The organism is Enterococcus sp. DIV1298c, assembly GCF_017316315.1.
GTDB classification, from domain to species: Bacteria; Bacillota; Bacilli; order Lactobacillales; family Enterococcaceae; genus Enterococcus_B; species Enterococcus_B mangumiae.
The window spans coordinates 1-96643 of sequence record NZ_JAFLWG010000026.1 but is presented as its reverse complement, the minus strand read 5'-3'; the positions used below and the strand labels follow the sequence as shown (position 1 = coordinate 96643).

Below are 96643 nucleotides of genomic sequence, written 5' to 3'. Positions count from 1 at the left end.
AGTCATTCACGTCAAATAACGAAGAAAATCCGGAGAAGAAGTGTTCACTTCTTCTTCCGGATTTCACTTGATTGCACTCATCAGTCCTTATTGACAAAGAGCCGAAAAAAACCGTGAATCCCTTCATTAACAAAGGATTCACGGTTTCTTTGATTATCCTATTCCCACTCCACAGTTGCTGGTGGTTTAGAGGTAATATCGTACACGATACGGTTCACGTGTGCGACTTCATTGACGATACGTACAGAGATTTTTTGTAGTACATCCCATGGGATACGCGCAAAGTCAGCTGTCATGCCGTCGATCGAAGTGACTGCACGGATGCCGACTGTGTAGTCATACGTACGTCCATCGCCCATTACACCCACAGAACGGATGCCTGGTAAGACAGTGAAGTATTGCCAGATGTCACGGTCAAGACCGGCAGCGGCGATTTCTTCACGTAAGATCATATCTGATTCACGGACGATCTCAAGTTTTTCTTCAGTGATTTCACCTAAGACACGGATACCAAGACCTGGCCCAGGGAAAGGTTGACGCCAAACGATTGAATCAGGCATACCAAGCTGTGTACCTAATTCACGGACTTCGTCTTTGAATAGTGTATTCAATGGTTCGATCAATTCAAATTGCATATCCTCAGGCAAGCCACCTACGTTGTGGTGTGATTTGATCGTTTGGGCAGTTTCTGTTCCACTTTCGATTACGTCTGTGTAAAGTGTTCCTTGTGCTAAGAAAGATACGCCTTCTTCGCCAGCAAGTTTTGTTGCTTCGTCGTCAAATAAGTATACGAACTCATTACCGATGATTTTACGTTTTTGTTCAGGATCAGAGACACCTGCAAGTTTATCTAAGAAACGCTCTCTTGCGTCTACTTTGATGATGTTCAAGCCGAATTTTCCGCCTAAGCTTTCCATGACTTGATCTGCTTCACCTTTACGCAATAGACCGTGGTCAACGAAAATCGATGTTAATTGATCACCGATTGCTTTTTGTAAAAGGACACCAACGACACTTGAATCCACTCCGCCAGATAAACCAAGTAGGACTTTTTTATCGCCGACTTGTTCACGGATTTTTTCGATTTGCATGTCGATGAAATTGTTCATTGTCCAATTTCCTTCACACTGACAAATGTCAAAAGCAAAATGACGTAATAATTCGATTCCGTATTCTGAATGACGGACTTCCGCGTGGAATTGGATACCGTAGAAGTTACGTTCTTTGTCTTGGATCGATGCGATCGGGCAGTCGTTACTTGTAGCAACAGTTTCAAAACCTTCTGGTACTTTCGTCACTAGATCTCCATGGCTCATCCAAACGGTTTGTTGTTTTGGTGTTTGGCTGAATAGCGCCGCATCATCTGCTGTTACTTCAAGTAATGCTTTTCCGTATTCACGGTTTTTCGCTGGCTCAACAGAACCGCCAAGTTTGTACGTGATCAATTGCATACCATAACAAATCCCTAACACTGGAATCCCTAAATTGAAGATTTCAGGATCAATGCCAAAAGCATTTTCGTCATAGACACTGTTTGGACCTCCAGAAAGGATGATCCCTTTCGGATTCATGGCTTTCACTTCTTCAGCTGTAATGCGGTGGCTCAATAATTCAGAAAAAACACCTAAATCACGGATGCGTCGTGTAATCAATTGATTATATTGACTACCGTAATCTAGTACGATGATTTTTTCAACGTTTGTCATATCGGCAACGTTCGTCACATTTATTACCCCTATCCCTTTAAAATTTATCTCAAAATAGTTGAACTATTTTAAAATGCTAATATTTTCGCATGAAAATCGAATCGATGATATGATTTTCAGTTTTATGGAGAATTATATCGGCTCTTCCACGAGTAGGCAAGATATATTCGTTCAAATTCTTCAAATTCACATTTTTCCATACATCTCTTGCCATTTTGAATGCATCCTCACGATTGCCAATGGCAAATTGATAGTAATAGTTTTGTGGATGTTGAAAAGCTGTATCAAGTAATGCACCAAAGCGATCCAAATACCATTTTTCGATCAATTCAGAATCTGCATCCACATAAACAGAAAAATCAAAAAAATCACTGACGTAAATTTGTTGATTGGCTGGCAGTTGGAGCGTATTGATTCCTTCGACGATCAAAATGTCCGGTTGTTGGATCAGTTCATATTCATCGGGAATAATATCATAAACATCGTGGGAATAGACCGGTACTTTCGTTGTTTCTTGACCAGATTTTACTTGGTTAAGAAAGTCGATCAGCATTTCCATGTCATAGCTTTCTGGAAATCCTTTCCGATCCATGATGCCACGTTCTTTTAAGACTTTATTCGGATACAAGAAGCCGTCGGTAGTGATCAACTGGACATTTCTTCGTTTGAATGTTCGAGACAAGATCATTTGTAATAAGCGTGCAGTCGTACTTTTACCAACTGCGACACTTCCGGCAATCCCAATGATAAACGGTGGAACTTGGACGTACTTGTGTAGGAATAACCCTTTGCTCAGAGAGAGGGATTCAAACTCTTTCATATGAAGAAAGATCAAGTGTGCAAGTGGTACATAGATGTCGCGAACATCTTGCATGGAAATACGGTCGTTCAAACTTTTTATACTATTTAGTTCATCTTGTGTCAATGGAGCTTGACCATTTCGGTAAAATTCGCGCCACTCTTCTCTTGCCACACGGTAATAATTCATTGGATCATTCATACATAGCCTCCTGGATTCTCCCATCAATGGACTTATTTTAACATAAAAGAGCATCAAACCCTACCACTTAGTCGAGAAACTCATTGGTTTTTCTCAAATCAAAGGATGGAAGAATAAGTATTCCGTTTTTTTTCATAACAGAAAGGCGGGGAGAGCATAGACGGGATTTCAGTAAATAAAAAAGAAACATCCACAAAATTTTTAAGGGTAGATTTTGTGGATGTTTACTTATTTTTTGAGGTCAAATATTTCTGGGTTGGCTTCTTGCCTGCATTTATTTTTGATCTTGTGTTTCTTGTCTTTAGTTTGACAGTAAGGCTTATCGTTTTGACAAGTAAGAGGGTTGATTCTCTATCGAGGTTCTTTCTAAAGTTTTGTGACATTTTTGAGTAAAGATTGCTTGGATTTCTTTTTCAACTTCTGGATAGAAGTAAAAGTTTTTTGATTCACTATTTTTATAAAGATAAAAATGAATGGTCGGAAATGTTGGTAAAGAGACAAAACAAACGGGTTCAATGGTTAAGAGTTCTTGTGCAAAGGGATTGACTAATAACATTCCTTTGCCTTCTGTGATCATCTTCATTGCCCCTAAGCTATCTGGACAAACAATATATTTTGGTTCGCTCGTCAGCTGTTGTGCTACTTTTTTTGTGATCACTTGATGTTCGACATGATCGAGTAAAAAGATAAAAGGTAGCTCTTCAAGTATCTCCGTGGACAATGCACCATCTGGTTTTAGTAAATATTCACTGACTGCTACTTTGAGTTCTAAAGTCGCCAACCTTGTTTGAACAAATTTCGGGTGATCTAAGGTGGCAGAAGTAATCGCAAAATCGATTTCTTTCTGGCTTAGTTTATTCAATAAGTCCAATGAAGGAACATAGCGGTAGTCGATCGTAAAGCTTTGATGATGAGTTGGATACTTGTCTGCTTCAAAGATAAACGATGCATCACTTGTGCCAACACGCAAAGAAGGATAATCTACTGATTCATTTAATGAGATATTCAATTTCTTCGCTTCCGCCAAAATCAATTCTACGGAAGGAAGAATCGATTTCCCATGGCTACTCAACTTGATTTTTTTGCCATGACGTTCGAATAGTTCAGCCCCGATTTCTTGTTCTAAGCTTTTTAACGAACTACTTAATGAGGAGATACTGACATGGAGCTCTTTTGAAGCTTGTGAAAGACTATTGAAACGGGCAATCATATAGAAATACTCTAATTTTTCGATCGACATACACCTATGCCTCCTTTAACATTTTATTCTCCCCCTAAATTTCTCATGCGCCTTTTTAAAAAACAATGGTTATATAGCAGGACGCATAGAGATTAAACATTCCTTAATAAATGTGAAACGAATCACTATTACTTTTAATAGGAAATGAAACGTGACAGTTTAAACGGTTGCTAGTTGATTTTTATGCGATTCAATGATTCATAGACTCTAGATCGAAGGCTAGTGATTGATAGGTTGCAATGGATGAAGTGAATCTCAACTAGGAAAGGGAATCAACACACCTAAGAAAGCAAAAGAATGTGGAATAAGACACGCTTACTTAAAGCGGTTTTCTACTGATTTTTTGGTGGCGTGAGGTTTACTGACAACATAAAAAAGCCTCCTTAATACATAAAGGGCGGCGTACTCAAATAAACATTGGATAGTGTAATTTGCAATTGTAAGGCGCAATTGTAATCACGTTAATTGAGCTTTGGCTTTCTGAGACGTAAGAAACAAGTTCTAGTTATCTTGGAAAAGCCTTAATCCGACAATCCCTGCTTTACTCGTTACTGTCTCTCGACATTTCCGAGCGATAACCTATGTTCTTCAGAGTAACCTCACCTAATATGATTATTTTTTCATCCATATCATAAAGGGCAGTGGAAGTAATAGTCAATCATGCGCGTTTCATGAATAGAGATATCATGGAGATATTTGTCTTCTTAAAAACGATAATAGTAGGGTTTATGGGACTTCTATTGATATTTTCTCTACTTTCACGAAACAGATTACGCAAATACCGAAAAAGGAGAAGAGTGAGCAGCTAAGAAAAGTTTTTTCTTCCGTATCGCGATTAAATGGTTTTATTTATAAAAGAAAACCGAAGAAACGGTGTTCCAGAAGCAACTCCTTCGGAAATAAGTCAGGAAACCCAAAAATTTGAAAAACAATTTTCGGGTTTCCTGGCTTATTTCTCGGAGCTGGACACTTCTGTCACAACCTCGATGAAACACAGTTTCGCTTGCACCTTCTCAAGGAACACGATAGACTATGAACATCTAATAGATGAGAAGGATGGAAACTATGACGAATCATTATTATTCCGAACACCCAGAGACTGCTCATGAGTTTGATGAATGGTCATTTGAGTTAAGAGGAAAAACCTTTCAGTTCGTAACAGACTCGGGCGTGTTTTCACGTGAAACAGTCGACTATGGCTCACGCGTATTGATCGATGCTTTTGAATGGACGCAGTTACCTGAAGGCAAAATTTTGGATGTTGGTTGTGGCTATGGTCCAATCGGGCTTTCTCTTGCATATGCGAGTGAACGTTTTGTGGAGATGGTAGACATCAATGCTCGAGCAGTGGACTTGGCACAAGGAAATGCGAAGCGCAATCAAATCAAAAATGTAGCGATCTACCAGTCAAACATTTATGATGAGGTTGCAGAAACAGACTATGCTGCAATCGTCAGCAATCCGCCGATCCGTGCAGGCAAAAAAGTCGTACATGAAATCCTGACTGGTGCCTATGTCCGTTTGCGTACAGGTGGTACCTTAACGATCGTCATTCAGAAAAAACAAGGCGCACCTAGCGCGCAAAAGAAAATGCAGGAAACATTTGGTAACGCAGAAATCGTGATCAAAGATAAAGGATATTATATTATCCGAAGCGTGAAAGAAGATTAAAAATAATCGCATAAAAACAAGGAAACAGTCGAAGGAATGAGTAGTCATTTCTTTAACTGATTAAGTGTACCAGGATGTCAAAACACCAATTAGCTCAGAAATATTGAGTTTAATTGGTGTTTTATTGTATGGTTACAATTTGCAAAAGGGTGTGTGGCCCAATGTACAAGATGCGCACCTATATCAAGTGGTTTAGTCATTGGAGGAAGGTAAATAAAGTTAACTGACGGGAAAGTGAGAGGTAACCTTGAAAAAGAACACGTCGTTTATCAAGTTTACCTAGCAAATAGTTATAGGTTACTGATTTACTTTTGGACAAGCCCTTTTTTCCTCTATCCATTTCGAAAACCATTTGGTACACTGTTAAGGAATTTACATATAAAAAGGGGGAACAAAGGTGAAACTGACAATTCGGGATATTGCTGAGATGGCGGGGGTTTCAGTGACGACTGTGTCACAAATCTTAAACAATAAAGGTAGTCGTTTTAGTGAAAAGACACGAAAAAAAGTATTAGCGATCGTGAACGAGCATCATTATAAACCAGATTATTTTGCTTCTAATGTGATCAATCGTCACTCAAAAACAATTGGCATGATCGTGCCAGATGTGACGGATTTCTTCTTTTCAAAAGTGATCGAAGGAGTCGAAAGCTATTTGAATCCACTTGGATATGTCATCATTCTTTGTAACTCCAGACATAGTCAAGAAAATGAGTTGAAATACTTGAGAGAGCTTTCTCATCGAGCGGTGGACGGCTTGTTACTGGCTACGCCAAATGTGTTGCCCCAAGAGTATGCACTGGATAGTGGTTTTTATAATAATATGCCGATCATCCTGATCGATCGTGGATTGAATCGTCGGGATAATGGTCGTTTGATCGTGAAAGAATATGAAGGCGCTTATCAAGCAGTCTCATTGTTGATCAAAAACGGCCATACGAAAATTGGTATGCTAAAGGAAACAACTGGGTATTATCAATTAGAGGAGCGATTTAACGGTTATCGTCATGCGCTGAAAGATCATGAGTTAGCGTTTAACGGGAAGTTTGTCGAAGAAGGCGACCTGACTGTTCAAGGCGGATATGAAGCAAGTAAGCGTTTGTTACGTCACAAAGATGTAACGGCGGTATTTTGTGGGAACGATGCAATGGCAATCGGTTGTTACCAAGCCATCCATGAGATGGGCAAGCGTATTCCAGAAGATATTTCAGTGATTGGCTTTGATGGATTAAAATTGTCTGAGTATATGATCCCTAAGCTGACAACGGTCAAACAACCAAGTTTTGATATCGGTTTTTATGCGGCTCGCTTTTTGATTGATACGATTGAATTTCCACAAAGAAAAGTTCCGAACAAAGTATTCGAAACAAAATTAATTATTCGTGAGAGCGTAAAAACATTGACAAAGGTCTAGTTGGGCGTTATATTGCTTATGTAAGTGTTTACAAAGCTGGTAAGATACAATGCGAGAAGCTAGTAAACCGGTTTACTAAAGTGGTTTACCTTTTCCGAATTTCCTGTATAATACCGAATGAAGACGAGGAGGATTACGTCATGCGGATGGTCGATTTGATTGAAAAAAAGAGAGATGGGCACCAGTTATCTAAGGAAGAAATCTCGTACATTATCACGAATTACACAAATGATAAAATCCCTGATTATCAAATCAGTGCATTATTGATGGCTATCTTTTATCAAGATATGACCGATGAAGAAATTACCGAGCTAACGTTAGCGATCGCTCATTCTGGTGATGTGATCGATTTAAGTTCATTAGAAGGAATAAAAGTCGACAAACATTCTACCGGAGGCGTGGGAGATACTACTACATTGATCTTAGCACCTTTAGTAGCAAGTGTTGGTGCCACAGTGGCAAAAATGTCAGGACGTGGGCTTGGTTATACAGGCGGTACATTAGACAAATTGGAAGCTATTCCTGGATTTCGTATCGAGCTGTCTGACGAAGAATTTATTCGTACGGTGAATGAAAGCAAAGTCGCTGTCATTGGGCAATCAGGTAATCTTGCTCCAGCAGATAAAAAATTATATGCCTTGCGTGATGTGACCGCAACGGTTAACTCGATCCCATTGATCGCTAGCTCGATCATGAGTAAGAAAATTGCTGCGGGTGCGGATGCGATCGTGTTGGATGTGACTACAGGTGACGGTGCCTTCATGAAAAATATTGATGATGCGAGACGTTTGGCGAAGACCATGACAAGAATCGGCAAGTTGGCGGATCGCCAAACAGTGGCAGTGATTTCTGATATGTCTGAACCGTTGGGCGAAGCAATCGGCAATAGCTTAGAAGTCGTTGAAGCAATCGAGACACTTCAGGGGAACGGACCGGAAGATTTAGTCGAAATGTGCTATGCTTTAGGTAGTCAAATGGTTGTGCTAGCAGGTAAAGCAACAACGATCGAAGAGGCACGTGCGTTGCTTAAAGAAGCGCTCGAATCTGGAAAAGCTTTAGCGAAATTCAAAGAGATGATCAAAAACCAAGGGGGAGACCCGACAATCGTCGATCAACCAGAACGTTTGTTGACAGCTCGTTATACCTATGAATTGCCGGCAAAAGCGTCAGGTGTTGTTACAAAAATCGTAGCGAACGAATTAGGGATCGCAGCAATGATGCTTGGTGCAGGGCGTAAAACGAAAGAAGACTCGATCGATCATGCTGTAGGGTTGCGATTGAATAAAAAAATCGGCGACAAGGTAGAAGAAGGGGAATCCTTATTGACGATCTACAGTAATGAAGAAGAAATCTCATCAGTGATCGACTTGTTATATAAAAATATTGAAATTGGAAATAAGGCTGAGAAGCCAATATTGATACATGACATTATCACAGAGTAGAAGGAGAAGAGACATGGAATTAAATCGAATGATCGACCACACAATTCTAAAAGCAGATGCTACAAAGGCTGATGTAATGCGTATTATTGAGGAAGCAAAAAAACATCATTTCTATTCAGTATGTATCAATCCAACATGGGTTGCCTTAGCAAAAGAAGAATTAAAAGGTGAGCCAGTTGCTGTTTGTACCGTCATCGGTTTTCCCTTAGGAGCGAACACAGCTGAAACAAAGGCATTTGAAACAGCGAATGCGATTGAAAATGGTGCGGATGAAGTGGATATGGTCATCAATATCGGTGCATTGAAATCTGAGCAAGACGATGTCGTGAAAAAGGATATCGAAGCAGTAGTTGAAGCAGCAAAAGATCGCGCGTTAGTGAAAGTGATCATCGAAACAGCATTGTTGGAACAAGCAGAGATCATCAAAGCTTGCGAATTGGCGAAAGCTGCGGGTGCTGATTTTGTGAAGACTTCTACTGGATTTTCAACAGGTGGAGCAAGAGTGGAAGATATTCGCTTGATGCGTGAAACGGTTGGGCCAGAGATGGGTGTCAAAGCTTCTGGCGGTATCCATAATGAAGCGGAAGCTGTTGCAATGGTCGAAGCGGGTGCGACAAGAATCGGCACAAGTGCAGGTGTAGCAATCATGTCCGGTTCAACTGGTGAAGGCTATTAATTTCTAAGGAGAAAAAGATGTCAGAAATCAAACAAGAATGGATCGATATCGCGATCGACGCTTTGGATAAAGCGTATGTTCCTTACTCCAAATTTCCAGTCGGTGCTTGTTTAGTGACAGCCTCTGGGAAAACCTATCAAGGATTGAATATCGAAAATGCGTCATTTGGTTTAACGAATTGCGCAGAACGTACCGCATTTTTTAAGGCAGTATCCGAAAAAGAAATGGATTTTACTCATCTAGTCGTTGCAGGACACACGCCTGAGCCGATTTCTCCATGTGGTGCTTGTCGCCAAGTCATGGCAGAATTTTGTGACGCAGAGATGCCAGTCACGTTGGTAGGCGACCACGGTGTGACGAAAACAATGACCGTGAGAGAGTTATTACCTTACGCATTTTCAGAAAAAGATTTATAAACTATGTTCAATTCAGTCAGCTGACTGTTGAAAAAACAACTACTTTAGGGGGCTTTACAGAAATGAAAAAAGCAAAATTATTTGGTTTAGGTGCTATCGCACTATCAGCCGGCTTACTTTTAAGCGCATGCGGTAACGGCGGTTCAGATTCTACTGATTCAACAGGTGGAAACAGTGCATCAGGAACAGCAACTGCAGCATTGATTACAGATACTGGTGGCGTCGATGACCGTTCATTCAACCAGTCAGCTTGGGAAGGGTTAGAAGATTGGGGTAAAGAACAAGGCTTGTCTCGCGGAAATGACGGCTTCCAATATTTCCAATCATCAAATGAATCAGATTATATCCCAAATATCGATCAAGCGTTGAACGCAGGCTTCAAAACAATTTTTGGGATCGGGTTTAAATTAAAACCAGCGATCGAAGAACAAGCAACAAGTAATCCTGAAACAAACTTTGCGATCATTGATGATGTCATTGAAGGAAAAGACAACGTAGTTTCAGCAACATTTAAAGACAACGAAGCTTCTTACCTTGCAGGAATCGCAGCAGCTTACACAACTGAAACAAATGTTGTTGGCTTTATCGGTGGAGTTAAAGGTGAAGTAATCGACCGCTTTGAAGCTGGTTTCAATGCAGGTGTGAAAGCCGGCGCTGAAGCGTTGAACAAAGAAATCGAAGTATTGAACCAATACGCTGGTGACTTCTCAGCTCCAGATAAAGGACGTTCAATTGCACAAGGTATGTACGCACAAAATGCCGACATCATTTTCCATGCTTCAGGTGGTACAGGTAACGGTGTCTTCCAAGAAGCAAAATCATTGAATGAATCAGGCGACAAAAAAGTTTGGGTAATCGGTGTTGACCGTGACCAATCTGACGAAGGTAACTACACATTAGATGGTGAAGACAAAAACTTCACATTGACATCAACACTTAAAGGTGTAGGAACAGTTGTAAAAGATTTAGCGCAACAATCAGCAGATGGTAATTTCCCTGGTGGCGAACACACTGTTTATGGTTTGAAAGAAGACGGTGTAGGTATCACTGAAGGACAACTTTCTGATGAAGCGAAAAAAGCAGTAGACGAAGCGAAAGAAAAAATCATTTCAGGCGATATCGAAGTTCCAGAAACTCCTGAAAGCTAATAAATTCCATTTCTATAGCCTTGTTGGACAATTGTTTAACAGGGCTATCGTTTAGTTATTATCTATTGTTGTTTTTTTATTCAAGTTGTTAGCTACCCCGATTTGGATAAGGGAACAACTCGTTTCAAGTAGCTGAACTCCTTGGATTTTGGTTATTCGATCGTAGGCGTTTTTGTGAACGACTATGATCGTCCCTTTTATTTTTTAGACAATGTCGCCTGGATATAAATTGTTAGGATGTGAAAAATGTGGATCAAGAAAATATTGTCATCGAAATGCGAAATATCACGAAACAATTCGGTACTTTCAAAGCAAATGACAACATCAACCTTCAAGTAAAAGCAGGAGAAATCCATGCCTTGCTTGGTGAAAATGGTGCAGGTAAATCAACGTTAATGAATGTTTTATCAGGTCTTTTAGAGCCAACATCTGGTGAGATTTTGATGCACGGCAAAGAAGTAAACATCACGAGCCCAACGAAAGCGAATCAATTAGGGATCGGAATGGTGCATCAACACTTTATGTTAGTCGATGCATTCACAGTAACAGAAAATATCGTATTGGGAAGTGAGCCAAGTGCAGGCGGTATCTTGAATCGCAAAAAAGCCCGTGAAGAAATCAAACGATTGTCTGAACAATATGGCTTAGCAGTGAATCCAGATGCATACGTTCGTGATATTTCTGTCGGTATGGAACAACGTGTTGAGATTTTGAAAACACTCTATCGTGGTGCAGATGTCTTGATTTTTGACGAGCCGACAGCTGTATTGACGCCGCAAGAAATCGATGAATTGATCGTGATCATGAAAGAATTAGTTAAAGAAGGAAAATCGATCATTTTGATCACACATAAATTAGATGAAATCAAAGCAGTTGCTGATCGTTGTACCGTTATCCGACGTGGACAAGGTATCGGAACTGTCAATGTGAAAGATGTTTCTTCTCAGCAGTTAGCTGATATGATGGTCGGAAGAACCGTTTCATTCAAAACAATGAAAAAAGAAGCACGTCCGCAAGAAGTCGTACTTTCTGTCGAAAATCTTGTAGTCAAAGAAAACCGTGGATTAGAAGCGGTAAAAGACTTGAGCTTAGAAGTGCGAGCAGGTGAAGTGTTGGGGATAGCTGGTATCGATGGCAATGGACAGTCGGAATTGATCCAAGCGTTGACCGGTTTACGTAAAGTGGAAAGTGGCACGGTTCGCCTGAAAGACGAAGACGTGACAAATAAAAAACCACGTAAAATCACAGAAGCTGGGCTAGGACATGTACCGGAGGATCGTCATAAATATGGCTTAGTCCTTGATATGACTTTATCTGAAAATATTGCGATGCAAACGTACTATCAAAAACCATATAGCAAAAATGGCTTATTGAATTACGGCGTGATGAATGAACATGCCAGAGACTTGATCGATGAGTACGATGTACGAACGACGAGCGAATTAGTACCAGCGAAAGCATTATCCGGTGGGAATCAACAAAAAGCCATCATTGCACGTGAAATCGATCGTGACCCTGATCTATTGATCGTTGCGAATCCGACACGTGGGTTAGATGTTGGGGCGATCGAGTTTATTCATAAACGCTTGATTGAACAACGGGATAAATTCAAAGCAGTCTTATTGATCAGTTTTGAATTAGAAGAAATTTTAAATGTGTCAGATCGTATTGCGGTAATCCATGAAGGAAAAATCGTAGGGATCGTTGATCCAAAAGAAACATCTGAAAATGAGCTAGGTCTATTGATGGCGGGCTATACTTTAGAAGAAGCACGAAGAGAGTTAGAAAAGGTGGGTGACGCACATGAATGATCGTAGCGAAAGGTTTCGTAATCTGCTAGTACCTATATTTTCAGTTATTTTAGGTTTGATTTTAGGTGCGATTTTGATGGTTGCCTTTGGTTACCATCCAATTCAAGGATATTCTTCGATGTTGAATGCTTCGTTAGGTTCTCAAAGAAGTATCGGTGAAACATTAAGAGAAGCAACTCCTTTGATTTTTACAGCATTAGGTTTTTCTGTTGCCAATTCAGCTGGATTCTTTAATATCGGGCTTTCTGGGCAAGCGTTGTGTGGTTGGATCGTGAGTATCTGGACTGCATTAGCGTTTCCTGATTTACCCAAAGCTGTTTTGTTACCAATGTGTGTGATCTTAGGCGCACTTGCTGGAGCCATGGCTGCAGCGATTCCAGGATTGTTGCGAGCGTTCTTCGGCACAAGTGAAGTAATCGTGACGATCATGATGAACTATATTTTGCTTTATTTAAGTACGTATACACTTCATGAAGTTATGCCGGAATCTTATCGTTCTAGTTTAGACTCTTCAAATATGATCAGTCAGAATGCTTCGTTACGTATTCCTTGGTTGACCCAGATGTTTGGCGGTTCCCGCGTGAATGGTGGACTGTTCTTGGCGTTGATCGCGTTAGTAGTGGTATGGATCGTTATGAAGAAAACAACATTAGGATTTGAGATCCGTTCCGTTGGATTGAATCCTTTTGCCTCTGAATATGCAGGGATGAGCAGTAAACGAACAATTATCTTATCAATGGTCATTTCTGGTGGTTTAGCTGGCTTAGGTGGTGTGGTAGAAGGTCTAGGAACGTATCAAAACTTCTTTGTCCAAACGACTTCTCTATCAATTGGTTTTGACGGTATGGCCGTTTCATTATTAGGTTCTGGCTCTGCCATCGGTATTTTACTATCTGCGCTATTATTCAGTGTTCTAAAAATTGGTGGATTGGGGATGCAAACAGGTGCTGGTGTACCGTTTGAGATCGTCAACGTGTCGATTGCCTTGATCATCTTCTTCGTTGGTATCAACTTCTTGATTCGTTTCCTTATGGCGAAATTCTTCCAAGGGAAAAAACAAGAAGAGATCGTTGCAACGATTGAAACGGAACCGAATCATCAAAATCAAGAAGGAGGAGAGCTGTAATGTCAACAGTAGAACTGATCTCTTTGATCCTTACATCGACACTCGTTTATTCGACACCGTTGATCTTAACTTCATTAGGCGGAACGTTTTCTGAACGAAGCGGAATCGTCAACGTTGGGTTAGAAGGCATTATGGTAATGGGTGCGTTTAGTGCAGTCGTCTTTAACTTGACGATGAGTGATACCCTAGGCTCAATGACTCCTTGGATCGCTATTTTAGTCGGCGGTGTGGTCGGTGTCCTCTTTTCATTGATTCATGCAGTCGCTACAGTCAGCTTACGAGCAGATCATATCATCAGTGGGACGGTCATCAATTTGATGGCACCTGCTTTAGGTGTATTTTTGATCAAAGCGTGGTATGGTAAAGGTCAAACAGACAATATCTCACAAAACTTAGGTTACTTTTCATTTCCTGGGTTGGCAGATATTCCAGTAATTGGACAAATTTTCTTTAGAAGTACATTTCTACCAGCGTATTGTGCAATTTTGATTGCTGTTATTGCATGGTTCATTATCTTCAAAACAAAATTTGGTTTACGTTTACGTTCTGTTGGGGAAAATCCGCAAGCTGCGGATACATTAGGAATCAATGTTTACGCGATGCGCTATTCAGGTGTAATGATTTCTGGACTACTTGGAGGGATGGGTGGTGCTGTTTTTGCTCAATCAATCTCTGGGAACTTTTCAGCAGGAACGATTGTCGGTCAAGGGTTCATCTCGATGGCTGCCATGATTTTTGGTAAATGGAATCCTTTAGGTGCGATGGGCGCTTCATTATTCTTTGGATTTGCGCAAAGTTTAAGTATTATCGGTGCGCAATTACCAGTGATCTCATCGATTCCACCAGTGTTACTACAAATTGCGCCTTATCTATTGACGATCATCGTTTTAGTGGCGTTCTTAGGTAAAGCATCTGGACCAAAAGCAAACGGTAAGAATTATATAAAATCCAAATAATCGTTTAGTGATTAAAAAGGGCGGGTTACGGGAAGTTTTTTTCGTCTCGCCCTTTTTACTTTATAAAGAAAATAAATAGAAAGAAGGAATACTCATGTTTAAACGCGTACATTTGATCGTCATGGATTCAGTCGGAATCGGAGAAGCACCTGATGCTGAAAAATTCGGAGATAAAGGCTCGGATACGTTAGGTCATATTGCCAAAGAAGCTGGGTTGACGATACCGAATTTGGAGCAACTTGGATTAGGGACGATCCGTCCATTAGAAGGTGTTCAAGCGATAGAAGACCACCAAGGCTATGCAACGAAATTAGAAGAAGTTTCTGTCGGTAAAGATACAATGACTGGTCACTGGGAAATCATGGGTTTGAATATCAAAACGCCATTTCGTGTTTTTCCAAACGGCTTCCCCGACGAATTACTGAAGAAAATCGAAGACTTCTCTGGACGTAAAATCGTTTGTAATGAACCGTATAGCGGAACAGCCGTCATTGACGACTTTGGTGAGCATCAAATGAAAACAGGTGACTTGATTGTTTATACGTCAGCTGATCCAGTATTACAAATTGCTGCACATGAAGAAATTATTCCTTTAGAAGAACTGTATCGAATTTGTGAATATGTTCGTGAGATTACAAAAGATGATCCTTATATGATCGGTCGAATCATTGCACGCCCGTATGTGGGAGAACCCGGCAACTTTACACGAACAAGCAACCGTCACGATTACGCATTAGATCCATTTGGTCATACAGTTTTAGACTCATTGAAAGAAGCAGGCAAAGATGTCATCGCGGTAGGTAAGATCAATGATATTTTCAATGGTCAAGGCATCACTGACTCTGTTCGTACGAAGAGTAATATGGATGGCGTCGATCAATTATTGAACGTGATGAAACAAGACTTCACTGGTTTGAGTTTCACTAACTTAGTTGACTTTGATGCGTTATACGGTCACCGCCGAGATGTGGTTGGTTACGCGCGTGCGATCGAAGATTTTGACTTGCGTCTTCCAGAATTATTCGATGCAATGGCAGACGATGACTTATTGTTGATCACCGCTGACCATGGGAATGATCCGACCTTTACTGGTACTGATCATACTCGGGAATACGTGCCGCTACTTGCTTATAGTAAACAGATGAACGAGCAAGGCAGTTTACCACAAGGCTATTATGCGGATATCTCTGCAACGATTGCCGAAAACTTTGACGTAGCAGCTACTGAAAATGGCGAAAGCTTCTTGAAATTATTGAAATAAGCAACAGCAGCATCCACTTGTGAATCATCATTGGCTTTATTATGTAAGATCGAACAATCAAAATTTTATATATAGGAGAAAAACAATGAAATTAAATGAGATGTTACAAGAAACGACAGCGTTTATCAAAAGTAAAGGGGTAGGCACCATCGATTTCGGGATGATCCTCGGTTCAGGCTTAGGAGAATTAGCAGAAGAAATCGAAGAAGCGATCGTGATTCCTTATGACAAGATTCCTTTCTTCCCAACTTCGACAGTTGTTGGGCATGCAGGACAGCTTGTCTATGGGACACTTTCAGGGAAAAAAGTATTGGCGATGCAAGGACGCTTCCATTTTTATGAAGGTCATTCCATGCAAACCGTCACTTATCCAGTACGTGTAATGGCTGCATTGGGCGCTCATTCAGTAGTCGTAACGAATGCGTGTGGTGGAGTGAACGAATCATTTGCACCAGGAGACTTGATGTTGATCACCGATCATATCAACTTTACAGGTCAAAATCCATTGATTGGACCAAATGACGAAGAAATGGGTCCTCGTTTCCCTGATATGAGTGAAGCCTATACAAAAGCCTATCGTGAAATTGCAAAAGCAGCAGCAGCCTCATTAGATGTAGAATTAAAAGAAGGCGTGTATATGGGTTATTCTGGTCCAACATACGAAACACCAGCTGAGATTCGGATGTCTCGAGTGATGGGGGCAGATGCAGTCGGTATGTCGACTGTACCAGAAGTCATTGTTGCAGCACATAGCGGTTTGAAAGTCTTAGGTATCTCTTGTATCACCAACTTGGCTGCGGGTATGCAAGCGAACTTGAATCACGAAGAAGTCGTTGAAACAACTGAGAGAGTCAAACAAACATTTAAATCATTGATCAAAGAAACACTTTCTTTATTATAAAAAATTGATTGCGAGGTTTGAAAATGAGTGTTCATATTGAAGCAAAACCAGGAGAGATCGCAGATAAGATTTTACTTCCTGGAGATCCACTAAGAGCAAAATATATTGCAGAAACTTTTTTAGAGAATCCGGTTTGTTACAACCAAGTACGCGGTATGCTTGGGTATACTGGAACGTATAAAGGAGAAAGAGTCTCTGTTCAAGGAACAGGGATGGGGATGCCATCAGCGATGATCTATGCCCATGAGTTGGTAAATTCCTATGATGTAAAAAAATTGATTCGTGTAGGAACATGCGGTGCCTTGTCAAAAGACGTACACGTCCGTGACCTAGTATTAGCACAAGGAGCTGCGACAAGTTCTTCTATGATCGAAAAGAATTTCAATGCATTCCACTTCCCACCAATCTGTGATTTTGACTTGTTGTTGAAAGCATACGAAGTGGCAAAAGAAAAAGGCTTTACTACCCACGTTGGTAACGTGCTATCAGAAGATTCTTTCTACAAAGACGATTTGACAGAAACATTCAAGTTAGCAGAACTTGGCGTGATGGGCGTTGAAATGGAAGCTGCTGCGCTGTACTATCTAGGTGCAAAATACAAAGTACAGACACTAGCAATCATGACAGTCAGTGACCATCTGATCACAGGCGAAGAAACAACAGCCAGCGAACGCCAAACAACATTCAATGATATGATCGAAGTTGGATTGGAAACAGCGATTCAAGGGTAAATAAGAGTTAAATAGCAAGAAAAAATGACTGCCTAACTTTCTTTTAAGAGAAATTGGCAGTCATTTTTTTAACAATTTAAAAAGACTAGAAAGAAGAAAGTTTCTTTCTAGTCCAAAAAAGTTAGGTTTGCTATCAACAGTAGTTGCTAATTATTTGAAAATTAAATATCAGTATCTAAAGTCAGTGATTCTAATAATACTCGTCCTGTTGTGCTTTGTCCTGGATGCCCAGGTACTCTATAAACTCGGATGACTTGACCTGAAGTACCAGCAATAGTTTGTCGTACTTGGATGTTTCCATCAACTGTTCTTCTAGAAGAATAGTAGTTGGTTCCATTATATGTTTCAAAAAGATATCTTCCATTAACAGTAACCATTAATCTTTCTCGACTGTTAAAACGTTCAGGTGTCAATGTTAAATAAGCAAGCGCTCGGCTTCCTTCTCTTCCTACAGACAGCAATCTTGTTTCCGTCACGTCTGACTCAGTCGTAACTTCGATATTGTCATATGTCGCCCACCCATTCCATGTAGAAGCAAAGCGCACAAGGTATGTATTTTCAGCGTCTGGCGTCGTAAATGTAAGTTTGCCACGTTCCCAGTCCTCATTATTATGTTCACTACGTTCTAATACATCAAACCCTACACCATGAGTCATGATTCCTAATTCAACACGACCTGGAGAAGATTCGCTTGCGGCAACATCATAACTAAATGTATAAGTCGTATTTGGTTTTAATGTGACATACTGATGAACGTTTTCACCATTTTTTGCTAATGCAAAGTTATTTCCATTAACTGTTTGAAGTGTTGGATTATTTGTGGCTGGGTCACTCACGATCCAACGATCAAACCCTGCATCAAAGTTCCCATTATGGATATATAGCTCTTGTTCAATTGCCTGTTTACTTGTGCTAACTAAGTCAGTTGTGGATAGACTTGTTGCGAATGTTGAAACAGATCCTCCTAAACTCAAAAATACCATACCTGCTACCATCATTGTTTTTAAATTGTTTTTGATCATCTTGTCTCTCCTCTATCTATATGAATTTTTTTATTTTTTATTTCGTTTGTAAGATGCAATCATTTGATCTGTTTGTATCTCACAAATTAATAATAACCTGGAAAATAACATTTATGTAACCGCTTTTTCCATATAACCATCGTTTTTAGAAAAAAGTGGTAAAATAAAAAGGATTATGGTTGAGTTGGTCTCAGTTTGTTTTATTTTTGAATAACGAAAGGGTAGTGGGGGGAATACATCCGTTTGTGATTTTTGCGAATCGATCATTTAGAAAAACATGCAAATACTGTATGGATAAAAATTATCGAATAAGTTTACTTTTCTGGTATCTTGCTATACTAAAAAAAGAAAAGGTATAATCATTAAGTAAGGATTAGCATTTTGAGATGATTGAGAAAGTTGGTGGTGAAAGCAATAAACAGTACTTTTACATAGTAAGATGCTCCTGTGGAAGGGCGATAGGAAGAAGAATGCAGAATGTTCAATCGCCCGATTGGTTAGTGGTTTAGATGGAGGTAGATAGTATTCAGTTAACTCTAAAAAAAAGTATCATTCTGACTATATGGGTAATCATTTTTTCTATAATAAACTTTGGAATCATAAGAAGTAAGCCCATTCTCAAGCTATTAGAAAATAATCAATTGGGTCTAAATTTGCTAATGATCCTATTTATTTACGTACTTTGCATGCCCGTATTAAATCGAGCCTTAAAAGGTCTGAATCTGTCAATGATGAAACAAGTAGGATTCACTTTGCTACTTTTGTTAGTGACGAATTTTATATATATATGATACTTCTATTTGGCAGATTTGAAGTAGTCTCACAAAATTTCGATAGTGTTGTTCTATTTTCTGTCATCGTGATTGCCCCAATAAGAGAAGAATTAGTTTACCGTTACCTATTTTTGAGTATAACTGATTCTAGTTGGTTAAAAATAGTTTTGGGTTTGGTTTCAACAGGATTCTTTTTCTATGGGCATAGCTTTACATATGGTGGAAATCTATTCGCAATGGTCCAAGTTCTATTTTTGACTTTAGCTACAACATATCTATACGTGAAAACCAACAATATATTCCCTGCTATTATGTTACATAGCTCGTATAATCTATTTGTTCTCTTGCTGTCGCTGGTCCAATTAATGTGTAAACAACTAAACCAATTCTAGTTAATTTTGTTTCTTTCGAACGATTTTTACTAGTACATTCATATAGGTAGTATGTAATTTAGTACCATTAGTATTAAGTAGCGAAGTCTGCATCCACCCAATATCTAAAAAAACAGCCCCATCATCTCTTATAATAATAAAAGATGATGAGGCTGTTTTACTTATAATAGAGTATCTATTATAAGTAGTATTTTTTGATAACAGTCAAGTCGTCGTTTAATTCATAAACAAGTGGTTGACCTGTTGGGATTTCAAGATCCATGATGTCTTCATCAGAGATTCCTTCGATGTGTTTTGCTAATGCGCGTAAAGAGTTACCGTGTGCAGCAACTAAGACAGTTTTGTTGTCTAACAAAGCTGGTGCAATTTCGTCTTGCCAGAATGGCAATGCGCGTTCTAAAGTAACTTTCAAGTTTTCGCCACCAGGTACGTCGCGTTTGTCTAACATTGCATAACGACGATCGTTTGCTGCTGAACCTTCATCAGGAGGAAGAGTGTCATATGAACGACGCCAGATGTGAACTTGTTCGTCACCGTATTTTTCTGCTGTTTCTTTTTTATTTAGACCTTGTAATTTACCATAATGACGTTCGTTTAAGCGCCATGATTTGATTTGTGGTACCCAAAGTTGATCTGAGTATTCTAAAATCAAGTTACAAGTTTTGATAGCACGAGTTAATACAGAAGTATAAGCAACATCAAATTCAATTCCAGCTTCTTTGATTTTACGTCCGCCTTCTTTTGCTTCTTCGATTCCTTCTGGTGCTAGGTTTACATCAGCCCAACCAGTAAATTGGTTCAATGCATTCCATTCGCTAAGACCGTGACGAGAAAAAACTAATTTTGGCATGTTTAACTCTCCTTTTAAAAATAAGTGATATTTCTGAAAATTTCAGTTCTGCCTTATTGTACAATGTTTTTCATAAGATTTCCATTGTAAAATGAAAGCAGTTTGTCCAAAAGGTCACAGGATAACTAAAAAAAAGGCTGTGAAACAAGCGTTATTACAGAGCTTTGCTCATAAAACTTGTCTAACAACCTTTTTTATAAATAAGTAAAATAATTTCTGTTTGGTGAGTGGGTGTGGCTTCTAGCTATCAGATGATGAAATCCTCGAAATTCCACTCGCTCACTAGTTGAATAATTGCTGAATCTCTTTTTCAGGTAGATTGATGTATTTGTAGCAAGTGCCGACTGAAACGCCGCATTTGGAAGAAATAAATTGGATCGTTTCTTTCTTTTCATAGTAAAGTCGACGAATTTTTTTGATTGTTTTGGCATCGATTTTTGGTCGACCGCCGATTTTTCCTTTTTTACGTGCTTCTTCTAATCCAATCAGTGTGCGTTCTTTGATCAATGCACACTCCATCTCAGCTAATCCTTCCATCAACTGGAAGTAGACCGTCCCCATAGGTTCGCGAGTATCGATTTTTTCTGTGATGCTGACTAGATGTAACCCACGGTCTTTGAATAATTTCGTGAATTCTGTTAATTGTCTTGTCGATTTTCCTAAATGGTGAAGTTGGCAAATAACCAATGTATCGCCTTGCTCCATTTTATCGATGACTTTCTCTAAGCAAATTGTGTCAGATAAAGTATCTTTTTGACCATAAGTTTCGTGAAAAATTTCGTGACAACCAAAATCAGAGAGTTTTTGCATTTGAGCCGTCAAATCGACATCATTGATAGTTGTACGTGCATAACCGATAATCTTCATGGTGATTCCTTTCTAGCAAAGTTTTCTAAGTGTTTGAGACAAGTAAAAATGTAGCATAAAGTAACTGAAAAAGATAGTTTTTTTAGGTATTTTCAACGAATCTCTTTACCATTATTTTTGAAAGGGAGTATCAAGTACATCCACGCCATTTTCAGAGGCAACGACTACCTTTGAAACCATATTTAAAAACAAGCCGTGTTCGACCACGCCGACTAATTGATCCAAGTAAGCCGCTAATTTTTCAGGGTCTTCGATTCGTTCTAAATGAAGGTCAATAATATAATGACCGCTATCTGTTACGACGGTCTCTCCAGCTTCCGTTTGACGTAAGACAGGTTGATAGTTTTTTTCTTCAAAAAGACGCATCAATTGTTGAGAACCATAAGGGATGACTTCGACAGGGAGTGGGAAGTGTCCTAATTGATCCACCATTTTTGACCCATCAACGATCCAGATCGTTTGTTTGGAATACGTTGCAACGATCTTTTCAAACAATAGGGCAGCACCGCCACCTTTGATTCCTTGGAAATCCGCGCTGATCTCATCGGCACCATCGATCGTCAAATCGACCATCGAAACTTCATCGATACTTTTCAAAGGGATACCTAAGCCTTCTGCTTGTGCTTTTGTGCCGCTAGAAGTAGTGACCCCAGTGATTTTCAATCCTTCTTCACGCATGCGACGTCCGATTTCTTCTACCATATAATAAGCAGTTGATCCAGTTCCTAGTCCAACGATCATCCCGTCTTCAACAAATTCTGCTGCTTTGATACCTACTAATTGTTTTAAGTTCATTCCTATCCCTCCAGCAATTTTGTAGCTCTTTACTTGCTATTTTAGCTTGATTTCAGCGAAAAAGATAGGGAGCATACCAGAAATTTTATGTGACAGAAAAAAATGTATATGTTTGGTTGACAATCTTTTTTATCCATGATATTCTAACCAAGGTGCTTTATCTACAGGTCTCTGTTTAGGGACGTGCTGACTGTTTATCAAAGCATATTTGATAAAGATGCATAACTTGCATTTATTTTTTATCGCAAAAAAAGAACCACCTGGATGTGTGGAACTAGATGTGAATCGTGGGAAGGAGGAACTAGGAATGCCTACAATTAACCAATTAGTACGTAAACCTCGTAAATCAAAGGTGGAAAAATCTAATTCACCTGCTTTGAACAAAGGATATAACAGCTTTAAGAAAACTCAAACAAACGTGAACTCTCCTCAAAAACGTGGGGTAGCTACACGTGTGGGTACAATGACACCTAAAAAACCGAACTCAGCTTTACGTAAATATGCTCGTGTTCGTTTGTCAAACTTAATTGAAGTTACTGCTTATATCCCAGGGATTGGTCACAATTTACAAGAACACAGCGTGGTACTATTACGCGGTGGACGTGTAAAAGACTTACCAGGGGTACGTTACCATATCGTTCGTGGTGCACTTGATACTGCTGGTGTAAACGATCGTAAACAAAGCCGTTCTAAATACGGTACGAAAAGACCTAAAGCTTAATTTTAATTATTTACTACAAATGAAAATCGAACCTACTATATAATAGTCGTTCGATCAACTATGAAGAATATTTCGGAAGGAGGAGTTACGGATGCCACGTAAAGGTCCTGTTGCAAAACGTGATGTTTTACCAGATCCTATTTATAACTCAAAATTAGTAACTCGCTTGATCAACCGTGTAATGGTTGACGGAAAACGCGGTGTTGCTGCTAATATTATCTATAATGCCTTTGATTTGATCAAAGAATCTACAGGTAACGATCCATTAGAAGTGTTTGAACAAGCAATGAACAATGTTATGCCTGTTCTTGAAGTTAAAGCACGTCGTGTTGGGGGTTCAAACTATCAAGTACCAGTTGAAGTTCGCCCTGAACGTCGTACGACTTTAGCGCTACGTTGGGTAGTTAACTACGCTCGCTTGCGCGGTGAACACACAATGGAAGAACGCTTAGCGAAAGAAATCATGGACGCTGCAAACAACACTGGAGCTTCTGTTAAAAAACGCGAAGATACACACAAAATGGCAGACGCGAACCGCGCATTTGCTCATTATCGTTGGTAAGATCCTCTCTGTCTGTCGGCTAACCCCGCAGCAGAAAGTCAATTTACAATCGATTTAAATAAAGAGAGGAGTAAGAAAATGGCAAGAGAATTTTCGCTAGAAAAAACTCGTAATATTGGTATCATGGCTCACGTTGATGCAGGTAAAACTACAACAACAGAGCGTATCTTGTACTATACTGGTAAAATCCATAAAATCGGTGAAACTCACGAAGGAGCTTCACAGATGGACTGGATGGAGCAAGAACAAGAACGTGGTATCACAATTACATCTGCTGCCACTACTGCGCAGTGGAAAGGTTACCGCGTAAATATCATCGATACACCAGGACACGTAGACTTCACAATCGAAGTTCAACGTTCTCTACGTGTATTGGATGGTGCTGTAACTGTACTTGATGCACAATCAGGTGTTGAACCTCAAACAGAAACTGTTTGGCGTCAAGCAACTGAGTACCGAGTGCCTCGTATCGTATTCTGTAACAAAATGGATAAAATCGGTGCAGACTTCTTATACTCAGTAAAATCATTGCACGATCGCTTACAAGCGAACGCGCATCCAATCCAATTGCCAATCGGTTCTGAAGATAACTTCACAGGTATCATTGACTTGGTAACGATGAAAGCAGAGATCTACACAAACGATCTAGGCACAGACATCCAAGAAACTGAAATCCCTGAAGAATATGCAGAACAAGCACAAGAATGGCGTGAAAAATTAGTCGAAGCTGTTGCTGAAACAGACGAAGAACTAATGATGAAATATCTTGAAGGTGAAGAAATCACTCAAGAAGAATTAGTTGCTGGTATCCGCCGTGCAACAATCAACGTTGAGTTCTTCCCTGTATTGGCTGGTTCAGCATTCAAGAATAAAGGGGTCCAATTGATGTTGGATGCTGTTCTTGATTACTTGCCATCACCATTAGATATCGAAGCAATCAAAGGTATTGACTCAAAAACAGACGAAGAAACAACTCGTCCTGCAGATGACGAAGCTCCTTTTGCTTCATTAGCATTTAAAGTAATGACTGACCCATTCGTAGGTCGTCTAACTTTCTTCCGTGTCTATTCTGGTGTCCTTGAAAGTGGTTCATACGTATTGAACGCATCTAAAGGCAAAAAAGAACGTATCGGTCGTATTCTACAAATGCACGCAAACACTCGTCAAGAAATCGACAAAGTGTATTCAGGTGATATCGCCGCTGCTGTTGGATTGAAAGATACAACAACAGGGGACACATTGTGTGCGTTAGACGCGCCAGTTATCCTTGAATCAATCGAATTCCCAGAACCAGTTATCCAAGTCGCTGTTGAGCCTAAATCAAAAGCTGACCAAGATAAAATGGGTATTGCGTTGCAAAAACTTGCAGAAGAAGATCCTTCATTCCGTGTTGAAACAAACGTTGAAACAGGTGAAACAGTTATCTCAGGTATGGGTGAGTTGCACTTGGACGTATTAGTAGACCGTATGAAACGCGAATTTAAAGTTGAAGCAAACGTTGGTGCGCCTCAAGTTTCTTACCGCGAAACATTCCGTGAAGCAACTAAAGCGGAAGGTAAATTCGTACGTCAGTCTGGTGGTAAAGGTCAATACGGTCACGTATGGGTTGAATTTACACCAAACGAAGAAGGAAAAGGCTTCGAATTCGAAAACGCAATCGTTGGTGGTGTGGTTCCACGTGAATACATCCCAGCAGTTGAAAAAGGATTAGAAGAATCAATGAATAACGGTGTTCTTGCTGGTTATCCATTAGTGGATATCAAAGCAAAACTTTACGATGGTTCATACCATGACGTCGATTCAAATGAAACAGCGTTCCGTGTTGCTGCATCTATGTCTCTAAGAGCTGCTGCAAAACACGCACGCCCTGTGATCCTTGAACCAATGATGAAAGTTACGATCACTGTACCAGAAGATTACTTAGGTGATATCATGGGACACGTAACAAGCCGTCGCGGACGTGTTGAAGGAATGGAAGCACACGGTAACTCACAAATCGTTAATGCGATCGTTCCATTGGCAGAAATGTTCGGATATGCAACAACATTGCGTTCAGCAACTCAAGGACGTGGTACATTCATGATGGTATTTGACCACTACGAAGACGTACCGAAATCTGTTCAAGAAGAAATCATTAAGAAAAACGGCGGAAAAGCTGAATAATTTCTTAAGGCAAGGTAGTCTCGTGAAGAGATTTATCTAGAGACTGTATTTTTTATGCAGTTTCGTGTAAAATAACTTTTGATGATACGGGCATGTGATTGGCAGTTTTGTCCATCACATACCTATCAGACAAATAAAAAATTAAACTGTAATTTTAGGGAGGATATTTTAAAATGGCAAAAGAAAAATTTGACCGTTCGAAACCACACGTTAACATTGGTACTATCGGACACGTTGACCATGGTAAAACAACTTTAACAGCTGCAATCACAACTGTACTATCTAAGAAAAACGGCGGCCAAGCAATGGCTTACGATCAAATCGATGGTGCTCCAGAAGAACGCGAACGCGGAATCACTATCTCAACAGCTCACGTTGAGTACGAAACTGACGCACGTCACTACGCTCACGTTGACTGCCCAGGACACGCGGACTACGTTAAAAACATGATCACTGGTGCTGCTCAAATGGACGGAGCAATCTTAGTTGTTTCTGCTGCTGACGGCCCTATGCCTCAAACTCGTGAACACATCCTATTATCTCGTCAAGTTGGTGTACCATACATCGTTGTATTCTTGAACAAAGTAGATATGGTTGATGATGAAGAATTACTAGAATTAGTTGAAATGGAAGTTCGTGACCTATTAACAGAATACGAATTCCCTGGTGACGATGTTCCTGTAATCGCTGGTTCAGCTTTAAGAGCTTTAGAAGGCGACGCTTCATACGAAGAAAAAATTCTTGAATTGATGGCTGCAGTTGACGAATATATCCCAACTCCAGAACGTGACAACGACAAACCATTCATGATGCCAGTTGAGGACGTATTCTCAATCACTGGTCGTGGTACTGTTGCTACAGGACGTGTTGAACGTGGACAAGTTCGCGTTGGTGATGTTATCGATATCGTTGGTATCGCAGAAGAAACAGCTCAAACAACAGTAACTGGTGTTGAAATGTTCCGTAAATTATTAGACTACGCTGAAGCAGGCGATAACATTGGTGCGTTACTACGTGGTGTTTCACGTGAAGACATCCAACGTGGTCAAGTTTTAGCTAAACCAGGTACAATCACACCTCATACAAAATTCTCTGCAGAAGTATACGTGTTGACTAAAGAAGAAGGTGGACGTCATACTCCATTCTTCACTAACTACCGTCCACAATTCTACTTCCGTACGACTGACGTAACTGGTGTTGTTGAATTACCAGAAGGAACTGAAATGGTTATGCCTGGCGACAACGTAACAATGGAAGTTGAATTAATCCACCCAATCGCTATCGAAAACGGTACTAAATTCTCAATCCGTGAAGGCGGACGTACAGTTGGTGCCGGTGTCGTTACAGAAATCAAAGCTTAATTCATTTTAAGCCTAATGAAGTAACATCTATTCGGACGTTAAAGTTCGAGGTAAGGATCTTGATTCTTTGCCTCGAACTTTTTTTATGTAAAAGATGCGTGTCTTGTTTTGGCGAGCGTTTCCTCTTAATTAAATCGCGTGATCATGTGTGTGCTGTCCCCACCCAAACAATGACATAGATGAAAACAACACAAGCATTCACCTCCTTGTTCGTTTATAATTGATTTTATGAAAGGGAACATTCTACTATAAAATATATACCATCATGCTTTTTCTAGGAGGCTGTCGTTTGATGAAAATATTTAGAGAATACAAGGCTACAAAACAACCGACAGATGATTTTCTCTCATGGCTATTTATTAGAAGAATAAATCTAAGAGTAAAATTGTTGTTTATTGCAATTTTATGGATAGGTTGGTTAAGATTTTCTTTCGACCTAGTATTCATGGTTCGCTTCTTTCAATTTGTCTTTATAGGATTTCTTATTTATTTAATGTATCTTTTGGTACTGCTTATCAAAAAAATAGCAAAGTTCATTGTTCGCCGTTGATCCTTCACTTTTGCAAGTAATACATAAAGAAATGTTTTGAGCCAACTCTCCATGTTGAGGGTTGGCTTTTTCTGGCATAGTTGGAAGAAACTAAAAGAAAAACAGCAAATTCACTTGTAAATAGAGAAGGATTTCTCTTTTCTCAATAAAATGAAAACTTATGAAAATAAAATGTTTTTTACAGCAAAAAAACCTTGCGTTGTGCATTTAGATATATTATAATGACAAAGGTGCGTTTACCTTAGGTGAATGGCACAGACGAAATCAAAATGATTTTGTCGGCTAAGAAACGAGAGGTTGCGACACGCCCGGACGCTTTGCCACGAACGAGCGTGACGGAAATTTTCGTGGAGCTATGTCTACTTTTCAAAATAGGCGAAGGAGGGAACAAGATGGCAAAACAAAAAATTCGTATCCGTTTAAAAGCGTATGAACACCGTATTTTAGATCAATCAGCGGATAAAATCGTGGAAACTGCAAAAAGAACTGGAGCTGGCGTTTCTGGTCCAATTCCATTACCAACTGAACGCAGTCTTTACACAGTTATTCGTGCGACGCACAAATACAAAGATTCACGCGAACAATTCGAAATGCGTACACACAAACGTCTTATCGACATTGTGAACCCAACACCAAAAACAGTTGATGCTTTAATGAAGCTTGACTTACCATCAGGTGTTAACATCGAAATCAAACTATAAAAACTAAACTAATAATAATGGAGGTGTACTCATGACCAAAGGAATCTTAGGGAAAAAAGTGGGAATGACACAAATCTTCACTGAATCTGGCGAATTAATTCCAGTTACTGTTGTAGAAGCTACGCCAAACGTAGTACTACAAGTGAAAACAATGGAAACTGATGGCTACGAAGCTATTCAAGTTGGTTACCAAGATATGCGTGAAGTTTTATCAAACAAACCTGCGAAAGGTCATGTTGCAAAAGCAAACACGGCTCCTAAGCGCTTCATTCGTGAATTCAAAAATGTTGAGCTAGGAGAATATGAAGTAGGAAAAGAAATTACAGTTGATGTTTTCCAAGCAGGAGACATTATTGATGTAACAGGTACTACGAAAGGTAAAGGATTCCAAGGGGTTATCAAACGTCATGGCCAAAGCCGCGGACCAATGGCTCACGGTTCTCGCTACCATCGTCGTCCTGGGTCAATGGGTCCAGTTGCACCTAACCGTGTATTCAAAAACAAACGTCTTGCTGGCCGTATGGGTGGCAACCGCGTAACTATCCAAAACTTGGAAGTTGTACGTGTAGATGCTGAAAGAAACGTAATCTTGATCAAAGGTAACGTTCCTGGAGCGAAAAAATCATTAATCACTATCAAATCAGCTGTGAAAGCTAAATAATAGTAGGAAGAAAGGAGGAACTAAGGAATGCCGAATGTAGCATTATTCAAACAAGATGGAAGCCAAAACGGTGAAATCACTCTTAACGAAGAAATCTTCGGAATTGAACCAAATGAAAGTGTTGTATACGACGCAATCGTTATGCAACGTGCATCATTAAGACAAGGAACTCATGCGGTTAAAAACCGTAGCGCTGTTCGAGGCGGTGGCCGTAAACCATGGCGCCAAAAAGGAACTGGTCGTGCTCGTCAAGGATCAATCCGTTCACCACAATGGCGTGGAGGTGGCGTAGTCTTCGGACCAACACCACGTTCTTACAGCTACAAACTTCCTAAAAAAGTTCGTCGCTTAGCAATGAAATCTGTATTGTCAGAAAAAGTTGCTGAAAACAACTTGGTAGCAATCGAAGGATTAAGCTTTGATGCACCAAAAACAAAAGAATTCAAAGAAGTTCTTGCTAAATTATCTATTGACTCTAAAGTATTGGTTGTACTAGAACCTGGTAACGACTTTGCAGCTTTATCTGCACGTAACTTATCAAACGTTTCTGTAGTAACTTCTGATAACGTTAGCGTTCTAGATGTTGTATCAAATACAAAAGTTTTAGCAACACAAACTGCTCTTACTCAAATTGAGGAGGTGCTTGCATAATGAACTTACTAGACGTAATCAAACGCCCAGTGATCACTGAGAAATCAATGCTTGCCATGGATGACAAGAAATATACTTTCGAAGTAGACACTCGCGCAAATAAAACTTTAGTAAAACAAGCGGTTGAAGCTGCTTTTGACGTAAAAGTCAAAAACGTGAACATCGTGAACGTACGTGCGAAATTCAAACGTATGGGCAAATATGCAGGATATACGAAAAAACGTCGCAAAGCGATCGTTACATTGACTGAAGATTCAAAAGAAATCCAATTATTCGATGCTGCTGAATAAGCATTGCTCGATGACTGATTAAATTAGGAGGGGAAAACGTGGCGATTAAAAAGTACAAACCTACCACAAATGGCCGTCGTAACATGACAGGTTCTGATTTTGCTGAAATCACAACATCAACACCTGAAAAAACATTGTTACAGCCATTGAAAAACCATGCTGGACGTAACAACAACGGCCGCATCACTGTACGTCATCAAGGTGGCGGACACAAACGCCAATACCGCGTGATCGATTTCAAACGTAACAAAGACAACGTTGTTGCTACTGTTCAAACGATCGAATATGATCCAAACCGTTCAGCTAACATCGCGTTAGTACATTATGAAGATGGAGTGAAAGCTTACATCTTAGCACCAAAAGGACTACAAGTTGGAATGAAACTTGTTTCAGGTCCAGAAGCAGATATCAAAGTCGGAAATGCTCTTCCTTTAGAAAACATTCCAGTTGGTACTGTGATCCACAATATTGAAATGAAACCTGGTAAAGGTGGACAATTGATCCGTTCTGCTGGTACAAGTGCTCAAGTACTTGGTAAAGAAGGCAAATACGTATTGATCCGCTTAAACTCTGGTGAAGTTCGCATGATCTTAGCTGCATGCCGTGCAACAATCGGTTCTGTAGGTAACGAACAACACGAACTTATCAATATTGGTAAAGCTGGCCGCTCTCGTTGGATGCGTAAACGCCCAACTGTACGTGGTAGCGTAATGAACCCTAACGATCACCCACACGGTGGTGGTGAAGGTAAAGCTCCAATCGGACGCAAAGCTCCAGTTTCTCCTTGGGGTCAACCAGCTCTTGGTTACAAAACTCGTAACAAGAAAGCTAAATCAGACAAACTTATCGTTCGTCGTAAAAATAAATAATTACTTTGACCATGTGTCGCACATTTTGAGAGGAGGTTCACCATGGGTCGTAGTTTAAAGAAAGGGCCTTTCGTTGATGAGCATTTAATGAGTAAAGTTGAAGCTCAAGCAGGGGCCGAAAAGAAAAAAGTAATCAAAACTTGGTCTCGTCGTTCGACAATTTTCCCAAGTTTTGTTGGATATACCATCGCAGTATATGATGGACGTAAACACGTACCAGTTTACATCCAAGAAGATATGGTAGGACACAAATTAGGTGAATTCGCACCAACTAGAACTTATCGTGGGCATGTTGCTGACGACAAGAAAACGAGACGCTAATTCGAGGGGAGGATAAAAGCAAATGGCAGAACAAATCACATCAGCTAAAGCAACTGCAAAAACAGTTCGCACTTCACCTCGTAAAGCGCGTCTAGTAATTGACCTTATCAGAGGTAAAAGTGTTGCGGATGCAATTTCAATCTTGAAATTCACACCAAACAAATCTGCTGGGATCATCGAGAAAGTATTGATGTCAGCAATTGCAAATGCAGAAAACAACTTTGACTTAGATGTTGAGAACTTGGTAGTATCTGAAGCATTTGTTAACGAAGGACCAACAATGAAACGTTTCCGTCCACGTGCAAAAGGTTCAGCTTCACCAATCAACAAACGTACAAGTCATATCACGGTAGTCGTATCAGAAAAATAAGGAGGGATAATCTGTGGGTCAAAAAGTACATCCAATTGGAATGCGTGTAGGCATCATCCGCGACTGGGATGCAAAATGGTTTGCTGAAAAAGAGTATGCAGAGTTCTTACACGAAGATTTAAGAATCCGTAAATTTATTTCAACTAGACTTGCTGATGCTGCTGTATCAACAATTGAAATCGAACGCGCAACTGGCCGCGTAAACATTTCAATCCACACAGCTAAACCAGGTATGGTTATTGGTAAAGGCGGATCTGAAGTCGAAAACCTAAGAAAAGAATTAAACAAATTAACTGGTAAAAGAATCCATATCAACATCGTGGAAATCAAAAAACCAGATTTAGATGCTAAATTAGTAGGTGAAGGAATTGCACGTCAATTAGAAAACCGTGTTGCATTCCGTCGCGCTCAAAAACAAGCCATCCAACGTTCAATGCGTTCTGGCGCTAAAGGTATCAAAACTCAAGTATCTGGACGTCTAAACGGTGCGGATATTGCTCGTTCAGAAGGATACTCAGAAGGAACAGTTCCTCTTCACACTTTGCGTGCGGATATTGATTACGCATGGGAAGAAGCAGATACAACATACGGAAAACTAGGAGTTAAAGTGTGGATCTATCGTGGAGAAATTCTTCCAACTAAAAAAAACACTGAGAAAGGAGGGAAATAAACATGTTAGTACCTAAACGTGTAAAACACCGTCGTGAATTCCGCGGAAAAATGCGTGGTGAAGCAAAAGGCGGAAAAGAAGTAGCATTCGGTGAATACGGCTTACAAGCTGTTGAATCACACTGGATCACAAACCGTCAGATCGAAGCTTCTCGTATTGCTATGACTCGTTACATGAAACGTGGCGGGAAAGTATGGATCAAAATTTTCCCTCATAAATCATATACATCTAAAGCGATCGGCGTTCGTATGGGTAAAGGTAAAGGGGCTCCTGAAGGATGGGTTGCACCAGTAAAACGTGGTAAAATCATGTTTGAAATCGCAGGCGTATCTGAAGAAGTAGCTCGTGAAGCATTACGTTTAGCTTCTCACAAATTACCAATGAAAACTAAGATCGTAAAACGTGAGGAAATGGGTGGTGAATCGAATGAAGGTTAAAGAAATCAGAGAATTAACCACTGCCGAAATGCTTGATCAAGAAAAACAATTAAAAGAAGAATTGTTTAATCTTAGATTCCAATTAGCAACAGGTCAATTAGAAAACACTGCACGTATTAAAGAAGTACGTAAATCGATTGCACGCATCAAAACAGTTTTGCGTGAACAAGCTAAGTAATTATGGAAGGAGGCCATTAAGCGTATGACTGAAGAAAGAAATCAACGCAAAGTTTATCAAGGTCGCGTGGTATCAGACAAAATGGATAAAACAATTACCGTTGCTGTCGAAACAAAGAAAAACCACCCTATTTACGGTAAACGCATGAACTACTCTAAGAAGTACAAAGTACATGATGAAAACAACACAGCAAAAGTTGGCGACATCGTGAGAATTATGGAAACTCGTCCATTATCAGCTACAAAACGTTTCCGTTTGTTGGAAATAGTCGAAGAAGCAGTTATTATCTAATAACACGAGATTTTCCTATGTAGATTGAATGCAAAATCTGAAAGGAGGATACACAACGTGATCCAAGCAGAAAGTCGTTTAAGAATCGCTGATAATTCAGGCGCACGTGAAATTTTGACGATCAAAGTCCTTGGTGGATCTGGTCGCAAAACTGCGAATATCGGTGATGTGATCGTTGCTACGGTTAAACAAGCAACGCCAGGTGGGGTTGTCAAAAAAGGTGACGTCGTTAAAGCCGTTATCGTTCGTACAAAATCAGGAGCTCGTCGTGCAGACGGTTCATACATCAAATTTGATGAAAATGCTGCAGTGATTATTCGTGATGATAAAAGCCCTCGTGGAACACGTATCTTTGGGCCAGTTGCACGTGAACTACGTGAAAACAACTTCATGAAGATCGTTTCTCTAGCACCAGAAGTTTTATAATCTTGAGACACTTAACAAAGGAGGTGCGAAACAGTATGTTTGTTAAAAAAGGCGATAAAGTTAAAGTGATCACCGGTAAAGACAAAAACAAAGAAGGCGTTGTATTAGCAGCGTTTCCTAAACAGGATAAAGTGGTTGTCGAAGGTGTGAACATGATCAAAAAACACCAAAAACCTTCTCAAGCTGCTCCTCAAGGCGGGATTGTTGAGATGGAAGCGCCACTTCACGTTTCTAACGTGATGGTCATCGACTCTACTGGTGTAGCTGGCCGTGTTGGCTACAAAGAAGTAGACGGAAAAAAAGTCCGTGTTTCTAAAAAAACCGGTGAAGTTTTAGATAAATAAAAAGTTTAAGGAAGGAGGGTCTTACTGAATGAACCGCCTAAAAGAAAAATATCTTAAAGAAGTAACTCCATCATTGATGGAAAAATTTAACTATAGCTCTGTTATGCAAACACCTAAAGTTGAAAAAATCGTCATCAACATGGGTGTTGGTGATGCGGTATCAAACGCTAAAAACTTAGACAAAGCAGTTGAAGAACTAACTTTGATCACTGGACAAAAACCAATGATTACAAAAGCTAAAAAATCAATCGCTGGATTCCGTTTACGTGAAGGAATGCCAATTGGTGCAAAAGTTACCTTGCGCGGAGAAAGAATGTACGAATTTTTAGATAAATTAGTATCAGTTTCTCTACCACGTGTACGTGACTTCCATGGTGTAAGTAAAAAAGCCTTTGATGGTCGTGGAAACTACACTTTAGGTATTAAAGAACAATTGATCTTCCCAGAAGTAGATTATGATTTAGTAGATAAAGTACGTGGTATGGACATCGTTATTGTAACAACAGCGAACACAGATGAAGAATCTCGTGAGTTGTTGACACAATTAGGCATGCCATTCCAAAAATAATTAAAGGAGGCGAACTACGTGGCTAAAAAATCAATGATTGCTAAAAACAAACGTCCTGCAAAACATTCAACACAAGCTTATACTCGTTGCGAACGTTGCGGACGTCCACATTCAGTTTATCGTAAGTTCCATCTTTGCCGTATTTGCTTCCGCGAACTTGCCTATAAAGGTCAAATTCCCGGCGTGAAGAAAGCTAGCTGGTAAAAAAGTAAATTCGCATAAGAAGGAGGTAAAAGTTCAATGGTCATGACAGATCCAATTGCAGATTTTCTAACTCGTATCCGTAATGCAAACATGGTTAAACATGAGGCTTTAGAAGTTCCTGCATCAAAAATTAAACGTGACATCGCTGAAATCTTGAAACGTGAAGGTTTCGTTCGTGATGTTGAATATATCGAAGATGACAAGCAAGGCGTGATCCGTGTTTTCCTTAAATTCGGTAAAAGCGGCGAACGTGTTATTACAAACTTAAAACGTATTTCTAAACCAGGTTTACGTGTTTATGTTAAAGCTGGCGAAGTGCCAAAAGTTTTAAATGGCTTAGGTATCGCTATTATTTCGACTTCTGAAGGTGTTGTCACTGATAAAGAAGCTCGTGAGAAAAACATCGGCGGCGAAGTTATCGCTTACGTATGGTAATCAAGTAGAATCTACAAGGAGGTGTCTTTAAGTGAGCCGTATTGGAAATAAGATCGTTGTGATCCCTGAAGGAGTAACAATCACTCAAGATGGAAACAACATTACAGTTAAAGGACCAAAAGGGGAATTGACTCGTGAGTTTTCTGCTGATATCAAAATGAATATCGAAGGAAACGAAGTGACATTCACTCGTCCAAACGACAGTAAAGAAATGAAAACTATCCATGGAACTACTCGTGCTAACTTCAACAACATGGTTGTAGGTGTTAGTGAAGGATTCCAAAAAGGATTAGAATTAATCGGGGTTGGGTACCGTGCGCAAATGCAAGGAACAAAACTTGTATTGAACGTTGGTTACTCACATCCAGTAGAAATCACACCACCAGCTGGCATTACTGTTGAAGTGCCATCTAACACACAAGTAATTGTGAAGGGTGCGAACAAAGAAGAAGTTGGCGAATTAGCTGCGAACATCCGTGGTACTCGTCCTCCAGAACCTTATAAAGGTAAAGGTATTCGTTATGTTGGCGAATTCGTACGCCGTAAAGAAGGTAAAACTGGTAAATAATCGTTTCGAAAAATTGCATAGAAGCCAGCAGCAGGAAAAAAGGATTTTGCTGAAGTATTTCTTCATTAAGAGAGAGTTTACTTGTGCCGCAGCTTCTATTTTTTCAAAACTGATCATTTCTACTGCATGACAGTAGAAAAAATAAAAATAAAGAGGTGACAATTGTGATTACAAAACCAGATAAAAACAAAACACGTCAAAAGAGACACCGTCGTGTACGTAATACTATCTCTGGTACTGCTGAGCGCCCACGCTTGAACGTTTTTCGTTCTAACAAAAACATCTACGCGCAACTTATTGATGACGTAGCGGGTGTAACGCTAGCAAGTGCCTCTACCTTGGATAAAGAAATTTCAGGTGGAACAAAAACAGAAGCAGCACAAGCTGTCGGTAAATTAGTTGCTGAACGCGCAACTGAAAAAGGCATTAAAGTCGTAGTCTTTGACCGTGGTGGATACCTTTACCATGGCCGTGTGCAAGCTTTAGCTGAAGCTGCTCGCGAAAATGGACTAGAATTTTAGAAGAAGGAGGAATACCATTCATGGTTTATATCGATCCAAAACATTTGGAATTAGAAGACCGCGTTGTTGCAATTAACCGTGTAACAAAAGTTGTTAAAGGTGGACGTCGTCTACGTTTTGCTGCTTTAGTTGTTGTCGGTGACAAAAACGGACACGTAGGATTTGGTACTGGTAAAGCACAAGAAGTACCTGAAGCAATCCGTAAAGCAATTGAAGATGCGAAGAAAAACTTAGTTGAAGTACCTATGGTTGGTTCAACAATCCCACACGAAGTAATCGGTGCTTTTAGTGGTGGTAGAATCCTAATGAAACCTGCTGTTGAAGGTTCTGGGGTTGCTGCTGGTGGACCAGTTCGTGCCGTATTAGAATTAGCAGGGGTAGCAGATATCACTTCTAAATCTTTAGGCTCAAACACACCAATCAACGTTGTTCGCGCAACTGTTGAAGGTTTGAAACAATTAAAACGTGCTGAAGAAGTTGCAGAACTTCGCGGCAAATCAGTGGAAGAATTAATCGGATAAGGAGGACAAACATAATGGCTGAATTAAAAGTAACTTTAAAACGCAGTATTATCGGACGTCCTCAAAACCAACGCGCAACTGTTAAAGCGCTAGGTCTTACAAAGATTAACAGCTCAGTGGTTAAGCCTTCTAACGAAGCAATCAAAGGCATGATCAACACTGTTTCTCACTTAGTGGACGTTGAAGAAGTTTAATTAAACAATTAAAATAAGAATTAGGACAATTAAGGAGGTGCCAAACCTATGAAACTTCATGAATTAAAACCCGCTGAAGGTTCACGCCAAGTACGTAACCGTGTTGGTCGTGGTACTTCTTCAGGTAACGGAAAAACTGCCGGACGTGGTCAAAAAGGACAAAAAGCTCGTTCAGGCGGTGGTGTACGTCTAGGATTCGAAGGGGGACAAACACCATTGTTCCGTCGTTTACCAAAACGTGGATTTACAAATGTTAACCGTAAGGACTACGCAGTCGTTAATTTAGATGTCTTGAACCGCTTTGAAGACGGAGCTGAAGTAACACCTGTTGCTTTAGTAGAAGCTGGAATCGTGAAAAACGAAAAAGCTGGGATCAAAGTATTAGCTAACGGAGAATTGAACAAAAAGTTAACTGTGAAAGCAGCTAAATTCTCAAAAGCAGCACAAGAAGCAATCGAAGCGGCTGGTGGCTCTGTTGAGGTGATCTAATGCTTAAACTATTAAAGGACGCTTTTAAGGTCAAAGATATTAGATCGAAAATCCTTTTCACTGTATTTGTTCTCTTTGTCTTTCGTCTAGGGGCACATATTACTGTTCCTGGCGTAAACGCGAGCTCATTACAAAACCTTTCTAGCTTACCATTTTTCAACATGTTGAACTTGGTCAGTGGTAGTGCGATGCAAAACTTCTCGATCTTTTCGATGGGGGTTTCGCCATACATTACTGCATCGATCGTGATCCAGTTATTACAAATGGATATCGTTCCACGTTTTGTTGAATGGTCAAAACAAGGTGAAGTTGGACGTAAAAAATTGAACCAAGCAACACGATATTTGACATTAGTATTGGCATTTATCCAATCTGTCGGTATCACTGCTGGATTCAACCAATACGCTCAATTAGGTTTTGTCAATAATCCAAACATCTCTACTTACGTGACGATCGGTTTGATCTTAACGGCAGGAACGATGTTTGTGACTTGGTTGGGTGAACAAATCACTGAAAAAGGTATCGGTAATGGTGTGTCAATGATCATCTTTGCAGGGATCATTTCAAGATTACCGGAAAGTGTGCGAGAAATTTACGAAGATTACTTCGTAAACATCGACTCTTCCAATCTTTGGAGATCTGCGATTTTCGTTGCCATCTTACTTGTTGCGGTTCTAGCAATCGTGACATTCGTAACATTTTTCCAACAAGCTGAACGTAAGATTCCGATTCAGTACACAAAACGTGTAGCAGGTGCGCCAACAAGTAGTTATCTACCGTTGAAAGTGAACGCTGCTGGGGTAATTCCGGTTATCTTTGCAAGTTCATTTATTGCAACACCTAATGCTGTGTTACAAGCGTTGAGTGGCCGATTTGGATCTGAAAACTGGTATAAAATAATGATGGAGATCTTTAACTATAATACGGTGCCTGGCGCAACGATTTATACGGTATTGATCGTCGCATTTACGTTCTTCTATGCCTTTGTCCAAGTTAACCCTGAGAAATTAGCGGAGAACTTACAAAAGCAAGGAAGCTATATACCAAGTGTACGCCCTGGTAAGGGAACTGAAGAGTATGTCTCAAGCTTATTGATGCGATTAAGTACAGTCGGAGCACTATTCCTTGGTTTAGTGGCATTATTACCAATCATTGCACAAATGGTTTGGGATCTGCCGCAATCAATCGGATTAGGTGGTACAAGTCTGTTGATCGTGATCGGTGTGGCTTTAGAAACTGCGAAACAGTTAGAAGGCTTAATGCTGAAACGTAAATATGTTGGCTTTATTGAGTAAGAAAGCGTGTTGAGGTTTTTTCCTCAACACACGTTCTCACATTTATTAGGAGGGAAAGCAATGAACCTCATTTTAATGGGGCTGCCAGGTGCAGGTAAAGGAACTCAAGCGGAAAAAATCATTGACGCTTACGGGATTCCTCACATCTCAACAGGAGATATGTTTCGTGCAGCTATCAAAAATGAAACAGCTCTTGGCTTGGAAGCAAAGTCTTATATGGATAAAGGTGCATTAGTTCCTGATGAAGTAACAAATGGAATCGTAAAAGAGCGTTTAGCAGAACCCGATACAGAGAAAGGCTTCTTATTAGATGGTTTTCCTCGTACGATCGAGCAAGCAGAAGCTCTAGATGCAATGCTAAAAGATTTAAATAAACAAATTGATGCTGTCATCGATATCCACGTGGGTGAAGAAGTTTTGGTTGAGCGTTTAGCAGGCCGCTTCATTTGCCGTAACTGTGGAGCAACTTACCATAAAATTTTCAACCCTACAAAAGTTGAAGACACATGTGATCGTTGTGGTGGGCATGAATTCTATCAAAGAGAAGATGATAAACCTGAGACGGTTAAAAATCGTCTGGCTATCAACATCAAAAATAGTGAACCAATCTTGGCTTATTATAAAGAACAAGGTTTGCTAAACACTATCGATGGTGATCGTGAAATCGATGCTGTATTTACTGATGTCAAAAAAATCATTGAAAAATAGCACGATTGCCCGTAGCCGACTTGCATTAAGCAGTTACTCTTGTCAAGTTCAATAAATTATGATAGAATATGTCAGTCCGACTTCTAGAGAATCCTCTAGATGATCCATTTTGAGAATTTTGAGGTGGGAACTGCAGTTTCCGCCATTTTATCGTGTGAAAATGCGAAACAAGTACAAGGAGGTACTGTGCGTGGCAAAAGAAGATATGATTGAAGTCGAAGGTACAGTCGTCGAAACTTTGCCGAATGCAATGTTTAAAGTTGAACTAGAAAACGGACACCAAGTTCTTGCTACTGTTTCAGGTAAAATTCGTATGCACTACATTCGTATTCTACCTGGTGACAAAGTGACGGTTGAATTGTCTCCGTATGATTTAAACCGTGGCCGTATTACTTATCGCTTTAAATAATTGTACTCCGTAAAACTACAGGAGGTATTATCATGAAAGTAAGACCATCAGTAAAACCAATGTGTGAACATTGTAAAGTAATTCGTCGTAAAGGACGCGTTATGGTGATTTGCCCAGCAAATCCAAAACATAAACAACGTCAAGGATAATTGGAGGTGCACTAAATATGGCTCGTATTGCAGGAGTAGATATTCCTCGTGATAAACGTGTAGTAGTTTCACTTACTTATATCTATGGTATTGGTAACACTACTGCGAAACAAATCTTAGCTGATGCTGGCGTATCTGAAGATGTTCGTGTTCGTGAATTAACGAATGAACAAACAGATGCTATCCGTGCAGAAGTAGATAAATTAAAAGTTGAAGGGGATCTTCGTCGTGAAGTGAACTTAAACATCAAACGCTTGATGGAAATCGGTTCTTACCGTGGAATCCGTCACCGTCGTGGATTGCCTGTTCGTGGACAAAACACGAAAAACAATGCACGTACTCGTAAAGGCCCAGCTCGCGCTATCGCTGGCAAGAAAAAATAATTCTTAAGTGAAGGAGGTTAAATCTTCATGGTAGCAAAAAAAGTGAATCGTAAACGCCGTGTGAAAAAGAATATAGAAGCTGGGATTGCACATATCCACTCTACATTCAACAACACAATCATCATGATCACTGATACTCACGGAAATGCTTTAGCGTGGTCATCAGCTGGTTCATTAGGTTTCAAAGGAAGCAAAAAATCAACTCCTTTTGCGGCTCAAATGGCAGCAGAAACAGCTACAAAAGCAGCAATGGAACACGGATTAAAAACTGTTGAAGTAACAGTTAAAGGACCTGGTTCTGGACGTGAAGCAGCAATTCGTTCATTACAAGCGACAGGTTTAGAAGTGACTGCAATTCGTGACGTGACTCCAGTTCCTCATAATGGTGCCCGCCCTCCAAAACGCCGTCGTGTTTAATGAGTGCCTCTCATTTTGAGTTCTATTAGTAACGTCATTGAACAAGACACTTTTCGTTTTGAAAGGGGTAAAGATAAGAATGATTGAGTTCGAAAAACCAAGAATCGCAAAAATTGATGAAGAAAAAGATTATGGCAAGTTCATCGTTGAACCTCTTGAAAGAGGGTATGGGACTACTTTAGGGAATTCCCTACGTCGTATTTTATTATCTTCTTTGCCAGGTGCTGCCATCACTAATATTCAAATCGATGGTGTGCTGCATGAATTCTCTACCATCAAAGGTGTTAGAGAAGACGTCACTCAAATCATCTTGAACATTAAAGGTTTAGCACTGAAAATGTATGGTCAAGAAGAAAAAACCCTTGAAATCGATATTACCGGACCTGCTACAGTAACTGCTGGCGATATTATCGTTGATAGTGAGGTAGAAATTCTTAACAAAGATATGTACATCTGTAGTGTATCTGAAGGTGCTACGTTCCATGCTCGCTTAACAGTGAAACCAGGACGTGGTTATGTTCAAGCAGATGAAAACAAAAAAGAAGATATGCCAATCGGTGTTCTTCCAGTCGATTCAATCTACACGCCTGTACGTCGTGTCAACTACCAAGTAGAAAACACACGTGTTGGACATCGTGAAGACTTTGATAAATTGACGATGGAGATCTGGACAGATGGTTCAATCGAACCATTGGAAGCAATGAGTTTATCTGCAAAAATCATGACTGAACATTTAGACATCTTTGTCAACCTAACTGATGAAGCGAAAAACGCTGAAATCATGGTCGAAAAAGAAGAAACACAAAAAGAAAAAATGTTAGAAATGACAATTGAAGAATTAGACTTATCTGTTCGCTCTTACAATTGCTTAAAACGTGCAGGAATCAATACTGTACAAGAACTTACGAATAAATCTGAGCCAGAAATGATCAAAGTCCGTAACTTAGGACGTAAATCATTAGAAGAAGTTAAAGCAAAATTGCATGACTTAGGTTTAGGTTTACGTAAAGAAGATTAAACCTTTTACGAAGGAGGGAAACCAACGTGAGTTATCGTAAACTAGGACGCACATCTAGCCAACGTAAAGCGATGTTGCGTGATTTAACAACTGACTTATTAATTAATGAACGTATTGTGACTACAGAAGCTCGTGCGAAAGAAGTTCGCTCAACTGCTGAAAAAATGATCACTTTAGGCAAACGTGGGGACTTACATGCACGTCGTCAAGCTGCGGCTTTCGTACGTAATGAAGTTGCTAGCGTGCGTGAAGAAAATGAGGAAATCGTTATCGAATCAGCTTTACAAAAGTTGTTCAACGATATTGCACCTCGTTATGCTGAACGTCAAGGTGGCTACACTCGTATCTTGAAGACAGAACCAAGACGCGGAGACGGTGCACCAATGGTTGTCTTAGAACTTGTCTAAAATCACACTAATAACATCACTTTATGGATGATTCTTTTAGAGTGTTATGATGTTGGAAGTTACTTATTCCGAGTCTAGCTCAGCGCTACTCCCCAGGCGATCCGTTTGGGGAGTATGCACTCATCATAAAGTGTTTTTTTGTACCTTCAATTAACTGTCAAGACAGCATTGAAGGTATAAAAAAACATTTTAAAAATCAGAAATGATTGAAAACTCAACGTTTTTTTGATAGTGTTAGTAGGAACTTTAGGATGAGGGGAGTACTTATGGAGCCGATTATTGAATTAGGAAAGATTAATTACAAATACCAACCAGAAGATTTACGACCAGCATTGAAAGATGTTTCTTTCACGATCAACAAAGGAGAATGGATCGCGATTATCGGGCACAATGGTTCTGGAAAATCAACGCTTGCGAAAACGATCAATGGATTACTCCTGCCAGAATCTGGAACAGTCAAAGTTGGTAACCAAACACTAAATGAAGAGAATATATGGGCGATTCGTCAAAAAGTCGGCATGGTTTTTCAGAATCCAGACAATCAATTTGTTGGATCAACAGTCGAAGATGATGTTGCTTTTGGATTAGAGAACCAAGGTATTCCTCGCGAAGAAATGGTCGTTCGAGTAAAAGATGCCCTTGAAAAAGTACGGATGTCTGATTTTGCGACAAGAGAACCCGTTCGTCTTTCTGGTGGGCAGAAACAACGTGTGGCGATTGCCGGTGTTGTAGCACTCCGACCAGAAATCATTATTTTAGATGAGGCGACAAGTATGTTAGATCCTGAAGGTCGTGAAGAAGTTATCACGACGATCAAAAAGATCAAAGAGGAAAGCCAATTGACCGTTATTTCAATCACGCATGATATCGATGAAGCAGCGAATGCCAATCGTATCTTTGTGATGAAAGAAGGCGAATTAGTGAATGAAGGAACACCTAAAGAGATTTTCTCTGCTGGACCGGAACTCATCCATCTCGGCTTAGATTTGCCTTTCCCTGAAAAACTAAAAAGTGCCTTGAAAGAACGCGGCATTGAAGTGCCTAAAGAATACATGACAGAAGAAAGGATGGTGGATTGGTTATGGACATCCGTTTTGAAAAAGTAAACTTTACGTACCAACCGAATACACCATTCGAGCAACGAGCGTTATTCGACATTGATTTGTTGATCAAAGAAAACAGCTATACTGCCTTAGTTGGTCATACAGGAAGCGGGAAATCCACCTTGCTTCAGCATTTGAATGCGTTGATCAAACCAACAGAAGGAATCGTTCAAATCGGCGATCGTCAAATCAAACCTGATACAGATAATAAAAATTTGAAACCGATTCGAAAAAAAGTTGGTATTGTTTTTCAGTTTCCAGAAGCACAGCTATTCGAAGAAACGGTAGCAAAAGATATTGCTTTTGGACCTAAAAACTTTGGTGTTAGCGAAGAAGAAGCGATGTTACTAGCAAAAGAAACATTAGAGCAAGTCGGCTTAGATGAAACGTATCTAGAACGCTCCCCATTTGAGCTGTCTGGGGGTCAAATGCGACGTGTAGCGATTGCTGGCGTCTTAGCAATGAAACCAGAAGTACTCGTGTTAGATGAGCCTACAGCGGGGTTAGATCCACAAGGAAGAAAAGAAATGATGGATATGTTCTGGCGGTTGCATCAAGAACATCAAATCACAATCGTATTGGTGACACATTTAATGGATGATGTAGCAAATTATGCTGATTTTGTTTATGTGTTAGAAAAAGGCCGGATCGTTAAATGCGGAGAACCTAAAGAAGTGTTCCAACACCTTTCTTGGTTAAAGGAACGCCAATTAGGAGTGCCAACAGCTACTGAATTTGCAGAGGATCTACGAGCAAAAGGGATTCCTTTTGATGAACTGCCGATCACTGCAGAAGCACTAGCAGATCAACTGGTAAAACTGGTTGGAGGTACCGCTCATGATGAATAAACTGATTTTTGGTCGTTACATGCCTGGAGACTCATTTATCCACCGATTAGACCCACGAGCAAAGTTATTAGCGAGTTTCTATTTTATCGGCATTATTTTCTTAGCAAATAATTGGCAAACCTATGCCTTATTAGCAGTGTTTACTTTATTCACTGTCTTTTTGTCAAAAGTAGATATTAAATTCTTTATTCGTGGAATCCGACCGCTGATTTGGTTGATCTTATTCACAGTTGCTTTGCAAGTACTGTTTACTAGCGGTGGAGAAACTTATTGGAGTTGGTGGATTTTTAACATTACTGAATTCGGTGTAATGAATGGACTGTTTATTTTTTGTCGTTTTGTCTTGATCATCTTTATGTCTACATTGTTGACACTGACAACACCGCCTTTGGAATTGTCTGATGCGATTGAATATTTGTTGCGCCCATTGAAGGCTGTGCGCTTTCCTGTACATGAGGTTTCCTTGATGCTTTCGATTGCTTTACGTTTTGTTCCGACATTGATGGATGAAACAGAGAAGATCATGAATGCACAACGCGCTCGTGGTGTCGATTTTGGTGAAGGCAGTCTAGTGCAAAAAATGAAAGCAGTGATTCCTTTACTGATCCCACTATTTGTCAGCAGTTTCAATCGTGCGGAAGATCTAGCAACAGCGATGGAAGCAAGAGGCTATCAAGGTGGAGAAGGACGAACAAAATACCGTGTGCTTCACTGGCACTTGCAAGACACGATTGTCATGCTTGCCTTTGTGGTCGTGACGGTCGTGCTAGTGTTCCTTCGCAGCTAAACGGATCAAAGATGAACGAGAACAGGGGAAGAAGAATGGTACGCTATAAAGCAATCATTGCCTATGATGGTACACAGTTCAATGGGTTTCAGAAACAACCTAACGGACGAACTGTCCAAGAAGAACTGGAAAAAACATTAAAGAAGATGGCAAATGGAAAAGAAATCACGATTTTTGGATCTGGTAGGACAGATTCAGGGGTTCATGCACTCGGCCAAGTCATTCACTTTGATTATCCAGAAGAGCGACCGTTGGAACGAATGCGTTTTGGGTTAGACACACAGTCGCCAGAAGATATTGCGGTGAAAAGTGTGGAGATCGTGCCGGAGACCTTTCACGCACGCTATCTCGTTAAAGAAAAGACGTATCAATTCAAAGTGGATATCGGCAAGCCACGTAGTCCTTTTCGCAGACATTATGCAAGCTATTTTCCTTATCCCTTAGATTTAAAGAAGATTGAGCGAGCATTGCCTGATTTACTTGGTACGCATGATTTTACTTCGTTTTGTGCTTCAGGAAGCTCGATCGAAGACAAGGTTCGGACAATCTATGAAGCGAGTTTGCAAGTCAATGAAGCTGGCGATGAGCTGACGTTCACGTTTCGTGGTGATGGCTTCCTGTATAAAATGATCCGTATTTTAGTCGGAACATTATTAAAAATAGGCAACGATCGTTTACCGGAAGATTGTCTGCCGGAGATCATTGCTAAAAAAGACCGCAATGCTGCCGGTCCTACGGCGCATCCTGAAGGTTTGTATCTCTATGAAGTAAAATACGAATAGTATAAATAAAAAGCGTTTCGGCAATCACCGAAACGCTTTTTTCTTTTTATCTTACTCTACGACGCTCACGTCTTGGACGCTTGTCATCACTTCCATTTGTAGGATCGATGATACCGCCAAATGGTTGCCGTTTAAGATACCACAGATATAAGAGGAACAAGGCAATACATCCAATAAAGAGAAGTAAGCCAGGGATGAAACCATTTGGTAGATAGCTAAAGGTGATCGTATGCTCGCCTTTAGGCACTTCGATCATAATAAAGGCATCTTGGAATTTCTTTACAGGGACTTTTTCACCATCGATCTTAGCTGTCCAACCGCCATCGTAAGGGATCGTGGTTGCTACCATTGTTTTCTCCGTCGCATTGACTGTTCCTGTGGCTGTTCGGCCAGTCGTAGTCATCTCTACACCATTATTTCTGATTTGGTTGACTGCTGCTTGATAAGCCACTACGTCAAGTCCCACCACTTTTGGTTCCATAAAGCTGACTTCTTTTGTTCCGTAGAAGCTTGCAGTGAAAGTGACAGTTGTATCTTGTGGGTAATAACCTAAATCATAATATTGACCAGTGATATTGAGTTGAGATTTTCTAGATACTCCATTCACGGTAATAGTTGCTGTAGAGCTTTCTAATTGGGCAAAATTCGTTGGGAATAAACTTAGATACGCTTGAGTATTCGCCGGTACTTGAACTTCCCAAGTTAAATCTTTTGGTAAATTATTTGCTGTTTCTTTATACGTGACCCCATTTGTCGTGTTGACGATCTCTGTGTTTTCATGACTTTTTAGGGTCGGTGTGTAGAACGTAAAGAATTGTTGATTCAATCCAGAAAGAGCATTCATCAAATTCGTTTGACTCGTTAGGTTATCGGACACCGGTTGCTCGATCTCATTGATCGTCAAGGGTGCTTTAAACGCCAATGGCACAGCATTGTTGTTCTCGAACAACGTGTAGTTTTCCGTTTCTTTGACTGGTTGGAAACCATATTTATTGAAACTACTATCATTTTTAGCGATGTTGTATTTGATTCCCGTAAATCCATCCATCAGCAAGGTATTATTATTGTAGCGAATATTTAAATTTGTTCCTCTTGAACGGAAGCCTAAAGTGTCCAGATAGGAGGAAGAGTTTCGATTTCTGATGGAGGAGAACATGCTGATCCCGCTATAACCATAGTTGATCGAGTCATTTGGGGAAACAGGATCAAGATTTTCTAAGCGGTAAAAAGCATCTGAATCTTGTTTCGATGCGTCCACTAATGTTTTGATCTCAGGATATGGCTCTGTAAACAAACTTCGTGAGGCATAGTTCCAATCATCGAGGATCCCATGGATCATGCTATTTGTATTGACTGCTGCTTCGGCTGTCATTACTAGGAGCAGGAGGATACTCAATCGTTTCCAGTCAAATGGATGTTGTTGGAACAAGCCGATCGTCAAAGCATACAGTCCTAAAAAGACCAGCGTCAAAATAAAGGACGTAAGCGTGACATACGTATAGCTGTCAGCTGGTTTGATTCCCCAAGCGGTAGCAAAAGCAGCTGCTAGTACGATGATAACTCCTAGCAATCGTTTGTGATCGTTCTCTTGTACCTTTTCCCAACTTTGGGCTGCTAATAAGAGGACGAGGAAAGAAAACAGGTACGAATAGCGGAACAAAAACATATTTGGCGCGTGCATCCCATGCCAGAATAAATTTAAAGGTACTAAATAGAAGCTAGCAATTAAGATTGCAAATAATCCACCAAATAGCAACTTATTCTTTAACGGGAATTTACGACTGACAAAATAGAAGAGACACAATGCCAAAGGAAGTAACCCAGCATAGATAAAAGGAATCGAACCATATTTTGTCGTATCATAGACACCGACCATATTTTTCATCAATAGATCTAAATAAGAAGTCGCTTCTGTCTTCAAGGACGTGATCTGCGTCAACGCTTCGCCATTGGAACGTAGATCGAGGATAGCTGGCAAGATGATCACCATCGAAGCGCCTCCTGCTAATAAGGAAGTGATGCCATAGGGTAAGATCGAACCTTTGTATACCCGCCAATTCGTCAGTAGTCGTGTGACAAAATATAAAAAGGAAAAAACACCGACCATGAAGCCCATATAAAAACTGGACAGGAATAAAAGCAAGTAGCTGACAAATAATAAAACGGGTTTCTTTTGATCCATTACCCGATGGATACCTAAAATGATCAGTGGAAGATAGATAAAGGTGTCTAACCACATAATGATCTGTGAATGGGCAGTGATAAATGAAATCGACGCATAACTCACACTTAATGCGACTTGTCCCCAATTTGGAATGCGATAGCTACGTGCTAAAAACCAGAAAGACAAGCCTGCGAAACCAACCTTTAGTAAGGTGATGACATATAAGGCATCTGGCATCAGCTGATTAGGGAACAATAAAACGAGTGGGGTGAAAAGTCCACCTAAATAATAAGAAATCAATGATAGATAATTTAAACCAAGTGAAGCATTCCACGTGTAAAAAATGCTTTGTTTCCCTAAAAACATGTTACGGAAGCTTGCATGAAAGTTTGAAAATTGTGAGAAAGCATCACTTGCTAGGATACTTCGATCACTTCCTGGATAAATACCGATACTTAAATATACCAATAAAAGAATCAGAAAAGGGATAAAGAAGCTAGCAGCTGCATAGCGGCCGTTTTCTTTTAAGAATTTTTTCAATGTTGTTTTCATTACAATTCAGTCACCAAATTTCTATAAGAAGTTATATTTAGTTTATCACATTCATGATTTTACTTGCTGAAAATACAATCAAATTCATAAAAAAATTACATTTAAAATTAAATAACATCAGTCTGTTTAAATTACATTTCTATTAAGAAAATAACATAAAATAAGAAAACACTTTCTACTTTAAAATAAAGTGTTGACAGGCGTTTGCAAATGCGTTATGTTTTATTTGTAACAATTATAAAAAAACATATACCTATCACTATCTTAGGGATAGTGGCACATAAAAGAAGACTTAAAACAATTATCTGGGTGATTGATTGTTTTAAGCCTTTTTTATTTTATCTACTTGATTCGAATGAGTTGAGAACATGTTTCTCATTTGATAATAATTCGTTAAAAATAAAAACCGTTCATTTTGTTGAACGGTTCAAATCATTTCATTCAATTATACGCGTTCAACTTTTCCTGATTTCAACGCACGAGTTGACACCCAAACTTTTTTAGGTTTGCCGTCGATCAATACGCGAACTTTTTGCAAGTTAGGTTTAACAGTACGTTTTGTTGAGTTCATCGCATGTGAACGGTTGTTTCCACTTGTTGTCTTGCGACCTGTAAAGTAACAAACTTTTGCCATGTAAATTTCCTCCTTTGCCTTGATTTGGAGCAATAGTAAATTCAGCTCATACCAGAATAACATATCATATAGCGTGGGAATTTGCAAGCATATTTTCATAGATCTGGTTGACATTTTCATCGATTAAATGTAACGTGAACAAGGTCTTTTCCTATTTTTTTCAATGGTTTTTGAGTACTTTAAGGGAACAACCTTTTATTTCCGTGGACGCTATGATAAAATGTGATAGTAGAAAAATGGGAATATTTTACCCGTTAAGGAGGCTCATTCATGGCTGTAAAAATTCAAACGTCAGCTGGAACCATTGAAATTACCAATGATGTCATCGCAACAGTTGTTGGTGGTGCCGCAACAGATGTATTTGGTGTTGTAGGAATGGCTAGCAAGAATCAAATCAAAGATAATATCACTGAAATTTTACGTAAAGAAAATTACTCAAGAGGAGTAGTTGTCCGCCAAGAAGCTAATGGGATCGCTGTAGATGTTTATACGATCATTAGTTATGGAACAAAAATTTCGGAAGTTTCTCGTAATGTCCAAGAAAAAGTGAAATATAACTTGGAGACTTTACTAGGTGTTACAGCCAATTCAGTAAATGTCTTCGTGCAAGGTGTTCGTGTACTGCCAGACTAGGCAGGAGACTTGCTGACTGTTCAGCAGTCGATCTGAAGGAGGATTATCTAGGTGAGTGTAACAGAAATTAGTGCAAGCCAATTCCAAGAAATGGTTCAGTCCGGTGCGAATCGGCTACAAAAAAATGCAGAATATGTCAATTCGCTAAATGTATTCCCGGTTCCCGATGGAGATACCGGTACAAATATGAATTTATCAATGACAAGTGGCGCAAAAGCCGTTGTTGATTCTACCTCTGAAAAGGTAGGAGAATTAGCAGCGTTACTATCTAAAGGATTATTGATGGGTGCCCGAGGAAACTCTGGGGTCATTTTGTCTCAGTTGTTCCGTGGCTTTTCAAAACAAATCCCTGACGTGACTGTCTTAACAGCTACAGAATTAGCTGCGGCTTTCACTCATGGCGTTGAAACAGCTTATAAAGCAGTAATGAAGCCTGTCGAAGGAACGATTTTGACAGTTGCAAGAGAAGCTGCAAAAGCTGGTGAGAAAAAAGCAAAGTCAACAGATGACGTGATCGAAGTCATGACTGCTGTCGTCAAAGGTGGTAAACGCGCGTTAGCTAAAACACCTGATTTATTGCCTGTGTTAAAAGAAGTGGGCGTTGTTGATAGTGGCGGACAAGGTCTGCTATTTGTATATGAAGGTTTTCTAACTGCGTTGAATGGAGAATATCAAGCAGATGAAGTCTATGAACCATCTCCTGCTCAAATGGATGATATGGTGAACGCAGAACATCATCGTAGCGTGCAAGGTCAATTAGCTACTGAAGATATCCATTATGGTTACTGTACAGAAATCATGGTGAAGATCGGCGAAGGGCCGACAGTAGATAGTACATTCGATTATGAAGAATTCCGTAACTATCTAGATGGATTGGGTGACTCTCTATTAGTGGTCAATGACGATGAGATCATCAAAGTGCACGTGCATACAGAAAATCCTGGTGAAGTCATGAATTATGGTCAAAAATTCGGTTCCTTAGTGAAAGTCAAAGTAGACAACATGCGTCTACAACATGAAACGATCTTGGAACATGATCAAGCACCTTCAGCGCCTGTCTCACAAGCAAAACCTCGTGTGCCTTATGGAATCGTTGCAATTGCAGCGGGTAAAGGTGTGCAAGAGTTGTTTGAAAGTTTAGGAGCGAACTACGTGATCAGTGGTGGCCAAACGATGAATCCAAGTACGGAAGATATCGTGAAAGCAATCAATGAAGTAAATGCAGATAAAGTCATCATCTTACCAAACAACAAAAATATATTTATGGCAGCTGACCAAGCTGCTGAGGTGGCTGAACTTCCAGTTGCTGTAGTACCTTCAAAAACGGTTTCTCAAGGTTTGACAGCGATGTTGTCCTTCAATGAGCAAGCTACTTTAGAAGAAAATAAAGCAACGATGACAGATATGCTTTCAAGCGTTGTCAGCGGTCAAGTGACGCATGCGATCCGTGACACGATGATCGATGGAGTGAAAATCACAGAAGGTGATTTCTTAGGAATGATCGATGGCAAGATCGTGATTTCTAATCCAGACATGTTAGCGACATCATTTGCTACGTTAGAGCAAATGATCAACGAAGATACTGAGATCGTTACGATTTTAATCGGAGAAGATGGTTCCGCAGAACAAGCACAAGCATTAGCGGATCAATTAAGCGAGAAACACGCTGAGTTAGAAATCGAGATCCATCAAGGGGATCAACCTGTCTATCCTTATTTATTCTCTGCTGAATAATGTAGAGTGAAGCCGATAGATGGAGCAGAAAATCATTTGAAAGGATCTTCGGTCAACGATCAGTGAATCGTTGACCAAGTTCCTTTTTTTGTTAAAGGAGGGGAGTCTTTTGCGGTCATTAGCTGATCCAGTCACAGTGCTAGCAGGTGTCGGTCAAAAAAGAGCGGATAGTTTAGCGAGTTTAGGCATCCATACGATTGAAGATTTGTTAACTTATTATCCTTTTCGTTATGAAGATATCCAAGAAAGAAATCTAAACGAAATCCAAGACCAAGAAAAAGTTACATTAAAAGGATTGGTTGTCTCTCCGCCAGTAATGAGCCGTTTTGGCTACAAAAAAAGCCGATTGCAGTTTCGTATGATGCAAGATCATGAAGTTTTCAATGTGTCTTTCTTCAATCAACCTTATTTAAAAGATAAAGTCATTTTATCTGAAGAAATCGCCGTTTATGGGAAATGGGATGCAAAACGTAAAGCACTAAATGGGATGAAGATCCTTGGTTCGCAAAGCCCAGATGATTTCTCTCCCATCTATCATGTCAACAAATCCATTCGTCAAACGACTCTCGTCGATCTGATCCGCCGAGGATTTAGTGAGTATGGTGATTTTATTGAAGAGAACTTACCATTATCATTGATTGAAAAATATCGGTTACTTGATCGTTCAACTGCTGTAAGAAGCATGCATTTTCCGCAAAATCATGAGGAAAATCATCAAGCCAAACGACGGATCGTCTTTGAAGAATTTTTTATGTTCCAGATGCAGTTACAAGGACTTAAAAAAGCAGAAAAATCGGAGAAGAACGGACTTGAGATCCTTTATGATGTGGAACGGTTAAAACAGTTTACGAGAAAATTGCCCTTTGAATTAACGACGGCACAAAAACGTGTGACGAATGAGATTTGTCGAGATCTCCGTAATCCTCATCACATGCAGCGACTTTTACAAGGCGATGTAGGGAGTGGTAAAACCGTGGTTGCTGCCATTGCGTTATATGCGACAGTGACTGCTGGTTTTCAAGGAGCGTTGATGGTCCCAACAGAAATCTTAGCGCAACAACATATGGAAAGTTTATCCCAACTATTTGATCCCAATGAAGTAACAGTCGCGTTATTGACTGGTTCAACGAAAGCCAAAGAACGCCGAGAGCTTCTAGAACGTTTAGAAAATGGGGAGATCGATATCATCGTTGGCACACACGCATTGATCCAAGAAGGCGTGGCTTTCAAAAATCTTGGTTTAGTGATCACGGATGAACAACATCGGTTTGGTGTGAATCAACGAAAGGTCCTACGTGAAAAAGGTTGGCGACCTGATGTGCTGTTTATGACAGCAACACCTATCCCTCGAACCTTAGCAATCACAGCTTATGGTGAAATGGATGTGTCTGTGATCGATGAGCTTCCTGCTGGGCGGATTCCGATCGAAACAAGGTGGGTCAGAACCCCTCAACTAGATAGCGTGTTAGAATGGACGTATAAGGAACTACGCAAAGGGCATCAGATGTACGTGATTTGTCCACTGATTGAAGAGTCGGAAGCCTTAGATGTGAAAAATGCAGTGGAAATTTATGAAAAACTTCGTGAGTTATTTGCACCAGAATATGAAGTTGGCTTATTGCATGGTAAAATGAAGAATCAAGAAAAAGATCAGATCATGGAAACATTCAAAGAAAATCAACTCCAGATCTTAGTGTCGACGACAGTGATCGAAGTCGGGGTCAATGTGCCGAATGCAACGGTCATGCTGATCATGGATGCGGACCGTTTTGGTTTAGCCCAACTACATCAGCTACGCGGGCGTGTCGGTCGGGGGAGTGAGGCTTCTTATTGTATCCTCGTGGCGAACCCTAAAAATGAATTAGGTGTCGAGCGGATGAAAATCATGACAGAAACCACGAATGGCTTTATCTTGAGTGAAAAAGATTTAGAGTTACGAGGGCCAGGGGAAGTATTCGGGTTTCGCCAATCTGGCTTGCCAGAATTTGCGATCGCAGATCTAGTCACAGATGGGAACGTCTTAGAGGTTGCCCGTGAGGAAGCTGCGGCAATCTGGCAAATCAAAGACTGGCAATTATTACCTGAGTATCAACCATTAACAGCCAAGCTACAATTAGACAACCAAGATAATCGTTATTTCGATTGATCGATTATCAATACGTTCAAAAATGATGACGAGGAGTGGAAACAATAATGAGAATTGCAGTAGATGCAATGGGCGGAGATCACGCACCACAAGCCATTGTGGAAGGCGTAGCTCTAGCACAAAAAGATTTTCCTGATTTAGAATTTGTTCTTTATGGTAAAGAACCGGAAATCAAGAAATATTTAACAGATCAAACAAATATCACGATCGTCCATACTGACGAAAAAATCAATAGTGATGATGAACCAGTCAAAGCCATCCGTCGCAAAAAAACGGCTTCTATGGTTTTAGCTGCACAAGCAGTCAAAAATGGCGAAGCAGATGCCATTTTTTCAGCGGGAAACACAGGGGCCCTATTAGCAGCCGGCTTATTTATTGTCGGACGTATCAAAAATATTGAACGCCCAGGCTTGATGTCCACGTTGCCAGTTGTCGGCAAAGAAGGCGAAGGCTTTGATATGCTTGATTTAGGTGCAAATGCAGAAAACAAACCAGAGCATCTTTTACAATATGGTATCTTAGGTTCGTTTTATGCGAGAAAAGTTCGTGGAATTGGCCGTCCTCGCGTAGCATTGTTGAACAACGGAACGGAAGAAACTAAAGGCAGCGAATTGACGAAACAAGCGTTTGAACTTTTACAAAACGAAACAAGCTTGAACTTTATCGGGAATGTAGAAGCACGGGACTTATTGAATGGCGTAGCAGATGTCGTGGTCACGGATGGTTTTACTGGAAATGCAGTTTTGAAATCGATTGAAGGTACAGCGATGAACATGATGACATTGTTGAAATCTGCCATTTTGAATGAAGGTATTAAAGGGAAAATGGGTGCGTTACTGCTAAAAGACGGTTTGCGCTCATTGAAAGCTGAAATGGATTATTCAAAACATGGCGGCGCAGTTTTATTTGGACTGAAAGCACCAGTCATCAAAACACATGGTGCAACCGGACCAGAGGCTGTTCGCTATACGATCCGCCAGATCCATACGATGCTTGAAACCAACGTCGTAGGACAATTGGTCGAGCAATTTGAGAAAAAAGAGGACTGATTTTTCTACGAATTGACAAGCTCATGGAGAAAAAAGGGTGGACATTCCCAAAAATTGTCAGTAAAATTAGCTATGGTGAAGAAAACGTAGTAGTTCTAAGAATTGTGGGGGTGAAAAAATTGACGCGTGAAGAAGTATTTAATAAAGTAGCTAAAATCATTTCGAATCACTTTGAAATGGATACCGACAAAGTGACAGATGAATTAAACATTAAAGATGATCTGAAAGCTGATTCAATTAGTATCATGGAATTCGTTCTTGAACTGGAGGATGAATTCGGAACAGAGATCTCTGATGAAGATGCTGAACAAATCGAAACAGTCGGCGGCGCCGTGGATTATATCAGCAACAACTTGAAATAAATTCAATGAATAAATACACAACAACCGATGAATGAATTGGCGAAAGCTAATTTCAAATCAAAGCCAAGAAAACAGAAATAGGTTTACTATTTCATGTTTTCTTGGCTTTTTCAGTTGTGTTTTTTTATGAAATAGTTTTTTTAAAGAGTAAGATCATGGAAGAAAAGGGAACGCCTTAACAGATTTTCCATTATTTTTATTCCGTATATTTTGTATAATTATGCTTTTGTAAATAAAAATGTTTTTTCAATAAACCCCGTTTTTTATCGTTGCCTGTTTTTTTGTCGTGTTTTATAATAATTCTCATTTTATAAAAATAGTAGGATAAAGAGAAGGTTTGCTCTTCGCCTCATTTTTTTTTAATCTTTTTCTGATACTCACATAGTGACGTAAGATTTTTCAGATAATTCTGGCAACAATGTGAAATAATCTTGCAATATAAAACGGTTTTCTATATAATTATTAATAATAAATTACACACTCCTTAGAATGCTACTTATTTAATTTTTTTTGTTTAAGTTGTTATTCAGTGTAGGATTATTTTTTTTATTAAAGAACTTCCATCGAGGAGCAGAGAGGGGTATTCGATTGTCAGATAATCAATTATTAGATGTTCAGAACCTACACACAGGCTTCCGTCTAAAAGATGAATATTACGATGCAGTAGACGACGTTTCTTTTACTTTAGATAAAAACGAGATCTTAGCCATCGTAGGTGAGTCTGGTTGCGGAAAAAGTACGTTAGCTACAACGATCATGGGGTTGTTGGATCCTAACAACACAAAGATCACAGGGGAGATCATGTACAATGATTTAAATTTAATTGAATTAAATGAAACGTTGTATAACAAAATTCGCGGAAATGATATTGGGATGATTTTCCAAGATCCGTTGTCTGCATTAAACCCTCTGATGAGAATTGAAGATCAAATCAAAGAAGGTTTGTCTTATCATACAAAAATGACTGCTGATCAAAGACAGGCACGTGCATTGGAACTATTAGAACAAGTTGGGATCCCAAATCCTGCGCGAGTGGGTCGTCAATATCCGCATGAGCTATCAGGTGGTATGAGACAGCGTGTGATCATCGCGATCGCCATTGCATGTAAGCCGCCAATCATCATCGCAGATGAACCAACGACCGCTTTGGACGTAACGATCCAAGCACAGATTTTGGACTTATTGAAAGATTTACAAGAAGAAACAAAAACAGGGATCATTTTGATCACGCACGATTTAGGTGTCGTTGCTGAAATGGCCGATCGTGTTGCCGTGATGTACGGTGGACAATTTGTTGAAGTTGCGGGCGTCAAAGAATTATTTGAGAACCCAAAACACCCTTATACACAATCACTACTAAATTCGATTCCACAAGAAGGAAACCACGAAGCAGAATTACATGTGATTGAAGGGGTCGTTCCTTCATTGAAAAATATGCCACGAACAGGCTGTCGTTTTGCACCGCGGATTCCTTGGATTCCAGCGAGCGCTCATGAAGAAAATCCAGTGTTGCATGAAATCGCACCAAATCACATGGTACGTTGCTCATGTTATAAACATTTCCACTTTAGAGACGAAAAAGGAGAGGTGTAGATGTCAGAATTAATCACAATCAAAGATTTGAAAGTTCACTATCCTATTCGCAGTGGGTTTTTCAACCGAGTAACAGACCATGTCTATGCAGTAGACGGTGTCGATTTTATTATTGAAAAAGGAAAAACATATGGACTAGTTGGCGAATCAGGTTCTGGTAAATCCACAACTGGTAAAGCAGTGGTTGGTTTAGAAAAAGTGACCTCCGGAGAAATCATGTATGAAGGCAAAGACGTGACGAAAAGAAGTAACCGCAAAAAAATCGGTTATAACAAAGACGTCCAAATGATCTTCCAAGATTCGATGTCGAGTTTGAATCCTAAGAAACGCGTATTGGATATCATCGCTGAACCGATCCGTAACTTTGAACGCTTGAGCGATCAAGAAGAAAAGAAAAAGGTCAAAAGCTTATTAGATATCGTTGGGATGCCAGAAGATGCGTTATACAAGTATCCACATGAATTTTCTGGTGGACAAAGACAGCGTTTGGGGGTTGCCCGAGCAGTCGCGACAAATCCTAAGTTGATCGTGGCAGATGAACCTGTTTCTGCCTTGGACTTATCCGTTCAGGCGCAAGTCTTGAACTTCATGAAACGCATCCAACAAGAATTTGGATTGAGCTATTTATTTATCTCTCATGACTTAGGTGTCGTAAAACACATGTGTGACAATATTGCGATCATGTACAAAGGTCGATTTGTTGAAATCGGTACACGAGAAGATATCTACAATGATCCACGCCACATCTATACAAAACGCTTACTATCTGCGATTCCACGAATCGATGTAGACAATCGGGAAATGCATAAACAAAACCGACGGAATGTTGAACGCGAGTATATCGAACATCAAAAAGATTACTACGACACAACAGGCCGAGTGTATGACTTACGTACATTGACCCCTACACACAAAGTAGCGTTGAAAGATGGAGGTGCTAGCTAATGTGGAAAACGATTCTACGAAGAGTTCTTTTAATGATCCCGCAAGTGATCATCCTTAGCGTGTTGATCTTTATACTAGCGCAAGCCATGCCTGGAGATCCTTTTACAGGATTGATCAACCCAAACCAAGACCCAGCTGTCATCGAGCAAATGCGTCAAGCAGCCGGACTGAACGATCCTTGGTATGAACAATATTTCCGTTGGATCGGAAATGCTGTACAAGGTGATTTCGGACAAAGTTTCTTATTCAAACGCCCTGTTGCCTATTTGATTGGTGAACGTGTCGTCAATACTTTGTATTTATCAGTATTAACTGTAATTATTACGTATTTGATCGCTGTACCGTTAGGCATGTTGGCTGGTCGTTACCAAAATTCGATTTTGGACAAAGCAGTTGTTATCTATAACTTCTTTAGTTTTGCTGTTCCATTATTCATTTTTGGATTGATCATGCTATTCGTTTTTGGTTACCGTTTAGGCTGGTTCCCAACCAGTGGTTCTCAGACCTTAGGTTTCCAAGGAAACTTTATTGCTCAATGGTTTGATCGCTTGCAATACATTCTATTGCCAGCAATCACACAAGCCTTTTTAGCCACAGCTGTTACGATCCAGTATCTGCGTAGTGAAGTCATTGATTCAAAATCACTCGACTTTGTACGTACCGCTCGATCAAAAGGTGTGCCGACCAACAAAGTATTCAGTCGCCACATTTTCCGTAATGCAGCATTGCCAATGGCTTCTCAAATGGGGTATGAAATTACGTCATTGATCGCCGGATCTGTAGTTATCGAAAAGATCTTTGGTTACCCTGGTGTCGGAAAACTATTTATTGACTCAATCGGTCAACGTGATTATACCGTGATCACTGCCTTAGTCTTGATTTTAGGAATCGCAACGTTAGTCGGAACACTGCTGTCAGATATCATCATGAGCATTGTTGATCCGCGTATACGAATCCAATAAAAAAATCAAACAGAAGGGAGAATCGATCAATGAGTGATAAAAAGAAAGAAGTTACGCAAGAAAGTATCCCACCAATGGGGATACGAATGATTGCACGAGAATTTATAAAAGATAAAGTCGCCATTTTTTCACTGGCCTTACTAGTGATTTTGTTGTTAGTCATTTTTATTGGGGCAATCTTTATTGACCAAGATCAAGTAATGTTTGTTAGTATTTTTGATAAGTACGCAGAACCTGGTGCTATCTCCACTCAAGGAACAAAATTCCTTTTAGGAGCAGATGAAGGTGGACGTGATGTCTTCGGACAATTGATCATCGGGGCAAGAAACTCTGTCATGATCGGTTTTGCTATTACGATCTTGACTTCGATCATCGGGGTAGGTTTAGGGATCCTTTCAGGATTCTACGGTGGTATGATCGATAACATCTTGATGCGTATCGTCGATTTCATCATGATTTTACCGATCATGTTGATCATTATTGTATTTGTTTCAATTATTACGAACTATAATGTATGGTCATTCATCTTTATTATGAGTGCATTTTATTGGGTCGCTAAAGCCCGATTATTCCGAAGCAAAACATTATCCGAAGCAAGACGTGATTATGTCAGTGCTTCTAAAACAATGGGAACAAGTGATGTGAAAATCATGTTCCGTGAAATCATGCCGAACCTTAGCTCATTGATCATTACCAACTTGACAATGAACTTTGCGGCAAATATTGGGATCGAGACCACTTTGACTTTCTTAGGCTTCGGATTGCCAACCAATGTACCAAGTTTGGGAACATTGATCGGTTATGCAAGTAACGGTGAAGTTTTAGTGAATCGACAATGGATTTGGTTACCCGCGTCAATTCTGATTTTAGTCTTGATGTTGAGTATAAATTACGTTGGTCAAGCATTTAAGCGTTCTGCAGATGCGCGTCAACGGTTAGGATAAGAGAAGTGAAGGGGGAAAATAGGATATGAAGAAAACGATTTTTGGACTTGTCACACTGCTATCTGTTGCAACTTTAGCAGCGTGTGGAAATGGCGGCGGAACTAGTTCCTCAGGGAATAATTCGTCAGATAACGGGAGTGGTAGTGATTTAACGTTCCCACTAGCAACAACAAATAATGATGATGCAATCGAAGATGGCGAATTGAACGTTGCAGTAGCAACGGATAGCCAATTCAAAGGATTGTTCCAATGGGAATTTTATCAAGATGCCTTTGATAATGCATTTATGGCACCTTCTCATGAACCATTATTTACAAATGATGCCAACTTCACGATCACAAATGATGGTGCAGCTTCATTAGAGTTAGATGAAGATGCGAAAACAGCAACGATCACACTGAAAGACAATGTTAAGTGGTCTGACGGCGAGGACGTTACAGCAGATGACGTTATTTTCCCTTATGAAATCATCGGACATCCTGACTACACAGGTATTCGTTATGACGATACGTTCCGTAATATCGTCGGTATGGAAGAATATAACAGTGGTAGTGCCGATACGATTTCTGGAATCACTAAAGTAGATGACAAAACTGTTAAAATCGAATACAAAGAAATGAACCCAAGTATGCTTCAAGCAGGTGGCGGTATCTGGACATATGCTGCACCTAAACACACACTTGAAGGTGTTGAAGTCAAAGATATGGAATCAAGTGATCAAGTCCGCAAACATCCAGTGACATTTGGTCCATACTACATGAGCAATATCGTAGCTGGTGAATCAGTAGAGTACTTACCAAACGAACACTACTGGAACGGAACACCACCATTGAAGAAAATTACAATGAAATCATTGCCAACAGCAAGTGCGACAGAAGCATTGAATTCAAAATTATATGACATGATTTTCCAAATGCCAACGGATACTTTCGAAACTTACCAAGATATCGCTGGCTATACAAACTTAGGTCGTCCACAAACTTCATACACATATCTAGGATTCAAACTAGGTAAATGGGATGCTGATGAAGGAAAAGTTGCTTACGATCCAGATTCAAAAATGGCAGATAAGTCATTACGTCAAGCAATGGGTTACGCTTTAGATAATAATGCAGTAGGGGAGCGTTTCTACGCAGGCTTGAGAAGCAACGGAACAACGTTGATCCCACCAGTATTTGCAGACTTCCATGATGATTCAATCGAAGGTTACACATTGAACCTTGATAAAGCAAACAAATTATTGGATGATGCAGGATTTAAAGATGTTGATGGCGATGGTATCCGTGAAGATAAAGACGGCAATAAATTGACGATCAACTTTGCATCAATGTCCGGTGGTGAAGTGGCACAACCATTAGCCGATTACTATATCCAACAATGGAAAGAAATCGGACTAGATGTTCAATATACAACTGGTCGTTTGATCGAATTCAACTCATTCTACGATCGTTTAGAAAATGATGATCCAGAAATTGATGTCTATCAAGCTGCTTGGAGCACAGGAACAGATCCAAACCCAACTGGCTTATGGGGCGCAAACGCTGCATTCAACTACACTCGTTATGAGTCAGAAGAAAACACAAAATTGATCAATGCAATCAACTCTTCAGAAGCATTTGATGAAGATTTCTTGAAAGAAGCTTATAGCAACTGGCAACAATATGCATTTGAAGAAGCATTTGCAATTCCAACATTATTCCGTAACGAAGTATTACCAGTCAACGACCGCGTAAGAGATTGGGACTGGTCATACGGAGCACCAAATCCATGGGCTACTGTAACTGTGACTTCAGATTCACGTTCATAAACCAACAAATGATAAAACCGAATCAGCTCGAGATAGGCTTGTCCTATTCTCGGCTGGTTCTTTTTTCTTTGTGAGGAGTAAGTGAAATGTTTGTTGTCTTCAATCATTAATACATAACAAATAAACTATGGGCGTTTTTTAATCAGAAAAATAGAAGAATAGATATTCTTTATAGACTTGTGAATATATAATTATTTGTGAAGGGAGAGAAATAATCAGATGTTTTAGTTTTGTTATTTTTATGCAATCTAAAAGTCACTGTAAATATCAGAACGAGAGCATGTGTTTACTGGAAGTAAGGCTGAAAGGTGGTGGATACAGAAATTGTAAGTGACTAAGATATAAATCTCGCTACACGATTAGGCGAAGGATACAAATATTCAATGACTTCGCCACTATTGTACGAAGTGTTTTTAGCTTATTTATATTTTAGCTACTTTTTTCTATTCATGATGAAAAAAATCTATCGAGGATTATTTATAGTTACAGTGTTAAGTTTCCTTTATGCGATTTCTTTTATTGGAAATGAGGGGATAAAGAGTGCGATCCCCAATGCTCATTCCGGTATTATGATCGAAGAAGCAAGTGGAACGATTCAAGAAGTCAACCAAACGATTTCTGCGTATGCAAAAAAACATCAAATAGCGATACATAAGTTAGTTTTTCGAATGGGCGAGTCCGGTGAGACGATAAAAGAAATTTATACGTTTGATCAAACGGAGCGTTCAGAATACTCTTTCACCCCAATAAAATCGGATGTCACCACATATTTTTATGATTATACAGAGATGAAGAATCAAGATGTGTTAGGTACGTATATAGTAACAGAAGCACCCCCATCTGAAATGATGGCTGATTTTTATGAGCAAGGGATCAAATTGGAGATTGAGGAGATAAAATGGTTCTATTTGTTGACTGCGGGATTATTAATGAGTATTGGCCAACTATTTTTGATTTTATTTGTCTTTGTGATCTTAGATTTATTGTTTTATAAAGCTTCTCTGCGTAAGAAAATCGGTATCCTTGAGATGCTAGGGCGTCGTTGGTTAAAGGGTTCAATCAAGGATAGTTTCATTGATAGTGCGATTTACACCTTCATAATTGTTGCTTTTTCTTGGGGATTCCCACAATTGCAGTTTCTTTATCTACCTATTTTTTTCTGGGGCCTTTTAATGATTTGGGTGCTTCAATTATTTACGAGTTGGGTGATATTTTCGTTTGGTACGATTTCAGATAAGATAAAAGGAAGGAAACCTTACCGATTATTATTTCGTTTGAATATTTTATTAAAGATCGTTATCTTCACATTTGTCACTGTGCAAGCCAGTACGTTATCAAATAAAGTAATGGAGACACGTGAGCTTGAACGACAGCTCTCCCAATGGACAAGAGTTCCTGACTATTATCACTTGGGATTTAGTAGAGACACGAGTTTACTTGTAGATTTGGCAAAAGGCAAAGAGGTGCGACAGAAAGAACAAGTGTCAATCAATTCACGGCTACTTCCTTTGTTAGAACAATCAGAGCAAGCAGGTGGTATTTTTCTACGGGACAATGAACTTGGCCACAATAGTCCGACACTAAGTTATATTCAAAATGATGCTTTTTGGTTAAGTAACCATCAGGCTATTAAAGAATTGGCTATCAAGGATGCGAATGGTCAATCGATTGACGCATTAGATGATTCTTTTTTCTATCTGCTTATTCCTGAAAATAAGCGAATGTATACAGAAATGATCATTCCAGAAGCCGAAGCTGAACTTGATTTTTATCAAAATTCTTTTGAGTACGAAACGAAAGCATACGAAGGCGAGTTAAAAATTCTTTATACGCAAGCAAATCAGGTCCTTTTTAACTATAATTTCCAACCCTACGAAAAAATTTTTTCTTCTAATCCAATTATCGTCTCCATGTCACTGCCATTGATCCAACCGAATATCGAAATATGGCTCCAGGATATCTCAAATGGCACTTATTTATTTCGAGATCCTCAACTTGTTCAAGAATTTATTGAAGAGAATCATATGGAACATGATTTTTATGGATTGATTGCTGTAAAGGATAGCATCAATCAAGCACTTGTGAGTGTGAGACGTGAGTATTATACAACCGTAAGCATTCTGTTCCTGATCCTTATTGGTTTTGTGTTCGTCCAAATCTATTTGAGTTTGGTGTATGTAGAAATGAATAAGAAAAAACTATTTCTCAAATATATTACGGGTTGGACACTACTCCAAAGGCATCATAAGTATTACATGAAAGTATTAGGTATTTCTGGGGTTGTCGCGTTGATCCTATCATTTATCCATCATGCTTGGTGGCAAATTTTAATTTTATTACTACTATTTGAATCGTGTGTCCTTCTATTCGCTACGTATTTCTCAGAAAAAAGGAAACGTCTGGAGGTGATCAAATATGATTGAAGCAAAAAAAATCAGTAAAAAGTATAAGGGAAAAGTGATTTTTGAAAATGTCTCTTTACAGTTAGCGACTGGTTCGATAACTGTGATCACAGGAAGTAGTGGTGTTGGGAAAACGACGTTACTAAACTGCTTAGGACAACTTGAATCAATTGATTCTGGTGAAATATGGTTCGACAATCAATTACTCCATCACAAAAGTAAAAAACGCTTTTTTCGTGAATATGCAGGGTTTTTATTTCAAAACTTTGCATTGATCGATAATGAAACGGTCAAGCAAAATTTACGATTAGTAGTAAACGAAGAGGAGAAAATGATTGCTGCGCTTCGTAAGTTTCAAATGGAAGATTTATTGCATCAAAAAGTATTTCGTCTAAGCGGTGGCGAACAACAGCGCGTCGCATTAGCTCGTTTATTTTTACAAAGGCCTAAGATTGTTTTTGCGGATGAACCTACTGCCTCTTTAGATAGAGGAAATCGCCAACTCGTGATCGATGCATTGAAAGAATTGAATAAACAAGGAGTGACGATCGTCTTAGTCACCCATGACTTAGATTTGGCAGAACAGTTAGGTGGGCGAGTTGATATGAATCAACTATTGATCAAGCAAAAGTTGTGATAGGTGTAACTGAACTACGAATAGACGGTAAGATATGTTTCATCAAATTTCTTATCTTTTATTCGTAGTGTTTTTTTATTAATAAGATTTTCCAACATGGTTTATAAAGCTTTTCATACCTTTTGTCTCAACCATTTCATATTTTATAAAAAACCAGTATAATAAGGAAGTATTGAAAAAATAGCCATAAAGGAATGTGGGAAATGGACAATCAGCTAACAAAAGAATTGAAAGAGAAGTATAGCATCGTTTTTCACGATTTAAACTTGCTTGAACAAGCTTTTACCCATTCATCCTATGTGAATGAGCATCGCAATTTGCAACTGTCGGACAACGAACGTCTTGAGTTTTTAGGAGATGCTGTATTAGAGTTGATGGTTTCAGAATATCTGTATCGTTTGTATCCAGATATTCCAGAAGGAAAATTGACCAAAACTCGTGCAGCTATCGTACGTGAAGATAGTTTATCCAAATTTGCCAAGGAATGTCATTTTGATCAGTATATCCTGTTAGGAAAAGGTGAGGAGAACTCTGGTGGACGCACACGTCCAGCACTTCTTTGTGATTTGTTTGAAGCCTTTTTAGGAGCATTGTACCTTGATCAAGGGTTTGACGCAGCACACGCGTTTATTGAAACAGTGATTTTTCCGAAGGTTCGTGCAGGTGCTTTTTCCCATGAGATGGATCACAAAACAAAATTACAAGAAGTATTGCAAAAAGCAGGAGATGTATTGATCGAATATCGTTTGATCAACGAAGAAGGGCCAGCACACGAACGTATTTTTTGGATCGAAGTATACGTTGATGATCGGTTGATTGGGACTGGACAAGGAAAATCGAAAAAATTAGCAGAACAAGCTGCTGCTGAGAATGCTTTGGCAGCACTAAGTAAGTGAGGGAAAGACTTCGTGTATTTAAAACGCATTGAAATAGCCGGCTTTAAATCGTTTGCAGACAAAACAATCATTGAGTTTGAAAATAGCGTCACAGCGGTCGTTGGACCAAACGGTAGTGGGAAAAGCAATATTACCGAGGCCATCCGTTGGGTGCTAGGAGAACAGTCTGCGAAAAGCCTTCGTGGTGGGAAAATGCCGGATATTATTTTTGCCGGTTCTGATTCTCGCAAACAATTGAATGTCGCTGAAGTAACCGTCGTATTAGACAACTCAGATCATTACTTACCACTAGAATACAGTGAGATCAGTGTCACACGTCGTTACCGTCGAACAGGTGAAAGTGAATTTTTTATCAATAAACAGCCTTGTCGTTTGAAAGACATCCAAGAATTATTCATGGATTCTGGTTTGGGTAAAGAATCTTTTTCGATCATCTCTCAAGGGAAAGTCGAAGCGATTTTTAGTAGTAAACCCGAAGATCGACGTGGGATCTTTGAAGAAGCAGCAGGAGTCTTGAAATATAAACAACGCAAGAAGAAAGCGGAGCAAAAGCTTTTTGAAACAGAGGATAATCTAAGCCGTGTCCAAGATATCATCCATGAACTTGAAGAGCAATTAACTCCTTTGGCCGCCCAGAGTGAGGCAGCTAAGGAGTTTTTACGATTAAAAGAAACATTGACAAAGACAGATATCTCCTTAATGATTGCGGAAATCAAGGCTGCAAAAAAAGAGTGGGATGAACGACAAGTACAATTGGATCAGTTCAATCAATCGTTGACGTCATTAACGACACAGATCCAAACGAAAGAACAATTATTAGCAGACAAACGCAAACAAAACAATCAAGCCGATCGCATGATCGAAAAAAATCAACAAACCTTGTTAGCCTTGTCAGAAAAATTGAAGCAAACCGAAGGACAAAAAGAAGTTTTACTTGAGCGAACGAAGCATACCCAAAAAAGCTCAAAAGAATACCAAGCTTCTCTAGCTGAAGTGCAAGAAAAAGTGGCTCACTTTGAAGACTTACAAGTGACATTGACACAAGAAGTAAGTCAAAAAGAAGCAGAAATCCAACAAGCTGAAAAAGCACTGATGAGTACGCAACAAGAGTTGGAGAAATACCAAAAATCAACGAAAGAACTATTGGCAGAACTACGCGATCAGTATGTCGATTTGATGCAAGAACAAGCGACTGTCGGCAATGAATTGAAATATTTGGAGCGTCAATATATCCAAGAAACTTCTAAAAGCCAACAAACATTAGCCAAACAATCAGAAGTGGAAGCCAATGTAGCAGAAATGTCCGCCAAACAAATCGAGCTGACGAAGCGACATGAAAAACTACAGCACGCATTGAATGAGGTCAAAGCTTCACTTGAAGATGTCCAAACCAAAGGGAAAAAAGCGCAAGATCTGTTAGCTAAAGAACAGCCGAAAATGTATCAACTGATGAATCAAGTCCAACAATTACGGGCACGTCAAAAAAGTCTGCAAGAAATCCAAGAAAATTATTTTGGGTTCTATCAAGGTGTTCGGTTGATCTTACAACAAAAACAACGGCTTTCTGGGATCGTTGGTGCAGTTGCTGAGTTGATCGATGTTCCAGCTGATTATACATTAGCCATCGAAACAGCTTTAGGTGGGTCAGCGCAACATGTCATTGTTGAAAATGAAAGTGACGCACGTCAAGCGATCACTTATTTGAAACAGCAAAAAGGTGGCCGAGCAACGTTTCTACCACTGACGACAATCAAACCTCGCCAACTACCCGCGCATATATTTGCTCAAGCGCAAACAGTTGAAGGGTTTATCGGGATCGCGAGCGAACAAGTGACTTATCCCGAACAGATCCAAACCATCGTTCATAATTTATTAGGGACGATTCTCTTAGCGAAAGATTTAGCAAGTGCCAATGCAATCGCCCAACAGATTCGTTACCAGTATCGTGTTGTCTCATTAGAAGGCGACGTCATGAATGCCGGTGGTTCAATGACTGGTGGAGCGACTAAGCGAGGCAACCAAGGAAGTTTGTTTGCACAAAATCAAGAATTAAAACAATTGACGAGTGAGTTCCAACAAGCAGATCAGGAATTGCAGAGTCAAGAAAAGAAAGTCCAAGCATTACAACAAGAAGTAACGGTTTTAGCAGAAGAACAAGAACGCCTACGGACACAAGGCGAACAGTTACGCTTTGAAGAACAAGAAGTAGCCAATCAACGGCAAAATGTAGCCAACGAACTGACTCGTTTTGAGAAAGAGCAACAAATCTCAAGCTATGAAACACGAGAACTGCAACAATTCATGGAGAACTACCAAAAACAACAAAAAGAGCTTTTGACCAAACAGCAAGAACTCGAAGTACAACGCCAAGAAATCGACACTGAAATCAGTTCATTGAGTCAAGAAAGTGACAAAATGGAAGAACGCCGTGCGCAGATCCAAGAAAAACAAGCGCAAGAACAAGCGTCACTAGCAGTGTTGAAAGAACAATACAATCACTTGCAGATCCAATTACGTGGCGCACGCGTACAAAAAAATGAAGCATTAGCCAAACAAGAAGGATTGGAACAGCAACTACACGCATTAACTGCGGATTTTTCTGATCATGAACTGACAGAAGAGAGTTTAGATCAACGAATCACTGACCTAGCCGCAGAAAGAGATCGCCTAAAAGCTTCTCTGGAAGAAGCAAAAGTGACACGTGAAGAAATGCAAACAGCAATCGATGCACTAGATACCGAACTGTTAGCTGAAAACCGCAAGCAAAAAGGGCTTTTAACAGAGCAATCACAATTAGAGGTACAAAAGAATCGTGCGGAAATGATTTTGGACAATCATTTGAATTACTTGCAAACTGAGTACCAGATGAATTATGAAAAAGCTTGTGAAGCTTATGAAGAAACGACGGATGTAGCAAATAGCCGAGTAGAAGTTGCTTCGTTGAAACAACAAATCGATCGTTTAGGACCGGTGAATCTTAATGCGATCGAACAGTACGAACAAGTCAATGAACGCCATACTTTCCTGGCTGCACAACGTGATGATTTATTATCAGCGAAAGACCAATTGTTCGAAACGATGGATGAAATGGACGATGAGGTACGGACTCGCTTTAAAGAAGTGTTTGAAGCGATTCGCCAAGAATTCAAAATCGTTTTTCCAAATATGTTTGGTGGAGGACGCGCAGAGCTTGTATTGACCGATCCGACTGATTTGTTGCAGACAGGGATTGAGATCGAAGTACAGCCACCAGGGAAAAAACTACAAAGTTTAAGCCTGCTTTCTGGAGGCGAACGTGCCTTGACTGCGATTGCCTTGCTCTTTTCAATCATTCGCGTTTGTCCAGTACCGTTTTGTATTTTGGATGAGGTCGAGGCAGCGTTAGATGAAGCCAATGTCAAACGCTTTGGTCGTTACCTCAGCGAGTTTCAAGATGATACACAGTTTATTGTGGTCACCCATCGTAAAGGGACGATGGTCGCTGCGAATGTCTTGTATGGTGTGACGATGCAAGAGTCTGGGGTTTCAAAAATCGTCTCTGTCCGCATGGAAGATATCAATGAAGAAGGAAGAATGAGCGAAACGAAAGTGTAGGGGACAAAATGATCAAATTAATCGCTATCGATTTAGATGGAACATTATTGAATGAAGAAAAGAAAATCTCGCCTGAGAATAAAGAGGCGTTGACTAAAGCAAAAGCCCAAGGCGTAAAAATCGTCTTATGTACGGGGCGCCCATTAGCTGCGATGGCCCATTATTTACAAGAACTAGGCTTAGTAGAAGAAGGCGATTATAGCATTACCTTCAATGGTGGCTTAGTCCAAAAGAACGATACAGGTGAAATCATCGAGAAAAAAGCGATGGCTGTTTCGGATATCCACCGACTTTATGCGTTGAGCCAAGAGCTAGACTTGCCATTGGACGTTTTGTCGGATAATGTCGTTTTGCAATTACCGAGTGCGCCCAGAAAACAATCATTGTACAATGTTTTAAACAACTTATTGCAATTCCAACCAGCAGAACTAGCTGATATCACGGATGAGTTTGTGTTGAATAAAGCAGTCATTGCCTATGAGCAAGACGAACTAGATACAAAAATCAAGGAAATCCCAAGCGCTTATTATGATTCGTATGAAGTGATCAAAACGCGCAACGTTTTATTAGAGTTTATGCCAAAAGGTGTGACTAAGGCGTATGGTATTTCTTTACTGGCAAAAGATTTAGGTCTTGAACGTAGTGAGATCATGGCAATCGGAGATGAAGAAAATGATCTACCGATGATCGAATACGCAGGGTTGGGTGTTGCGATGGAAAATGCGGTACCTTTTGTCAAAGAAGCGGCTGATCATGTTACGGCAAGTAATATCGAACATGGGGTAGCTCAAGCAATCAAACAATTTGTTTTAAAGTAAAGGAGGTATAATATGGGATTTTTTGATAAGATCAAACGAGCCTTTACTGGTGAAGAAGCACCAGAAGAAGTTGAAGTACAAGAGAAATATGACAAGGGTCTAGAAAAGACCCGTAAAACATTCGGTGAACGAATGAATGAGCTGTTTGCAAACTTCCGTACAGTCGATGAAGATTTCTTCGAAGAGTTGGAAGAAACATTGATCGGTGCGGACGTCGGATTTGAAACAGCGATCAAGATCACTGAAGCCTTACGCCAAGAAGTGAAGCTAAGAAACGCCAAGAAACCGGCAGAGATCCAAAATGCAATCATTGAAAAATTAGTGGAGCTTTATGAGCAAGAAGGAATCGATGAAGTCAACACGTTGAATCTCCAAGAAGAAGGTTTAACAGTGATCCTCTTTGTTGGTGTAAATGGTGTAGGAAAAACCACAAGTATCGGAAAACTAGCGCATCAATACAAAACAGAAGGCAAAAAGGTATTGTTAGCGGCAGCAGATACATTTCGTGCGGGGGCGATCGACCAATTAGTTGTTTGGGGCGAACGTGCGGAAGTCGAAGTAGTTAGAGGAAATGCCGGTGGCGATCCTGCAGCAGTCGTGTACGATGCCATTGAAAAAGCCAAAGAACAGCAAGCGGATATCTTACTCGTCGATACAGCTGGACGTCTGCAAAACAAAGTCAATTTGATGAACGAATTAGAAAAAATCAAGCGAGTGATCCAACGAGAGTTACCGGAAGCACCACATGAAATCTTACTCGTGTTAGATGCGACGACGGGGCAAAATGCCATGGTCCAAGCGAAACAGTTCAAAGAAACGACAGATGTAACGGGGTTAGTTTTAACGAAATTAGACGGTACAGCCAAAGGTGGGATCGTCTTAGCCATTCGTAATGAACTGCACTTGCCGGTGAAATTAGTTGGTCTAGGCGAAGGGATCGATGATCTAGAAGCCTTCGATCCAAATGATTTTGTGATTGGCTTATTCAAAGGTCTATTGAAAGAAGAATAGATAAGTGTGCATTTAGCGAAAGAGTTTGGAACAGAAGTGAGCCATCTCAAAAAAAAGAGAGATTCCATGAATATTATTTATCTGATTTTCGTGGTTTCCTGCTTGTTTTTTGAGAGTTTCCTTTTGTTTCAAGCTCTTTTTTAATTCATTCCAAGTCTTTTTTTTGTAAACTTAGGTGATTTATAAAAAAAACACCCCTTTTTTCTCATTTTCAAACAATTTCATTCTTTTTCTTGGCGGTTTTTACTATAATGAGACATATGAATTGGAGGACATTTAACCATGAACTATAAAGAATTATTACTGCATCCTCGTTCACTGCCGTTTATTAGTCAAGCCCGCTTTGGGATTGAACGTGAAGGCCAACGTGTGAACTTCTCTGGAGAGCTGGCAACAACGAATCATCCTGAGATTTTTGGGGATCGTACGTATCATCCATACATCCAGACAGATTTTAGTGAAACTCAAGTCGAATTGATTACTCCGGTAACGGATTCTATCAACGAACTTTTTAATTATTTAGAAGCAATCTATGACGTCGCTTCACGCTCGATGGCAGATGATGAAATGATCTGGCCATTAAGTATGCCTCCTGCTTTACCTGAAAAAGACGAAGATATCATGATCGCAAAGCTTTCTAATTTCGAAGATGTCTTGTATCGTCGTTATTTGGCAAAAGAATATGGCAAACGCAAGCAAATGGTCAGCGGGATCCATTTTAACTTTGAATTTGGTGATGATCTCCTGCAAGCATTATTTGCGCAACAGGCAGAATTCACTGATTTTGCTGCATTTAAAACAGAATTGTATTTCAAAACAGCTCAGAATTTCTTGCGCTATCGTTGGTTGATCACTTATTTATTCGGAGCATCCCCTCTAAGTGAAGACCACTATTTCGTTGACAAACCGGCACCAGTAGAACCTGTGCGCAGTATTCGCAATAGTTCCTATGGTTATACAAACCATCCGAATGTCAAAGTATCTTATGCTTCTCTGCAACAATATTTGTCTGATATTGAACGAATGGTCGAAGAAGGTAAATTATCTGAAGAAAAAGAATTTTATGCACCAATCCGTTTCCGTGGTGGAAAACGAGTAGCTGATTTGGCGAAATCGGGTATCCGCTATATCGAGTTGAGAAATATTGATTTAAACCCCTATGCACGTGTCGGTATCAGTCAAGAACAAGTGCAATTTTTACAATCGTTCTTATTGTATATGCTATGGACCGAACACGATGTAGCAGTTGATCGCTGGGTCGACGAAGGTGAACAGCTAAATGAACACGTATCGCTAGAAAATCCCGTGACTCAAACTGCTTTTTATGATGAAGGTATCCGTCTTCTTCAAGGGATGAAAGAGATGCTTGTGGCTTTAGGACAAACTGAACGCCTAACAATGATCGATGAAATGATCGAACAATTTGATCATCCAGCTGAAACACTGGCAGGGAAGATTTATCAACAAGCGCAACAAACAAGTCAACATGCGTTTGCCTATGCTTTAGGAAAACAGTATGAAGAAGAAAGCCATGAACGATCCTATCAATTAGCAGGATTTCGTGAAATGGAGCTGTCGACACAAATCTTGATGTTTGATGCGATCCAAAAAGGCATCCAAGTGAAAGTATTAGATGAATCGGACCAGTTTCTACGCTTGCAACACCAAGATCATATTGAATATGTGAAAAATGCCAATATGACAAGTAAAGATAGCTACATCGTCCCATTGATCATGGAAAATAAAACAGTGACTAAAAAAGTTTTAAAGGAAGCCGGTTTCCGTGTACCTGAAGGAGCCGAATTCGATTCGATCGAAGAAGCCTTAACTGCTTATCCACGGTTTGCAGAGCAAGCTTTTGTCATTAAACCGAAATCGACAAATTATGGATTAGGGATCACGATCTTTAAAGAAGGAGCTTCTTTAGAGGATTACCAGGCTGGTTTAGCAATCGCTTTTCGTGAAGATACTTCTGTACTGGTTGAAGCATTTATGCCAGGAACAGAATATCGTTTCTTTGTCATTGACGGCCAAGTAAAAGCCATCTTACTTCGTGTCCCTGCAAATGTTGTGGGTGATGGAAAACGAACAGTAGAAGAGCTTGTTGCTGAAAAAAATCTAGATCCATTAAGAGGAAGTCACCATCGAGCACCATTGGAATTGATCCAGTTAGGCGAACTCGAACAGTTGATGTTAAAAGAACAAGGATTAACGATCCATTCTGTTCCTGCAAAAGATCAAGTCGTGTACTTACGCGAAAATTCCAATATCAGTACAGGTGGGGATTCAATTGACGTGACGGATGAATTTTCCGAAGCATATAAGCAAATTGCACAACAAGCGGTAGAAGCCTTAGGCGCAAAAATCAGCGGGATCGACCTGATCATTCCAGATAAAGATATTGATCCTCAAACAGATGATCAAGCCTATGGCATCATCGAAGCCAACTTCAACCCAGCAATGCACATGCACGTCTATCCATTTGCTGGAAAAGGCAGAAGACTGACGATGAACGTGTTGGAATTGTTGTATCCTGAAGTGATCAAGACACCAAAAGAGACTAAATAAATCGTGAACCCATAGAATAAAAAAATCATCCACATCACTAGACCTATCTAGTTTGTGGATGATTCTTTTATTCTGGCGAATCGACTTCTGGATTCTGACAAGTTTTGATTAGAAACTCCAAGAATCGATTGATCTTTTAGCAATTATTTGAATAATCGGTCCCAAAAGCTTTTTTTCTTTGGTTCTTCTTCTTCTTGTTTCGTTGGATATTTTTCTTCTACGTCAATAACGGGTTCATTCACTGCTTCTTTGGTTGCAATCAAAAGACCAATACTTTCCGGATCTTCAGAAACATAATCGTTTACAACAGTGAATTTCGTTTGATTTTTCGTTGCCAATTGGATGTATTGATTCTGGATATCGAGGGGCAGGGTCCCATTTATCAGAATAAATGCTTCTGGTCGTTTCTCTAGTTCTTCTAGAAACTTTGCTTTGTTTGTCGGGTCATTCATTTCAGCAACGGTCATACTAAGATAGCAACGTTCACGGAAGGTACCTAGGTATTTATGCTGCTCTTCTGGGTTGACCAAAGGCGTGCCATACATTCCTTTGTCCAAATGATTTTTTAATTCATCTGATGCCATCCAATTTACCTCCTTTTGTTCTTTTAAGTCATTATAACATAGCAAGGTTCATCCTTGCGTGCTCCCGAATTTAAAGTGTTTCTTCTTGTTTTACTAAAAAAACGGTTGCTTTTGTTCAACACTTCACTTAGAATAAGAATGAGAATCATTCTCAGTTAGTGAGGTAGAGTAAAATGCGCGTGGGTCGCTTGATTGTTTTGTTAGTTATTTTAAGTATATGTTCGCTGTTTATTGGTGTGTCACGTGTCGAACTAATGGATATTATTCGATTTGAAGGTCAGAGTATGCAATTGTTATTGGCGACGCGTTTTCCTCGGACGATTTGTCTATTACTTGTTGGCGCAACGAGCAGTATTTGTGGCTTGATCATGCAGCATTTGACTCAAAACAAGTTTGTATCACCAACAACAGCAGGGACGATGGATAGTGCCAGATTGGGTATCTTAATGGTGATGCTCTTTTTACCGAATGCCTCTCTTTGGCTTCGTTCAGCAACTGCTTTTTTATTTGCTTTTGCCGGTACACTTTTATTTTTATCTTTTTCACGATTTTTCCCACAAAAAAATCAGTTGATGTTACCTTTGATCGGCGTGATGTTAGGAAATATTATTGGATCTGTTGCGACGTTTTTTGCGTATCAGTTTCAACTAGTGCAAAACATGTCATCTTGGCTGCAAGGCAATTTCGCCACAGTCATGCGGGGAAATTATGAGTTGTTATATGTCACGATTCCGTTATTACTTATTTTAGCTTTTTTTGCGTATCAATTTACGATCGTAGGATTAGGGGAATCTTTTGCAGTGAATTTAGGGATGAATTATCGCAACATGCAATTATTTGGGATCGGCCTCGTTTCTTTAGCCAGTGCGATTACATTGATCATGGTTGGTACCATTCCTTTTCTAGGTGTGATCATTCCGAATATCACCGCAAAGCTTTATGGGGATCAAGTACATAAAACATTGGGTATCACAGCGATTTTTGGAAGTATGTTTTTGCTGATTTGTGATATGATTGCGCGTCTTGTGATTTTTCCTTATGAGATTCCAGTCAGTGTGATCGTGGGGATCATCGGTGGCGTGATTTTCCTTTACTTGTTAGTAAGGGGGCGCAAGCATGGGTAAGAAAATAACTAGTCTATTTTTACTTTTAGTGCTACTCGTGATTGGCGTGTCGATTGGCTATTTGACGATCAATACGTATGGCAACTGGTCGTTTGCTTGGGCGTTGCGGAGTAAGAAAATCATGGCATTCATTTTAGTCGCACTCGCTACAAGTAGTGCGACGGTCAGTTTTCAAACCATCACTCAAAATCAATTTTTGACCCCCTCTGTATTAGGGCTGGATTCGCTCTATGTCCTTGTTCAAACGGTCCTGTTTTTCTTGATCGGTGGCGTGACGATGCTCCAGCAAACAGGTACAAGCTTTTTCTTGATCAACGTAGCATTGATGGTGGGTTTAAGCCAGTTACTGTTTTTCTTTTTGTTACGAAAGGAACAACCTAACTTGTTCTTATTGTTGATGACAGGCATGATCCTAGGCACACTGTTCAATAGCATCAGTACATTTTTACAAGTAGTGATGGACCCAAATGAATATGATTTGTTGCAGGGGAAATTATTTGCTAGCTTTGGAAATGTCCAGACAGGCTATCTCATCCCTGCTGCACTATTGATTGGCTGTTGTTGGTTGTTTCTTTTCTACAAAAGGCATTATCTGGATGTCTTTCATCTAGGAAAGGATCAAGCAACAAATCTGGGGATCGAGACCGAACGTTTTCAGTTTGCGATTCTTTGTTGTGTCAGTTTGTTGACCGGTACAGCAACTGCTTTAGTTGGACCAATCACTTTTCTAGGGTTTATTGTCGCAAATGTCAGTTATCGCTTGTTTGCGACGTACAGACATGGTGTTTTGTTAGTCGGCAGTTTTTTGATTGCGTTCTTATTTTTGACCGGTGGCCAATTGATCGTTGAGCAAGTGTTTGGGTGGAATACGACGGTCAGTGTCGTTGTCGAGTTTACTGGCGGGATTTATTTTATCACGAAATTGATTCGAGAAAGGAAGGAACTAAGATGATCAATTTAAAGATGGTCGATAAACGTTACCAAGGAAAAACAGTCATTGATTCCTTGCAATTAGAAATCTCGGATCAACAATTGACTGCCTTTATCGGTCCTAATGGTGCTGGTAAATCAACGGTTCTATCCATGATCAGTCGTTTGATTCCTAAAGATGCCGGTGAGATCTACTTGGATCACAACGAAGTAAAAGCTTGGAAGTCAAAAGAAATGGCAAAAAAGCTAGCGATTTTAAAACAATCAAATGAGATCAGTATGAAAATCACGGTCGAAGAACTTGTGTCATTTGGACGTTTTCCTTATTCAAAAGGAAAGCTGACTACAAAAGACCATGAAATCATTGGAGAATCACTCCAACATCTAGGGTTAGAAACGATGAAAGACCAAACGATCGACACACTTTCTGGAGGACAACTACAACGAGCGTATATTGCGATGGTTCTTGCACAAGATACAGATTATATTCTATTGGATGAACCACTCAATAATTTAGATATGAATTTTGCAGTACAAATCATGCAAATTTTAAAGCGCCTTGTACAGGAATTAGGAAAAACCATCATCATTGTGTTACACGATATCAATTTTGCGGCGAGTTATGCCGATGAGATCATTGCAATGAAACAAGGGAAATTATTTAGGCAAGGCAAAACAAACGATATCATCAAAAAAGAGGTTTTAGATCAATTATACGAAATGGACATTCGAATCTGTGAAATCGAAGGACGCAGATTTTGTCTTTATTTCTAAAAAAATATGAAGGAGCGTCAAAATGAAGAAAATAGTTTTAGGATTTTTAGTCATGGCATCATTAGGATTAGCTGCATGTGGAAATAACGAAGCACAAACGAGTGAAACAACAGCATCAAGCGCCGTAGCAACAGATTCCAAGTTAACAGTCAAAGATAGTAATGGTGAATCTGTCGAAGTGCAACAAAACCCTGAGAAAGTCGTGGTATTCGATAATGGCTCTCTAGATACATTGGATGCGTTAGGTGTGGGAGATAAGGTAGTAGGTGCTGCAACCAAAAATCTTCCTGCGTACTTAGAAAAATATCAAGAAGTTGAATCTGCGGGGGGCATCAAAGAACCTGATTTGGAAAAAATCAATGAGATGCAACCAGATTTGATCATTATTTCAGGTCGTCAAAGAGATTATCAGGAACAATTGAGCCAGATCGCTCCAACGTTATTCTTGGCGCTGGATTCAGAAAAACCTTGGGAATCAATGCAAGAAAATGTGACAACATTAGGAAAAATCTTCGATAAAGAAACAGAAGCAGATGAAAAATTAGCAGATCTTAACGAAAAAATCACTGAAGTAAAAGAAAAAGCAAGCGCGCTTGATCAGACAGCTTTAGTCACTTTAGTCAATGAAGGCCAGCTTTCAGCTTACGGATCAGGTTCACGTTTCGGATTAGTTCATGATTTATTTGGCTTTAAACAAGCAGACGATCAAATCGAAGCATCTACGCATGGTCAAAGTGTTTCTTACGAATATGTTTTAGAGAAAAATCCTGGAATTTTATTTGTGATCGACCGTACGCAAGCAATTGGTGGAGACACAAGCAACGATAACGTCGCTGCGAATGAATTAGTGGCGCAAACAGATGCCGGTAAAAATGATCAAGTGATTTCATTGCAACCAGATGTCTGGTATTTGAGCGGTGGTGGACTTGAATCAATGAATTTAATGATTGAAGACGTGAATCAAGCGTTAAAATAACTCTCCAGTGAATAACTAAGAAAATGAACCTGGGACATTAGAGCCCTTGTACACTCTAAAACTGAATAAAAGGTGAATCAGAAGTAGCTCCTATAGAAATAAGCGTGTCCCCCAAAAAATTTGAAGAACAATTTTCGGGGGACACGCTTATTTCTCGGAGCTGAGGATTTCTGTACAACTTCATTTAATGGGTGATTGTTTGATCGTTAGGAAAATCCAGTGTCAGGGTAAATTCATTATCAACTTCATACGGGTCGATTCGCGGTGTTGGGTCATGGAAGAAGTGAGCAAGCCATTGTCGAAACATAAGATCGCCTCCTTTGATTTGACTCAAGGATACAAGGCGAACCTTAGAGAAAGCTTAAAGCTTAAATTTAAGCGTGTGTTTCAGCTAATGGTTGATAATTAACGATTTTGACTTGACGATAAAAGTCAGCTGGTAGTTTTGTCCAGCGTTTCAAGAGCTGATAAAAATAGCTTTCTTCTGCTTTGATTTTGTATTCACTTAGAATCAAGCCAAAGTAATTTGGTTTCTTCTTCGCTAATTTATGATAGATCGACAGTGCTTTTTCTTTGTCTTCATCAACGAATAATGTTTTCACTTCGATGTATGAACCTTCAATATTTTGTGTTTCTTCAATAAAGTAAATACTCTTTATATACTCTGCCATCTTCTTATCCTCCTGTACTCATTTACTTGATAAAATAACTTTACAGAAAAATTGTTAATAAATCGTGAACAAAAAATTATTCTTTTTCAGGGATTGTTTAAGTTTTTTCGCTTTTTTATGTATGAAATGTTATTTTAAGACAAAGTTAAGATTTAGCTTGCTTCTTTTCGTGAACTTCGATAAAGTAATTTAAAACAATTGAAAAGGTAGGGATGCACATGGAATTATTGATCAATCGAAACTTGGTATTTGCTGAAAATCGTGTGATAGAAACGGAACGTTTAATTTTAAGACCAGTTGCACTAGAAGATTCAGAGGATATATTTGAATATGCCCATGATGAAGAAACATGTCGCTTCGTTTTCCCTCGCCATCAGTCAATTGAAGATACAAAAATCAATGTGGCCAATTTTTTTATGACGGCACCACTTGGGAAGTATGCCATTGAATGGAAAGAAAACGGGAAGATGATCGGTACGATCGATTTGCGGATACAAGAAGGCGATGATACGGGTGAACTAGGTTATGCGTTAAATAAAAAGTATTGGGGAAAAGGAATCATGCCAGAAGCCGGAAAAGCCCTAATTGATCTTGGTTTTGAAAAGATGGGACTCGTAAGGATTTTTGCTTATTATAATATAAAAAATAGTAAATCAGGTCGAGTGATGGATAAGCTAGGGATGAGAGAAGAAGCTGTGATCCCTGATGCGAAACGCGAAAAAGGAGAACTCATTTCAATGGTTCTTAAAGGAATTACCCAAAAAATGTGGTTAGAAAGTAAACAAAAAACAAGTTAGTTGCAACTTCATGCAAAAATCATTAAGCTGAAACTGAGGTGATTAAGATGGAATTTATCGTATCAAAAGAAGCAGAAGAACTGCTTCGTAGAAAAGTGAATGAGAATGAACAATTATTGCTGGATGTAGAAGACGGAGATGGACCATTTTCAAATAGCCGAATCACTTGCCAAATCGATACTTCTTTTCGTCTGATTATTGTAAATAAAGAGACATCAGCAGATTTGAGCTTATATTCTGAAGTAGTTGATACTCAAATGGGACCAATAAAAATCAAGAAAAGTGCGTTAGTTTATTTAGATAATCCGACAACTTTAGCGGTAGAACCAACTTACAAGAGTCTACAACTAAAAGGTCCTGGAGGAATCATCAAAAACAATGTTCAAATCGTTACATCAAATATTTAAGATTTAGAAGGAAAACGTATGGGGAATTTAGCAATCATCAGTGACTTACATGTCGATATCAATCAATTTGGTGAGGCTGAATTACTGATTTTATGGAACGTCTTACAACAAAAAAAGATTACTCGGCTACACTTGGCTGGTGATACTGCCAATAAAGTAGATCGCTGTGTCGCTGTCGCTGAATTTTTTGCAGAGCGGCTACCGACGACTTTTCACTTTGGGAATCATGAGTTAGCCGATGTCACTGGTGAAGCGATGATCAGTCATTTTCCAGATGCGCATTTTTTGAATGAACGCTATATCCCACTAAACGAAGATACCGTATTATTAGGTATCAACGGTTGGTATGATTACCAATTTTCAGAAGAAACAGACGTGAATAAAATCGTTCGGATGAAGCGTTTATACTGGTATGATCGTTTGATCGAACGAGAAGGCACGGATCTAGAAGTGAATGAACGAGTATTGGAAGTGACAAGATCCTTATTGGATACTTTGCGTAAAAAGAATTTAAATGTGATCTTATCGACGCATTTTGTTCCGAAACAAGAGTTCATTGTTTATCAAAATGCTCCTTATGAACGGTGGAACCAACTTAATGCATTCTTAGGATCAGCTTCATTTGGGCAATTACTGGATCAATATGACAATCTTCAACAAGTCGTGTTTGGCCATACGCATCGGCGATTTGAGGATAAATCCCTTCAAGGAACGACGTATAGTTGTCGTCCTTTTGGCTATTATTACGAATGGCAATTGACGCGGGATTTTATCAACGAATACCAATTGATTGATCGCTACAACCCAATGAAATTGCGTGTATTATTGCGCACCCATCGTCCAGAATTTAAGGAGTATCAATTGCAACATTTAAAACAAGAGTTTGAACAAGCGTTAACAGTGATTGCTTACTGAAAATGTGAAGCCCCCTAAGTGTCATCGAAACTGACACTGGGGGCTTTTATGTATTTTTGGTTTTACTTCATCAGTCATCCCATTCATCGTTGATCTCAGCTACCTTATTCTGCCAATCCTACTATCTACCTGTTGCGTTCTGTCAACTGGCAGTTGCAAGAGTGGTTTTTAAGCTTGAAATCAACAAAAAACGGAAATCTAAGGAATTGCTTCCAAAGATTTCCGTTTTTACAGTACGCATTCATTTTATGCCATAAATAATGCTTTGTAGAGAAAGACTGCTACGATACCGGCACAAATCGGTGCGACAACTGGTACCCAAGCGTAACCCCATTGTGAAGAACCTTTATGTTTCAATGGTAACAACGCATGAACCAAACGTGGCGCAAAGTCACGAGCGGGGTTCAATCCAGGACCAGTAGGGCCACCTAGTGAAGCGACCAATGTCCAAACTAAGAAACCAAGAGCCAAATGAGCTGTTCCTAAGTTATCTTGGAAAAATGGTGCTTTTGTGATACCTAATGCGCCAAAGAATAAAACGAATGAACCGAAGAACTCATTGACGAAACCGTTGAATTTAGAACCAACGCTGTTGATCGTAGAGAAAGTACCTAATACATGATTCACGTCTTCTGTTTGATCGTAATAAGGTTTGTAACAAGCGACAACGATCAATTGGCCAAGAGCCGCTCCAAGTAGTTGAGCGACGATATAAGGTACGACTTCTGCCCAAGGGAATAACCCATTAGATGCTAAAGCAATCGTAAATGCCGGATTGATATGATTTCCGCTGATTCCACCAAAAATCATTGCTGGCATCATAACCCCAAAACCATAGCCGACCGCAATCAGCATCCAGTCACTGCCATATCCTTTTGTTCCTTTTAAGTCTACGTTTGCAACAGCACCATTACCTAAAACGATCAATAATGCTGTACCAAGTAGTTCCGCCGCAAGACGGGTCATAAGTGAATAATCCATAATACCCTCCATCAATTTATTGAAATATAAAAAAGAAACAGCAACACAAGTGGGTGAAGTGTTCCGTAAGAGGTGTATTTCTGTTGTTGTGATAAGTGCAAAATAAAAAATGACTTCTTTATGCAAAGAAATCCGAACAACAGGTGATACATTGATAAAACCCTATGACACAAAACACCAACCCTAACTATAAATATATCAAAAAAAAACATCGATTTTTATCAAATAGTGTCGGTTGTGATCTGCATTTTTTGAAAAATTTCAGAAAAATATCGATATGCCAATGGAAAAGAAAATGTATGGAACCAATCAAAGGCAGAACTATCCTTAATTGCTTCCTTCCTTTGGTAGTGCATCTGTTTGGATGTTTAGACAACGATTATATGCTACAATGAAGGAAATACGATCAAGGGGTGAAGTTGTTGTATTTGTCTTCTGAGTACTTAAAACGTTTTGACAAAGACTTATATTACAAAGTGCTCTTGCTCGAAAGCTTTGAAGATCAAGCAGGGCATACAGCTGTTCAACTTGCGCAAAAACTTCAGTTAGACGCGCGAAGTGTGTCCAAATATTTAAATGAATTGAGCAAAAACTATCATAGATTCAGTGGGAAAAATCAAGATTTATTTACAAAGAATAATCGCTCAGGTTATCATTTTTATCCTTCATTGGATCCCATTGAACGTGAACGCTTTTTGATTTATCTCGTGCAAAGTACGCTAAAGTATCAGCTGTTGCACGACATTTTTTTTGAAGAATTCCACACGCTCTATCAATTTGCCCAAAAGCATTATATCAGTGAGTCAACTGTTCATCGGAAAATCAATGAATGGAAAGAACAGTTTTCTGGATATGGCATCCAACTAAAAAGGGGAAGCTATATCGCATGCGGGGAAGAAGAAATCATTCGACTATATCTACATATGACTTTTTGGCAATTGTTTCGTGGAAAAGTTTGGCCTTTTGAAACGATTCCGCAAGAAGATGTGAAGCAAATCGCTGAACAAATTTTACTGTTTTTTGATGTGCGTTTGCATGAAATCAAAAAGCGGCGATTAGAGTATATGTTAGGAGCGTTTTTCTTACGCAAATCCCAAAAACATTATGTGGTTTTGAATAAGAAAAAGCGTGATTTGATTGAAGAAAATCCACTATTTAAAGCGTTCTGTCAATGGATGGAGCCTTTCTTACCCAACTATTTTCAAGCGAAAGAAGAATTAGGGGCGCTATTTCTCGTATTGATGACTCGGGAAGAATATTATCAAGCACCAATGATCCGTCAGCAGTTCTTCACTTTTCATCAACAACAACAAACGCCTCCTTTTACAGCTTTAATAGAAGCAAAAAAGGCGGTAAGTACGTATTATCAAGAGCAAAAACTAGAAGAAGAACCATTTACAAAAGAAGCAGAGAACTATTTATTCAGTAGTCACCTATTTGCTTATTTATTCCCTCAAGCGAAAGAAATGATTGATGAGAACGGTAACGATTTTAGTAGGCATTTAGTGATTGAAAATGAGTCGTTGAAACAGTGGTTGCGGAATTTTTTCAACAAAGAAAAGCAACATTCAGACGAGTGGGTCTATGAAAACGAGACATTTTTAATGCGAAGATATTTAACTGTGTTAAAAACAATGCGTGCGTTCAATCGACAATTGCCCAAGGTCACTATTTTATTGATGACGGATTTCCCTCTTTTTGAAGAAGAATTACTAAAAGAAAAACTAAGACAATTCTTCAAAGAAGAGTACCAGTTGTCGTTTTTGCCAGCGGATTATCGGGGAAAAGAGGTTGATCTGTTACTGTCTACAAGTAAGGTCCATCGCAAACCTTGGGCGGACTTAGATTACTTTATCGTGACCGCTGACCTTGAACTCTCGGATTATATCCGATTATTTGATAAAATCAAAGAAATCCAAATAAAGAAAGCGAGAAAAAAAACATGACATTTGAAGAAGTATTACCCAAGTTGAAAACAGGTGCGAAAGTCATTCGAAAAGGCTGGAGCGGATTTGAATTATATGTAGTTCTTGTATCAGGCGATGAATTTGATGGGTGTCCAGTTACGCCATATTTTCTGATCAAAACAAGTGATGAAGGATTTTCAAGCTTCGCGCCAACCGTTTGTGACATTCTAGCAGAAGATTGGATGATCGTTGAATGACCAATCATTATCCTGATTTAGCGAATCAAGTCGTCTTTGTGACAGGCGCAGCTCAAGGAATCGGTGCTGCGCAAGCAGAAGCTTTTTTAAACCAACAAGCGGTCGTGTTTGGAGTGGATTTGAAATTAGGACGTATGGAAGAACTAGCTACAAAATACCCTGAGCATTTTGTTCCATTTATCGGTGACATTTCGCAAAAAGAAGTGATTGAAAAAGCGGTCATGACTTGCCGTGAAACAGTCGGGACCATTACTATTTTGTTGAACACCGCAGGGATTCTTGATGATTACAAGCCTTTGTTAGAAACAGAAGAAACACTTTGGGATCGAATCTATGAGGTCAACGTGAAAAGCTTGTTTCGACTAACAAAACAAGTATTGCCGGATATGTTAGAAAAGCAAACAGGTACGATTATCAACATGGCCTCGATTGCAGGTATGGTAGCTGGTGGTGGCGGAATCGCCTATACGAGTGCGAAGCATGCAATCATCGGGTTTACGAAACAATTAGCTCTTGATTATGCGGCTCAAGGGATCCGCGTAAAAGCCATCGCACCAGGAGCTATCCAAACACCAATGAATGCGGCTGATTTTGCAGGCGATGGAGAGATGGCAAAATGGGTGGCAGAAGAGACACCTGTCAAACGTTGGGCGCAACCAGAAGAAGTGGCAGAATTAACGTTGTTTCTTGCGACGCCTCAAGCGAGTTATATCCATGGGGCAGTCGTCCCAATCGATGGCGGTTGGCTGCTTAAATAGTAATAAACAGAATAAGTGGGGGTGAAAGGATGAAAGGGCTCAACTGGTTGATGCCTCTTGGAATGGTCAGTGTAGTGGCATATGTTTTACATGTTTTTCTTGGTCAACACCTTTGGAAAACCTATGATCCAATCACCACAGACATTAGCTCGTTAACCGCAGTCGATGCACCAAATGCGGAATTATTGAATGCAATCCTGCTTGTTTATGGATTATGCTTTTTACTTTTCGTCGTTGGAATGGTCGTGAAATCAGTTGAAAAGTATCATTGGTTGACCCGAATCGGTTATCTGCTCTTTCTTGTGATGGCAATTACCACGGTGGTGGGGTATAAACTATTTCCACTGACCGGCGACAAAACGGAGATGAATTTTCAAAATATGATGCACATCATCGTGACGATCATTGTCGTATTCACTACCATTTCCGCCCTTTTCCTGATTGGTTTTGGCTACCTTAAACAAGAAAAACTACCAACATTTGGAAAAATCTGTATAGCAACTGCCACATTGATTACTTTATTTGGGGCATTGAATCCAATTGGTATGGCACAAGGTTGGAATATTTTAGGATTGACAGAACGAATGGTGATTTTTCCGCTGCAAGCATTTGTTTTTTTCCTGTCTTATATCTATACAACAAACAATAAGTTGATAGTGAGCGACGAATAATGTCCCAGACACATAATAGGAATAGTTAAGCGAAAGGTAAAGCTATTTTGAATAAGAAATAAGGAAACCTAGGATAAAAACCAGAGAATGTTCTGGTTTTTGTTCTAGGTTTATTTCTAACGAAGAAATCGTATATGTCTTAAATTACTGAATAACCCTTCATTTCTATCTATAACCAAAAAAATAAAATAACAAAAGTTACGTGTTTTGTGTGATAAAAAACGTTTGTTTTCATATGTTTCGAAAAAAATGAATGGAAATAAAATTACATTTTAGTTATAATTGGATGATAAATGAATAATATTATAACGGTTTATTCCTACAAGTAAGCGTAAATACCAGTCAAGAAGAGTTGAAATCATTTTTAAACCAAACAACTGTGTGTAGATTACCGGAAACCGTATAAATAACTATCTCATTTTTTATGTATGCGATTTCTTTACGGAATGTGCATAGAGGGAGGATTTGCATGTTAGAAGTGAATAATTTAGTAAAGAGTTTTGGGAATTACACAGCAGTGGATCAAGTATCCTTTCAAATTCCCCGTGGGAAGATCATGGGTTTGATCGGGCAAAACGGAGCTGGGAAAACGACGACTTTTCGTTTGATTTTAGATTTTTTGACACAAGATCAAGGAGAGGTTTTATGGAATGGACAACACTTAAGTGAAAAAGACTATGATGTGATTGGCTATTTGCCAGAGGAACGCGGACTTTATCCAAGGGTATCAATCCAAGAACAGTTGATTTATTTTGCCTCACTTCGAGGGAAAACCAAAAAAGAAATCGAACCTAAAATCGATTTTTGGATGGAGAAATTTCAAGTGAAAGGAAAGAAAACAGATAAAGTAAAATCGCTGTCTAAAGGAAATCAACAAAAAGTCCAACTGATTGCTACATTGATCCATGAACCTAAATTGATCATTCTAGATGAACCATTCAGCGGCTTAGATCCAGTCAATGCAGAGTTATTAAAAGATGGGATCATCGAATTGAAAGATAAAGGTTCAAGTGTCATCTTTTCAAGTCATAATATGGACAATGTGGAGAAGATTTGTGATCATTTGATCATGTTACGGAATGGAAAAATGGTTTTAGATGGCAAAGTCCATGAGATCCGTGAAGCCTTTGGGCGTACAAAGCTGTTTCTTGAATCAGATCTTTCGAAAGAAGAGATTGAAGAAATCAGTGGCGTACAACAAGTCAATATGCGTGAGGACCAATCTTTAGAAATCACATTAGAAGATCCAGAAGTAGGTAAAGAAATTTTCGCTCGTGCCATGCAATCTGGCTATATCCCAATGTTCAATCAACAACCACCAACATTGGAAGAAATATTTAAAATGAAAGCGGGTGAGCTCGGTGCGTAAATTTTGGATCATTGCAAAAGATGTCTATTGGAAAAATGTCAAAACGTTCTCCTTTCTCATCATGATTCTAGTTCCGTTTTTTACCATGGGAATCAGTTATGTTGCAAGTACGTTTGCACAACGAACTGGTGAAATCAATCGTATAGGGATCGTAGCAGACAATGAGGAAATTTCTCAGTATCTGGAACAAATCAAGTCGGATGATTTTGAATTTGAAGCAGTAGAGACTGAACAAGCAGGTGAAGAGAAGTTAGCAGACGAGCAGTTAGATGCGTATATGATCATTTCAACTGAAAATAATACCGTTTCTGGAGAGTTGTTCAGTGAGAATTCATTAGGACAAGTGACTCAAGTCATAATCCAACAGCAGTTGAATGGCATCCAATCGATGATTCGTGCGACAAACTTAGGTGTAACGCCTGAAGAAGTTGCTCAACTAAGTCAGCAGGCAACATTTACTCGGCAAAAAGTCAGCTTTGACGAGAATGGTGAAATGATGATCGGAGAAGATCATTCGCGAGTCCAAAATATAGTCAGTTCGATTGTTAGCGTGTTCTTGCTTCTTATTATCATGACTTATTCACAAATCATTGCGCAAGAAATTGCTTCTGAAAAAGGAACAAGAATCATGGAAGTCATATTATCGAGTACTACGGCACAAAAACATTTTTATGGAAAATTGACAGGAATCTTACTTGTGGCACTCACGCAAATGGGATTGTATGCCATTATTTTTGGATTTGGCTATACGCAGTTCAAAGATATGGAGATCGTCCAAATGTTTTTAGCAGATGTATCCTTGGAGATGTTCTTTGGACCATTCCTATGGTATGTACTACTATTTATGATTTTAGGTATTTTGATCTATTCTATTTTAGCGGCTCTTTGCGGTTCGTTAGTCAATAAAGCAGAGGATACAGCAAAAGCAATCGTTCCTGTGACGTATCTTTCTATTGGTGGCTATGGATTAGGGGTGATGCTAGCTGTAATTGATCCGAGTAATATCGTTCTTCGCATCACGTCTTATATTCCATTTCTTTCGTCATATATCATGCCGATTCGCTTGGCAAATGAAACAGCGCAGAATATGGAGGCTTGGATTTCATTGATCATCCTGCTTGTAGCGACATTAGGACTGATGTTCTTTTCTGCCACAATGTATAAATCCAATGTCTTGGTCTATAGTGAAGGTGGGATTTGGAGTTCCTTGAAACAATCGATTTCCATCATGCGAAATGAGAAAAAATAGTAAATATAATGACATATGAAAAACAAGCCAGATTCCTCAGAATACGCTGATGAATCTGGCTTGTTTGCAAAAAAGACAGCTAAGGACGAGAAGTATTTAACTAGATAAAAAAATTCTGGTAATAGAAAAGTAAATTTTAGGAGAGTAAAAAATGTTAAAAACAATGAATGACCGACAAGTGAAGCAATGTGAGAAATACTATACAAAATGTATGGCAGATGAAAAAAAAGAAGGAAAAGTGATTCGATTTACAGATGAGCGATTACTAGATATGTATGACCTAAATTTCACGTTGATCGCTGAAAGTGATTCCCAAGAGGAGTTGTTGGATATCATCGAACGGGAAGTGTTGCTTAGAAAAGAACAAAAGCATTCATTTTGTAAAATCCAAATATATTTTCAACTCAACAGTGAGCAGTTAGCACAAGTTGAACAACAAGTTGAAATAGAAACAGATGGTTTTTATTTGTTTGATTTGTCTAAATTTGATCATATCCGCTCAAGAACAGACTGTAAAGTAATAAAAGTCACGAATCTTTCGCAATTAAAAGAAAAATTGATGATTGAGTTAGAGGACGAAACGGACCCAGATTACATGGCTTTTGTAGAAAATAAAGAAAAACGCAAAGAAGAAGTTTATTTGAGTGAAGGCAAAATTAATACGTATCTTTGTTATGATGAGACAAATCAAGTGGTGGGCAGTTGTGATTTGTTTATTCATCAAGGGATAGCAAAAATTGAAGATTTCCACATCATTTCTGAGGAACAGCGCAAAGGGTATGGCACGACGTTGATCAAAGAATTAATGAAGGATGCCATAGAACAAGGAGCTACCAAGGTTTATCTAGTAGCGAATGAAGACGAAACAGCAAAAGAGATGTATTTAAAACTTGGATTTGAAAAAATCGGAGAACAGCAGGGGATCTTCTTTCAATGGTAGTTAGGTAAAATAAGTTTCACTTTACTACCGATTGATTTTACTGATTCGTCAAGTATTACTATAGCTACTAACTTGTTATTGGAGAGAATAAATGGAGACAATCGTATTTGCCCCAGCAACATTCAATTTAGCGGAAACAACAAGAATGATTGAGGTAGAAAATAATTTAAAAGACGCTGGGCATTGTATTTTTTTTGGATTTTCTAAAACTTATAAGCATCTAATAGAGGATGCAGGATTCACTTTTTATTTATTAAAACCTATATTTACCTTGGAACAAGAGAAACAAATAATCAAAGTAGATCAAATGAAGTCCATCAGACATCCATTTACGTTTAAAATCGTTCAGGAACGAATAGAAAATGAGTTGGCTTTCTATCAGAAGAAACAGCCTAAAGTGATTGTCACAGGAACGAATATCACTGCTTTTTTATCCGCTAGAATCTATAAAGTACCACTGATATATATCAAACCTTTTGCGTTGACAAGAGAGCAACTATCTTTGTATGATGCACCTGCACCTCATCAACTGACACAAAAAATAATTCCAACCAACTTCATTTGGTCAATCTGCAAAAAAATATTCCTTCATACAAAATGGAAACCTTATGCACTAAAGCGTGTAGCCAAAAAGTATGGTTTGACACTTCCAAAATATACGATTGACTTATTATCGGGTGAGTTGGATTTGCTCACGACGCATCCAACCTTTATTTCTGAAGTACCCTTATCAAAAAATATGCGTATAGTAGGTCCCATTTATGCTCGATTCGATTTAGAAATACCTGATTTCATCAAAAAGGTGATTCAAGTTGCGAAAGCGAATAAAGTGAAAGTGATCTATGTATCTATGGGGAGTTCAGGGAACAAAAAAATGATCTTAAAACTTTTGAATATTCTTAACAGATTGGATTGTGTCGTGATAGCACCAGTAAAACACTTCATAACAGGAGATTCTAATGAAAATAATTTTGGTAAGAATATCTATTTGACAGAGTTATTACCAGCACATCTGATTTCAAAAGAAGTTGATCTTTCAATCATCCATGGCGGAGAGGGAACTATCCAAACGGCATGCACATCAGGTAAGCCATTTATTGGTGTCGGACTTCAATATGAGCAAGAATTGAACATTCGCTATTGTGAACAATTCGGGAATGCATTGTCTGTACGTCCAAATGAAATAAAGTATCATAAAATAGTAACTACGCTTCAAAAAATTTCTTCCAAGAGATATAGCCAAAAAGCAATCGAAATGAAGACACTTATGACGATCGATGGTGCAAAAAATGCAGCAGAGATCATTAAGGCAGAATACCTCTAAAATAAGTAGAAAAAAATAAGTGGTGTTAGGAGATAATGTAGATGAAAGCCTTATATTTTGAAAGCTTTGGAAGTTCGGACGTCTTGCAGTATGGTGAACTTCCTGATCCCGTAATTGCCAACAAAGAACTATTAGTTCAAATGGAGTATATAGGACTGAATTACGCAGATATCTATCGAAGAAAAGGAAATTACCATATCGAAAAACATATACCTTATATCAATGGCTATGAAGGAGTAGGCACTGTAGTGGAAATAGGTCCCGCGGTCGCCGAGTATGAAGTTGGTGATAAAGTCTTGTTTGTTGATGTTCCGTTTGCTAATGCTGAATTGGTAGCTGTACCTGAAGAAAAGGCGATAAGAGTACCAAAGACAATCGATATCCAATTAATAGCAAGCATTGGGCTACAAGGCTTGACCGCAGATTTTTTAGCGCATGATCTAGGTTTGAACGGCAAGGATGAGAATGTTTTCGTACATGGTATCAGTGGTGGCGTAGGGCAAATCTTATCGCAAATGCTCACGGCAGATGGCGTCAAAGTTTATGGTGTAACTTCTACAGAAGAGAAGCAACAACTCGCATTGAACCAAGGCGCAGAGATGGTCTTTGTGAGAAATTCTGGTTGGGAATCTGAATATCATTCTTTTTTTGATACAGTCTACGATGGCGTAGGATCTACTTTACTTGAGAGTACTTCGTTGCTCAAAAATAGAGGAAAGGTGGTTTTCTTCGGTATGGCTGGGGGAAATCCACCAACTATTGATTTCATCCAATTATTATCTCAATCTAAAAGTATACTAACTGGGGATTTATGGGATTACTTGACCAGCGCAAACGAACGAAAAGAAAGAAGCGCAAGGCTGTTCAAGTATTTTGAAGAGGAAAAAATGGTAACGAGTCCACCAACGATTTATGCTTTAAAAGAGGGGAAACAAGCACATGAGCATCTTGAATCAGGTAAAAGCATCGGGAAAATACTTTTGCAACCTTCGTAAGTTCTTTCGTCACCAATCTAGGATAAGAAAAATATTTCGGTAATAAGGGGGAATCCACCAAAATTTGGCTCATTTGGTGGATTCCGCTTTATTTCCCGAAGTCAAACATTTATATCTCCATCTCCGCTAGTTATTTTTTTGATGAAAGAATCGTTTCTGATTTGAAATGTAGTCGTCTTCGCAAGGTACTTCCAACGTACGCTGCCCCTGTACTTTTGATCAATTCTGGCAATAAAAAAGGAACGAATCCGCTGAGTAGAGCTGTTTGAAATGATAAATTACCACTGAATGATAACCACAGAGTTCCTACAACTAAAGCAAGAAGAGAGCCGAATAGATTGGCGCACCAAGCGTGAAAAAAGCGAGAACTGCTCTTTTCAATCCACCAACCAATGACGAAAGATTGAAGAATAAAACCAAAAAGGTAACCACCTGATGGGCCAAATAAGACGCCTATTCCCCCAGTCATGCCGGAAAAGACGGGGAGGCCAATCAACCCTAATAAGAGATACATACAAACAGCGAGAGTACCAGTACGTTTCCCTAGGAAGGTGGCGGTCAACCCAATCGCAAAAGTCTGGCCAGTCAGTGGAATCACGCCTAATGGAATCGCAAATTGTGAGAGTACAGCAATGATTGCTGTAAATTCGGCAACGAGTATAAGTTCTTTTAATGATTTTGTCATCAGCTTTCCTTTCGTTAACCATTTTATTTTTAAAGGTTAACGAAATTATAGAGGAAAAGAAAACAAATGTAAAGGATCCGTATATTTATTTTTTTGTTACATTACGTGAAGCAAGAGTGCAAAAATATTTCCGCACGTGGAAAAAAGTATGAATAGCAAGTGTTTTGATACATGATATAATTTTTATATAACATAAACAACTATATTTTGGCACATAGAAAAATGAGGATTTTTTGAATTTGAATCTTCTATAGAGAGGTGCCCAATGTAGTCAATGAAATCGTTTGTTGATTCAATCGATCAGCTAGACATTCATTGATTTACAATGGGCACTAAATGTTGTTTGAGTAATGAGTGTGCCAAGAATCAGCAACTGTGAAAGTGACAAGGTAATCTGTCTATCCACCATTGATAAAGGGAAAACGAAGCAGTTGATTGTTTAAAGGAGACATTTCATTAGGAAAGCAACGATGCTGACTATTTTGTTCCATTCAAAGCATCACACTTTAGAGATCTTTTTCTTTTCCTCGTCTAGATTAAGTGGAAGGTATTCAATGACGATGTTTTTAGAGAACAATAGGCGAACGACAAAAGCTTCGCTGTTCGATCACCCAAATAAAGAATCTTTCAATGTTCCTTCCTATTGATCCAGTCACTGAAACACCTGAAACAGCTAAAGCCAACATCCAAAGATAGCACTCGAATCAGCGTGACATATACGCTGTTTCGAGTGCTATCTTTGGATATGTGCCGGCTTGAGGAGAGGGAGGTTGGTTTCTTGTTACTTGGAGCTAACCGGATTTTTCACAACCTCGATAAACGGTGTTCAAAAAGCTGACCTTCAACAGTAAGCTAAAAAAACCAGCTATCCATAAGATAGCCGGCTTTTTTTGTACCAAAGTTTTTTGAATTATAGGCTTTGGTTGTAGTATTCAACGACAAGAGCTTCGTCGATTTCTGGGTACAATTCGTCACGTTCTGGTAAACGAGTCAATGAACCTTCTAATTTTTCAGCATCGAAGCTTACGAATGCTGGACGTCCAACAGTTGCTTCAACTGCTTCTTTAACAGTTGAGATGTTTTGTGATTTTTCACGAACTGAGATCACTTGACCAACTGCAACGTGGTATGAAGGGATGTCAACGCGTTTGCCATCAACCATGATATGACCATGGTTAACTAATTGACGTGCTTGACGACGAGTAGTTGCAAGACCTAAACGATAAACAACATTGTCTAAACGTTGTTCTAGTAAGATCATGAAGTTAACCCCGTGTTTACCTTCTTTGATTTTGCTTGCTTTAACGAACAAGTTACGGAATTGACGTTCGTTCATACCGTACATATGACGTAATTTTTGTTTTTCAGTTAATTGCATACCGTATTCTGATTGTTTGCCACGGCTGTTTGGTCCATGTTGACCTGGAGCGTAAGGGCGACGTGCTAATTCTTTTCCTGTGCCAGATAATGAAATACCTAGGCGACGAGAAATTTTCCATGATGGTCCTGTATAACGAGACATTAAAATTTCCTCCAATAGATAACTATATTTTTTGGAGTAAAATAATCCGTTAAAAAATTCATAATCGTATAGTTTGTTCTTCAATCTTCACCTTTGCAGCCGCGGTTACACAATTGAACCCGAAGCGGGGCAACAAACTAGGGACGAGTTATTATTTTTCTGCTGCATTATTTTACACGAATAACAGTATAAGCGATATGACTGGTCAATGTCAAGCGAATAAGTAGCAAAAAAGCTTTACAAACCTCGACTCTGTCTATAGAATAAGAGGGTATATGCCAAAAGCATGAAAATAATTGAACAAATCTTAAAGGAGAAAAGAGATGAACCCAGTATCACCGTTGTTTGAAAAGATTGAAGCATCAATCGAAAAGAAAGTTGATTTGATCGAAAATAGTTACGCCCGCTATGCTGTGCGTGCTGTATTAGCTAGTTTGTTCTTGACACTTGGAACCGCTGTTGCTTTTTCGATTGCGATCAAAGGTGAGCATATTGCTCATGGCTTTGGAAAGATGCTTTATGCGTTTATGTTTAGTTGGTCGTTAGTAATGATTTTATACATGAATGCTGAACTTGGTACCTCAAATATGCTTTATATGTCAGTTGGGGTCCAACGTAAGCGATTAAAATTAGGAGTAGCTGCAAAAATTCTGTTTACTTGTATTTTATTTAACTTGATCGGTGGGGTATTATTTGGCTTTTTAGTTTCTTTGACTACACCATTCCAAGATCTGCCGATGGATAATTATATGTTAGAGTCGATCGCAGTCAAATTGACGAAACCGACGATGACAATTTTAGTGGAAGCAATGTTTGCCAACATTGTAGTAAATACAGCGGTATTGATCAGTATGAGAATGAAAGATGATGCGGGGAAAGTCTTAGCAATTGTTTTCATTATTTTCATTTTTGCTTTTCTAGGCTATGAACACGTTATCGCCAATTTCCCAGCATTTACATTAGCTTATTTCGTTTCAGGCGGACACATGGACGCGATGACAGTGGGCAATATCATCCACAACTTAACGTTTGCTTTGATTGGAAACTATATTGGTGGAGGATTAGTGATTGGTTTAGGCTATGCATGGTTGAATCAATCGAAATCATCTTATGTTGACTAAGAGGTACCTCTAAAAGGGAGGAAGTGTTTTGGAGAAAATCATATTTCCTAAAAACACCGAAAAAGCGGTACAGATGGAAGCTTATATGAAACATCATTTCCGCTTTGCTGGTGTGCCTAAGCCAGAAAGAGCATTGATACAGAAATCATTAATGAAAGAAAGTCAGAAGTTACCTGTTCCTGAACTACTTTCTTTAGTAGCTGATTACTATGCACGAGAAGAGCGTGAATATCAATATTTAGCGATCGATCTAGTCCAGAAGAACGTCAAACGACTCTCTTTTGAGAATCTAGTATGGTTGCGTGAACTTGTCTCACAGAAGGAATGGTGGGACAGCATTGATTCATGGCAAAAAGTCTACAGTACATGGGGGAAACTTCATCAAGAAATCGAAGCTGTTTTCCAGTTATTTGAAGGTCAAGAAGATTTTTGGTTGAGACGCATTGCGATTACCTTACAACTAGGTTTTAAAGAGCAGACAGATGTCACTTTACTTGAACGGGCGATTGATGCAGATCGTTCAACAAAGGAATTTTTTATTCAAAAGGCCATTGGTTGGGCGCTGCGAGATTATAGTAAAACAAATCCACTTTGGGTAAAAGAACAATTGACGAAAGAATTAAGCAAACTTGCAACGAGAGAAGCAAGTAAGTATTTATAGAGAGGCGAGATAGAATGACACGCAAATTAATTGCTTTTGATATCGACGGCACGTTGTTAGACTCCAACAAGCAAGCGTTGGATAGTACGAGGGAAGCCTTGGAAAAACTGCGTAAAGATGGACATTTAGTGACGATTGCTACAGGGCGTAGTCGCTTTCACGCACAAGAAGTTATCCGTGATCTAGCATTTAGCAATTATATTCTATGTAACGGTGCAGCCGGATTTTTGGATCATGAACAAGTCTACAAAAATTTGCTGGATGAAGAACAGTTACACCAATTTATTCAAGAAGCACAAGAAAAGGCTATCGATACCGCATTTGTTAGTTTGGATTCAATCAAACGCTTTTCATCTAATCGTATCGATATGATGGAAGATGCGATGCATTCATTTGGTGCGCATTTACCAGAATTGGATGAATACTTTGTTGAAAAACAGGATGTGTATCAAGCATTAGCTTTCTTTGATCACTCTTATGACCAACAATTCAGTGCTTACGATCGTATCCGTTTTGTGCGCTGGCACGAAAATAGTGTCGATGTGGTGCCGCACGATGGTTCAAAAGCGGTAACGATCATGAACCTGGCGAACCGAGTGGGGATTGCGCCAGAAGACGTCATCAGTTTTGGTGATGGACAAAATGATCGTGAAATGCTGCGTATGTCTGGTATTGGCGTCGCAATGGGCAATGCAGTACCAGAAGTCCAAGCAGAAGCAAAAATGGTCACAGATACGAATGATCAAGATGGTATTTGGAAGGCTTTGAAAGAATTAGCTTTGATTTAGGTTGAAGATATACTTCAGCAATAAAATTTAGTTAAAAAGAGGGTATTCAATAGGATTTTTCTGATTGAATGCCCTCTGTGTTTATTTTCTTTCTTCTGTTAGGATACAGGAATTACTAAAGTGACTATTCTTTTCTAATTAAATTATGTAATAATTCTTTTACATATTGCTATCAATCCAAGCTGTATCATTTCCTACTCTGAAGTATAAATATAATGATTTAGATACATTTCCTAAATTCCAACCGCCTTTAACGCCACCGTATGCAGAATATCCAGATTGTTCTTTTGCTCGGAATATACCTTGAGAAATAAGAGAAAAATTACCAAGTCCAGCCCAATTTACATTGTAAATTCTATCAATTTGGTCATAATTTCCTTGTAGATTGGTATAGTCAGCTTTGAAAACAAGCTCAAAACCAGAGTAGAAACCATGAATTGCTGTACCTTTACAACTTGAATAGCCGGAACCACTAGTCCAACTTCCTCCTTCTCTCCAAGTAGAAATACCAATAATAGGATTTTTAGATTCTTCAATTTCTTTGCTAATATTTTCAATAATAATATCTTTATTTAGTTCGATACCATTTTCATCATAAAATGTTACATCTGTAAAATCTACACGAATACTTTCCAAATCTCCTATTGACTTGCTTGTATTTGATTTCAGAGTTTCAAATATATATTTACTAATACTTGTTGTATTTTTATCGAAAGCTAAAGGATCTTGCTTTTGTTGGATATTTGTTTCTAGAGGAGTTGGATTTTTATTAATTTCAATAGCTGTTACTAGAGGCGTACCAGTACTTCCCCCAACTGATAAAATAGTTGTTGCTAAACCAATCTGTATAACCTTTTTCAAAAACATAGGGTTACCTCCTTAATAGTATGTTATTATATTCTTATATATTTTATCATTAGTGAAATTTTTAGAAAACGTTTTCTTTGGATGGTGAGTGTTTTCTTATTCTGGAGGTGATATCATGGGAGACATCGTCGTACACGTTGTTTTAGTTTTTAAATTTCTGTTTTTGTTCATGCTCTTCACAGGTTTACCACTATGTATTGTTTACTTAGTAAAAAAATAAAAAAAAAATTTCGATCAATTTACATAGTTAGAGATAAGAAGAGAAAAAGTTGTTGCTGGTTAGTTCCCAATGCCCTTTCTTAATATTCTAGAAAAGAGCTTCTTTTACAGAACTTCTGAACGAGAAAGC

General features: G+C 39.3%; 102 protein-coding genes and 1 riboswitch. Of the genes, 86 read left to right on the top strand and 16 right to left on the bottom strand.

The features are described from left to right. Positions 1 to 158 precede the first annotated feature (158 nt). The 3 genes from guaA to JZO83_RS07335 all read right to left on the bottom strand — a co-directional run bounded on the left by guaA (position 159) and on the right by JZO83_RS07335 (position 3946). Positions 159 to 1724 (bottom strand): glutamine-hydrolyzing GMP synthase, encoded by a 1566-nt coding sequence (gene guaA / locus JZO83_RS07345; protein ID WP_207115374.1) that lies wholly within the window; start codon positions 1722 to 1724, stop codon positions 159 to 161. Between the two features lie 58 nt (positions 1725 to 1782). After that, the gene (coaA, locus tag JZO83_RS07340; protein ID WP_206854670.1) at positions 1783 to 2706 is read right to left on the bottom strand and encodes a type I pantothenate kinase; all 924 of its coding nucleotides are present in this window, start codon (positions 2704 to 2706) and stop codon (positions 1783 to 1785) included. A 319-nt stretch (positions 2707 to 3025) separates the two neighbouring features. Then, positions 3026 to 3946, bottom strand: coding sequence for a LysR family transcriptional regulator (locus JZO83_RS07335; protein WP_207115373.1), 921 nt, complete (start codon positions 3944 to 3946; stop codon positions 3026 to 3028). Between the two features lie 450 nt (positions 3947 to 4396). Continuing rightward, a riboswitch (M-box (ykoK) riboswitch) is annotated at positions 4397 to 4564 on the bottom strand. A gap of 447 nt (positions 4565 to 5011) precedes the next feature. Between JZO83_RS07335 and JZO83_RS07330 the strand changes: the two genes are divergently transcribed. The 12 genes from JZO83_RS07330 to deoD all read left to right on the top strand — a co-directional run bounded on the left by JZO83_RS07330 (position 5012) and on the right by deoD (position 17499). Further along, the gene (locus JZO83_RS07330; RefSeq protein ID WP_207115372.1) at positions 5012 to 5617 is read left to right on the top strand and encodes a class I SAM-dependent methyltransferase; all 606 of its coding nucleotides are present in this window, start codon (positions 5012 to 5014) and stop codon (positions 5615 to 5617) included. A gap of 397 nt (positions 5618 to 6014) precedes the next feature. Further along, a complete protein-coding gene (locus JZO83_RS07325; protein ID WP_206854657.1) occupies positions 6015 to 7031 on the top strand; it encodes a substrate-binding domain-containing protein in 1017 nt (338 codons plus the stop codon). A 140-nt stretch (positions 7032 to 7171) separates the two neighbouring features. Then, a complete protein-coding gene (locus tag JZO83_RS07320; protein ID WP_207115371.1) occupies positions 7172 to 8473 on the top strand; it encodes a pyrimidine-nucleoside phosphorylase in 1302 nt (433 codons plus the stop codon). A gap of 13 nt (positions 8474 to 8486) precedes the next feature. Continuing rightward, positions 8487 to 9149 (top strand): deoxyribose-phosphate aldolase, encoded by a 663-nt coding sequence (deoC, locus tag JZO83_RS07315; RefSeq protein ID WP_206854651.1) that lies wholly within the window; start codon positions 8487 to 8489, stop codon positions 9147 to 9149. Positions 9150 to 9166: 17 nt separating this feature from the next. After that, a complete protein-coding gene (locus JZO83_RS07310) occupies positions 9167 to 9565 on the top strand; it encodes a cytidine deaminase (protein ID WP_207115370.1) in 399 nt (132 codons plus the stop codon). A 62-nt stretch (positions 9566 to 9627) separates the two neighbouring features. Further along, positions 9628 to 10713, top strand: coding sequence for a BMP family protein (locus tag JZO83_RS07305; RefSeq protein ID WP_206854646.1), 1086 nt, complete (start codon positions 9628 to 9630; stop codon positions 10711 to 10713). A 248-nt stretch (positions 10714 to 10961) separates the two neighbouring features. Next, positions 10962 to 12524: an ABC transporter ATP-binding protein gene (locus JZO83_RS07300; protein ID WP_206854644.1), complete on the top strand. Its 1563-nt coding sequence runs from the start codon at positions 10962 to 10964 to the stop codon at positions 12522 to 12524. Then, entirely contained in the window at positions 12517 to 13650 is a 1134-nt protein-coding gene (locus JZO83_RS07295) for an ABC transporter permease (protein ID WP_207115369.1), read from the top strand. The genes JZO83_RS07300 and JZO83_RS07295 overlap by 8 nt, the downstream gene beginning before the upstream one ends. Then, a complete protein-coding gene (locus JZO83_RS07290) occupies positions 13650 to 14606 on the top strand; it encodes an ABC transporter permease (RefSeq protein ID WP_206854638.1) in 957 nt (318 codons plus the stop codon). Before JZO83_RS07295 ends, JZO83_RS07290 begins: the two co-directional genes overlap by 1 nt. A 94-nt stretch (positions 14607 to 14700) precedes the next feature. Beyond that, positions 14701 to 15867: a phosphopentomutase gene (deoB, locus tag JZO83_RS07285; RefSeq protein ID WP_206854635.1), complete on the top strand. Its 1167-nt coding sequence runs from the start codon at positions 14701 to 14703 to the stop codon at positions 15865 to 15867. Between the two features lie 85 nt (positions 15868 to 15952). Then, positions 15953 to 16768 carry a purine-nucleoside phosphorylase gene (locus JZO83_RS07280; protein ID WP_207115368.1) on the top strand — a complete coding sequence of 272 codons (816 nt, stop codon included), beginning with the start codon at positions 15953 to 15955 and terminating at the stop codon, positions 16766 to 16768. 23 nt (positions 16769 to 16791) lie between these two features. Continuing rightward, entirely contained in the window at positions 16792 to 17499 is a 708-nt protein-coding gene (gene deoD / locus JZO83_RS07275) for a purine-nucleoside phosphorylase (protein ID WP_206854629.1), read from the top strand. Positions 17500 to 17660: 161 nt separating this feature from the next. Here deoD and JZO83_RS07270 read toward each other — a convergent pair whose 3' ends face one another. The 4 genes from JZO83_RS07270 to rpiA form a co-directional block, all read right to left on the bottom strand. Continuing rightward, a complete protein-coding gene (locus JZO83_RS07270) occupies positions 17661 to 18521 on the bottom strand; it encodes a carbohydrate binding domain-containing protein (protein ID WP_206854627.1) in 861 nt (286 codons plus the stop codon). Positions 18522 to 19864: 1343 nt separating this feature from the next. Then, positions 19865 to 20536, bottom strand: coding sequence for a 2,3-diphosphoglycerate-dependent phosphoglycerate mutase (gene gpmA, locus JZO83_RS07260; RefSeq protein WP_207115366.1), 672 nt, complete (start codon positions 20534 to 20536; stop codon positions 19865 to 19867). Between the two features lie 282 nt (positions 20537 to 20818). After that, positions 20819 to 21403, bottom strand: coding sequence for a recombinase family protein (locus tag JZO83_RS07255; protein WP_206854625.1), 585 nt, complete (start codon positions 21401 to 21403; stop codon positions 20819 to 20821). Positions 21404 to 21514: 111 nt separating this feature from the next. Further along, on the bottom strand, positions 21515 to 22198 hold the full coding sequence (gene rpiA, locus JZO83_RS07250; protein WP_207115365.1) for a ribose-5-phosphate isomerase RpiA: 684 nt from the start codon (positions 22196 to 22198) through the stop codon (positions 21515 to 21517). Positions 22199 to 22505: 307 nt separating this feature from the next. Here rpiA and rpsL point away from each other — a divergent pair, with 307 nt between their 5' ends. The 38 genes from rpsL (at position 22506) to truA (ending at position 45570) form a co-directional block, all read left to right on the top strand. After that, on the top strand, positions 22506 to 22919 hold the full coding sequence (rpsL, locus tag JZO83_RS07245; RefSeq protein ID WP_010734475.1) for a 30S ribosomal protein S12: 414 nt from the start codon (positions 22506 to 22508) through the stop codon (positions 22917 to 22919). A 91-nt stretch (positions 22920 to 23010) separates the two neighbouring features. Further along, positions 23011 to 23481, top strand: a complete 471-nt coding sequence (rpsG, locus tag JZO83_RS07240) for a 30S ribosomal protein S7 (RefSeq protein ID WP_010734474.1) — start codon at positions 23011 to 23013, stop codon at positions 23479 to 23481. 78 nt (positions 23482 to 23559) lie between these two features. After that, positions 23560 to 25644: an elongation factor G gene (fusA, locus tag JZO83_RS07235; RefSeq protein WP_206854621.1), complete on the top strand. Its 2085-nt coding sequence runs from the start codon at positions 23560 to 23562 to the stop codon at positions 25642 to 25644. A 173-nt stretch (positions 25645 to 25817) separates the two neighbouring features. After that, complete coding sequence (gene tuf, locus JZO83_RS07230) at positions 25818 to 27005, top strand: elongation factor Tu (protein WP_010734472.1); 1188 nt, start codon at positions 25818 to 25820, stop codon at positions 27003 to 27005. A gap of 292 nt (positions 27006 to 27297) precedes the next feature. Next, positions 27298 to 27555: a hypothetical protein gene (locus JZO83_RS07225; RefSeq protein WP_207115364.1), complete on the top strand. Its 258-nt coding sequence runs from the start codon at positions 27298 to 27300 to the stop codon at positions 27553 to 27555. Between the two features lie 392 nt (positions 27556 to 27947). After that, positions 27948 to 28256 carry a 30S ribosomal protein S10 gene (gene rpsJ / locus JZO83_RS07220; RefSeq protein WP_010734471.1) on the top strand — a complete coding sequence of 103 codons (309 nt, stop codon included), beginning with the start codon at positions 27948 to 27950 and terminating at the stop codon, positions 28254 to 28256. Positions 28257 to 28287: 31 nt separating this feature from the next. Then, positions 28288 to 28917 carry a 50S ribosomal protein L3 gene (gene rplC / locus JZO83_RS07215; protein ID WP_002290445.1) on the top strand — a complete coding sequence of 210 codons (630 nt, stop codon included), beginning with the start codon at positions 28288 to 28290 and terminating at the stop codon, positions 28915 to 28917. Between the two features lie 27 nt (positions 28918 to 28944). Next, positions 28945 to 29568: a 50S ribosomal protein L4 gene (gene rplD / locus JZO83_RS07210; protein WP_010734469.1), complete on the top strand. Its 624-nt coding sequence runs from the start codon at positions 28945 to 28947 to the stop codon at positions 29566 to 29568. Continuing rightward, positions 29568 to 29858 carry a 50S ribosomal protein L23 gene (rplW, locus tag JZO83_RS07205; RefSeq protein ID WP_034689412.1) on the top strand — a complete coding sequence of 97 codons (291 nt, stop codon included), beginning with the start codon at positions 29568 to 29570 and terminating at the stop codon, positions 29856 to 29858. Before rplD ends, rplW begins: the two co-directional genes overlap by 1 nt. A gap of 38 nt (positions 29859 to 29896) precedes the next feature. After that, entirely contained in the window at positions 29897 to 30727 is an 831-nt protein-coding gene (gene rplB / locus JZO83_RS07200; protein ID WP_010734468.1) for a 50S ribosomal protein L2, read from the top strand. Between the two features lie 42 nt (positions 30728 to 30769). Then, complete coding sequence (gene rpsS / locus JZO83_RS07195) at positions 30770 to 31048, top strand: 30S ribosomal protein S19 (RefSeq protein WP_010734467.1); 279 nt, start codon at positions 30770 to 30772, stop codon at positions 31046 to 31048. Positions 31049 to 31070: 22 nt separating this feature from the next. Next, entirely contained in the window at positions 31071 to 31418 is a 348-nt protein-coding gene (gene rplV, locus JZO83_RS07190) for a 50S ribosomal protein L22 (RefSeq protein ID WP_010734466.1), read from the top strand. A 13-nt stretch (positions 31419 to 31431) separates the two neighbouring features. Continuing rightward, entirely contained in the window at positions 31432 to 32088 is a 657-nt protein-coding gene (gene rpsC / locus JZO83_RS07185) for a 30S ribosomal protein S3 (RefSeq protein ID WP_010734465.1), read from the top strand. Positions 32089 to 32090: 2 nt separating this feature from the next. Beyond that, the gene (gene rplP, locus JZO83_RS07180) at positions 32091 to 32525 is read left to right on the top strand and encodes a 50S ribosomal protein L16 (protein WP_010734464.1); all 435 of its coding nucleotides are present in this window, start codon (positions 32091 to 32093) and stop codon (positions 32523 to 32525) included. Further along, positions 32515 to 32703 (top strand): 50S ribosomal protein L29, encoded by a 189-nt coding sequence (gene rpmC / locus JZO83_RS07175; protein WP_002288664.1) that lies wholly within the window; start codon positions 32515 to 32517, stop codon positions 32701 to 32703. Before rplP ends, rpmC begins: the two co-directional genes overlap by 11 nt. 24 nt (positions 32704 to 32727) lie before the next feature. Next, positions 32728 to 32994, top strand: a complete 267-nt coding sequence (rpsQ, locus tag JZO83_RS07170) for a 30S ribosomal protein S17 (RefSeq protein ID WP_010734463.1) — start codon at positions 32728 to 32730, stop codon at positions 32992 to 32994. A gap of 57 nt (positions 32995 to 33051) precedes the next feature. Next, positions 33052 to 33420: a 50S ribosomal protein L14 gene (gene rplN / locus JZO83_RS07165; protein WP_010734462.1), complete on the top strand. Its 369-nt coding sequence runs from the start codon at positions 33052 to 33054 to the stop codon at positions 33418 to 33420. Between the two features lie 35 nt (positions 33421 to 33455). After that, complete coding sequence (rplX, locus tag JZO83_RS07160; protein ID WP_010734461.1) at positions 33456 to 33764, top strand: 50S ribosomal protein L24; 309 nt, start codon at positions 33456 to 33458, stop codon at positions 33762 to 33764. A gap of 28 nt (positions 33765 to 33792) precedes the next feature. Continuing rightward, the gene (gene rplE / locus JZO83_RS07155; RefSeq protein ID WP_034689410.1) at positions 33793 to 34332 is read left to right on the top strand and encodes a 50S ribosomal protein L5; all 540 of its coding nucleotides are present in this window, start codon (positions 33793 to 33795) and stop codon (positions 34330 to 34332) included. Between the two features lie 18 nt (positions 34333 to 34350). Further along, complete coding sequence (locus JZO83_RS07150) at positions 34351 to 34536, top strand: type Z 30S ribosomal protein S14 (RefSeq protein ID WP_002356214.1); 186 nt, start codon at positions 34351 to 34353, stop codon at positions 34534 to 34536. A gap of 36 nt (positions 34537 to 34572) precedes the next feature. Further along, positions 34573 to 34971, top strand: coding sequence for a 30S ribosomal protein S8 (gene rpsH, locus JZO83_RS07145; RefSeq protein WP_010734459.1), 399 nt, complete (start codon positions 34573 to 34575; stop codon positions 34969 to 34971). Between the two features lie 31 nt (positions 34972 to 35002). Continuing rightward, positions 35003 to 35539: a 50S ribosomal protein L6 gene (rplF, locus tag JZO83_RS07140; RefSeq protein ID WP_206854614.1), complete on the top strand. Its 537-nt coding sequence runs from the start codon at positions 35003 to 35005 to the stop codon at positions 35537 to 35539. 164 nt (positions 35540 to 35703) lie between these two features. Further along, on the top strand, positions 35704 to 36060 hold the full coding sequence (gene rplR, locus JZO83_RS07135; protein WP_010734457.1) for a 50S ribosomal protein L18: 357 nt from the start codon (positions 35704 to 35706) through the stop codon (positions 36058 to 36060). A 20-nt stretch (positions 36061 to 36080) separates the two neighbouring features. Continuing rightward, on the top strand, positions 36081 to 36581 hold the full coding sequence (gene rpsE, locus JZO83_RS07130; protein ID WP_002288681.1) for a 30S ribosomal protein S5: 501 nt from the start codon (positions 36081 to 36083) through the stop codon (positions 36579 to 36581). Positions 36582 to 36595: 14 nt separating this feature from the next. Continuing rightward, positions 36596 to 36775, top strand: coding sequence for a 50S ribosomal protein L30 (rpmD, locus tag JZO83_RS07125; protein ID WP_206854611.1), 180 nt, complete (start codon positions 36596 to 36598; stop codon positions 36773 to 36775). 48 nt (positions 36776 to 36823) lie between these two features. Next, positions 36824 to 37264 carry a 50S ribosomal protein L15 gene (gene rplO, locus JZO83_RS07120; protein ID WP_010734454.1) on the top strand — a complete coding sequence of 147 codons (441 nt, stop codon included), beginning with the start codon at positions 36824 to 36826 and terminating at the stop codon, positions 37262 to 37264. Continuing rightward, complete coding sequence (secY, locus tag JZO83_RS07115; RefSeq protein WP_206854608.1) at positions 37264 to 38559, top strand: preprotein translocase subunit SecY; 1296 nt, start codon at positions 37264 to 37266, stop codon at positions 38557 to 38559. Before rplO ends, secY begins: the two co-directional genes overlap by 1 nt. A gap of 60 nt (positions 38560 to 38619) precedes the next feature. Then, a complete protein-coding gene (locus JZO83_RS07110) occupies positions 38620 to 39267 on the top strand; it encodes an adenylate kinase (RefSeq protein WP_206854606.1) in 648 nt (215 codons plus the stop codon). 190 nt (positions 39268 to 39457) lie between these two features. After that, entirely contained in the window at positions 39458 to 39676 is a 219-nt protein-coding gene (gene infA, locus JZO83_RS07105; protein WP_002288695.1) for a translation initiation factor IF-1, read from the top strand. A gap of 32 nt (positions 39677 to 39708) precedes the next feature. Continuing rightward, complete coding sequence (gene rpmJ / locus JZO83_RS07100) at positions 39709 to 39825, top strand: 50S ribosomal protein L36 (protein WP_002288710.1); 117 nt, start codon at positions 39709 to 39711, stop codon at positions 39823 to 39825. 17 nt (positions 39826 to 39842) lie between these two features. Further along, complete coding sequence (rpsM, locus tag JZO83_RS07095) at positions 39843 to 40208, top strand: 30S ribosomal protein S13 (protein ID WP_206854604.1); 366 nt, start codon at positions 39843 to 39845, stop codon at positions 40206 to 40208. A 27-nt stretch (positions 40209 to 40235) separates the two neighbouring features. Further along, positions 40236 to 40625, top strand: a complete 390-nt coding sequence (rpsK, locus tag JZO83_RS07090) for a 30S ribosomal protein S11 (protein ID WP_010734450.1) — start codon at positions 40236 to 40238, stop codon at positions 40623 to 40625. Positions 40626 to 40704: 79 nt separating this feature from the next. After that, the gene (locus JZO83_RS07085) at positions 40705 to 41643 is read left to right on the top strand and encodes a DNA-directed RNA polymerase subunit alpha (RefSeq protein WP_005880735.1); all 939 of its coding nucleotides are present in this window, start codon (positions 40705 to 40707) and stop codon (positions 41641 to 41643) included. A 26-nt stretch (positions 41644 to 41669) separates the two neighbouring features. Further along, positions 41670 to 42050, top strand: coding sequence for a 50S ribosomal protein L17 (gene rplQ, locus JZO83_RS07080; protein ID WP_010734449.1), 381 nt, complete (start codon positions 41670 to 41672; stop codon positions 42048 to 42050). 266 nt (positions 42051 to 42316) lie between these two features. Then, the gene (locus JZO83_RS07075; protein WP_207115363.1) at positions 42317 to 43156 is read left to right on the top strand and encodes an energy-coupling factor ABC transporter ATP-binding protein; all 840 of its coding nucleotides are present in this window, start codon (positions 42317 to 42319) and stop codon (positions 43154 to 43156) included. Beyond that, positions 43132 to 44001: an energy-coupling factor ABC transporter ATP-binding protein gene (locus tag JZO83_RS07070; protein WP_206854599.1), complete on the top strand. Its 870-nt coding sequence runs from the start codon at positions 43132 to 43134 to the stop codon at positions 43999 to 44001. The genes JZO83_RS07075 and JZO83_RS07070 overlap by 25 nt, the downstream gene beginning before the upstream one ends. Next, a complete protein-coding gene (locus JZO83_RS07065) occupies positions 43991 to 44788 on the top strand; it encodes an energy-coupling factor transporter transmembrane protein EcfT (protein ID WP_207115362.1) in 798 nt (265 codons plus the stop codon). Before JZO83_RS07070 ends, JZO83_RS07065 begins: the two co-directional genes overlap by 11 nt. Positions 44789 to 44823: 35 nt before the next feature. After that, on the top strand, positions 44824 to 45570 hold the full coding sequence (gene truA, locus JZO83_RS07060) for a tRNA pseudouridine(38-40) synthase TruA (RefSeq protein WP_207115361.1): 747 nt from the start codon (positions 44824 to 44826) through the stop codon (positions 45568 to 45570). 46 nt (positions 45571 to 45616) lie between these two features. Here truA and JZO83_RS07055 read toward each other — a convergent pair whose 3' ends face one another. After that, a complete protein-coding gene (locus tag JZO83_RS07055; protein WP_207115360.1) occupies positions 45617 to 48286 on the bottom strand; it encodes a YfhO family protein in 2670 nt (889 codons plus the stop codon). 445 nt (positions 48287 to 48731) lie between these two features. Next, on the bottom strand, positions 48732 to 48920 hold the full coding sequence (rpmB, locus tag JZO83_RS07050) for a 50S ribosomal protein L28 (RefSeq protein WP_206854589.1): 189 nt from the start codon (positions 48918 to 48920) through the stop codon (positions 48732 to 48734). A 270-nt stretch (positions 48921 to 49190) separates the two neighbouring features. Here rpmB and JZO83_RS07045 point away from each other — a divergent pair, with 270 nt between their 5' ends. The 17 genes from JZO83_RS07045 to gshAB all read left to right on the top strand — a co-directional run bounded on the left by JZO83_RS07045 (position 49191) and on the right by gshAB (position 73021). Then, the gene (locus JZO83_RS07045; RefSeq protein WP_010720424.1) at positions 49191 to 49553 is read left to right on the top strand and encodes an Asp23/Gls24 family envelope stress response protein; all 363 of its coding nucleotides are present in this window, start codon (positions 49191 to 49193) and stop codon (positions 49551 to 49553) included. A 51-nt stretch (positions 49554 to 49604) separates the two neighbouring features. Then, positions 49605 to 51287 (top strand): DAK2 domain-containing protein, encoded by a 1683-nt coding sequence (locus tag JZO83_RS07040; protein ID WP_207115359.1) that lies wholly within the window; start codon positions 49605 to 49607, stop codon positions 51285 to 51287. A gap of 109 nt (positions 51288 to 51396) precedes the next feature. Then, on the top strand, positions 51397 to 53433 hold the full coding sequence (recG, locus tag JZO83_RS07035) for an ATP-dependent DNA helicase RecG (protein ID WP_207115358.1): 2037 nt from the start codon (positions 51397 to 51399) through the stop codon (positions 53431 to 53433). Positions 53434 to 53480: 47 nt separating this feature from the next. Continuing rightward, positions 53481 to 54482 carry a phosphate acyltransferase PlsX gene (gene plsX / locus JZO83_RS07030; protein ID WP_206854582.1) on the top strand — a complete coding sequence of 334 codons (1002 nt, stop codon included), beginning with the start codon at positions 53481 to 53483 and terminating at the stop codon, positions 54480 to 54482. A 119-nt stretch (positions 54483 to 54601) separates the two neighbouring features. Then, on the top strand, positions 54602 to 54844 hold the full coding sequence (gene acpP / locus JZO83_RS07025) for an acyl carrier protein (RefSeq protein ID WP_206854789.1): 243 nt from the start codon (positions 54602 to 54604) through the stop codon (positions 54842 to 54844). A gap of 588 nt (positions 54845 to 55432) precedes the next feature. Then, complete coding sequence (locus tag JZO83_RS07020; protein WP_071867772.1) at positions 55433 to 56437, top strand: ABC transporter ATP-binding protein; 1005 nt, start codon at positions 55433 to 55435, stop codon at positions 56435 to 56437. Then, positions 56438 to 57382: an ATP-binding cassette domain-containing protein gene (locus tag JZO83_RS07015; protein WP_206854579.1), complete on the top strand. Its 945-nt coding sequence runs from the start codon at positions 56438 to 56440 to the stop codon at positions 57380 to 57382. After that, complete coding sequence (gene opp4B, locus JZO83_RS07010) at positions 57382 to 58344, top strand: oligopeptide ABC transporter permease (protein ID WP_206854576.1); 963 nt, start codon at positions 57382 to 57384, stop codon at positions 58342 to 58344. The genes JZO83_RS07015 and opp4B overlap by 1 nt, the downstream gene beginning before the upstream one ends. A 29-nt stretch (positions 58345 to 58373) precedes the next feature. After that, positions 58374 to 59288, top strand: a complete 915-nt coding sequence (locus tag JZO83_RS07005; protein ID WP_206854572.1) for an ABC transporter permease — start codon at positions 58374 to 58376, stop codon at positions 59286 to 59288. A gap of 25 nt (positions 59289 to 59313) precedes the next feature. Then, on the top strand, positions 59314 to 61095 hold the full coding sequence (locus JZO83_RS07000; protein ID WP_206854570.1) for an oligopeptide ABC transporter substrate-binding protein: 1782 nt from the start codon (positions 59314 to 59316) through the stop codon (positions 61093 to 61095). Between the two features lie 383 nt (positions 61096 to 61478). Continuing rightward, the gene (locus tag JZO83_RS06995; RefSeq protein WP_347401511.1) at positions 61479 to 63518 is read left to right on the top strand and encodes a DUF1430 domain-containing protein; all 2040 of its coding nucleotides are present in this window, start codon (positions 61479 to 61481) and stop codon (positions 63516 to 63518) included. Then, on the top strand, positions 63511 to 64134 hold the full coding sequence (locus JZO83_RS06990) for an ATP-binding cassette domain-containing protein (protein ID WP_207115357.1): 624 nt from the start codon (positions 63511 to 63513) through the stop codon (positions 64132 to 64134). The genes JZO83_RS06995 and JZO83_RS06990 overlap by 8 nt, the downstream gene beginning before the upstream one ends. Positions 64135 to 64337: 203 nt before the next feature. Next, positions 64338 to 65030, top strand: a complete 693-nt coding sequence (rnc, locus tag JZO83_RS06985) for a ribonuclease III (protein ID WP_206854565.1) — start codon at positions 64338 to 64340, stop codon at positions 65028 to 65030. A gap of 12 nt (positions 65031 to 65042) precedes the next feature. Then, complete coding sequence (smc, locus tag JZO83_RS06980; RefSeq protein ID WP_207115356.1) at positions 65043 to 68624, top strand: chromosome segregation protein SMC; 3582 nt, start codon at positions 65043 to 65045, stop codon at positions 68622 to 68624. A gap of 8 nt (positions 68625 to 68632) precedes the next feature. After that, complete coding sequence (locus JZO83_RS06975) at positions 68633 to 69442, top strand: Cof-type HAD-IIB family hydrolase (protein WP_207115355.1); 810 nt, start codon at positions 68633 to 68635, stop codon at positions 69440 to 69442. 12 nt (positions 69443 to 69454) lie between these two features. Further along, positions 69455 to 70453: a signal recognition particle-docking protein FtsY gene (gene ftsY, locus JZO83_RS06970; RefSeq protein ID WP_207115354.1), complete on the top strand. Its 999-nt coding sequence runs from the start codon at positions 69455 to 69457 to the stop codon at positions 70451 to 70453. A 282-nt stretch (positions 70454 to 70735) separates the two neighbouring features. Then, positions 70736 to 73021: a bifunctional glutamate--cysteine ligase GshA/glutathione synthetase GshB gene (gene gshAB, locus JZO83_RS06965; RefSeq protein ID WP_207115353.1), complete on the top strand. Its 2286-nt coding sequence runs from the start codon at positions 70736 to 70738 to the stop codon at positions 73019 to 73021. Between the two features lie 143 nt (positions 73022 to 73164). Here the strand turns inward: gshAB and JZO83_RS06960 are convergent, their stop codons facing one another. Continuing rightward, positions 73165 to 73605 (bottom strand): YueI family protein, encoded by a 441-nt coding sequence (locus tag JZO83_RS06960; protein WP_207115352.1) that lies wholly within the window; start codon positions 73603 to 73605, stop codon positions 73165 to 73167. Positions 73606 to 73778: 173 nt separating this feature from the next. On the opposite strand from JZO83_RS06960, the gene JZO83_RS06955 reads away from it, so the two are divergent. The 4 genes from JZO83_RS06955 to JZO83_RS06940 are packed head-to-tail and all read left to right on the top strand — an operon-like array spanning position 73779 to position 77409. Beyond that, the gene (locus JZO83_RS06955; protein ID WP_206854549.1) at positions 73779 to 74729 is read left to right on the top strand and encodes an iron chelate uptake ABC transporter family permease subunit; all 951 of its coding nucleotides are present in this window, start codon (positions 73779 to 73781) and stop codon (positions 74727 to 74729) included. Then, positions 74722 to 75681 carry an iron chelate uptake ABC transporter family permease subunit gene (locus tag JZO83_RS06950; RefSeq protein ID WP_207115351.1) on the top strand — a complete coding sequence of 320 codons (960 nt, stop codon included), beginning with the start codon at positions 74722 to 74724 and terminating at the stop codon, positions 75679 to 75681. The genes JZO83_RS06955 and JZO83_RS06950 overlap by 8 nt, the downstream gene beginning before the upstream one ends. After that, positions 75678 to 76433 carry an ATP-binding cassette domain-containing protein gene (locus JZO83_RS06945; RefSeq protein ID WP_207115350.1) on the top strand — a complete coding sequence of 252 codons (756 nt, stop codon included), beginning with the start codon at positions 75678 to 75680 and terminating at the stop codon, positions 76431 to 76433. Before JZO83_RS06950 ends, JZO83_RS06945 begins: the two co-directional genes overlap by 4 nt. A gap of 22 nt (positions 76434 to 76455) precedes the next feature. Beyond that, on the top strand, positions 76456 to 77409 hold the full coding sequence (locus tag JZO83_RS06940) for a siderophore ABC transporter substrate-binding protein (RefSeq protein WP_206854539.1): 954 nt from the start codon (positions 76456 to 76458) through the stop codon (positions 77407 to 77409). Positions 77410 to 77593: 184 nt separating this feature from the next. On the opposite strand, the gene JZO83_RS14475 is transcribed toward JZO83_RS06940, so the two are convergent. Then, on the bottom strand, positions 77594 to 77716 hold the full coding sequence (locus JZO83_RS14475) for a hypothetical protein (protein WP_254905451.1): 123 nt from the start codon (positions 77714 to 77716) through the stop codon (positions 77594 to 77596). 67 nt (positions 77717 to 77783) lie between these two features. Continuing rightward, positions 77784 to 78080 carry a hypothetical protein gene (locus tag JZO83_RS06935; RefSeq protein WP_206854537.1) on the bottom strand — a complete coding sequence of 99 codons (297 nt, stop codon included), beginning with the start codon at positions 78078 to 78080 and terminating at the stop codon, positions 77784 to 77786. A 218-nt stretch (positions 78081 to 78298) separates the two neighbouring features. On the opposite strand from JZO83_RS06935, the gene JZO83_RS06930 reads away from it, so the two are divergent. Genes JZO83_RS06930 through JZO83_RS06920 form a run of 3 tightly spaced genes read left to right on the top strand, consistent with a single transcriptional unit; the run spans position 78299 to position 80199 of the window. Beyond that, positions 78299 to 78877 carry a GNAT family N-acetyltransferase gene (locus JZO83_RS06930; protein ID WP_206854535.1) on the top strand — a complete coding sequence of 193 codons (579 nt, stop codon included), beginning with the start codon at positions 78299 to 78301 and terminating at the stop codon, positions 78875 to 78877. A 47-nt stretch (positions 78878 to 78924) separates the two neighbouring features. Continuing rightward, the gene (locus tag JZO83_RS06925) at positions 78925 to 79284 is read left to right on the top strand and encodes an iron-sulfur cluster biosynthesis family protein (RefSeq protein WP_207115349.1); all 360 of its coding nucleotides are present in this window, start codon (positions 78925 to 78927) and stop codon (positions 79282 to 79284) included. An 18-nt stretch (positions 79285 to 79302) separates the two neighbouring features. Next, on the top strand, positions 79303 to 80199 hold the full coding sequence (locus tag JZO83_RS06920; protein WP_207115348.1) for a metallophosphoesterase: 897 nt from the start codon (positions 79303 to 79305) through the stop codon (positions 80197 to 80199). Between the two features lie 246 nt (positions 80200 to 80445). On the opposite strand, the gene JZO83_RS06915 is transcribed toward JZO83_RS06920, so the two are convergent. After that, positions 80446 to 81180: an MIP/aquaporin family protein gene (locus JZO83_RS06915; RefSeq protein WP_207115347.1), complete on the bottom strand. Its 735-nt coding sequence runs from the start codon at positions 81178 to 81180 to the stop codon at positions 80446 to 80448. A 422-nt stretch (positions 81181 to 81602) separates the two neighbouring features. Between JZO83_RS06915 and JZO83_RS06910 the strand changes: the two genes are divergently transcribed. The 9 genes from JZO83_RS06910 (at position 81603) to JZO83_RS06870 (ending at position 90650) form a co-directional block, all read left to right on the top strand. Next, on the top strand, positions 81603 to 83126 hold the full coding sequence (locus JZO83_RS06910; RefSeq protein WP_206854778.1) for a helix-turn-helix domain-containing protein: 1524 nt from the start codon (positions 81603 to 81605) through the stop codon (positions 83124 to 83126). Next, positions 83123 to 83344 carry a DUF2829 domain-containing protein gene (locus JZO83_RS06905; RefSeq protein ID WP_206854515.1) on the top strand — a complete coding sequence of 74 codons (222 nt, stop codon included), beginning with the start codon at positions 83123 to 83125 and terminating at the stop codon, positions 83342 to 83344. The genes JZO83_RS06910 and JZO83_RS06905 overlap by 4 nt, the downstream gene beginning before the upstream one ends. After that, positions 83341 to 84102, top strand: coding sequence for a 3-oxoacyl-ACP reductase (locus JZO83_RS06900; protein ID WP_206854513.1), 762 nt, complete (start codon positions 83341 to 83343; stop codon positions 84100 to 84102). Before JZO83_RS06905 ends, JZO83_RS06900 begins: the two co-directional genes overlap by 4 nt. A 29-nt stretch (positions 84103 to 84131) precedes the next feature. Then, positions 84132 to 84773 (top strand): DUF998 domain-containing protein, encoded by a 642-nt coding sequence (locus JZO83_RS06895; protein ID WP_206854511.1) that lies wholly within the window; start codon positions 84132 to 84134, stop codon positions 84771 to 84773. 469 nt (positions 84774 to 85242) lie between these two features. Beyond that, entirely contained in the window at positions 85243 to 86142 is a 900-nt protein-coding gene (locus JZO83_RS06890; RefSeq protein ID WP_206854509.1) for an ABC transporter ATP-binding protein, read from the top strand. Continuing rightward, positions 86135 to 87391, top strand: a complete 1257-nt coding sequence (locus JZO83_RS06885; RefSeq protein ID WP_206854506.1) for an ABC transporter permease — start codon at positions 86135 to 86137, stop codon at positions 87389 to 87391. The genes JZO83_RS06890 and JZO83_RS06885 overlap by 8 nt, the downstream gene beginning before the upstream one ends. A gap of 151 nt (positions 87392 to 87542) precedes the next feature. Next, complete coding sequence (locus tag JZO83_RS06880) at positions 87543 to 88331, top strand: GNAT family N-acetyltransferase (protein ID WP_206854504.1); 789 nt, start codon at positions 87543 to 87545, stop codon at positions 88329 to 88331. Positions 88332 to 88422: 91 nt separating this feature from the next. Further along, the gene (locus tag JZO83_RS06875; RefSeq protein ID WP_207115346.1) at positions 88423 to 89655 is read left to right on the top strand and encodes a glycosyltransferase; all 1233 of its coding nucleotides are present in this window, start codon (positions 88423 to 88425) and stop codon (positions 89653 to 89655) included. A 41-nt stretch (positions 89656 to 89696) separates the two neighbouring features. Beyond that, on the top strand, positions 89697 to 90650 hold the full coding sequence (locus JZO83_RS06870; RefSeq protein WP_207115345.1) for a zinc-binding dehydrogenase: 954 nt from the start codon (positions 89697 to 89699) through the stop codon (positions 90648 to 90650). 130 nt (positions 90651 to 90780) lie between these two features. Here the strand turns inward: JZO83_RS06870 and JZO83_RS06865 are convergent, their stop codons facing one another. Both JZO83_RS06865 and rpsD read right to left on the bottom strand, forming a co-directional pair. Further along, positions 90781 to 91335, bottom strand: coding sequence for a biotin transporter BioY (locus JZO83_RS06865; RefSeq protein ID WP_207115344.1), 555 nt, complete (start codon positions 91333 to 91335; stop codon positions 90781 to 90783). A gap of 910 nt (positions 91336 to 92245) precedes the next feature. Then, the gene (gene rpsD, locus JZO83_RS06860) at positions 92246 to 92857 is read right to left on the bottom strand and encodes a 30S ribosomal protein S4 (RefSeq protein WP_010734406.1); all 612 of its coding nucleotides are present in this window, start codon (positions 92855 to 92857) and stop codon (positions 92246 to 92248) included. A 323-nt stretch (positions 92858 to 93180) separates the two neighbouring features. Here rpsD and JZO83_RS06855 point away from each other — a divergent pair, with 323 nt between their 5' ends. From JZO83_RS06855 to JZO83_RS06845, 3 genes are read left to right on the top strand one after another with little or no spacing between them, the layout of a single operon-like run. Further along, positions 93181 to 93978: a formate/nitrite transporter family protein gene (locus JZO83_RS06855; RefSeq protein WP_207115343.1), complete on the top strand. Its 798-nt coding sequence runs from the start codon at positions 93181 to 93183 to the stop codon at positions 93976 to 93978. Positions 93979 to 94006: 28 nt separating this feature from the next. Beyond that, a complete protein-coding gene (locus JZO83_RS06850; protein ID WP_206854490.1) occupies positions 94007 to 94639 on the top strand; it encodes a DNA alkylation repair protein in 633 nt (210 codons plus the stop codon). Between the two features lie 14 nt (positions 94640 to 94653). Beyond that, positions 94654 to 95427 (top strand): HAD family hydrolase, encoded by a 774-nt coding sequence (locus tag JZO83_RS06845; RefSeq protein WP_206854488.1) that lies wholly within the window; start codon positions 94654 to 94656, stop codon positions 95425 to 95427. Positions 95428 to 95586: 159 nt separating this feature from the next. Here JZO83_RS06845 and JZO83_RS06840 read toward each other — a convergent pair whose 3' ends face one another. Then, a complete protein-coding gene (locus JZO83_RS06840; RefSeq protein ID WP_207115342.1) occupies positions 95587 to 96294 on the bottom strand; it encodes a hypothetical protein in 708 nt (235 codons plus the stop codon). Positions 96295 to 96643 lie beyond the last annotated feature (349 nt).

Bases quoted from the DNA above. Each gene is read 5' to 3' on its own strand.
- rpsD (WP_010734406.1), bottom strand. From the start codon at position 92,857: ATGTCTCGTTATACAGGACCATCATGGAAAATTTCTCGTCGCCTAGGT.
- rpsM (WP_206854604.1), top strand. From the start codon at position 39,843: ATGGCTCGTATTGCAGGAGTAGATATTCCTCGTGATAAACGTGTAGTA.
- rplE (WP_034689410.1), top strand. From the start codon at position 33,793: ATGAACCGCCTAAAAGAAAAATATCTTAAAGAAGTAACTCCATCATTG.
- JZO83_RS07320 (WP_207115371.1), top strand. From the start codon at position 7,172: ATGCGGATGGTCGATTTGATTGAAAAAAAGAGAGATGGGCACCAGTTA.
- JZO83_RS06995 (WP_347401511.1), top strand. From the start codon at position 61,479: ATGACTTCGCCACTATTGTACGAAGTGTTTTTAGCTTATTTATATTTT.
- rnc (WP_206854565.1), top strand. From the start codon at position 64,338: ATGGACAATCAGCTAACAAAAGAATTGAAAGAGAAGTATAGCATCGTT.
- JZO83_RS07015 (WP_206854579.1), top strand. From the start codon at position 56,438: ATGTCAGAATTAATCACAATCAAAGATTTGAAAGTTCACTATCCTATT.
- JZO83_RS07070 (WP_206854599.1), top strand. From the start codon at position 43,132: ATGGACATCCGTTTTGAAAAAGTAAACTTTACGTACCAACCGAATACA.
- JZO83_RS07290 (WP_206854638.1), top strand. From the start codon at position 13,650: ATGTCAACAGTAGAACTGATCTCTTTGATCCTTACATCGACACTCGTT.
- coaA (WP_206854670.1), bottom strand. From the start codon at position 2,706: ATGAATGATCCAATGAATTATTACCGTGTGGCAAGAGAAGAGTGGCGC.
- JZO83_RS06875 (WP_207115346.1), top strand. From the start codon at position 88,423: ATGGAGACAATCGTATTTGCCCCAGCAACATTCAATTTAGCGGAAACA.
- JZO83_RS07270 (WP_206854627.1), bottom strand. From the start codon at position 18,521: ATGATCAAAAACAATTTAAAAACAATGATGGTAGCAGGTATGGTATTT.
- rplX (WP_010734461.1), top strand. From the start codon at position 33,456: ATGTTTGTTAAAAAAGGCGATAAAGTTAAAGTGATCACCGGTAAAGAC.
- gpmA (WP_207115366.1), bottom strand. From the start codon at position 20,536: ATGCCAAAATTAGTTTTTTCTCGTCACGGTCTTAGCGAATGGAATGCA.
- JZO83_RS06900 (WP_206854513.1), top strand. From the start codon at position 83,341: ATGACCAATCATTATCCTGATTTAGCGAATCAAGTCGTCTTTGTGACA.
- JZO83_RS07110 (WP_206854606.1), top strand. From the start codon at position 38,620: ATGAACCTCATTTTAATGGGGCTGCCAGGTGCAGGTAAAGGAACTCAA.
- JZO83_RS07305 (WP_206854646.1), top strand. From the start codon at position 9,628: ATGAAAAAAGCAAAATTATTTGGTTTAGGTGCTATCGCACTATCAGCC.
- rplP (WP_010734464.1), top strand. From the start codon at position 32,091: ATGTTAGTACCTAAACGTGTAAAACACCGTCGTGAATTCCGCGGAAAA.
- plsX (WP_206854582.1), top strand. From the start codon at position 53,481: ATGAGAATTGCAGTAGATGCAATGGGCGGAGATCACGCACCACAAGCC.
- rpmJ (WP_002288710.1), top strand. From the start codon at position 39,709: ATGAAAGTAAGACCATCAGTAAAACCAATGTGTGAACATTGTAAAGTA.
- JZO83_RS06865 (WP_207115344.1), bottom strand. From the start codon at position 91,335: ATGACAAAATCATTAAAAGAACTTATACTCGTTGCCGAATTTACAGCA.
- JZO83_RS06950 (WP_207115351.1), top strand. From the start codon at position 74,722: ATGGGTAAGAAAATAACTAGTCTATTTTTACTTTTAGTGCTACTCGTG.
- JZO83_RS06935 (WP_206854537.1), bottom strand. From the start codon at position 78,080: ATGGCAGAGTATATAAAGAGTATTTACTTTATTGAAGAAACACAAAAT.
- secY (WP_206854608.1), top strand. From the start codon at position 37,264: ATGCTTAAACTATTAAAGGACGCTTTTAAGGTCAAAGATATTAGATCG.
- JZO83_RS07065 (WP_207115362.1), top strand. From the start codon at position 43,991: ATGATGAATAAACTGATTTTTGGTCGTTACATGCCTGGAGACTCATTT.
- rpsJ (WP_010734471.1), top strand. From the start codon at position 27,948: ATGGCAAAACAAAAAATTCGTATCCGTTTAAAAGCGTATGAACACCGT.
- JZO83_RS06975 (WP_207115355.1), top strand. From the start codon at position 68,633: ATGATCAAATTAATCGCTATCGATTTAGATGGAACATTATTGAATGAA.
- JZO83_RS06955 (WP_206854549.1), top strand. From the start codon at position 73,779: ATGCGCGTGGGTCGCTTGATTGTTTTGTTAGTTATTTTAAGTATATGT.
- JZO83_RS07255 (WP_206854625.1), bottom strand. From the start codon at position 21,403: ATGAAGATTATCGGTTATGCACGTACAACTATCAATGATGTCGATTTG.
- JZO83_RS06925 (WP_207115349.1), top strand. From the start codon at position 78,925: ATGGAATTTATCGTATCAAAAGAAGCAGAAGAACTGCTTCGTAGAAAA.
- JZO83_RS06895 (WP_206854511.1), top strand. From the start codon at position 84,132: ATGAAAGGGCTCAACTGGTTGATGCCTCTTGGAATGGTCAGTGTAGTG.
- rplW (WP_034689412.1), top strand. From the start codon at position 29,568: ATGAACTTACTAGACGTAATCAAACGCCCAGTGATCACTGAGAAATCA.
- JZO83_RS07330 (WP_207115372.1), top strand. From the start codon at position 5,012: ATGACGAATCATTATTATTCCGAACACCCAGAGACTGCTCATGAGTTT.
- JZO83_RS06855 (WP_207115343.1), top strand. From the start codon at position 93,181: ATGAACCCAGTATCACCGTTGTTTGAAAAGATTGAAGCATCAATCGAA.
- JZO83_RS06930 (WP_206854535.1), top strand. From the start codon at position 78,299: ATGGAATTATTGATCAATCGAAACTTGGTATTTGCTGAAAATCGTGTG.
- deoB (WP_206854635.1), top strand. From the start codon at position 14,701: ATGTTTAAACGCGTACATTTGATCGTCATGGATTCAGTCGGAATCGGA.
- opp4B (WP_206854576.1), top strand. From the start codon at position 57,382: ATGTGGAAAACGATTCTACGAAGAGTTCTTTTAATGATCCCGCAAGTG.
- rpmD (WP_206854611.1), top strand. From the start codon at position 36,596: ATGGCTGAATTAAAAGTAACTTTAAAACGCAGTATTATCGGACGTCCT.
- JZO83_RS06845 (WP_206854488.1), top strand. From the start codon at position 94,654: ATGACACGCAAATTAATTGCTTTTGATATCGACGGCACGTTGTTAGAC.
- deoD (WP_206854629.1), top strand. From the start codon at position 16,792: ATGAGTGTTCATATTGAAGCAAAACCAGGAGAGATCGCAGATAAGATT.
- JZO83_RS06960 (WP_207115352.1), bottom strand. From the start codon at position 73,605: ATGGCATCAGATGAATTAAAAAATCATTTGGACAAAGGAATGTATGGC.
- rpsG (WP_010734474.1), top strand. From the start codon at position 23,011: ATGCCACGTAAAGGTCCTGTTGCAAAACGTGATGTTTTACCAGATCCT.
- JZO83_RS06920 (WP_207115348.1), top strand. From the start codon at position 79,303: ATGGGGAATTTAGCAATCATCAGTGACTTACATGTCGATATCAATCAA.
- deoC (WP_206854651.1), top strand. From the start codon at position 8,487: ATGGAATTAAATCGAATGATCGACCACACAATTCTAAAAGCAGATGCT.
- JZO83_RS07075 (WP_207115363.1), top strand. From the start codon at position 42,317: ATGGAGCCGATTATTGAATTAGGAAAGATTAATTACAAATACCAACCA.
- JZO83_RS06905 (WP_206854515.1), top strand. From the start codon at position 83,123: ATGACATTTGAAGAAGTATTACCCAAGTTGAAAACAGGTGCGAAAGTC.
- JZO83_RS06840 (WP_207115342.1), bottom strand. From the start codon at position 96,294: ATGTTTTTGAAAAAGGTTATACAGATTGGTTTAGCAACAACTATTTTA.
- JZO83_RS06940 (WP_206854539.1), top strand. From the start codon at position 76,456: ATGAAGAAAATAGTTTTAGGATTTTTAGTCATGGCATCATTAGGATTA.
- JZO83_RS06890 (WP_206854509.1), top strand. From the start codon at position 85,243: ATGTTAGAAGTGAATAATTTAGTAAAGAGTTTTGGGAATTACACAGCA.
- fusA (WP_206854621.1), top strand. From the start codon at position 23,560: ATGGCAAGAGAATTTTCGCTAGAAAAAACTCGTAATATTGGTATCATG.
- rpsE (WP_002288681.1), top strand. From the start codon at position 36,081: ATGGTTTATATCGATCCAAAACATTTGGAATTAGAAGACCGCGTTGTT.
- rplV (WP_010734466.1), top strand. From the start codon at position 31,071: ATGGCAGAACAAATCACATCAGCTAAAGCAACTGCAAAAACAGTTCGC.
- JZO83_RS07000 (WP_206854570.1), top strand. From the start codon at position 59,314: ATGAAGAAAACGATTTTTGGACTTGTCACACTGCTATCTGTTGCAACT.
- JZO83_RS07280 (WP_207115368.1), top strand. From the start codon at position 15,953: ATGAAATTAAATGAGATGTTACAAGAAACGACAGCGTTTATCAAAAGT.
- JZO83_RS07335 (WP_207115373.1), bottom strand. From the start codon at position 3,946: ATGTCGATCGAAAAATTAGAGTATTTCTATATGATTGCCCGTTTCAAT.
- rplD (WP_010734469.1), top strand. From the start codon at position 28,945: ATGCCGAATGTAGCATTATTCAAACAAGATGGAAGCCAAAACGGTGAA.
- rplC (WP_002290445.1), top strand. From the start codon at position 28,288: ATGACCAAAGGAATCTTAGGGAAAAAAGTGGGAATGACACAAATCTTC.
- JZO83_RS14475 (WP_254905451.1), bottom strand. From the start codon at position 77,716: ATGTTTCGACAATGGCTTGCTCACTTCTTCCATGACCCAACACCGCGA.
- JZO83_RS07225 (WP_207115364.1), top strand. From the start codon at position 27,298: ATGAAAATATTTAGAGAATACAAGGCTACAAAACAACCGACAGATGAT.
- rplO (WP_010734454.1), top strand. From the start codon at position 36,824: ATGAAACTTCATGAATTAAAACCCGCTGAAGGTTCACGCCAAGTACGT.
- JZO83_RS06915 (WP_207115347.1), bottom strand. From the start codon at position 81,180: ATGGATTATTCACTTATGACCCGTCTTGCGGCGGAACTACTTGGTACA.
- gshAB (WP_207115353.1), top strand. From the start codon at position 70,736: ATGAACTATAAAGAATTATTACTGCATCCTCGTTCACTGCCGTTTATT.
- rpmB (WP_206854589.1), bottom strand. From the start codon at position 48,920: ATGGCAAAAGTTTGTTACTTTACAGGTCGCAAGACAACAAGTGGAAAC.
- rpsL (WP_010734475.1), top strand. From the start codon at position 22,506: ATGCCTACAATTAACCAATTAGTACGTAAACCTCGTAAATCAAAGGTG.
- JZO83_RS06870 (WP_207115345.1), top strand. From the start codon at position 89,697: ATGAAAGCCTTATATTTTGAAAGCTTTGGAAGTTCGGACGTCTTGCAG.
- JZO83_RS07310 (WP_207115370.1), top strand. From the start codon at position 9,167: ATGTCAGAAATCAAACAAGAATGGATCGATATCGCGATCGACGCTTTG.
- truA (WP_207115361.1), top strand. From the start codon at position 44,824: ATGGTACGCTATAAAGCAATCATTGCCTATGATGGTACACAGTTCAAT.
- rpsK (WP_010734450.1), top strand. From the start codon at position 40,236: ATGGTAGCAAAAAAAGTGAATCGTAAACGCCGTGTGAAAAAGAATATA.
- rpsQ (WP_010734463.1), top strand. From the start codon at position 32,728: ATGACTGAAGAAAGAAATCAACGCAAAGTTTATCAAGGTCGCGTGGTA.
- rpmC (WP_002288664.1), top strand. From the start codon at position 32,515: ATGAAGGTTAAAGAAATCAGAGAATTAACCACTGCCGAAATGCTTGAT.
- JZO83_RS07055 (WP_207115360.1), bottom strand. From the start codon at position 48,286: ATGAAAACAACATTGAAAAAATTCTTAAAAGAAAACGGCCGCTATGCA.
- JZO83_RS06880 (WP_206854504.1), top strand. From the start codon at position 87,543: ATGTTAAAAACAATGAATGACCGACAAGTGAAGCAATGTGAGAAATAC.
- rpsH (WP_010734459.1), top strand. From the start codon at position 34,573: ATGGTCATGACAGATCCAATTGCAGATTTTCTAACTCGTATCCGTAAT.
- JZO83_RS06945 (WP_207115350.1), top strand. From the start codon at position 75,678: ATGATCAATTTAAAGATGGTCGATAAACGTTACCAAGGAAAAACAGTC.
- ftsY (WP_207115354.1), top strand. From the start codon at position 69,455: ATGGGATTTTTTGATAAGATCAAACGAGCCTTTACTGGTGAAGAAGCA.
- tuf (WP_010734472.1), top strand. From the start codon at position 25,818: ATGGCAAAAGAAAAATTTGACCGTTCGAAACCACACGTTAACATTGGT.
- rpsS (WP_010734467.1), top strand. From the start codon at position 30,770: ATGGGTCGTAGTTTAAAGAAAGGGCCTTTCGTTGATGAGCATTTAATG.
- rpiA (WP_207115365.1), bottom strand. From the start codon at position 22,198: ATGAACTTAAAACAATTAGTAGGTATCAAAGCAGCAGAATTTGTTGAA.
- JZO83_RS07295 (WP_207115369.1), top strand. From the start codon at position 12,517: ATGAATGATCGTAGCGAAAGGTTTCGTAATCTGCTAGTACCTATATTT.
- JZO83_RS07085 (WP_005880735.1), top strand. From the start codon at position 40,705: ATGATTGAGTTCGAAAAACCAAGAATCGCAAAAATTGATGAAGAAAAA.
- JZO83_RS07005 (WP_206854572.1), top strand. From the start codon at position 58,374: ATGAGTGATAAAAAGAAAGAAGTTACGCAAGAAAGTATCCCACCAATG.
- JZO83_RS07045 (WP_010720424.1), top strand. From the start codon at position 49,191: ATGGCTGTAAAAATTCAAACGTCAGCTGGAACCATTGAAATTACCAAT.
- JZO83_RS06990 (WP_207115357.1), top strand. From the start codon at position 63,511: ATGATTGAAGCAAAAAAAATCAGTAAAAAGTATAAGGGAAAAGTGATT.